Raw genomic sequence first — 115,343 nt, 5'->3', positions numbered from 1 at the left:
AAGGCTCGATCAGCCGATTGATCATCCGCATGGTGGTGGTCTTACCGCACCCAGACGGCCCGACCAGCACCACGATCTCCCCGGCCGGAATGGTCATGGACACCCGATCCACCGCCGGATCATTCTGCCCCGGATAACGTTTGGTGACTTCCGACAGCACGATCTCGACCCCGGAGATGCCCTGCGTCGCAACGGTTTCAGTCACGGACTCTCCCCGGTGTGGTGAATCGGCCGATGAGTACCAGAATCGCGTCGAGCGCCAGCGCCAGCACCACGATCAGCACCGTGCCGGTCAATGCCTGCGGCACCGCGTTCGGACTGCCCAGCCGCGACAATCCCGCGAAAATCAGATTCCCCAACCCCGGCCCCTTCGCATAGGCGGCAATCGCGAGAATGCCCATGAGCATCTGCGTACTGATCCGCATCCCCGCGAGAATGGCGGGCCACGCCAGCGGCAACTCGATCCGGGTCAGCACCCGCAGCCGATTCATCCCCACCCCCCGCGCGGCATCGGACACCGCCGGATCGACCGAGGACAACCCGACGATCGAATTCCGCAGAATCGGCAGCAGCGCGTACAGCACCAGCGCGGTGATCGTCGGCCGCACGCCCAACCCCATGAACGGAATCAGCAGCCCCAGCAGCGCGAATGACGGAACGGTCAAGATAATGCTGGCCGTGGCGGTGGCCGCCGCCGCACCCAGCGGACTGCGATAGACCGCGATGGCCACGAGCACGGCCACCACGGTGGCGATCACCACCGACTGCACCACGGCCGAAACATGCAGATAGCTGTCGGTGATCAGCTGACGACGATGGTCGACCAGGAAGTTCCACAGATTATCCAGGGTCACAACCTCCCCACGGAACGGGATCCTTCGCGAGCATATCCGTAAGCCGCGTCGCCCTAGGCGTTTTCGCGCGGGCCGCCCGACCCCTGGCCCGGACCGGACAAGGTCATACCTGGGTCGCTGCCGATCGAGACCCCAGACCGATGCGCGGGGGTGGGAGAGACGGGCAATGCTGGTGGGATGACCGCAACCAGTCTGGCCGTACGCCCGGGCCCCGCACCGCTGCGGTGGTGGCAGGAGGGCTGGCGGCAGTTGGCGGTGATCGTGTTCGCGGTGCTCTCCTGGATCGTCGCCAGGCAGGGCCTCGATCCGGCCGTGCCGTCGATGCTGATCTTCTGGTTGTGCGTGGTGGACCCGATGCTCGGGATCTGCGCTCTGGTGCTGGGTCTGTTCCGCCGCCGCTGGCCCGTGGTGGTCGCGGCGGTGACGACGGCCGTCTCGGCGATCTCGACCACGGCGGCCGGGCCGTCGGTGCTGGCGTTGTGCTCGCTGGCGACCCGGCGACGCCCGCGCGAGATTGTGCCGATCGCGATCCTCGGCGTCCTGTCCGGACTGGCGATGACGCAGGTCTATCCGGAGTTCAACTCACAGAACCAACTGCCTGGTTCCGGTTGGTACACCCTCACGTTCCTGGTCGTCGCCATGGGCGCGATAGTCGCGGTCGGCGTCGCGGTCGGCTCGCGCCGCGAAGTGATCTGGTCCCTGCAACAGCGCACCGAGATCGCCGAGCGCGAACAGGTCGCGCGCGCCGCCGAGGCGCGAATTCTGGAGCGGCACAGAATCGCTCGCGAAATGCACGACGTGCTCGCGCACCGGATCTCGCTGGTCGCCATGCAGGCGGGCGTACTCACCTACCGCCCCGACCTGACCTCGGAACAGGTCGGCTCGATCGCCCAGACCATCGCCGACAATTCCCGACAGGCGCTGGAGGAACTCCGCGATGTCCTGGGCGTGCTGCGCGCCGACGAACTGCACGCCACCGACCCGCCCGAACCCCCGCAACCCTCGCTGGCCGCGCTCCCGACCCTGGTCGCCGACGCCCGCGACTCCGGCCTGGCCGTCACCCTCACCGACAAAACCGAGACGGAGCCGCCCGCGACCAGCGCGCGCACCGCGTACCGCATCGTCCAGGAGGGCCTGACCAACGTCCGCAAACACGCTCCCGGCGCGACGGTCTGGATCGTGCTCGACGGCGCCCCGGGCGAGGGCCTCACCGTCTCGGTGAGCGACTCCGGCGCACTCGGGGCGACCGAACCCGCACCTCGCTCCGGCTACGGCCTGCTCGGCCTCACCGAGCGCGCCGAACTCGTCGGCGGCGCCCTCACCTTCGGCGCCCGGCCGCAGGGCGGCTTCACACTGCGGGCCACCCTGCCCTGGCCGCAAGCTCAGAGCGCCTGATTGATCCGCACGTGATTGCCCGCCGGATCGCGGAAGGCGCAGTCGCGCACGCCGTACGGCTGATCCATCGGCTCCTGCACGACCTCCGCGCCGGTCGCCTGGATCTTGTCGAAGGTGGCGTTGATATCCGAGGTCGTCAGCACGATGGTCGCGTACGTGCCCTTGGCCATCATCTCCCTGATCACCCGGCGCTCGTCATCGGTGATGCCCGGATCCGCGCCGGGCGGATGCAGCACGATGGAGACGTCCGGCTGCCCGACCGGGCCGACGGTGATCCAGCGCATCGGCCCGTACTCGACGTCATTGCGAACCTCGAACTCCAGGGCGTCCCGGTAGAACGCCAGCGAAGCCTCCGGATCGTCATGCGGGAGGAATGTATTGAGAATCGATAGGTCCATGACGCAAACGCTATCCGCGCGCTCGGGCCGCGCGCTTCTTGATTCCTGACCGACCCACGTACTGGGCCAGATGTTCGCCGGTCAGCGTGGATTGCGCCGCGACCAGCGCTTCGGGCGTGCCTTCGAAGACGATCCGGCCGCCGTCATGACCCGCGCCAGGGCCGAGATCGATGATCCAGTCCGCGTGCGCCATGACGGCCTGGTGATGCTCCACCACAATGACCGATTTGCCGGAGTCGACGAGTCGGTCGAGCAGGCCGAGCAACTGTTCGACATCGGCCAGGTGCAGACCGGCGGTGGGCTCGTCCAGCACGTAGATGCCGCCCTTCTCACCCATATGCGTGGCCAGCTTCAGCCGCTGGCGCTCACCGCCGGAGAGCGTGGTGAGCGGTTGGCCGATGGTCAGGTAACCGAGCCCGACATCCGCCAGCTGTTGCAGGATCTTGTGCGCCGCAGGCAGTTTCGCGTCGCCGTCAGCGAAGAACTGCTCGGCCTCGGCGACCGGCATGGCCAGCACCTCGGCGATATTCTTTCCGCCCAGGCGATAGTCGAGCACCGCCGCCTGGAAACGCTTGCCGCCGCACTCCTCACAGGTGGTGGCGACACCGGCCATGACCGCGAGATCGGTGTAGATGACCCCGTTGCCATTGCAGACCGGGCACGCGCCCTCCGAATTCGCGCTGAACAGAGCGGGTTTCACGCCATTGGCCTTGGCGAACGCCTTACGGATCGGTTCCAGCAGGCCGGTGTAGGTGGCGGGATTGCTGCGCCGCGAACCCTTGATCGGGGCCTGATCGATGGAGATGACATCCTCGCCGCGCGGAATCGACCCGTGCACCAGCGAGCTCTTGCCCGAGCCCGCGACGCCGGTGACCACGGTCAGAATGCCCAGCGGCACATCCACATTCACGTTCTGCAGATTGTGGGTCTTGGCCCCGCGGATCTTCAGCGCGCCCTTGTGCTTCCGGACCGTTTCCTTCACCGCGGCGCGATCGTCGAAATGCCGCCCGGTGATGGTGTCGCTGGTGCGGAGCCCGTCCACGGTGCCCTCGAAGCACACGGTGCCACCGCCCGAACCCGCGCCGGGGCCGAGATCGACCACATGATCGGCGATCGCGATGGTCTCGGGCTTGTGCTCGACCACGAGGACGGTATTTCCCTTGTCCCGCAGGCGAAGCAGCAGATCGTTCATCCGCTGGATGTCGTGCGGATGCAGGCCCACGGTCGGCTCGTCGAACACATAGGTGATATCGGTCAGTGACGAGCCCAGATGGCGAATCATCTTGACGCGCTGCGCTTCTCCGCCCGACAGTGTGCCCGAGGCGCGATCCAGGCTCAGATACCCCAGCCCGATCTCCACGAACGAATCCAGGGTCTGGCCCAGCGATTCCAGCAGCGGCCCCACCGACGGTTCGTCGAGCCCCTTGACCCATTCGGCCAGATCGCTGATCTGCATGGCGCACGCGTCCGCGATGCTGATCTTCTTGATCTTCGAGGACCGCGCCTGCGAACTCAGCCGTGTCCCAAGGCATTCCGGGCAGACGCTGAAGGTCACCGCGCGTTCCACGAACGCCCGGATATGCGGCTGCAACGAGTCCACGTCCTTGGACAGCATCGACTTCTGGATACGCGGGATCACGCCCTCGTACGTCAGATTGATGCCGTCGACCTTGATCTTGGTGGGTTCCTTGTACAGCAGATCGTTCAACTCGCGCTTGGTGTACTTCTTGATCGGCTTATCCATATCGAAATAGCCGCTGCCCGAGAAGATTCGACCGAACCAGCCCTCCATGCTGTACCCGGGAATCGTCAGCGCGCCCTGGCCGAGCGCCTTGTTCTCGTCATACAGCTGCGTCAGATCGATGTCATTGACCGCGCCGCGCCCCTCGCAACGCGGGCACATACCGCCGGTAATGCTGAACGTGCGCTTCTCCCGAATCTGCCGCCCGGCCTTCTCCACCGTGACCGCGCCCGCACCGCTCACCGACGCCACATTGAACGAGAACGCCTGCGGCGAACCGATATGCGGCTTCCCGAGCCGGCTGAACAGAATCCGCAGCATCGCATTGGCATCGGTGGCGGTGCCGACCGTGGAGCGCGGATCCGACCCCATCCGCTGCTGATCCACCAGGATCGCGGTGGTCAACCCCTCCAGCACATCCACCTCGGGCCGCGCCTGCGACGGCATGAACCCCTGCACGAAACTGCTGTACGTCTCATTGATCAACCGCTGCGACTCCGCGGCGATGGTGCCGAAGACCAGCGAACTCTTCCCCGAACCCGAGACGCCGGTGAACACCGTCAATCGCCGCTTGGGAATCGAGATGCTGACATCCTTGAGATTGTTGACCCGCGCGCCGTACACGCGAATCCACTCGTGGCTGTCCGCGGCGTGCGCCGCGGGCTGCTTCGACTTGGTCCTGGCAGGCGTGGTCATGGTCTCTCCATCTGTATCGCATCCAGACAGGTGCGGCGGATCTGTGATCAGCCTATTTACTGATCGGACCCCGATGCTTCTCGATTCCTGACCGGTCTGGTGACCTGCTTGGCCACACACGCCGGAATGCCCACCGTCGCCTCGGCCTCCTGCTTGGCGTAGGTGCTCGGCGGCACCCCCACCAATTCGGTGAACCGCGTACTGAACGTGCCCAGCGACGAACAGCCCACCGCGAAACACACCTCGGTCACACTCATATCCCCCCGCCGCAACAGCGTCATCGCCCGCTCGATCCGCCGGGTCATCAAATAGCTGTACGGCGCCTCCCCATACGCCAACTTGAACTGCCGACTCAAATGCCCCGCCGACATATGCGCATCCCGCGCCAGCGCCATCACATCCAACGGCTGCGCGTACTCCCGATCGATCCGATCACGCACCCTGCGCAATCTGGCCAGATCGCGCAGGTGCTGCACGTTTGCGGGTGTACCGGTCATGGTGAGAACCCTGCCATGTCGGATTTGCCTTGCCTAGGGGAGCGCGCCGAAACACTCAGCCGGGAGTGCAATCGAGCTGGAACGGATAGCAGGGCTTCACCGGCGTGGTGGTCGCCGGTTCGGTATTCGAAACCCGAACCGGCGCAACGGGGGAGGCCGGACCATGATGCGATCCGGTGAGCGCGATACCCGCCAGCAGCACGAGCGGAAGCAGGACGAGCGCACCCGCGATCAACAGCAGCATCCACCACCACGACACCTTGATCGGCCCGCGTCGGCGCGCCCGACCCGATGGCCTAGCAAAGCGAGGATCAGGGTTACTATCGCGAACCGGAACCGTCATCCCGATATCTTGACAGCCGTGTTGCCGATTACGGTGCGCGATACTGTGATTGGACCAGCGCGTCCTGCCTCGCACTGGGTGAGCCATCCCATACATCGTCCAGTCGCCAGACCGCACGAATCCCCAGCGACTCGAGGAAGTTGACATACACCTGGCCGATAGGTTCGGTGAATAGCGCGACTACATCGATGGACGTATTTCTGTAGAAGAAATGCCTGGTGTAGGTCAGTGAGCCGATCGCCGTCTGAACGGCGGCCGTGGCGTTCCCGTTCTGTACGACCTTCGGCGCGACAATCCATCGCCGTCGTCCGCGGCTCAGCACCAGATCGCCCGTCTCGGAGTCTTTCTCGAGTTTGAGCCCGTTGGTGATCGCGGCGAGCTGGAAGTCGTTCAGGAGCCGTGCCTGCTCGTTGGTCCTGGTTCGGAAGTGAGCCTTGATGGCGGAGATGAGGACGTCCTCGCTGCTCGGCCGGAACTGCACCAGGTCGATCCTCGGATCCTCCTGAGATGTACCTGCCGACCGGCCGAGTCCAGCGGTCTCGGCTGCCTGCTCCGCCAGTCCCATCTGCCTCAGTTCCCTGGCGTAGGCCCGCATCCTTTCGGGCTGCTTCACGAACGCATCGACCACTTCGCGATCCAGGGCCCCGCCGTTGCTGCCCCGACGGGTGGAGCTCGGATGGCAATGTGAGAGGTTCATCATCTTCGACCGCACCGAGCCGGTACTGCGGAAGCGGTCGTCGTCGGCGGCCCCGGGGTGGATATCCAACTGTCTTAGCAAGCGAGATAGCTTGTGAACTTCCGGGTGATTTACATCCAGCTCATGCCAGTCGGACCGTTCGGTGAGTTCGCACGCCAGGACCAATTCAGGCCAAGCCCAGGACGGCGGGCGTTGTCGAGACACTGACTCCGGCTCGTGCCGTTGCACATCGAAATCGAGGGCGCGAAGAGCCTTCGCCACCGTCGCGTCACCGCCGCTGAAGTCTTTGGGCCGCAGCGCATCACGATCTGGCATATAACCGTGGGCGGCACCTGCGATGGCTTTGGAGTCGTAGTGCTTATCGTTCAGAACCACGAAGTACGTTCGTGCTCGGCCGAAGCCGTACTTGGCCAGAAATTCATCACGGCCCAGTGAGTCGAACTCCGCTATCGCCGAGAGTACGGCATCTCTGGACAACTCCTCGAGGCTCACGATCGGACTGTATCGCAGGCGCCCGACAAGGCGATCTGCGCACGGAGTCGTCTGTGGCCGATTCTCATCGCCCGACCCAAGTGAGGTCGGGGGGAACCGGTAGGCCGGGCCGCATGCCCAGCAGGTATCCCTCGCCCGCTAGCACCGCACCGTATGTCCTTCTTGCCGAATGCAATTCGGTGACCAGCCGGATCCGCTTCTCGGCGGGGCCGTACGGCATACCCAGCAGATCAGGTGGTTCGGCAGTATCGATGGCGGTGTGCGAACCCATACCAAGTTTGTTCAGGATGTACGCCAGTTCAGGCCCTGCTGTATCTCCAGCCATGAGTAGATGGCCTATCCGCAGCAGCATCCGCGCGCGTGTCGTGGTCTGGAACATGTTCGCATCGATGCCCTGTTGCAGCATGCCCGCGGCTACGAGCGCCGGAACCCTGGGGCGGACGGTGCCGGGTTTGGTGCCCAATGCCTTTGCGAGGTCGGGGTAGTTCACGAACCCCTTCATGGCTATGTAATCGAGTGCGGCAATCAGCAATCCGGGCATTCCGGTGTTCAGCAACAGCAGGTCGATATCCGCTGCCGACAGCCTGCCGAATGTCACATTCAGCAGCAGGTCCTCCACGATCTGGGACTTGATCTCTTCGGTGACCAATGCACGCTCTTGCTCGTTGTCAGCGTCGAACCTCGGATAGCGAAGGTGACGCAAGAGCTTGACTCGATCGGGTAACTGCCCCCTGGCCTTCTGCAAGAACTCCTGTACGCGAGCTACATGTCGCGCCTCGTTGGAGTAGAGATAGACGGGCAGATGGCTGTCCGAATCATGCAGCAGCGACGCGAGGTCTTTGTCGATGCCGGCGGCATGGTGGGTGAGTGTCTGCCCGACCAGGTTTCGGGATTGATCTCCGGTCAGTGTGCAAGCAAAGTCGAACACCCCTCGGTCAGCCTCTGCGTATCCGAACACCTCGGAGCGGGACATCTCTCGTGCGCAATCGAGGAAGACACCGGTTACGAAGTCATGTTCGACGGACCTGGCCATACGGATATGTCTACCGTCCACCACCGACACGCACATGATCTTCGGCCAGGTGTGCCGAGACAGCCCCGAACAGCAAAAAGGCCCGGCGTGAGCCGGGCCTTCTTGCCAAGATGGTGCGCGATACTGGGATTGAACCAGTGACCTCTTCCGTGTCAGGGAAGCGCTCTCCCGCTGAGCTAATCGCGCGGGTCTTTTGTCTCTTCAATGAAGAAGAGGCGGCGACGGGAATCGAACCCGTGTGCACGGCTTTGCAGGCCGTTGCCTCACCACTCGGCCACACCGCCAAGCAGGCCGTGTTGGCCTCTCGAGCGGATGACGGGATTCGAACCCGCGACCCTCACCTTGGCAAGGTGATGCGCTACCAGCTGCGCTACATCCGCATTCTGTCTCCCGGGGCCCTGCGGGGCGTCCGGCTGACGAGAGAGAACATTAGCCGACCATCCGTGCGGGTAACAAATCGCCTGGTGAACAGGGGTAAATATGAACTACAGCCCTGTAGTTCGAAACCGCCCGGTGAACGTTCAGCAGCATATGCGGCAGCTGGGCCCCCGGGTAGAGGCTGGCGGCATCGCGCCCAGGCCCCCCGCCCCCAGCCCCCATCCCCGGTGTCTCCCGCCCGTCCGCCACGCCAGCGGCCCCCTGACATCCCCCCGTCACACCGCGTTTTTACGCCGTTGTCCACGCGATTTGGTGCGAACCCACCCCTGTGTGTAATCTTCATTCTCGTTCGAGCAGCACGGAAACACCGCCCGAACAGCCGCTTCAACGGCACTCCCGGTTCTATAGCTCAGTGGGAGAGCACTCGCCTCACACGCGAGGGGTCGCTGGTTCGAACCCAGCTAGAACCACTTCAGAAGCCGTAGGTCGCCGACCTACGGCTTCTTTCATGTTTAGCCACCGGAAGGCGCTGAACCGGGGCGGGCAGTGAGGGGCGGCCACGGCATTCGCTACTCGATTCTGCGCAGATACTTTCGCCCGGAACCACTTTCGCTCGAAACAGCTCTTTCGTTTCGGGTCAACTGGTTAATGTCAACCGCATGGACGCGGTACAGGTGCAGAAGCTCGACCTCACTCCCGACGAGGATTTCATCCTCACGGTCTGGCAATACCGGATGATGCAGCGCGACATCGCCGCATCGAAGGGCAAGAACCTGTCGTCCAAGCGCGAAGTCCGTAATGCCTTCCGTGACAACGTGGTTGCGGCTATCCAGCAGCGCGACCGGAAAGACTGGTCACCAGCGGTGGCCGAGGCTGTCGACCAGATCTTGGTGCAGGGCGAGACTCCGGATCTCGAGGCGCTCGAATCCGTCGGGCCACAGATCTTCTCGGTCGTGTCGAGAAGGTCACGAGCTCTGCTTCTGGTCATCGACCTGTACGGGTTCGAGCCGTGGGTTGAGGGCAAATGGGAGAAATCCGTTCGTGCCGAGGTTCTCGCGGCGGCTCATGAGTCGATGAGTCAACTGCTTCCGGAAGACCTGCATGCTGTGGAAACCGCATACAAGGATGCGATCAAGAAGCTGTCGAAGGCGGGCAACTGGAGCAAGTACGCGCTCCTGGCCGGGGCCGGCCTCGGACTCGGCGTTCTGACCGGGGGTCTTGCCGCTCCGGCAATCGCGGGAGCATACGGGGCGATTGTTCTCGGCTATTCGGGCGCGGTGGCGACTTCAGCGGGCCTGGCCGCGATCGGCGGTGGTTCCCTTGCCGCCGGTGGTCTCGGTATGGCCGGTGGTGCCGCCGTCATCACCGGCTTGAGCGGTGCGGTGGGCGCCGGGGCGGTCACGCTCGCGGGAAAGGCATCCGGGCTCACCGCGGCTCGCATCGCGGCCGACGCCATTCGGCTCCACGTCGTGACCCAACTCGTACTCCGCGATGTCGATGGCAACGAAGAGGCGGCGAAGGCCGTCATTGTCAGTCTGCGTGAGCGAGTCACGAACCTCGGCAGGACGGTCGTGACCCTCGCCGAGCGAATTGACATTCTTCGTGCGCAGCTCGAGGCCAAGCAGGCAGAGGTGAATGCGGAGAGGGATCAGCGCATCGCGGCCGAAGATCGGGTCGCTCGCTTCCGGGTCGTCGCCGACCGGCTCAAGGAACGGGTCACCGGGCCCGAGGACGATGAACTCCAAGCATTGCTCGCCGAACTCGAAGACCTTGAGGGCGAGAAGAAGACCGTCGAGGGTCTCGCTCAGGGGGTGTCCATCCTGGCGGACGATCTCGAGGCGGCGGCGTGAGTACCGTCGGCGGCAATGCGGGCGACCGGAGCTCGCCGATCGATGATGACTACATCGGCAATTTGGATGCACTCACCCGCGACCTCGACGACATCGAAATGATCGCCGCGGCAGCGCTTTCGGATGCGCCGATCAATCACGTGGCGAGAGATCGAATCGCGAGCGCTCCGACGGAACTCACCTATTCCGAACTCACAGGCCGCCATCAGCGGCGTCGCGTAGTAGAGGGCTGGGGCGAGCCCGAACTTGCCAACCTCCTCGACCCGATCGCGTTGGCGCAGCTCGATGAATGGCGTGCAGCACAACGGATTCCGTGGGAACGAAGCGACCTGGTGGTCGTCGGCATCTCCGCGCTAATCGGCGCACTCGGCAATCTCTACGACAACCAGGTAGACACCGCTGTTCTCGGCGGCCTGTCGCTGTTGAAGAAGACCGACCTGCTGCGCCGGTGGGAGAAGGAAGCCGCCCGTCTCCCTATCGATTACACCGGCCCGAAATTCGGTGGTCCGGCTCATCGTGTCCGATCCGCGGGTCACGATATTGGCCGCTTCTTCACCGCTCTCAATCAAGTCCGCACCGGAGTCTTCGAGGGCACGTGGTGGGACGGCGGACAACGGATGGCCGGCTTCGCGACGACAACTCGCTCGGGTCTGCCGTTCGCGCAAGCCCCCGAACCGCATCTCGCAGTCGCGCTATTGCTGCAGCACTGGGCCGCGGACTTTGTCACTCCGATGAATCTCCCGCTGCCCGGCTGGACTCTTCTCTACGAGATGCCGGATGCGAACCTGCGGAAGTTCGCCTATGACGCCTACGCTGGCACGAATTCCGGCGACGGGCTGAATCTCCGCTCCGGAATATTGACACCCGGTCTAGGGATGTTCGCGACCGAGGTCGTCATCCGAACCCACACCCACCTCCGGGCTTACCGCTCAACGGGCACCGCACGTTTGACGACCTCAGCGGCGGCCAACCGCACGGAGATGATGCTCGCCGCCCACGCCGCGGCCGGCGCGATCAGCCTATCGAAGACCGCGGCCGCGGCGATCGCGGGTGAAACCGCGGTCGCCGCTCGACATCTCAATATCCCCGTCCTCATGCGGACCGGCATGCTCGCACTGATGGTTCGCGCCGACGCTGCGGCCCGAGCCAGCGCAGGAGCCCCGTCGTGGGAAAAGCTGCTCGCCACGGAAGCCGCGACTTGGCCCCTGTCCGACGCACTCACCATCGCGGACCTCCTGACGAACTAGCCGAACAATCGAGAACCCATCGAGCTGCCTGCTCTGTACGTTGGGGTCGTGACCAAGGTGCGAGAGCTGCAACATCGGGTGGTGACGGCCGGTCAGCGGTACATCGGTAATCCAGTCCTGCGACGGCCGCCGATTCAGACTCTGCTCGAGACAATGGGACGTAAGAGTGGTCAGCCGCGGATCACGCCAATCGGTGGCCGCCGCGACGGTAACTCCTTCTGGCTTGTTTCCGAGTTCGGCGAGAAATCTCAGTAGATCCGAAACATCCAGGTGGACAACCGAGTTCGGCTGCGGATTCGTGGCCGGTGGTACTCCGGCACCGCGCACCTGGTGCACGGCGAACTCGTCTCACCTGGTCGTCGAGCATTCATCCGAGCTGTCATCGCCCTCTTCCAGGGCGTGGCAGCCGCCACTGTCGGTGCGACGGGTGCGTCCTCTTGAATGTTCTCGGGCCCGACCTCGACAGGACTTACCGCTTCCCGCCGACTCATCGAGGGCCGGGTGCGGGGATTCGTCAGCCTGGTGCGCGGCGTCGGGATTGGGCTGTCATGAAATCGGAATGACCGCGGCGGCAAGGTCTTTGATGAGGTCGGTTTCCGCCGATCGGCGCCAGATCAGTGCCCAGCGGGCGGGTGGGACGTCGGGCATGGGGATGTAGGTGACATCGGGTCTGGAGTAGTAGCGGGCGGCGTGGGCGTGCACCGGGGTGATGGCTTTGCCCGCGGCCACCAGCAGGATGAGGTCTTGGAAGTTGGCGGCCTGGGCGATACGGGGGATGCGACGGCCGCCGGGGGTGAAGTAGGGGACGGCGGCGGCGGTCCAGTAGTCGGGGGGCGAATTCGCCGGGTCGATCGGGGGGACGCCGAAGACGCCGTAGTCGGCGAGATCCTCGTAGGAGGCCGATTCACGTTGTGCCAGTGGGTGATCCGCGCCGACGAGGAGCATGAACGGTTCTTCGTACAGGGTCGGGCCCACCACCAGATCGCTTTCCTCGATGGGCAGCCAGCTCACCAGTGCGTCGATCTCGTCGCCGCGCAACGCCCCGAAGGGATTGCCGAAATGGACGTGTTCGATGTGCACGGTGCACTCGGGATGCCGGGCTTGGAAGGTGTTCAGCAGCGGGCGGACGTCGTCGAGATTGCTGCTGGTGATTCCCAGCCGCAGAATGCCGGCGTCGCCGTAGCGGGCGGCGCGGGACGCACGGCCCAGACTGGCCCGCAGGTCGCGATAGTTGGCCTGCAGGTCGTCCCGTAGCCGCAGCCCGATCGGTGTCAAAGTCACTGTGCGACTGGTTCGTTCGAAGAGTTTGCCGCCGATGCGACGCTCCAGTTTCCCGATCACCTGGCTGACACGGGCCGGTGAGAGGTGCAATCGTTCGGCGGTCCGCCCGAAATGCAGCTCGGTGGACAACATCAGGAAGATCTCGATGTCGCGCAAATCCAGATCGCGCAGGTCCATGCGGTCTTCCTATCAATCACGGCGGCTTAACGCATCATACGCAGTTCGTCATTGATCAATTCACACCGTGAAGCGACGCTGAGAACATGCCGACGATTCCATGGACGACCATCCGAACAGCCACCGCTCCCGAGGTGCAATGTATGGCCTCCCGCCTCGAAGTGAACTCATGGCGCCGAGCGCCCGGATTCCTGCTCGCATCGCTGAGGTTGTGGTGGCAGGCCCGCCGCTCGCCGGGCGTGCTCGGGCTGACCCTGAAAGCGGAGATGGTCAAGGGCGTCTTCTGGACCTACTCCGTTTGGGAGGACAAGGCGGCGATCTACGCCTACGCGGGGTCCGAACCGCATAAGTCGACGGTGGCCCGCAAGCGAAAGGTCATGCGGGACGCGACGTTCGTGTTCTTCACCGCACCGGCGGACGAGTCGCGACTGTCCTGGGACGAGGTCGGCCGCCGACTCACCGCGCAGCGCGATTCGGCGACCTCCGATCCCACCGCATGAGGAGCGCTCGTGACTTCGCCCGCCATCCGGGCACCTGGCTCCCGCCGGTGCTCGTCACGCTGATCCTGGCGGTAGCGCTGCCCGCGATCTATCTCGGCGGCACCCTCGACCCGAATGGAAACCTGCGCGGGCTGCCCGTCGCCATGGTCGTCGAGCCGCAGACCACCGCCGGAATCGATACCGCCGAACAGGTCGGTGCGGCCATTACGCGCGGTGTCGACCATGCGGCCATCCAGCTCATCCCGATGACCGCCGCACAGGAGCGCGAGCGGATGGAGAGCGGTGAGATCTACGGAGCCGTGCGCATACCCGCGGATTTCAATGCCGAGATCGCCCGGCTCGCCAATGGAGCGCCGGGTCCGGCCACGCACGCGATGATCCATCTCGACACCAATCCGGCCGCCGCGACCATGAGCACCGGGTTGTTCACCGGATACCTCGCGCCCGTCATCGGCGCGGTGAACGCGGGATTGGGCGCGCAACTGCCGCAAACCATGTCGAATGCCGCCGCCGCGACCGCATTGGCCAATCCGTTCTCGGTCACGACCGCACCGCTGACCGCGCTACCGGCGCATACCGGATTGGGCACAGGTGTCTTCTACTATGCGATGGTCCTGGTTCTGCTCGGATTCGTCGGCGCCTCGGTGATTCATCCACTGGTGGACTCCGCCAGCGGGTTTCAGCCCACCGAGTTCGGACCGAAGGTGCGACGCCGCGACTACACCCACCTGTCCCGGCTGCACATGCTGACCGTCAAATGGTGCGTCGCGCTGATCTCGGCACCCCTGAGCGCCGGATTGATCCAGTTGGTGGCGACCCGGGCCCTGCATATGCCGGTCGCCTCCCCGCGGCAGCTATATGTGTTCTCCGCTATGACGATTGCCGCGGTGGCCCTCGGTGCGCTCACGGTCTTCGCTATCTTCGGATCGCTCGCTCCGCTGATCAATATGTTCTTCTTCGTCGCCATGGCCATGACATCCTCGGCGGGCACGATTCCCATTGAAGCGACTCCCGCGTTCTTCCACATCATCGCGACATTCGAGCCGATGCGGCCGATCGTGGCAGGTCTGCGCTCGATTCTCTATATCCGGTCGGAACCGCCATCGGGACTGCCTCCGACATGGATCCCCATCGCGGTCGGCAGCCTGGTCGCCGTGCTCGCCGGTGCGATGGTCACCTGCCTCTACGATCGCAATCCTTCCTTCAGTCGTCGGCAAGCCGATGATTCCGTTCGGTGATGCCCGTGGAAAGCGCAGTGCGCGAAGGTGTTTCACACCCTGCCCGATCAACGCTGATCCGATCTCCTGCGACGGCAGGATGATCAGCTGATCGGTGTCCGCGAGGGCCCAGGCGAGCAGGATCGCCGTACCCGCTCCTTCTGAGCCGCGCCGGCGTTCTGCGCCGGAGCCGACCTCTCCGGCGGCGGTGACACCTTCGAAAGCCCCGATAGCGCAGAGTTTTCCGCCTCGCCGGTCGACCCGCCCGCCTTCGCGCTGCGCAAACCCCTCATCGCGGCGGTCAACGGGCACGCCATCGGCATCGGCATGACCCTGGCCATGCAGGCCGATATCCGCATCGTCGCCGCCGATGCGCGGTACGCCATTCCGCAGGTGCGACTCGGCGTCCTGCCCGATGCCATGGCGCACTGGACCGTGGCCAGGGTCGCGGGTATGGCGGTGGCGGCGGAGATCCTGTTGTCCGGCAGGACATTCGACGGAGACGAGGCATGCCGACTGGGCCTGGCGGGTCGCACCTGCCAGCCGCCGAGGTCCTTCCGGCCGCACTCGCCATGGCCCGCGATATGGCCGTCAATGTCGCACCCATGTCCGCCGCGCTGAGCAAAAGACTGCTGTGGGACACCGCGATTCACGGCTATCACCCGAGCCGCGTCGCCGATCTCGAAACCGAACTGCATCTGCGAGTCATGGGCCGCCCGATGCCGCCGAAGGTGTGCGGGCGCTGCTCGAGCATCGCGATCCCGTCTGGTCGGCGCGCCTGTCGGCCGAATGGAAGGATCTACCCGATTCGTGAACACCAGCCGAGGCGCGGCGGCGAGCCCCCTCGACACCGCCGTCCGAACGACCGATGGGGTGCCCGGCGATATCGATCCCATCGATTGATTCTTTCGGTGTAACCGGGTGGTCGCTCCGTGTGACGCGGCGATTTCGACTCCGGTGCGGGTCCTTCACCAGCGACGATTCCCGATCGGCAATGAAACCTGGTCTGATATGCCGATTTTGGGTGTTTCATGGCGCAAACAATGTCGGAACTGCCGCTACTATTCAGCCTCGGTTGAGATCTTTCATTGGTTTGCCAGGTCGATTCCCGGCCTCGGCCGAACACTTTGCGTGCGGCTTTTCGAACACGAGGTGAAGCGAGCGCGCGGATCGGAATCCGATGTGCTCTCTGGTGCGGCCCGCTCCACGAAGACTTGCTTCGGACAGGACCGTCGAGCGTTACGCGGTGACCACCCCGATGCTGGTGGTCTGTGCCGTTGCCGCGGTGGCGGTCCTGGTGTGGCATGTGTTCGCGCTGCCGATGAGCAATCCGTACTACGGGATCTTCAGCTGCGATCTCGATATGCAGGTCTACCGGGCGGGTGGGCAGGCGCTGCTGGAACGCAGTCCGCTCTATCGCGGGCCGATCGTGTGGGAGATGGAATTCACCTACACACCGTTCGCGGCGCTGGTGTTCGTACCGCTCGCACTGGTCGGGGTGATGACGGCCAAGGTGCTCTGGTGGATCGCGATCATGGTCGCGCTGATCGCACTGGTCGCACGCTGCCTGCTGGTGCTGCGCTACGAGAACACCGGTCGCACCTGGGTTTTCGCGACCCTGCTGGCGGTGGTGTGCACGGCGCTGGAGCCGGTGCGCTCCACCATCTGGCTCGGGCAGATCAATGTCTTTCTCGTGCTGCTGATCATCTGGGATCTGACCCGCCCGGCCGATGCCCGGTTGCGCGGAATCGGGGTCGGGGTCGCCGCGGGCATCAAATTGACGCCCGCGTTCTTCCTGCTCTATCTGGCCTGCACCCGGCAGTGGCGCACATTCGGCGTCGCGACCGCCACCTTCGCGGCGACCATCGGAATCGGATTCCTGACGCGCCCGCGCGATGCCTGGACCTACTGGGGAGCGCAGGTGACCTCCTCCGGGCGGGTGGGCGCGGTCGATTCGCCCGGCAATCAATCGATCAACGGCTCTGTGGCACAACTGCTTCGGTTCTTCGACGCGGACCGATTCCTGATCGGGACGGTGTATACGCCGCCAACCTGGCTGTGGCTCGCGGCCGCGGCACCGGTCATCGCGCTCGGGTTGTACGCCGCCACACTGGCCCATCGATCCGGGCGCGTGCTGCTCGCCCTCACCGTGGCGGGTATGACCTCGGCGTGCGCGTCGCCGTTCTCGTGGGGGCATCACTGGGTGTGGTTCATGCCGCTGTTCATTCTCGCGATTCACCACGCGTGCAGCACCATCGACCGCACGCGCTGGACAGCCCTGGCGGTCGTGCTGTCGGTGAGCTTCTGCTGGTGGTGGAACTATCCGGATCGGCCGCCGCTGGCGGAGTCACCGCACCCGATCGGCATCGGGCTGTTCATGCTGCCGCGCGACGATATTCCGGACTGGTGGTCGTATCTCGCGGTGCCCGTATACGCGGCGTGCTATCCGATGCTGCTCATCGCGACCGCGAGTTACGTGATCGTGCGGCGGCGGGCGCTGTTCTCGCCTCCGTCCGTCGAATCCATCGCACAGCTCGACTTCCGCATTGCCCGCGAACCTCTCCTTGATCGGAGTAGTTGAGTGACGCTGTCCATTTCGCCCGACGTCGTGCAGGAGTGGACCGGGGTGGCCGAGCCCGCCGTGCCGCCCACGGTGGTTCCCGAGGACGTATCGACTCCGTCGCCGCGCTTCGTGCGTGCCGTGCTGATCGGCGGTGTCCTCCTGACCGCCACGCTCTTCGCCTCCGGTGCGTGGCAGCGCCGCTGGATCGCCGACGACGGCCTGATCGTGCTGCGCACGGTGCGAAATCTCTTGGCGGGCAACGGTCCAGTCTTCAATATGAACGAACGGGTCGAGACCAACACCAGTACGGCCTGGACCTATGTGGTGTGGTTCTTCAGCTGGCTGACCGGACTGCGCCTGGAATACGTGGTGCTCGGCCTCTCGCTCACCCTGTCGGTGCTCGCGACCGTCATCGCCATGGCGGGCGCGGCCCGGCTGTGGGGCGGAACGGGATCCGCGCTGCTGATACCGGCCGGGGCGCTCGTCTATATCGCCTTGCCGCCCGCGCGTGATTACGCGAGTTCGGGTTTGGAGAGCCCGCTGGTGCTGTTCTGGCTGGCGGTGCTGTGGTGGTCGATGATTCGCTGGTCGCTGGCGCATTCGGTCAGGCCCGCGGGGTTTTTCGCGGTGGCCGGCTGGGCCGGACTGGCTCCGCTCATCCGCCCGGAACTGGTGCTGGTGGGAGCGCTCGCACTGCTGATGCTGCTCGGTGCGCCGGTACCGTCGACACGCTTGCGGCCGTGGGTGTTTCGCGCGGCGGCGGTGGCGCTGGCCGGGCTGGTGCCGCTGGCGTATCAGATCTGGCGGATGGGCTACTACGGTCTGCCCTATCCGAATACCGCGGTCGCCAAGGAAGCCGGTGGCGCCAAATGGCAGCAGGGGTTCGTCTACCTCGAGGATCTGGTCGGACCCTATTGGCTGTGGGTGCCGCTGGTCATCCTCGCGGTGTGGGCCGGTGTGATGCTGTGGGAGCGGCGGACACCCGGTGCGGTCGATCCGGAAGCCGGGGAAACGGTCATCGCGGACCGGAAAGCCCTACTGCACAAGCGGATTCGACAATTCAGCCGATGGCTGCGCAATCCGTCCTCCGTGGTGACCCTCATGGTCGGCAGCGGAGTGCTGCTCACCGTCTACGAACTCCGTGTCGGCGGCGACTTCATGCACGGCCGCATGCTGCTGCCGCAGCTGTTCTGCCTGCTGATGCCGGTCATGGTCCTGCCCATTCGCCTGTTCGCGGGGGTGGTGAGCCGGCAACGTCCCAGTCTCGATTGGCCTTTCGCGGTCGTCCTGGCCGCATTCCTGGGCACCCTCGGCTGGGCGTGGTTCGCCGCCGGCACCACCGCCATCACCTCCGGCACCACCATCCGGGCCAGCGGCATTGTCGACGAGCGCATCTACTACGTGCTCTACAGCGGCCACGACCACCCCATCCGCGCCGAGGACTACCTGGACTTCCCGCGCATGCGCCCGCTGCTCCGCGATATCGCGCAAACCCCGAACGGCGGGCTGGTGATCAACCTGCCCGATCAAACCTATTGGTACGTCATCCCGCCGCCGGAACCCGTCCCCGCCGGGGGCGCCGGTCACACCGTCTTCTTCCTCAACCTCGGCATGTCGAGCATGAACGTACCCCTGAACGTGCGCGTCCTGGACCCGGTCGGTTTGGCGTATCCCATTGCCGCACACACCGATCGACTCACCGACGGACGCATCGGCCACGACAAGAACCTCGACGCGAGCTGGGTCGTCGCCGACACCGGCGTCGTCGCCCTGCACCCCTGGATGGCCGCCCATATCAAGGAAACCCAGGTAGAACAGGCCCGCACTGCCCTGTCCTGCCCCACCACCCAGGACCTCATCGCCTCCACCCGAGCCCCCTTGACCTTCACCCGCTTCCGGCACAATGTGGTGCAGGCCTTAGGATTCGCGAGCGCCCGCATCGAACGCATAGCCAGATACGACCTGCAACGCTGCGGCCTCCCCGAACCCGTCCCGCCCGCACCTCGGTAGGTCCGGCGGCGCGGCGGTCCCGACGGTGAAATCCCGCTGATCGGCGGGGGCGCGGGGCACAATGTCTGCCCATGCGAACATTTGCCCGAGTGTTGCAAGCTGCCGTGGCCGGGGTGCTGATCGTATCGGTCGGCCAGGGTGCCGCCGCGGCACCGGCCGCCGGTGTTCCCTTCGCCCAATTGCCCTGGCCCACCGGTGAATTGGATGGCGTGCGCGCGCCCGGGGCGGCATTGGCCGACGGCATCACCGGCACCATCCTGTGGTCGCGACAGCCGAATGTCCGGCTGCCGATCGCCAGCATCACCAAGGTGATGACCGCGCTGGTCGTCATCAACTCCGGTGATCTGGAGCGTCCGGTCACCGTCCCACCGGAGAGCATCGCCTATTGCGTCCGCAATGACGGCAGCACCGCGGATCTGGCCGCCGGTGAGGTCATCAGCACCCGCGAACTCCTGTACGCACTGCTGCTGCCCTCGGGGTGCGATGCCGCCCACGCGCTGGCCGAGGCGTACGGTCCCGGCCAGGACGGCTTCCTGGCCCGAATGAACAACACCGCTCGCGACATGGGCTTGGCCGGAACGTATTTCGCCGATCCCAGCGGTCTGCCCGTCCCCGAGGACGACTCCACCTACTCCACGCCGGCGGATCTGGTGGCCCTGGGCCTGCGCGCAATGAGCGTCCCGATCTTCCGCGAGGTCGCGGGTTCGCGAAACCATCACCTGTCCGCGGGCCCGGCCAATCGCGAACACAACTGGGAGACAACGAATCTGCTCCTGCACGCCTACCCGGGCGCCATCGGCATCAAGACCGGCTCCACCGACGCCGCCGGCTCCTGCCTGCTGTTCGAAACGGTCCGCGCCGGAATCCCCCTCATCGGCGTGGTGCTGCACAGCTCCTCCGGCAGCGGCATCGCGGCCAAGGAAGACGCCGAACGCATGCTCAACTGGGCCTACACCCCGATCCTCAGCGCGCTGCCGATCGGCTAGCGTTCATGTTCCGCGCCCCTGCGGTCGAGTAGCTCATACCTGTACACAGGCGCGTTCACGCCGAAACTCATCGGTGGATTCGGTATCAGTCGAGTCGGCCGTAGATCAGGCGCAGGATCGCCTCGGCGAGATCGTCGATGCCCTGCGCCACATCGTGCGCGGACGCGACGGACAGTTGGGAGAGGCGGCCGTCGCGCATGAGCGCGACGAGGGTCGCCAGGGTCGCCGAGTCGATTCCCTCGGGGGCGAGTCCGGCGGCGCGGTCGCGGTCGATCTTGGCGGCCAGCGAGCTGGTGAAGCGGGTCTGGATTCCGGCGATGAAGTCGGTCAGCGGCGGGTAGCTGCTGTTGTAGCCCTCCAGGGAGCAGACCAGGATCGTGCTGTTGTCGTGCCAGATCTCGGCCGCGCCGGTGAGCTGGTCGCGCAGAAGTTCGCGCTGCGGGCCGGTGGAGGGCAGCCAGACGTGGGTTTGGGCGTAGCGGTCGCTCACATCCTCCATCAGGCGCGCCAGCACCGCCTGTTTGGACGGGAAATAGAAGTAGAAGCTGGTGCGCGAGATGCCGGTGGCGTTGGTGATGTCGTCGACGGTCAGGTTGGCCATCGGCTTCTTCGTCAGCAGGTGGCGGGTGGCGTCCAGGATCTGGGCCTCGCGCTGATCGCCCTTGGACAGCGTGCCGCGGCGGCGGATTCCCTCGGTCGTGCCTCGGGTCTGGTTCACCTTGGGTCCGCCCTTCTGCGCCATGACCACACCATAGAGCGATTCGCGCCCGGATACTGGACGTGGCGTCAATCATAATCGACACTGTGTCGATTCCGGCGTAGGGTCCCAGCAATGACCTCCCCGCTCGAGCTTCGGCGATCCGCTTCGCCGACCGCGATCGTGCTGACCATGGCCAGCACCGTGTTCCTTCTGGCATTGGTCCAGACGCTGCCCGTTCCCGCGCTGCCGCAGATCGGTACGCAACTCGGCGTCTCGGCGACGACCGTCGGCTGGGTGACGACAGCGACCATGCTGGCCGCCTCGGCCCTCACGCCGCTGCTCGGTCGCCTGGGCGATGTGTACGGCCACAAGCCGGTCGTGCTGGCGACGCTGGTGGTGACGCTCGCGGGCAGTGCGCTCGCCGCGTCGGCGCACAGCATCGATCTGCTGATCGTCGGAAGGGCTTTGCAGGGAGCCAGTTTCGGCCTGTTCCCGCTGGCGATCAGCGTGCTGCGCCATGAACTTCCGGCCGAACGACTGACCGGAGCCTTGGCCGTCACCGCCTCGACCCTCGGCGTGGGCAGCGGCGTCGCCCTGGTGGCGACGGGTCTGCTGACGCAGGGCGGTGCGGACTACCGTCGCATCTTCTGGCTGTGTGTGGTGCTGACCGCCGTGGTGCTGGTGCTGGCGTTCGTCACCCTGCCGCGTCGCGCGGGTCAGGGCGGCCGGGTCGATTACGTGGGCGCGGCGGTACTGGGCCTGGGTCTGGTCTGCCTGCTGCTGCCGATCTCCCAGGGTCACGAATGGGGTTGGGGCAGTGCCAAGGTGATCGGCCTGTTCATCGCCTCGGCCGTTGTCCTCGCCGGATTCCTGCTGCTCCAGTCCAAGCTGCGTGAGCCGCTGGTGGCGACCTCGCTGCTGGCGCATCGCCCGGTCGCGGTGACCAACCTGGCCAGCTTCTGCGTCGGTTTCGCGATGTTCAGCGTGTTCCTGGGCGCGACCTACTTCGTGGCGACGCCGCGCGGACTGGCCGGTTTCGGCTTCGACGCCTCGGTGCTGCGCACCAGCGTGGCGTTCATGCTGCCCGGCGCCGTGGTCTCGGTGCTGATGGGTCCGATCGCCGGACGCCTGGTCGGCCGGATCGGCGCCCGCTATGTGCTGCTGCTGGCCAGCGTCATCGGCCTGTGCGCCCTGACCGCCCTGGCCCTGCTGCACACCACCAGCGCGGAAGTCGTTGTCGCCCTTGTCGTCGCGAATGCCGCGATTGCCATCGCCTACTCCGCCATGCCCGCCCTGCTGGTCGCCAATGTCGCCCCGCACGAGACCGGCATCGCCAACTCGATCAACTCGATCATGCGTACCGTGGGCGGCGCCATCGGCAGCGCGCTGGTCGTCACCATCCTGACCAGCGACACCCTGCGCCACGGCCTCGCCAATGGCGCCGTGGTGATCCTGCCCGCCGAAGGCGCCTACCGCATCGCCTTCCTCACCGGCGCGGCCTTCTTCGCGGTAGCCGCCCTCCTGGCCGGATTCGGCCTGCGCACCAGCGGCCGCCCCCTGACCCCGCACGAGGTCGAGGAGGACATCGCCCTGGCGAGCGCCGGCGAATTCGCCACGGTATCCACCAGCCTCTGACCCCGGCGGGCCGCGCCTACCCCGTCCGGTTCAGGGCCGTGAACGCCCGAAGGCAATGCTCGGTCATATCCGCCGGGCCGCGGTCGGGGTGGTCGGCCCACCAGGTGATGGTGGTGGAGACGATGCTGAACCACCAAGCGCGCAGCAGAGATTGGTCTTCCGGGGTGGTGATCCCGGCTTCGGCGAGGACTTCGGTGACGCCTTGGGAGCCCATGGTGTTGAGGGCTTCCTGGTAGGTGCGGGCTCGGTCGTGGGTGGGGCTGGGGCGGGGGAGGGTGGTGTCGTAGATGATTCGCCAGTTGTGGGTTCGGCCGTCGATGGCGGTGAGGGTGGCCAGGGCCTTGCCCTGGGCGCCGTGCACGGTGTGGGCTCGGGCCACGGCTTTCGCCCTGATGGGCCTGCGTCAGCTCTACTTCCTGCCGGGCGGGCTGCTGAGGAAACTCGTCCACCTCAGCTACGGCCTGTCGGTAATCCTGGGCATCATCGGCATCAAACTGGTCCTGCACGCCCTGCACGAATCCGGCGTGAATTCGCCGCGGATCTCCACCCCGGTCTCACTCGCCGTCATCTGCGGGGTCCTGGTGGTCACCACGATCACCAGCCTGCTCGCCTCGAAGAAGCAAACGGCGCAATAGATCCGAATGGCCGGTTCATCGAATGATGAACCGGCCATTGTCATCTCAGCACCGGGCTAATGGTGCTGGAGCTTCTCTTTCATATCCTTGCCCATATCCCGCCTATTCGACCGGGCCTGTTCGGCTTCGCGCTTCATGCCGCTGGTCAGGGGGTCCATATGGTCTTTGGCATCGTCGGCGATCCGATCCGTGCCGCGTTCCATGCGCTGGCCCTGGTCCTTCATATCCTTCTTGACCTTGTTCGCCATCTGGCCGGGTTTTCGGCCCTTATTGCGATCAGACATTCCAACCTCCGCGTCGGTACGTTCTCGTTCCGAATTGCGAGATGGGATCGCGGATCGATACCGCGTCCGGTGAATCTCCGAGCGCTGCCGGGCGACCGTATGGTGCGCCGACAACCGGATTTTCGCTGCAATTGCCGTGACGAACAATTGCGCCTCGTAGATCCTGCCGACTAACGCTCCTCGCTGTCAACCTCTCGTCGCCGATTCGGCGGTGTAGCTGGGTATCCTCGTCATGAGGATGGACCGAGGGCAGGGTGGGAGCGATGACCACAGCACGCGAGATTCCCGATCCGTGGTCCGGTGTCCGCGGCACCGGGCACTGGGTGCCGTCCCGGGGTCTGGCCAACGGGCTCGACGCCCACGCCTGGGCGGTTCTCGCGGATCTGGACGAATCACAGGTCTACCGTGTGCTTTTCGCGCTCACCGACGCCGGGATCGCCGGATATGTGCTGCCCGTGCGCGCGACCGTGCTCGAGCGCGGCGATCCGGAGGTGCTGTGGCGGCTCTGGGTCGATATCCCGCGCTATCGTGCGGCGGAGGATCTGCTGATGGAGTTGCTGCGCTACGGTCGCTCCCGACGCCGGGTGGAACCGGTACGGGGCCGTCGCCGTCGCCGGCGGGTGGCCCTGGTTCGCAAATCGACATGACAGGGGATCGACCATGAGGGGCATATACCGCGGCATAATCGGCGCGCTGTCGGCGACCGTTCTCACCCTGATCGCCGCGGGGCCCGCGGCGGCGGATCCGCCGATCGTGGTGCTCGGATTCCACAATGGCTATTGCACGACGACCGATGTCGATGTTCCGGCTAACACCCCGTTCCTGATCGATATCGACACCGGCTTCCAATTCACCGATCAGTCCGAATTCCGTATTCCCGCACTGAAAGTCCGCGTAATCCTGCCGAGCGCGTACTTCAGTCCGCGTGCCCGGGTCGAGATCGGCGCGCAGCCGCCGGGAGCGATTCCCTTCGAGCTCATGACGCCGTGGGTGTCGGGCAGTGCGGGCAAGGGCTGCTGGGGGACCATCCACGTCTGGTGACGCGGTTGCAAGTGCAATTTCATCTGTCGCTTGCAGGTGTCGTTGTCGAGGACTTCCGGTGCCGATTATCTGACGTCCTGTGCCACAAAGGGATTCGCGGGAGAAATGCTCGCCCGTGCATATGACACTTCTTGCATGCGGCCCGTACGGGCCGTCGCCGGACACCCTGATGAGGATTTGGATGGCTCGGCGTCACCCGTTTGTGTATGGAGGCGAAACCAGAGCATGACGGCATCCGAAGAGGAGCGTCAGATCGGCGAGCTCGTCAGCCGGCTGGCCGATAAGTTCCCTCATCTGACGGCGGGGGTCGTCGGTGAGGAAGTCCGCGGCATCCACCGCGATTTCGAGGGGCACCGCGTCCGCGAGTTCATTCCGCTGTTGGTGGAGCGCATTGCCGAACGCCAACTGAGCAGGCGGGTTTCCTACCACTCCGGCTCACCCCTGGGTGACCCGCTATGGAACCCGCTGTCTTCGGTATTCCTGCGTCGCTGAGGAGTGCGACGAACTTTACGCTGACGGCCGCGGCCGGTTTCGAAGCATCTTCGATACAGTGCGGGGATGAGCAACGATTCTTTGCGAGCCCCGCGGGCCGTGGAACCGGTCCGTGGTTCGTCGGCGCTCGATGCCGTCGATCTGGTGGTGCTGGATGAGCTCGCGCGCGATGGTCGAATGACGAACAGCGCCCTCGCCGCCGCGGCCGGGATCGCACCCTCCACCTGTTTGGGGCGGGTGCGAAACCTGATGGAGCGCGGGGTGATTCGCGGTTTTCACGCCGATATCGATCCCGCCGCGCTGGGCCGTGATCTCCAGGCGATGATCGCGGTGCGGGTGCATTCGGAGGCCCGGAGCCATCTGGCGGAGTTCGGCCGCCAGATGGCCGCGGTGCCGGAGGTGGAGAACGTCTACTTCATCGCCGGGGCCGATGACTATCTGATTCATGTGGCGACCGCGAGTTCCGATGCGCTGCGGCGGTTCGTACTCGACCATCTCAGCGCGCATCCCGCGGTCGCCTCCACCGAGACCATCCTGATCTTCGAGCATATCCAGGCGGCCGGTAGCCCCGAATCCGCTTGAGGGACTAGACGGTCAGGCTTTCGGCGACGTAACCATGCGCTGCCGCAACCGATTCCGAGAGCAGTGTCCCGGCATGCGTGCTCAGACCGGCGGCCAGGCCCTTGTCCGCGGCCGTGGCGGCACGCCAGCCCTTGTCGGCCAGTGCGACCACATACGGCAGGGTGGCATTGGTCAGCGCGACGGTCGAGGTGTGCGGGACCGCGCCGGGCATATTGGCCACGCAGTAGAAGATCGAATCGTGCACCCGGTAGGTGGGTTCGTCATGGGTGGTGGGCCGCGAGTCCGCGAAGCAGCCGCCCTGATCGATCGCGATATCGACCAGCACCGAACCCGGCTTCATATGTGAGACAAGCGCATTGGATACCAGCGTCGGCGCCTTCGCGCCGGGAACCAGCACCGCGCCGATGACCAGATCCGCCTCCAGCAGCAGCGTCTCGACCTCGGTCCGATTCGAGACGACCGTGCGCACCTGACCGTGATAGAGATCGTCGATCTCACGCAGCCGGGCGATATTCAAGTCCAGCACGGTGACATCGGCGCGCATACCGTGCGCGACGGCGATCGCATTGCGCCCCGCCACGCCCGCGCCGATCACGACCACGCGCGCCGGTCGCACCCCGGGCACCCCGCCCAGCAGCACACCGCGCCCGCCGCCGCTGCGCATCAGGTGATAGGCCCCGGCCTGCGCCGACAGCCGCCCCGCCACCTCGCTCATGGGGGCCAGCAGCGGCAGCGAACCGTCTGCGCCGGTGACGGTTTCGTACGCGATGGCGGTGATACCGGAGGCCAGCAGCGCGTCGGTGCACTCCCGCGACGCCGCCAGATGCAGATAGGTGAACAGCAGCTGCCCGTCCCGCATCCGCGAATACTCCTGCGCCACGGGTTCTTTCACCTTGAGAACCAGCTCGGCCGCCTCCCAGACCGCATCGGCGGTGTCCAGTACCCGCGCACCGGCCTCGAGATAGGCCGCATTGTCGAACGAGGATCCGATCCCGGCATCGCTCTCGACAAAGACCTCATGTCCCCGGTGCACCAGCTCGCGCACACCGGCGGGCGTCGACGCGACCCGATACTCATGGTTCTTCACCTCGCGGGGGATCCCGATCCTCATTCGCCACTCCTGAATGTCAGCACCTGCGGTCGGACGACCGCTCAAGGAGAGTGTGAAGATAGTTCATCAAGAGCGCGAGACCTCTGAAGATAATTCTATAAAGAGTCAATTTGGAGGCGTAATGTACGAAATCTCCCGACAATCCGGTACCGCAACCGAATCATCTTCGACACCCTCGCCCCCAAGGATCCGAATTGCCACCCGGCATTCCCCTTCCGGATGCCTCGCGTCCATGCGACGATCGCAGGCGGCCGCTCGGCCGGAGAGTTCGAGGAATCCAGGTGACGCGAAATCAGCTGGCAATTGTCCAGTCGCTGTTCGTAATTGGAATATTGCTACTTCTGTTGGGAGTGGCGACCTGCGTCCAGAAATACGTGGGCGCGGGCAGTGTGTTCGCCGTGCTGGGGGTGATCGCGGTACTCGCGGCCTCGGCGATGTGGTTGCGCATGCGCACTGCCGCCGCCCCCGCTCCCGAGGCCGCGCCGGAGGCCGAGGCGATCGAATCCGACAGCCACGGCGCTCGGTGATTTCCCTCCCGGTGTGCTGACGGCCGCCGGGCGCGGGCTCAGGTCGCCGAGGTGCGCAGGGCGCGCCGAGCCGCGATCGAGCCGAAGGTTTCGCGGTCGGCGAGGAAGCCCTCGAGGGCGAAGGTGGCCGCGCCCAGGCTCGCCGGATTGTGCGGCAGCCTCGAAAGTTGCAGTGTCACAGCCTCGAACGGGCCGGTCATGGCATGACGTTCGGCGATCCGGCGGGTGACCTCGAGCAACGGTGCGCCGAGGTGGTTCGCGACCAGATCGCCGAAGACCATGGTGCGCGGGTTGAAGAGGTTCACCAGGTTGGCCACGGCGACGCCGAGGTAGCCGCCGGTCTCCTCGATGACCGCGAGCGCGGTCTCGTCCCCGCGCTGGGCGGCGGCGCCGAGGGCGGCGATGGTGCGGGCGTCGTCGGCGTCCAGCAGCGGGCTCGACGGCGCGAGTTCGCGCAGGGTGCGCGCGATTCCGGGTGCGCCGACATACGCCTCGACGCAACCGCTACGCCCGCAACGGCATTCGCGTCCATCGAGGATGAGATTGGTATGCCCCCACTCGCCCGCGCTATTGGTGACACCGCGGTAGAGCATGCCGTCGACGACCACCCCGATGCCCACCCCGGCCCGCAGCGTGACCACGATCAGATTGTCCACGGTGCGGCCCGCGCCGAACCACAGCTGCGCCGCCGTACTGGCTTTGAGCGGATTGTCGAGATAGAGCGGATAGGGCAGGCGCTCCTCGAGCAGCTCCTCGAACGGGACGTCATGCCAGTGCCAGTACGGGGAGAACACCGAGATACCGCGTTCGGGCTCGACCAGACCCGGAACGCTCAGACCGATGCCGAGCACCTTGTCCGCGTCGGCCGCGATCACCTCGCCGATACCGCGCACGATCAGCTCGACGATATCGCCGGGCGTGGTGGCGCGCGGATCGATCGGGATCTCGCTCGAGCGCAGCACCGACATGGCGAGGTCGAAAACATCGACATGGATACTGGTTTCGGCGACGTCGACCCCGATCAGCACACCGCGGTCCGGGTTGATCGCCAGCCGGGCGCGGGGACGGCCGACGCCGGGGGAGTCGTGGCCGAGTTCGGCGAGCACCCCCACATCCAGGAGGTCGGCGATCATATTGCCGACCGTCGCGAAGGAGAGCCCGGTGGCGCGGGTGACGTCCTGGCGGCTGGTGTGACCGTCCGCGGCGTATACCGCCTGTAGTACGCCGAACCTGTTCCGCCGCCTGATATCCCGCGCGTTCAGCTGGTACACGGTTCGGTCCACTCCCTCCGCTGTTGTTCGTCAAGATACCGGGTCGGGTTCTGCCAACAGTATTTACAACAGTTAGACGAAATACTAATGTAACCCGCGTCACTCGATGACCCGTTCTTGTCGCAGATCACACCTAGGAGTGTTCATGTCCTGGACCCACCGACGTCGCTGGACCAGCGCCGCAGTCTGCGGTTGTGCGCTGATTCTGGCCGCGACCGCCTGCTCCTCCGGGAAGGATTCCGGTTCCACCGAGAGCGGCCCGCAGCATTCCACGGGTGCGATCAGCCTGGTCTACGCCCAGAAACAGGGCGATCAGGAGTACTTCATCAATGAGGCCGACGGCGCCAGGGCCAAGGCCAAGGAACTCGGCATCGACCTGCGCGTGGTGAACCTCGGCAATGACGCCAACAAGGCCGTCACCGAATTGCGGAACGCGGTCAACCAGAAGGCCAGCGGTGTCATCGCCGTCGTCCCGGACCCCTCGGTCGGCCCGCAGCTGGTCCAGCTCGCCAAGACCGGCGGGGTCGCGCTGCTGACCTCCGACGATCAGGTCTGCGTGAACGGTCCCGAACCCGCCTCCTGCGCCAAGGAGAACCTCGTTCCCCGAGTCGGATTCAGCGGTACGCAGATGGGCACCGAGGTCGGCGCCCGCGCCGGGCAGGACTTCAAGAAGTTCGGCTGGAAGCCGGAGGAGACCGCCATCGTCGATGCCTGGAAACAGGACGTGACCGTCTGCACCGACCGGGTCAAGGCCAATCAGAAGGCCTTCAAGGACACCGCCGGGGTCGATGTGAAGGTCATCGAGGTCGGCACCGACAACACCCCGTCGGATGCGCAGAACAAGATCTCCGCGACCGTCTCGGGCAATCGCTCGGTGAAGAACTGGATTGTCATGGGCTGCAATGACGAGAACGTCAGCGGCGGTGTCGCGGCCATTCAGAACGCGGGCTATGCCGCGGACAATGTGCTGGGCGTCGGGCTCGGCGCGTATCTGGCGTGCAAGGAATGGCGCGGCGGCAAGCCCACCGGATTCAAGGCCGCGCTCTTCATCAACGGTCGCGATGTCGGCGCACTGGCGGTGCAGACGCTGTACGACTACCTGAAGAACGGAAAGCCCATGCCCGCGGAGGCTTTCGCATCGACCACCATGGTGGACTCCACCAACTGGCAGCAGTCGGGGGTCACGTGCAACTGACCGGACTGCGAGTGTCCGGGGTCGCCAAGAGTTTCGCCGGGGTGCCGGCGGTGCGCGAGGTGAGCCTGGACTTCCCGGCGGGCGCGGTGACCGCGCTGATGGGGGAGAACGGCGCGGGGAAATCCACGCTGATCAGAATCCTCGGCGGCGATCACCTGCCCGATGCGGGCCACCTCGAACTCGACGGTGTACCACTGGAATTGACCACTCCGGCCGATGCGCGCGCGGCGGGCATCCGGGTCATCGCCCAGGAGCCGGAGATCGTGCCGCACGTCTCGGTGGCCGAGAACGTCTATCTCGGATCGCTGCCGCGGCGGGCTGGCCACATGCTCGATCGCGCCGCCCTGCGCGAGCGGATGCGCTCGGATCTGGCCCGGCTCGGCTTCGACCGGGATCTGGATCCGGACACCCTCGGCTCGAAACTGACCGCGGCACAGCGGCAATTGGTCGAGATCATGCGGGCGCTGACCACCGAGGCGAAGGTCATCGCCTTCGACGAACCCACCTCCTCACTCTCCGATCACGAGACCGAGGCGCTGTTCGCCCTGATCGGCCGATTGCGGGCGCAGGGGCTGGTGGTGATCTACGTATCGCATCGGATGCGGGAGATCTTCCGGCTGGCCGACCGGGTCGCGGTACTGCGGGACGGCGCGCTGGTGGGGGTGCGCGAGACCGCGGACACCACCGATCAGGAGATCGTGCGCATGATGGTCGGGCGCGATCTGTCGACCCTGTTCTCCCGCAAGCACTCCGAGCTCGGGCCCGTCATGCTCGAGGTGGACGCGGTCACCACCGACGATGTCCGCGAGGTGAGCCTGCGCGTGCACGCCGGGGAGGTGGTGGCGCTGGCCGGATTGGTCGGCGCGGGCCGCTCGGAGCTGGCGGGCGCGCTCGCCGGTGATCTGCCGATCCGCTCCGGTGAGGTGCGGGTGGACGGGAAGCGACTGCGGCTGCGTCAGCCGCGTGACGCGGTGCGGGCCGGTATCGGCTACGCGCCGGAGGAGCGCAAGGCGCAGGCGCTGCTGCTGCACCGCGGGGTGCGCGACAACATCACCCTGGCCATGCTGGATCGACTGCGGCGCTGGCGATTCGTCCGCCGCGGTGCGGAACGGCGGCTCGCGCTCGAGTACGTGGAGGCGCTGCGCGTGCGCACGCCCTCCATCGAGCAGGAGGTGCGCAAGCTCTCCGGCGGCAATCAGCAGAAGGTGGTGCTGGCGCGCTGGCTGGCCCGAAAACCCAAGGTGCTCATCCTGGATGAGCCGACCCGCGGCGTCGATGTCGGCGCGAAGGTCGAGATCTACCACGTCATAGAGGAATTGGCCGCCTCCGGGGTGGCGGTGCTGGTCATCTCCTCGGAACTGCCCGAGGTACTCGGCCTGGCCGATCGCATCGTGGTCATGCAGCAGGGCCGCATCACCGGAGAACTGGATCGCGCCGAGGCCGGCGAGGAGTCGATCCTCGCGCTGGCCATGGCCGCGGATCTGACATCGCAGAGTGCGTAAGGAAAGCAATTGACCGACCAAAGACTCGAAACACCCGTGGGGTCAGCCGTTTCCGTGCGGCCGCCCGGGTTCCATCGGCCGGATTGGCTCACCCCGCGCGGTGCGGTGCGGGCGATCGGGACCGGCAATCTCAGCCTGATCGGCGCGCTCGCGGTGATCGTCGCCATTTTCGCCTGGCTCAACGACGGCTATCTCGATCCGCGCAATATCGCCGGAATCGGTGACGCCGTCACGGTTTTCGGCCTGCTCGCGATCGTGCAGACGGTGGTGATCATCTGTGGCGCACTGGATATCTCGGTGGGTTCGCAGGCCGGTGTCGCCTCGGTGGTCAGCGCCATGACCTTCACCGCCGCGTCGGGCAGTGCCGTGCTGGGCATTCTGGCCGCGATCGGGGTCGGGGTGCTGCTGGGTGCGGTGAACGGGGTGATCATCGTCTACGGCCGGGTCAACCCGGTCATCGCGACGCTGGCCACGCTGGCCGCGTTCAAGGGTCTGGCACAACTGATCTCGGGCGGGAAGGCCCAGGGCTTCGTCCTGGACAACGACCTGTTCATCTTCCTGGCGCGCGGCAAGATCATCGGATTGCCGGTGCCGGTGGTCATTCTCGGCCTGGTCGCACTGGCCGTGCATGTATTGCTGAAGTACACCGATATCGGCCGCAATATCTACGCGATCGGCGGAAATGACACGGCCGCACGGCTTTCCGGCATCAATATCAACAAGTACCTGATCGCGGTGTATGTGCTGGCGGGTGTGGTCGCCGCCATCGCGGGCATTCTGCTGACCGCGCGCACCGGCTCCGGGCAACCGGTCTCCGGCAGTGAGGGCCTCGAACTCAAGGCGATCACCGCCGCGGCGCTCGGCGGCTGCGCGCTCAAGGGCGGTAAAGGCACGGTCGGCGGCACGCTGCTGGCGGTGGTACTGCTCGGCGCGCTGGACAACGGCCTGAATGTGGTGGGGGTCAATACGTTCTGGCAGAACGTGGCGCAGGGCTCACTCCTGGTGGCGGCCGTGGTCATCCAGCAGCGGCGCGGCGGCGAACGCGCCGTCGGACTGCCCACCTAGTCACCGGGAGCCTCAACATGGACACAGTGCGAGCACACGTGTGCGCGCCCCCGCCCGGCGACCTCTGTGAGGGACCGGTCTGGGATCCGCGTACGCGGGAACTGCTGTGGGTGGACATCCCCCGCGGCCATATCCATCGCGCGAATCTCGATCGCGCCGCCGTCGACCTCGTCGAACATCGCGTGATCGGCGTCGAACCGCCGGTGGGCGCGGTACTGCCCTGTGCCTCCGGTGATCTGCTGGCGGCCATGGGGGACACCGTGTTTCGCCTGGCGTCGGATGGAACACGCACCTCGATCACGACCCTGCCGATTCCGGACGACGGGATCCGCAGGCGGATGAACGATGCGAAGGTCGACCCGTGCGGGCGACTGCTGGTGGGCACCCTGTCCGAGGACGGGGTGGCGGGTAGCGCCGCTCTCTATCGCCTGGACCCCGACGGCGGTGTGCGCGTGCTGCGCACCGGCGTGACCATCTCCAACGGGCTCGGCTGGAGTCCGGACGGCCGCACGCTGTACTACACCGACAGCAAGACGCTGCGCGTGGACGCGTTCGAATATGATTCGGCCACCGGCACATTCGCGCACGGCCGAGCGTTCGCGCACTTCACCGACGGTGAACCCGACGGCCTCACCGTGGCCGCCGACGGCTCCGTCTGGATCGCGGTCTGGGGCGCGGGCCAGGTGCGCGCCTTCGATCCGGACGGACGCCCCCGCGCGGTGGTCGAGGTCGGTCCCGCCCAGGTCTCCAGCTGTACCTTCGCCGGACCCGACCTGGACGTCCTGGTGATCACCACGGCCGCGGTGGACGGGGCCGCGCGCGAACCGGGCGCGGGCCGCTTGTTCGCCTGTGTACCCGGCGTCACCGGCCTGGCGATGACTCCCTTCGCCGATACCGAGGCGGTGCGTGCCGATGCCCGATAACCTACTGCCACTGGATATTCCGGTCATCGCCATCCTGCGCGCCACGACTGCGAAGCGGTTCGCCGAGGTCACCGCGGTACTGCACGAATGCGGTATCACCGCGGTGGAGTTCACCCTCACCACCACCGGTGCCCTGGACGCCCTGCGCGACTGCGCGGGGTTCGGCCATCCCCTCGGCGTCGGGACGGTGCTGACCGCCGCCGATGCCGCGCGCGCGGTGGAGGCCGGTGCCGCCTACCTGATCACCCCCGTCGTCAGCGTCGAGGTGATCGAGGAGGGCCGCCGCCTCGGGGTGCCGGTGATCTCGGGAGCCCTGACTCCCACCGAGATTCGGCACGCCTGGACCGCGGGCAGCACCATGGTCAAGGTCTTCCCGGCCGCGATCGGCGGACCGGGATACATCCGGGCCGTCCGCGCACCGCTGCCCGATATCCCGCTGGTGCCGACCGGCGGGGTCGGACTCGGCGAGCTGCGGGCGTACCTGGACGCGGGGGCCGCGGCACTGGGCATCGGTGCGCCGCTGCTCGGGGACGCCTGTGCCGGAGGCGATCTCGACGCGCTGCGGGAGCGCGCTCGACTGGTGCGGGACCAGCTGTCATGAGGGGCGGACTGGTAACGCTCGGTGAGGCGCTCGGTGTGGTCGCGGCCACCGATCCCGGTCCGCTGGCCCCCGGGGCGGCCCTGCGCCTGGATTTCGCGGGCGCGGAGGCCACCGTGGCCATCGGGGTGCGCCGCCTCGGGCACGAGAGCGCCTGGGTGGGCTGTCTGGGCGAGGATGCCGTCGGTGTCATGATCCGGGATCGGCTGCGCGCCGAACGAGTCGACCTCTCGCACAGTCGGATCGATCCGGAGCACCCGACGGGGCTGATGCTGCGCGAACGCCGCACGGCGGATCGGATTCGCGTCACCTACTACCGGCGCGAGCTCGCGGGCTCGCGACTGTCGGCGACCGAGATCGATGCCGCGCAGATCGCCGCGGCCGGGGTGCTGCACATCACCGGAATCACTCCGGCACTGAGTGTTTCGGCGCGGGAGGCGGTGTACGCGGCGGTCGGGATCGCGGCCGGGGCCGGTGTCCCGATCTCGCTGGACGTCAACTATCGGCGTGCGCTGTGGACCGAAGCAGAGGCCGCCGCGGAGCTGTCGAAACTGGTGACCCACGCCGATATCGTCTTCGCCGGGGTCGAGGAGGCGGCGTTGCTCGTGCCGCCGGACAGTCCGGACCTCATGGCCGAAGCCATTGCGGTGCAAGGCCCTTCACAGGTGGTGCTCAAACTCGGCGCCGAGGGCGCGCTGGCGTACGCCGACGGCGTGGTGATCACACAGCCCCCGGTCGCGGTGACCGCGGTCGATCCGGTCGGTGCGGGGGATGCCTTCGTGGCGGGTTATCTCGCCGGGCTGCTCGACGGCGGATCGGTCCGCGACAGCCTGCGGGTGGCCGCACTGTGCGGCGCGTTCGCCGTCTCGGTGCCCGGGGATTGGGCGGGCCTGCCGTTCCGGCACGAACTGGGCCTGCTCGACGGAGCGGATATTCAGCGTTGATCACGAAGGGAGAGACCATGAGTCGTCTGACGGACAAGGTCGCGGTGGTCACCGGTGCGGCCTCCGGAATCGGTGCGGCCAGTGCGCGACGCCTGGCGCACGAGGGCGCGACGGTCGTGATCGCCGATATCGACAGCGCGCGCGGCGCGGAGGTCGCGGCCAAGATCCGCGCGGCGGGCGGGCGGGCCGAGTATCTGTGGTGCGATGTCGCACAGGAGGACTCGTGGCGTGAGCTGCGCGAGCGCATCACCACCGCGTACGGGCCGCTGGACTGCCTGTGCAGCAACGCTTCTCAGCAGGCCGTCATACCCGCGCACGAACTCACCCCGGCGCAGTGGAACGACGGGCTCGCGGTCAATCTGACCCCGCTGTTCCTGGGGGTGCGCGCCTTCATCGACGATCTGCGCGTCCGGCGCGGCAATGTGGTGGCCATCTCCAGCGTGCACGCCCAGTTCGGGCTGCCCGGATATCCGGTCTACGCCGCGGCGAAGGGCGGATTGACCGCGCTGGTCCGTCAGCTCGCGGTGGAGTACGGCTCCGCGCGCGTGCGTTTCAATGCCATCCTGCCCGGTCCCATCCTCACCCCGGTCTGGGATGACGTGGACGCCGAGGGTCTGCGGATGTCCGCGCGCGCAACGGCTTTGGATCGCCTCGGTGCACCCGAGGAGGTCGCGGCCGCGGTCGCCTTCCTGGCCTCGGACGACGCCTCGTTCATCACCGGCACCAATCTGGTCGTCGACGGCGGCTGGAGCGTACGAAAGGAGTCCCGGTGAAGATCACCGCGCTCACCACCCACCTGGTCGCGCCACGCTGGTGCTTCCTGCGCATCGATACCGACGAGGGCATCACCGGCTGGGGCGAACCCGTGATCGAGGGTCGCGCGCACACCGTGGCCGCCGCGGTCGACGAACTGGCCGACTATCTCCTCGGCAGGGATCCGATGAGTATCGAGGCGCACTGGCAGGTGCTCAGCAAGGGCGGTTTCTATCGCGGCGGGCCGATCCTGTCCAGTGCGGTGGCGGGTATCGATCAGGCGCTGTGGGATATCACCGGCAAGGCGCTCGGGGTGCCGGTCTGGCAGCTGCTCGGTGGCGCGGTGCGCGATCGGGTACGGGTGTACAGCTGGATCGGCGGTGATCGACCCGATGATGTCGCCGCGGCGGCGCTGGAGCGAAAACAGCAGGGCTTCACCGCGATCAAAATGAACGGTTCGGCCGAACTGGAGGCGATCGACACCCCGCGCGCCACCGCCGCGATCGTCGAACGGGTCGCCGCGGTGCGCGCGGCCACCGGTGACGACTTCGATATCGCCGTGGATTTCCACGGTCGGCTCTCGGTCGCGATGGCGCGGCGGGTGCTGCCGCTGCTGGAGCCCTATGTACCGTTCTTCGTCGAAGAGCCCCTGGTACCCGAGGTGAGCGATCGGATCGGCGAGATCACCGCGGCCACCTCCATTCCCATTGCCACGGGCGAAAGGCTGTACTCCCGTTGGGATTTCGCCACCGTCCTCGATCGCGGCGTCGCCGTCGTGCAACCGGATCTCTCCCACGCGGGCGGTATTTCGGAAGTGCGCCGGATCGCCGCCCTGGCCGAGTCCCGCGATGTGGCACTGGCCCCGCACTGTCCGCTGGGTCCTATCGCGCTGGCCGCCAGTCTGCAGGTGGGATTCGCGACACCCAACCTGCTGATCCAGGAGCAGAGCCTGGGCATTCACTACAACACCGGCTCGGATCTGCTCGACTATCTCCTCGATCCGGCCGTCTTCGCCTACCGCGACGGCTATGTCGAGCGCCCGCGGGCCCCCGGATTGGGTATCGAGATCGATGAGAAGGCGGTGGCGCGCGCCGCCGAGGTAGGGCATCGCTGGCGCAATCCGGTATGGCACCGCCGGGACGGCGCCTTCGCCGAATGGTGAAGCGGCGCAGTCCCGGCGGTGGGCTCCCGACTCAGGCCCCGGCGGAGCCGGAGAGCAGGCCGGAGAGCAGACCGCCGCCCAGGCCCGAGGAGCCGGTGGAGGTTCGCAGGGTCCAGGTGCCGCAGCCGGTGGTGAAGAAGGCGACGTCGGTGGATTGGATTGTGACGGTGGCGGATCCGTTCGTCGCACCGCCGGTCTGCAGGACGGCGGTGGCGCTGGGGGTGAGCGCGGAGAGCCGGGCCCAGGCACAGGTCGACAGCGCGGTGCTGGTGGTGTACGTGCCCGCCTGGATATCGGTGCCGATGGTGAAGATGGAGTCGGTGCCCATGCTGGTGCCGGCCGCGTTCGCGGTGCCGGTGGTGCCCAGTACCGCGGTGGCCGCGAGGGCGAAACCGCTGACCCAGAGTGTCTTGCGCATAGAGGGTGTCCTCAACTAACTGAAACGGATGATTTTCGGAGGCTAGGGGGTCGGGGTCGCCACCGCACCCGAATCCAGGAACCTCACAGGAACGAGGTGTCCGCATCCCCGGGAAGCGCTCCGGTAACCGTATGGTCACGATGATCGAATACCATCGCGGCACAGGGAAGTTCAGCTTCAAGAAGTATGAGGTAGTTGCGTTGACGAGCATTCGTGAGACCCTTGCCGGTGCCCAGGTCGGGTTGGTGCGGCAAGTGGTGAATGTGCTGACCGTGCCGCGGCGCTTGCCGCGGCCGTTCGGGCCCACACTGCGGGATCGGGTGGCGGGCAAGACGGTGCTCATTACCGGCGCGTCCAGCGGCATCGGCCGCGCGCTGGCATTGCGGGTGGCGGACGCCGGGGCGACCGTGGTCGTAACCGCCCGCCGCACAAGTGAATTGGATCAGCTCGCGGCCGAGATCCGGACCCGGGGCGGGCAGGCGTTCGCCATCACCTCGGATCTGTCCACCGCCGAGGGCATCGACAAGCTCGCCGATGAGATGCTGGTCGAGTTCGGCGCACCGGACATTCTGGTGAACAACGCGGGTCGCTCCATCTGGCGGTCGATCGCGGCCTCGGAGCATCGCCTGCACGATTTCGAACGCACCATGCGCATCAATTACTTCGGCCCGGTCGGGCTGATGCTGCGGTTGCTGCCGGAGATGCGCCGCCGGGGTTCGGGCCATGTGGTGTCGAGCTCCTCGCTCGGCGTGATCACCGATGTGCCGCGGTTCTCCGCGTACCTGGGCTCCAAGGCCGCGCTGGAGGCGGTCATGCGGGTGGCGGCGAGCGAATGTCTCGCCGACGGAGTCTCTTTCACCGATGTGCGGCTGCCGCTGGTGGCCACCGATCTGAGCGCCGAACTGGGCTGGACCGGCTATACGGCGCTCTCGGCCGATGCCGCGGTGGATATGCTGGTCGACGCCATCGTGCGCCGCCCCATGCACCTGGAGAATCTGCATGGCGCGCTGTCGATTTGGTTCAATCGCCTGCTGCCGGGGGTGGCCCTGCAGGGCCTGAGCCAGCTGCATCGCATGCTGCCCGATGTGGAGGTCGCGAAAGCGGCTGTGCCGCAGCAGGAGTCGGCGGTGGTCGCCACCGAGATCGCCCCGGTGCCCGCCCGCGACTGAGCACCCGCCCGCAGCACACCGGTTCCCGGCCCCGGACCGCCCGATCACGGGCGGCCGGGCTCGGTTCGGGCCTTCGCGGGTGTTTTCGTTGATTTGCCCGATTGTTGCCCCGGGGTGACATGCCCGCTCTAGCCTCTAACCGGACGATATTGCGATTGCCCACTCTGTTCGATCAACGATGATCTCGGGAGAGGTGCAGGACATGTCGATGCTCCGAAGTGCGTTCAGCGCGACAGGAACAGTAGTATTTCTGACTGCGATGGCCTTCGCCGCCGGGCCCGCGACCGCGGATTCCACCCTCGACGAGGGCGGTTGCACCGCCGGAACCCTCACCTGGCAGGCCAACGGCCCCGGCTTCACCGGTAGCTCGCAGACGCCCGTGGCCAGCAATATCGGCGGCCACCTGGTCGACTGCCACGGCGCGCCCACCGATATCGGGGTCGGCACCATTATCGGCAGCAGCTTCGAACCTGCCGCCACCTGCTACGGCAGTCGAGGTGGCCGCGCCGACCTGCTCGTCATCTGGGACAACGGCCAGAACAGCCACGTCATCGGTACCTGGGAGTGGACGCTTGGCCAACAGTCCACCAACCACCTGAAAATCGTCGGCGGCCTGGGGTCCGGCCACACCCTCCGAATCCTCACCGCCCCGCCCGAGGTCAGCCCCGGCGCGGTCACCGGGTGCATTGTCGGCGGCTTCCACGCCGGCAGCTATCAGGTCCTGGACGCCAGAATCGTCTGAGCCTGATCCGCCGACCGCGAGCTGGCCGACGAGGGGCCCGGGAGCGGGCCGGTGATGGGTGATCGGCGTGCTCGTGGGATCGGTGGGCGGCTCGTATAGTTGGCTCTCGTGGGGATGATGAAGGGCGCCAATGTTCCGGTGCCGGCGAGTGCGGTTCGGGTCGAGCTGGGATGGCGGGCGGGGCCCGGGGTTCCGGATGCCGATGCCTCGGCACTGCTGTTGGTGGCGGGAAAGGTGCGCTCGGACAGCGACTTCGTCTTCTACAACCAGCCCCGGCATCCCTCCGGTTCGGTGCGGCACGAGGGTAAGCAGCAGGGTTCGACGGTGCTCGATGTGCTGTTCGTGGAGCTGGCGCGGGTGGAACCGCAGATCGAGACCATTGTGATCGCGGCCTCCACCTCGGGCGGCACCTTCCGGCAGTTCCAGGGTCTGTACGTGCGGGTGCTCGATGCCGCGAGCGGGGCCGAGATCGCGCGATTCGACAGTGCCGACGCGGGTGCCGAGACCGCGTTCGTGCTGGGTGAACTGTACCGGCGGCAGGGGGCCTGGAAGTTCCGCGCGGTGGGGCAGGGGTATGCCTCCGGCTTGGCCGGGCTGGCAACCGATTTCGGTATTTCGGTGGATGACGAGCCCGCGCCCACCCGGCACGCGGCACCGGCGCCGAGTCGATCCGCGCCCGCACCGCAGCCCTATGCGCCCGCACCGCAGCCGTATACGCCGTCCCCTCCGGTCCCGCCGATGCCGCGGTCCGCGCAGCAGCACATGCCGCCCCCCGTTCAGCCGATGCCGCCGTCCGCGCAGCCGTATTCGCCGTCCGCGCAGCCGTATTCGCCGCAGCCCCAGCAGCACTACGTTCCGCCGCCGCAGTATGCGCCGCCGCCCGCGCCCACCCAGCCGTTCGTCCCCCAGCCCCCGGCGGCCCCGGTGAACCTGGCCAAGATCGCGCTGACCAAGGACGCGCCGACGGTCTCGCTCACCAAATCCGGTGTCACCGGCGGCACCATGCGCTTCAACCTCAACTGGGGCATGGACCGCGGCACCGGCCTGTTCGGCCGCAAGCGCAATGACCTCGACCTGGATCTGTGCTGCTTCTACGAATTGGTCAATGGCGCAATCGGTTCCGTGCGCGCCCTGGACCGCCGCTTCGGCGACCTGAACAATCCGCCGTTCATCCGCCTGGACCAGGACGATCGCACCGGTTCCAGCGCGACGGGCGAGAATATCGACATCAACCTGGATTTCACCCGATTCTTCCGCCGCATCCTGGTATTCACCTCGATTTACGAGGGCGCACGGGATTTCCGCGGCGTCCACGCCACCGCCACCCTCTACCCGCTCAACAGCCCGCCGATCGAAATGACCCTGGACGGCTGCACCAACGACTCCCGCGATGCCGTGCTGGCCGTCATCGAGAACATCAACGGCGAGTTGGTGGTTCGGCGCGAATGCACCTTCATCCGCCCACCCGCCGGTCGTCCCGGTGCGGGCATCGCCGAAATCGTCCGCCTCTACAACTGGAACTTCGAGATCAAGGCGGGCCGCGGCAAGGACTGACGGCCGCCGCATTATTCCCCATCCGGTTTGCGCTCAGGCCGATTCATACGGCATCTTTGCGGGCGAAGGCGGTGCAGTGATGTTGGAACATCTGACGGTAGGGCTCGGCTGGGATCCGGCGCAGCCCAAGTGGTTCGGGCGGTCCCTGGACATCGATCTGAATGTGGCGGCGCTGATGTTCAGCGCGGACAGGCTGGTCGATGTGGTGTACCACGAGCAGTTGAGCTCGGTGGACGGATCGATTCGGCACGGCGGCGACAGTCTGACGGGGGAGGGCCGGGGTGATGACGAGGTCATCGGAATCGATCTGACCCGGATCGATCCGAATGTGACCGCGGTGGTGTTGTTGGTGACCTGCTACACCGGGCAGAACCTCGACGAGGTCGAGAACGCGTTCTGCCGCTTGGTGAGTGGCGCCGAGGAGACCGAGTTCCGGCGGTTCGAACTCAGCGGCCTGCCCTATCCCGGGCTCGTTGTCGGCGTGCTGATCCGGGGACTCGCCGGATGGGAGTTCCGGGATATCGGCACCGGGGTCGCGGCGCGGCATCCGGTCGAGGCCGCACCGCTGCTCGGGGCCTATCTCAGCTGAGGGTCATGCACCCCGCTTGATCTGATCCAGCACCGCGGCGGTCTGGGCATTGGCGCCCAAGGCATTCGGATGCAGGGGGTAAGCAGCGCCGGGGACGTTGTGCGGTGAGGAGAAGGCGATGCCCTCGACGTAGCGGGTGGCGGCGGGCTGGCACACGTCATGGCCGGTGCTGGGGGTGTAGGTATTGACCAATTCGGTGTGCGATGCGGCCGCCACCCGGGCGAGCATGGCGTTCATCTGGGCGAATTTATCTCGGAGATATGTGATGTCGATATCGGCGGCGGGCAGATCGGGGCGGCAGCCCTTACCGCTGACGGGCAGCGCGTTCAGGTAATCGACCAGCAGCACACGGGCTTTGGGCGCGCGCTCGCGGATTCCGGCGATGGTGGCCTGGATCAGCGGTGCGGCGGCATCGATGCGCGCGGTCACCGGATCGGTGACATCCGCGGGCGAGGCGATGGCGCAGGCCGGGGTTTCGGTCTCGGACGCGGCGGCCGGGACCAGTTGCAGGCAGCGCGAGGCCAGGGTGGGGAAGCCGATGTCATTGCCGCCGATGCCGACGGTGACCAGATCCGTTGTCGCGGTGAGCTTGTCGAACTGCGGCGGATTGATCCCGCCCAGCGGTAGCTCCTGGGCGGTGGTCATATCGACGGTGGTGGCCGAGGCGCAGCTGGCATCGCGGAAGTTCGTGATACCCAGCGCGGCCGCCACCTGATGGGGATAGTTCGAGGAGGACTGCACGCAGTCCACCGGCACATCGGTGGTGGTCGGTGGCAGCGTGGTGAAGACCGCCGCGGTCCAGGAATCACCGAGCGCGACGTACTCCCGATACGTCGCGGTATCGGCATGAGCCGGAAGCGAAGTGCAGCACACTGTGAGCACACCCAGTGTCACCAGGGTGTTTCGGGTGGAGCGCGGAGCCATCACTGCGGGCGAACCTCCGGATTCGGTGTGGGCGAATTTTCGGCAATGCGAGTCTCGCCCCCGATGCGAGGTTTACCGGGGACCCCGTGCGGCGCGGCGACCTGCGCGCCACCATCGTCGCGCAACTCGACGATATCGAGAACGCGCCCGGTGATCGGCCGGTCCGCATCAAACGAGTCGGCCGGTCCGCCAAGCGCTGACCGCGGGGCGCGAAATCAGTTGCGGGCCTTCGCGGAGACCCGCATTCCGTCCATGGTCACCGCGAGCAGTCGCTCGGCGGCCTCGGGGGTGGTCTCACATGCGACGCCGATGCCGTGGCCCAATCGGAGCAGGTCGCGCGGTTCGATATCGGTGCGAATAGTGCCTTCGGACTGCGCGCCCTCGAGCAGCGCGGTCGCGGCGGCGTTGATCGCCGTGCGGCACAGCGTGAAGGTCGGTGAGTCATGATCCATACCGGCCTTGAGGGTGGTGGCCAGACTGCGATTGGCCATCACCCAGTTCACCTGCTCCCGCAACCACAGTTCGAGAGCCGTTGTGGGCGTATTGCTTTCGAGTAGTTCGTGGGCGCGCTGGCTGAGCTGTTCGATATTGGACCGGTAGACGGTCTCGATCAGCGCCTCGCGATGGGGGAAGTGCCGGTAGAGGGTGCCGATGCCGATTCCCGCCCGGCGGGCGATCTCCTCCAGCGCGGCCTCGGGGCCCAGCTCGGCGAAGGCCGCCTGCGCGGTCGAGACAATGCGCTCGTAATTGCGCCGGGCGTCGGCGCGCATCGGCTTTGCGGTCGGCGGTGCTTCCACGAACCCTCCACTGGAAAACGGATGGACCCTCCGGATAGGCTTGCGCAAATGGAGGAACCCTCCATATGATAACTCCGGTGGAAACGGAGGATGCCTCCGTTTGATTCCTAACCTCTGGAGCTTCTCTTGTCGACCGCTCTCACCTCGAATAACGCTGTCTCCAGCACGTCCGCCGCGACCGTACCCCGGGCGCGGCAACCCCGCCCGGGCCTCGTCCTGGCCATCCTGCTGACCTGCCAATTGATGATCGTCCTGGACATCACCGTGATGAATGTGGCGCTGCCCCGCATTCAATCCGAGCTGCACTTCACCCCGGCCGGCCTGTCCTGGGTGATGAATGCCTACACCCTGGTCTTCGGCGGATTACTGCTGCTCGGCGGGCGCGCCGGTGACCTGCTCGGCCGCCGCGCCCTCTTCATCGCCGGGGCCGCGCTGTTCACCCTGGCCTCGCTGGCGGGCGGGCTCGCACCCTCGGCCACCTGGCTACTCATCGCCCGGATCGGCCAGGGCCTCGGCGCGGCCATGGCCGCACCCAATACCCTGGCCCTGCTGACCACCACCTTCGCCGATCCCAAGGCGCGCATGCGAGTACTGGCGCTGTTCTCCGGAATGTCCAGTGCCGGTTTCGCTATCGGCCTCATCGTCGGCGGTCTGCTCACCCAGTGGCTGAGCTGGCGCTCGGTGCTGTTCATCAATGTGCCGTCCGGTCTGCTCGTGGTGCTGCTGGCGCTGCGCTATCTGCCTGCGGCACAACGGCAACCGGCGCGGCTCGACCTGCCCGGCGCGCTCACCGCCACCACCGGTGTGGCCGCCCTGGTCTACGGATTCATCAGCGCCGCCGCGCACGGCTGGGGCACCACCGAGACCGATATCCCGCTCGCGGCCGGGGCCGTGCTGATCGCGGCCTTCCTGGCCATCGAGTCGCGGGTGGCGCAACCACTGCTCCCGCTGCGCCTGTTCGCCGACCGCAATCGGGCCGCCGCCTACGCGAGCATGTTCCTGGCGCCCATGGCGGGTATGTCGATGTTCTTCTTCCTGACCCAGTTCCTGCAGGATGTGCTCGGATTGAGTGCGCTGGCAACCGGTTTCGCTTTCCTGCCCACCGCCGTACTCATGTTCACCATGATTCGCGCGATTCCGCGGCTGCTGCCGCGCTTCGGCCCGCGGCCCTTGACCATGACCGGTGCGGCGTCGATGGTGGCGGGCCTGGTGCTGCTGACCCGGCTGACCCCGGACACCGGCTACTTTCCGCTGCTGTTCCTCGCGATGCTGTTCATGGGCTGCGGTATCGGCCTGGCGGTCGCACCGCTGAGTGTGATCATCATGTCGAATGTCGAACCGCACGAGGCCGGTGCCGCGGGCGGCGCCATGCAGACCCTGCAGCAAACCGGCGCCGCACTCGGATTGGCCATCCTGGTCACGGTTTTCGGCAGTGCGGCGCGCGGCGCGGGTGGTTCGCCCCAGCACGCGCTGGTCGGTGGAATGACGACGGCGTTCGCCGCTGCGGCGGGAATCGCGGCGCTGACCTTCGCCGTGGCGCTCATTTTCCGGAACCCGCGCCCGGCGGTCCGCACTCGCTGAATAATTGCCGGTCGACACGCGGGAAGGGTGTGCTCCGCGGGGCGCTCGCCGATCTCTGCGAGGATGTGTCGGCTTGCTCTGTGTTCGCCCAGCGTACTTCGTCTAGCTGCTGCTTCGCCGGTCACCGCGGGTGTCGCCGGTGCCGCGGCCCGGGATCCGGAGGTGTCCATGCAGGATCGGAAGTCGACTCGTGGACCCCGCACACTGGTCGACCTGGTGGCCACTCGAATCGCGGAAACCCCAGGCAGAACCGCGTTTTCGTTTGTCGAGCAGCGGGGGGCCGCGGAGCGGATCGACTACCGTCGGCTCGGGGATCGGGTGGCCGGGGTGGCGCGGCAGGTACTGGCCGCGACCGCACCCGGCGATCGCGTGGTCCTACTGTGCCCGCCCGGTATGGATTTCGCGTTCGCGTTCTATGCCTGTCTGGTGACCGGTCGTATCGCGGTCGCGGTGAGTCTGCCGTCTTCGACCCGGCAGCTCTCGACGCTGACCGGAATCATTCGGGACAGCGGTGCGGTGGCGGCGATCGTGCCGCTCTCGGCGATCCCGATCACCAGTGCCCAGCTCGGCGTTGACATTCGCATCATCGACAGTGACGCCGCCGACCCGGAGGCGGTGTGGTCGGGGGAGCTGGAGTCGGCTCCGGGCCCGGACGATATCGCCTTCCTCCAGTACACCTCGGGTTCGACCGGCACCCCCAAGGGGGTGTCGGTCCTGCACCGCAATCTGCTGCACAATCTCGGGCTCATCACCTCGAAATGCGCACTGACCCCGGATGTCTCGGTCGTCTCCTGGTTGCCCCCTTTTCACGATATGGGCCTGATCCAGGGGCTGCTGCTCCCGGCGTTCGTCGGAGCGCCGGGCACCCTCATGTCGCCCATGACCTTCCTGCGCGATCCGCTCACCTGGCTGCGCGAGATCTCCGGTAAGCCCGATGTCCTGGCGGGCGGCCCCAACCTGGCCTACGGTCTCTGCCTCAAACGCGTATCGCCCTCGGACGCGGCGCAATTGGACCTGAGCGGCTGGCGCATCGCCTTCGCCGGCGCCGAGCCGATCGATCCGAACACCCTGCGCAGATTCGCGGAGATGTTCGCGGTGAGCGGTTTTCGCGACACCAGCTTCGTGCCGATGTACGGACTGGCCGAATCCACCCTCTATGTCAATGGCGGTCTGCTCGGGATCGGCGCGAGCTCGCGGGTATTCGCGGTCGAGGAGCTCGAGCGCGGCAGCGCCGTCGCGGACCCCGGTGGTCGCGAACTGCTGAGTATGGGTCCGGTGGAACCGGATTCGACCGTCGTGGTCGATCCCGAGACCCGGGTGCGCTGCGCGCCCAACCGGGTCGGTGAGATCTGGCTGCACGGACCGAGTGTCGCGGCGGGCTACTGGAACAAGCCGGAGCAGACCGAGCGCACCTTCGCCGCGCGGATCGCGCACGAGGACGGTCCGGCCTATCTGCGCACCGGCGATCTCGGATTCCTGTGCGACGGAGAGCTTTACGTCTCCGGCCGAATCAAGGAGCTGATGATCGTGCACGGGCGCAATATCTTCCCGCAGGATATCGAGCGCACCATCGTGTCCAGTCATCCGACGCTGCGCCCCGGCGGCTGCGCGGTCTTCGCGGCCAGTATCGATGACCAGGAGCGCGTCATGGTCGTGCAGGAGTTGGCCGACGAGCCCGAGAGCGCCGAGGCGCTGGCGACCTCCATCCGCGACATAGTCAGCCGCGTGCACGCCATCAGCCTGCACCGCGTCGTCTTCGTCGGAAAGGGCGAGGTGCCCAAGACCACCAGCGGCAAAGTTCAACGACAGCGTCTGCGTGAGCATTACTCATCGGTGACGGCCCTACAGGAGAGTGGTATATGACATCAGCGGCAGATGGCACGACCGTGCTCGAATTCTTCGTGGAGTGGGCCGCACGGAGATTGGGCAGGGATACGGTCGATCCGAAGCTACCGCTGACCTCGCTGGGACTGGATTCGGTTCAGGCCGCGGAATTGATGACGATTCTCGAGGATCGCTTCGATACCGAGATCACCGCCGAGGAGATCTTCGACGGTCTGACGCTCGCGGCGGTGGCGGAGAAGGTGAATGGGCCGACCCCGCCGCGCTCGGACGATATGCGGTTCAGCCTGCTGTTCTTCTCCAGCGATGCCCAGCAGCACGCCGACGGGCGCTATCGGCTGCTACTGGACAGCGCTCGCTTCGCCGATGCGCACGGCTTCGAATCCATCTGGATTCCCGAGCGGCATTTCCACAAGTTCGGCGGCCTGTATCCCAATCCGGCGGTACTCGGCGCGGCGCTGGCCGCCAGCACCGAACGGGTGCGCATTCGCGCGGGCAGTGTGGTGCTGCCACTGCACAATCCGGTCCGGGTGGCCGAGGACTGGTCGATCGTGGACAACCTGTCGAACGGGCGGGTGGACGTCGCCTTCGCCACCGGCTGGAATGTCGACGACTTCGTGCTGGCGGACCACAATTACGCCGATCGGGTGACGCTCACCAAATCCGGAATGGAAGCGGTGCAACAGCTCTGGCGCGGTGAGTCGATCACGCTGCCCAATGGCGCCGGCGAGGACCGCTCGGTGCGCATCTTCCCGACCCCGGTGCAGCATACGCTGCCGACCTGGCTCACCTGCAGCGGCAGTATCGAGCGCTTCGAAATGGCCGGTGCGCTCGGGGTGAATGTGCTGACCGCACTGCTGTTCCAAGAGGTGGATGAGCTGGCCGACAAACTCGCCGCCTATCGCAAGGCGCTGGCCCGCAACGGCCACGGCATCGAGACGGGCACCGTCACCGTCATGCTGCACACCTATGTCGGCCCGACCGATCTCGCGGTGCGCAAAACCGTCGAAGGCCCGTTCAAGAGTTACCTCGAGGATTCGGTGGATCTGTGGCGGCGCGGCTCCGAGGCGCTGGAGAGTCTGGACGAGAAGTCGCGATCCAAGGTGCTGGATTTCGCGTTCGAGCGCTATTACCGGAACAACGGATTGTTCGGCACCCCGGATTCCACCCTGCCGATGGTGCGGCGACTGCGTGAGATCGGCGTGGACGAGATCGCCTGTCTGGTCGATTTCGGAATTCCCGATACCGATGTGCTGGCGGGGCTCGAATCCCTTGCCGCACTGAGTGAAAAGGCTTTGACCGCGTAGGAAGTATTCCCCGTTTCACCGATACAGGAGAATAATGACCGGCGATCGTTCACGTCCTTTTCCGCTCTCCGCTGCCCAGCAGGGAATTTGGTACGCGCAACAGTTGACCGGATCGACACCCTTTTCCAACGCACTCTGCATCGATCTGCGCGGCGCGCTCGATATCGATCTGCTGATGGCCTCGTTCTGGCGCGGGGCGGGGGAGTTGGAGGCCGCCCGCCTGCGCCTGATCGAATCGGACGGCGCCGTGGTGCAGGTGATCGACCGGCCCCTGGACGAGCCGCTGCGACTGCTGGATCTGCGCTCGGAGGCCGATCCCGTTGCCGCGGCGCAGGAGTGGATGCGCGCGGAGTACACCAGCCCGGTCGATCTGCAACGTGATCGGCTGATCGCGACCGCGGTGCTGCGCATCGCGGAAGACCGCTGGTTCTGGTACGTGCGTGCCCATCATGTCGCCATGGACGGACTCGCCGCCACCACCCTGCTGTCCCGGGTCGGTGAGCTGTACACCGCCGCGGTGGAAGGTCGGGAACCGGCCGCCGCCCGGAATCAGGGGCTGGCCGAACTGGTCGCCGCCGACGAACAGTACCGGGAGTCGGCGCGTTTCGAGACCGACCGGGAATTCTGGCTCGAACAGCTACGGGGACTCCCGGCGCCGGTGAGCCTGGCGGATCGCAGTGCGCAGGCCGACGCGCATCCGATCTCGGTGAGCGGGGTGCTGCCCGCCGAAACCGGTGCGCTGCTCGACGGTGTGGTCAAGGCCGCCTCGACCAATCCCGCCGCGGTCATGCTGGCGGCCTTCGGCGTCTTCCTGGGCCGGATGACCGACAGCGACGATATCGTGCTGAGCCTGCCGGTCTCGGCCCGTGTCACCACCGCCGCACTGCGCTCGGGCGGCATGCTCGCCAATACGCTGCCGTTCCGAATCCTGTTGGGGCCCAACGTAACCACCGGCGAACTGATCGGCGCGGCGCAGCGGCGGCTGATCGAGGTGATGCGCCGCCAGCGCTACCGGCAGGAGGACATGTTCCGCGATCTCGGCCGGTCGACCCCGCAGACCCAGGTCTTCGGACCGTATGTCGACCTGATGCTGTTCGATACCACCATTTCCCTGGGGCCGATCCAGGGGTACTGGGAGGTGCTGACGCCCGGCCTGGTCTCCGATCTGTCGGTGAGCGTCTACTCGGCCGCGGAATCCGGGGCGACCTGTGTCGATTTCGTGGGTAACCACACGCTGTACACCCCGGAAGACCTGGCGCGGCACCACGATCGGTTCCTGCGCTTCTTCCACGAATTCCTGCGCGCGGCCGCCGATCCCGGCACGCGCGTCCGCGATATCGATCTCCTGGCACCCGGGGAACGGGATCGGGTGCTGCGGCAGTGGAACGACACCGCCGTGCCGATCGCACCGGCGACGCTGGTGGACATGTTCGCCCGGCAGGCCGGGGCCACCCCCGAGGGCATCGCCGCGATCGATGGGGAACGCCGAATCACCTACCGGCAGTTGGATATCCGCGCGAACCAGTTGGCAGCGGTGCTGGCCGGACAGGGCGCGGGCCCGGAGAGCATTGTCGCGGTGGCGCTGCCCAAGAGCATCGAGTTGCTCACCGCGATCGTGGCGATTCTGCGGACCGGCGCGGCCTACCTGCCCCTGGACCCGGCCTCCCCGGCCGAGCGCATCGCCTACATCCTGGCCGATGCCGAGCCCGCCCTCGCCGTCATCGACGACTCCACCGCCGCACTCGTGCGCGGGGCACAGGTGCCGCGCCTGCACATCGACCGGATGCCCGATGGCTCGGCCACCGCGCCACCGCGCGCGCCGCGTCCGGACAATATCGCGTACATCATCTACACCTCCGGCACCACCGGAAATCCCAAGGGCGTGGCCGTGACCCACGCCAATGCGATCTCACTGTTCGCCAGTACGCACTCCTGGACCGGTTTCGGCGTCGAGGATGTCTGGACCTGGTGCCATTCCCAGGCATTCGACGTCTCGGTCTGGGAGATCTGGGGTGCGCTGCTGTACGGCGGCCGGGTGGTCGTGGTGCCGCGCGAGGTGGCGTACGCCCCCGCCGAGCTATGGGATCTGATCGTCGAACAGGGTGCGACCATCCTCACCCAGACGCCCTCGGCCTTCTACGCGCTGCTCGAATCCGGGCGCGCCGAGGCCGCGCTGTCCGCGCTGCGCATGGTCGTGTTCTGCGGTGAATCCCTGGACCCCAGCCGGTTACGGCGCTGGCAGCCGGACGGCGCGCCGGGTCCGCTGCTGGTGAATATGTACGGAATCACCGAGACCACCGTGCACGGCACCGAAGGGCCGCTCACGCCCGCGCACCTGCGCGGTGAACTCGGTGTCAGCCCGATCGGCGTCCCGCTGGCCAATGTGCGTGTGTACGTGCTGGATTCGTGGCTGCGGCCGGTCCCGGTGGGTGTGGCGGGCGAGCTGTACATGGCGGGGAACCAGGTGGCCCGCGGATACCACGCCCGCCCGGCCCTGACCGGATCCCGTTTCGTCGCGGACCCTTTCGGGGCCGGTGGGCGGATGTACCGCAGCGGCGATATCGTCCGCTGGACGGCGGCGGGTGCGCTGGAGTACATCGGGCGCAGTGACGAGCAGGTCAAGATCCGTGGTTTCCGCGTCGAACTCGGTGAGATCGAGACGGTGCTCGCCGCCCAGGACGCCGTGGCGCAGGCCGTGGTCACCACCCATACCCCCGCACCGGTCACCCCGGAGGCGGCCCCGGCCGCCCAGCTGGTCGCCTACCTCGTCCCCGATGCGCGTACCGCACCCGTGGCGGCCAAATGCCTGGAGCTGCAACGCGAAGGCGCGTTCGAGGCGGACTGGCTGCACGAGCTGCCCAACGGCATGCCGATCGTGGGCCGGAACCGCTCGAATATCGAATTCCTCTACGAGGAGATCTTCGAGCGTGAGGAGTACTGCCATGCCGGGCTGACGATTCCCGCGACCGGATACATCGTCGATATCGGCGCGCACGTCGGCATGTTCTCGATCTACGCGAAACGGAAATCGCCCGCGGTCAAGATCTTCGCGGTCGAGCCGATGCCGGAACTGCGCAGGATGTACGAGGCCAATTCGGCGCTGCACGATCTCGATGCCACCCTCATCCCGTATGCCATCGGCGCCGAGGCCGCCACCGACACCTTCACCTACTACCCGGAAATGTCGCTGATGTCGGGGCGCGGTTCGGACAGTCGCGTCCAGCACGACATCCTGGAATCTTTCCTGCACAACGAATTCCACTCCGAGAGCCAGGAGCTGGGGGAGAGCTATGTCGATCAGCTGATCGAGGACCGGCTCGATTTCGTCCAGGTCGAGGTGCCGATTCGGAGTCTGTCGCACATCATCGGCGAATACGGCATTCCGCGCATCGATCTGCTCAAGCTCGATGTCGAGGGCAGTGAACTCGACGCGTTGCTCGGTATCGAGCCCCGTCACTGGCCGCTGATCGATCGCATGTGCATCGAGGTGCACGATGTGCGGGGTCGACTCGCCGCCATCGAGGAACTGCTGCGCGGGCATGGGTTCTCGGTGCAGGCGGAGGTCTCGCCGAATGTGATGGGCACGGATCTGCACATCGTGTACGCGGTCCGCGGTACCGCCCAACTGGGTGCGTTCAGTGTCGACGGCAAGGAGACAGATCTCCTCGCCCCACACGAGAAGTGGAGTGCCCCGGCATTTCTCGGCAAACTGCTGCGCGAGCGACTGGCCGACCGGCTGCCCGCCTACATGGTGCCGGATGTGATCATGCTGCTGGACGCGCTGCCCCTGACGGTGAACGGCAAGGTGAACAAGGCCGCCCTGCCCGAGCCGGTCGCCGCGCGCGCGGTCTATCGCGCTCCCGCCACGCCGGTGGAACAGCTGGTGGCCGAGGTGTTCGCCGAGGTGCTCGGCGTGGACCGGGTCGGTCTCGGCGACGACTTCTTCGAACTGGGCGGAAACTCGTTGTCGGCCACCAGGTTGTCCGCGCGCCTGGCCGAAGGTGCGGGGGTGCCGGTCGCGGTGCGCGATATCTTCGACCGCTCCGCGGTCGGGGAGCTGGCGGGCCTGCTGACCGCACGGGTGGCGGGGATACCGGCGCTCTCCGCGAGCCTACCGCTGGGACCGCGCCCGCGACCGGAACGGATCCCGCTGTCCTATGCCCAGCAACGGATGTGGTTCGTCAACCGCTTCGATCCGGCGTCGGTGGCCTACAGCATTCCCATCGTGCTGCGCCTGCGCGGTGCGGTGGACACCGCCGCGCTGGCCGCGGCGGTAGGGGATCTGCTGGACCGTCACGAGGTGCTGCGCACCAGGTATCCCGATATCGACGGCGTACCCCATCAACTCATCCTGCCGGTCGCCGAGGTCGTCGCGACCGCCGAGGTGAATCTGACCCCGCTGCCCGTGCGCCCCGAGGAGCTCGCGACGGTGATCGATGCCGCGGTGCGGGTGGGTATGGATGTGGCGCACCAGGTTCCGGTGCGCGTGCGGCTGCTGGAGCCGGCGCCGCAGGAGTGCGTCCTGTTGCTGGTGGTGCACCACATCGCCGCCGACGGCTTCTCCATGGCGCCGCTGGCGCGCGATCTGGGAACCGCTTACCTCGCCCGATGTGCCGGGCGCGCGCCGGAGTGGTCACCGCTGCCGGTGCAGTACGCCGATTACGCGCTGTGGCAACGGGAGTCGCTCGGTGCTGCGGCCGATCCGGAATCATTGCTCGCACGCCAGCTCGGGTATTGGACCGGGCAGTTGCGGGAGCTGCCCGAACTGGAATTGCCGACCGATCGACCGCGGCCGGCGGTGGCCTCGCATACGGGGGCGACCCACGGCTTCACCCTGGATCCGGAACTGGTCGCCGGTGTGCGGGCGCTCGCCCACGCGCGCGGGGTGACCGTCTTCATGGTCTTCCACGCGGCGCTCACGATCGTGCTGTCACGCTTGTCCGGGAGCGCCGATATCGCCATCGGTTCACCGGTCTCCGGGCGTGGCGTCGCGGAGCTGGACGATCTGATCGGCATGTTCGTCAATACCGTCGTACTGCGCACCCGGGTGGACGAGTCGGCCTCGTTCGCGGAGTTGCTGGCGGACCTGCGCGGTGTGGACCTGGATGCGTTCGCGCACACCGATATTCCCTTCGAACAGGTGGTGGAGGCCCTCGATCCGGTGCGCAGCCAGGCGCACCATCCGCTGTTCCGGGTCATGCTGGCCTTCCACAATCTCGATCGGGTCCGGCTCGAACTGCCCGGGGTGGTGGTGACGGCCACCGGTGCGGAGACCGGGATCGAACGCTTCGATCTGACCTTCACCCTGACCGACGCCCCCGATCGCACCGGCGCGGTTCCGGTCGAACTGGGTTATGCCACCGACCTTTTCGAGGCGAGCACGATCGCGAGGCTGGCCGATCGGCTGCTGCGGGTACTGCGCGCGGTGACCACCGCGCCGGAAATCCGGGTGCGGGATATCGACCTGCTCCCGGTGTCCGAGCGGGAGCTGCTGGTGCGCGAGTGGGGGCTGCGGGGCCTGGACTCCCGATATGAGCCGATGACGCTGCCCGGCCTGCTGGCGGCGGCGGTCGCGGAGCCGGATCGGGTCGCCGTCGTGGACGGAGACCGCCGACTCACCTACCGGGAACTGGATGAACACTCCAATCGTTTGGCGCGGTATCTGATCGAGGCCGGTGTCGGCGCTGAATCGGTTGTCGCGGTGGGTGTTCCGCGCTCGCTGGAATGGGTGCTCGCGGTGTGGGCGATCGCCAAGTCCGGGGCGGCCTTCGTCTCGGTCGATCCGGCGCACCCGCTCGAGCGGAACCGCTACGTCTGCGCCGATTCCGCTGTGCGGGTGGGTATTACGCTCGATCGGCATCGGCCCGCCCTCCCGATGGCGGGTTCGTCATGGCTGGTGCTCGATGACCCGGACACCGCGGTGGCGATCGCGCGCTGCTCCGACGGCGCGGTGACCCGCGCACCGCGGGCGGCGAATATCGCCTACGTCGTCTACACCTCCGGCTCGACCGGTCGCCCGAAGGGTGTGGAGGTCACGCACGCCGGTATCGCGGCGGTGGTCGCCGATCATGTGCGCCGGTGCGGCGTGGACGCGGATTCGCGCGTGCTGGCCGTGGCCGCGCGCACCTTCGACGCGGCGATTCTGGAACTGCTGCTGGCGGTGTCACGGGGTGCGGCACTGGTGCTGGCCCCCGCGGACGTATATGGCGGGCAACCACTGTGGGAGCTGCTGCGCGCGCAGCGGATCAGCCACGCGTTCCTCACCCCTGCGGTGGCGCTGTCGCTGGATCCGGCCGGCCTGGACGCATTGCGCGTGGTGCTCACCGGCGGTGATCAATGCTCACCGCAACTGGTCGCACGCTGGTCCGGCACCGATGCGGCGGGCCTGCGGCGGGTGCACAACCTGTACGGCCCGGCCGAGGCCACCATCTGGGTGACCGGTACGGAACTGCGGCCGGACGCCCCCGTGACCATGGGTTCGCCCATCGCGGGGATGGGCGTGCTGGTGCTGGACGGCTGGCTGCGTCCGGTTCCGGCCGGGGTAGTCGGGGAGCTGTACGTCTCGGGACCCGGTGTGGCGCGCGGATATCGGGGACGGGCGGGGTTGACGGCCGAGCGCTTCGTGGCCGATCCTTTCGGCGCGGCGGGTGAGCGGCTGTACCGGACCGGTGACCTGGTCCGCTGGCAGTCGGGTGAATCCGATACGGGCACACTAGTTTTCGTCGGCCGATCGGATTTCCAGGTGAAGGTGCGCGGTCAGCGCCTGGAACTCGGTGAGGTCGAGTCCGCTCTGACCGCCCTGCCGACGGTGGCGCAGGCCGTCGTCGCGGTGCACGCTCCGGCCGAGGGCGACCGAGTGCGGTTGGTGGCCTACGTGGTCGCCGCCCCGGGGAGCACGGCCGATCCGGTGCGGATTCGGCAGGCGATGGCCGATCGCCTGCCCGGCTATCTGGTGCCCGATATCGTCATGCCGCTCGATTACCTGCCCCTGACCGGCAGCGGCAAGGTGGATCGCCGCGCCCTGCCGGAACCGGTGCTCATCTCCCGTGAGTACCGCGCCCCGTCGACGCCCGCCGAGGATATCGTCGCCGGCGTTTTCGCCGAGGTGCTCGGGGTGGAACGGGTGAGCGTCGACGACGACTTCTTCGCCCTGGGCGGCGATTCGATCGTCTCCATCCAGGTGGTGGCCAAGGCGCGGGCGCGCGGTGTGGTGTTCGGTCCGCGTGATGTCTTCGAACAGCGCACGGCGGCCGGACTCGCGCTGATCGCCGCCGCCGACACCGGGGCGGCGGCCGAACCGCCCGGCGGTGGGGTCGGCGCGATGCCGTTGCTGCCGGTGGCACGGTGGATGATGGAGTGGCAGAACGGTTTCGACCGCTTCGAACAGCATATGGTGCTGCCGCTCCCGGTCGGGATCACCGAATCCGCGGTGGTCGCGGCGGTGGCCGCGCTGCTGGATCGGCACGATGTGCTGCGCTCTCGGCTCGAACGCGATTCCGCGGGCGAATGGTGCCTGGTGGTCGGTCCGCGGGGCAGCGTCGAGGCCACGTCTCTGCTGCACCGCGCGGGGTTCGACGCCGAGGCCGATGAGGTCGAGACGATCGCCGCCGCTGTGGATACCGCTGCGCGCGAACTGAATCCGGCCGATGGCAGCATGGCGCGGTTCCACTGGCTCGATGCGGGAGCCGCCGCCCCCGGTCGGTTGCTGGTGGTCGTCCATCACCTCGCGGTCGACGGGGTGTCCTGGCGCGTCCTGGCCCCGGATCTGCTGTCCGCGTTCGAGCAGCTCGAATCCGGTGCCGAGACACCGGTATTGGCTCCGGTGGGCACCTCGGTACGGCGGTGGGCGCACGGGCTGGCGGCCGAGGCCGTGCATCCCGCACGCGTTCGCGAACTGGACCTGTGGCGATCGATGATCGCCGGGACCGACCCCGCCTGGGGCGGACGCGAACTCGATCCCGAGATCGATACCGCCGCAACGCTGGAACAGGTCGACCTGCGGCTGCCCGAGACGGTGACGCGATCCTTGCTGTCCCGGGTTCCGGCGGTCTTCCACGGCAGGGTGAACGACGGTCTGCTCGCCGGTTTGGCCGTGGCGGTGGCACTGTGGCGTGCGCGGCGCGGTGTGGACGAGGCGTCGGTGTTGCTGCGCCTGGAGGGCCACGGTCGTGAGGAGCAGGTGATCGGCGGTGCGGATCTCTCGCGCACGGTGGGCTGGTTCACCTCGATGTTCCCGGTCCGCTTCGACCTGGCGGGTATCGACCTGGCCGAGGTGCGCGCCGGCGGTGCGGCGGTGGCGGCGGCCGTGCTGTCGGTCAAGGAGAGGCTGAACTCGCTGCCGGACAGGGGAATCGGCTACGGACTGCTGCGCTACCTCAATGCCGAGACCGCCGCGCTGCTGCCCAACCGGATGCCGGGCCGGATCGGCTTCAACTACCTGGGCCGCGTCTCGGGCTCCGAGGCCGGTCTCATCCGAACCCCGGCTCCCCGGGATTCGGGGATGCCGGTGACCCTGGCCGTGGATATCAATGCCATTGTCATCGATGACAGTTTGCGAGCCGAGCTGAGGTTCCCGGGCCTGCTGCTGGACCGCGCCGAGATCGAAGAGCTGGCGCTGCTGTGGTCGCAGGTATTGACCGCGATCGTCGAGCACGCCGAAAACCCCACCGCGGGTGGACATTCCCCCTCGGATTTCCCGCTGGCGGAACTGGTCCAGTCCGAGGTGGTCGCACTCGAAAGCGCCTACCCGGGGCTCACCGATATCTGGCCGGTGACACCCTTGCAGGCCGGACTGCTATTCCACGCCGAACTGGCCGGGGCCGATGACGAGGCCGATACCTATATCGCGCAGATGGTGTTGCGCCTGCACGGTCCGGTGGCGGTCGATCGCCTGCGCGCGGCCGCACGGGCGCTGCTGGATCGGCATCGGATCCTGCGCGCGGCCTTCGCGACGACCGGTCGCGGTACGAAGGTGGCCGTCGTCCGCGATGGCGTCGAATTGCCGTGGCAGGTGGCGGATCTCACCGACAGCCCCGACCCGGACACCGCGCTGGACGCACTCGCCGCCACGGAGAAGGCGCACCGGTTCGACCCGGCCGCCGCTCCGTTGATTCGCTTCACCGTGGCCCGGTTGGACGCGGATCGGTGGGCGCTGATCCTGACCAACCACCACCTCATTCTCGACGGCTGGTCCTACCCGCTGCTGGTCACGGACTTGTTCACGCACTACGGCAGCGGTGCCGCCGCACCCGCCGGATCGTATCGAGACTTCCTGGCGTGGTTGGCAAGTCGCGATCGGGATGCCGCGCTGGCCGCGTGGACGCGGGCGCTCGACGGTGCCGAGCCGACCCTGGTCGCCGACGGCGCGGTCGACGGCGCGGTGGCCGAGGAATGGATCACCATCGATGCCGCGGTGGCCCGCGACTTGGCCGCGACCGCCGCCCGCACCGGGGTCACGGTGAATACCGTGCTGCAATCGGCGTGGGCAATGATGGTGGCGCAGTTGACCGGCCGCGCCGACGTGCTCTTCGGGGCGACCGTATCGGGCCGTCCGGGCGATCTCGCCGAGGCCGAGCGCACCATCGGGCTGTTCGTGAACACCATCCCCACCCGGATTCGACTGGAACCGGCCGAGACCGTAGCGCAGCTGTGGACCCGGATCCACCACGAGCAGGCCGCCCTACTCGACCATCAGCATCTCGCCCTCACCGATATCCACGCTCTGACCGGCAGCGAGAATCTGTTCGACACGGTTATGGTGGTCGAGTCCTATCCCATTGACATGCAACACATTCGGCGGATCACCGGCGAGGGTGAGCTGGAGATCGCCGGGGTGCGGGCGACCGATTCGACGCACTACCCGCTGACGTGCGGCATTACCGTGCAGGACGGCCTGCGCATCCGGCTCCAGTACCGCTCCGGTGTCTTCGAGGCGTCCACCATCGCGGTGCTGGCCGAACGTCTGGCCCGGGTTCTGCGCGCGATCACCACCGATTCGACCGTCCGCGTACGCGATATCGACATGCTGGCCGATGCCGAATGGCGGCAGTTGCGGGACTGGGGCCGGGGTCGTACTCCCGCCTCGCCCGCCATGACGCTGCCGGACATCCTGGCCGCGGCGGTGCGCGCGGGTGCCGAGCGCATCGCCGTGATCGACGGTGACCGGCGGATCACCTACCGGGAACTCGATGAGCGGTCCAACCGCCTGGCACGCTTCCTCATAGCACAGGGCGTGGGTCCGGAATCCGTTGTCGCGGTAGGTGTTCCACGCTCGTTGGACTGGGTGCTGGCGGTCTGGGCCATTGCCGGGTCCGGAGCCGGATTCGTCTCACTGGATCCCGGGCATCCGAAGGATCGCAACAGCTTCATGTGCGCCGATTCCGGTGTCCGAGTGGGTATTACGACTACGGAATACGTGGCGGCGCTGCCCCGGGACGAGATGTCCTGGCTGGTGCTCGACGAACCCGCCGTGGCCGCGGGGATATCGCAGCACTCCGAGCAGGCGGTAGCCGATTCCGAGCGGCGCTCGGCCGTACGCCCGGACGGTACCGCGTACATCGTCTACACCTCCGGTTCCACCGGTCTGCCCAAGGGCGTTCAGGTCACCCATACCGGTCTCGCGGGTCTGTGCGAGGCGCAGCGTGCGCGGTTCGGCGTGACCGGGGATTCGCGGGTGCTGAGCGTGGCGGCGCGCACCTTCGACGCCGCGATCTTCGAACTGCTGCTGGGGGTCTCGGGAACCGCGACCCTGGTCATCGCCGCGCCGGAGGTCTACGGGGGACAGCAACTCGCCGATCTGATGCGCGTCCGGCGCGTCAGCCACGCGGTGCTCACCCCCACGGTGGCGGGCGGACTCGAACCCGAGGACCTCGAGGACCTCGAGGCACTGATCGCCGCGGGTGAGGCGTGCCCGCCCGCACTGGTGGCGCGCTGGTCGCGCACGGACCGCGCGCGCCGACGCCGGGTGTACAACCTGTACGGTCCGGCCGAGGCGACCATCTGGGTGACCGGTAGCGCAGCACTGCGCGCGGGCGAGCCCATCACCCTGGGTTCGGTCATCGACGGACTCCGCGTAGTGGTGCTGGATGCCTGGCTGCGCCCGGTTCCCGCCGGTGTGCTCGGCGAGCTGTACGTCTCGGGTTCCGGTGTGGCCCGCGGCTATCGGGGCCGGGCGGCTCTGACGGCCGCACGATTCGTCGCCGACCCGTTCGGCGCGCCCGGACAGCGGCTGTACCGCACCGGTGATCTGGTGCGATGGCTGCCCGGGACCGGGACGCTCGAGTTCGGCGGCCGCGCGGACCTTCAGGTGAAGGTGCGCGGCCAGCGCCTCGAACCCGGTGAGATCGAAACGGCCCTGACCGCCCTGCCCGATATCGAACAGGCGGTGGTGGTCGTGCATCCGGGTGAGGCCGGTGCGCGACTGATCGCCTATGTCGTCGCGCGGCCCGGCCCGGTGCCGGACCCGCTGCGGGTACGGCGCGCGGTCGGCGAACACCTGCCGGGATTCATGGTGCCCGAAGCGGTCATGGTGCTCGACGAACTGCCGTTGACGGTGAACGGCAAGGTCGACAGGACCGCCCTGCCCGAACCCGCCGTCGAGCGCGCGTCCTATCGGCCGCCGGTCTCGGCGACCGAGCGGATCGTGGCCGGGGTCTTCGCCGAAGTCCTCGGGGCCGAGCGCGTGGGCCTGGACGACGAATTCTTCGCTCTGGGCGGCAACTCGCTCTCCGCGACACGTGTTTCGGCCCGGCTGGCCGACGCCGCGGGCGTCACGGTGACCGTGCGAGATGTCTTCACGGCCGCCATGGTCGGTGAACTCGCCGCGCTGCTGGACACACGCGAGTCGAATGTGGCCGGGCCACGGCTGATCCCGCGTCCGCGCCCGGAGCGTATGCCGCTCTCCTTCGCACAGCGGCGCATGTGGTTCGTGAACCGATTCGCCCCGGAGTCGGTGGCGTACAGCATTCCCATGGTGCTGAGCCTGCGCGGTGCGGTGCGGGTCGAGGCGCTCGCGGCGGCGCTGCGCGATGTGCTGGTCCGGCACGAGGTGCTGCGCACCAGGTATCCGGATGCGGACGGCGTGCCGTACCAGCAGGTGCTGCCGCCGGACGAACTCGCCGATGCGGAGCTCGATCTCACCCCGCGGGTGGTGACGGCCGAGGACGTGCCGGACCTGATCGCCGGGATCCTGTCGGCGAGTTTCGATGTGGCACGGGATATTCCGGTGCGGGCCCGACTGCTGTCGGTGGCCCCGGACGATTTCGTTCTGGTCATGGTGGTGCATCACATCGGCGCGGACGGTTTCTCCATGGCTCCGCTGGCGCGTGATCTCGGTGCGGCCTATGCGGCGCGGTGCGCCGGGCGGCAACCGGACTGGGCGCCGCTGCCGGTGCAGTACGCCGATTACACGCTCTGGCAGCGTGAACTGCTGGGCGCACCGGATGCGCCGGACTCGCTGCTGTCCCGCCAGCTCGGCTACTGGGTCGAGCAACTGCGTGACCTGCCCGAGGTGGTGGAATTGCCCGCCGACCGGCCGCGCCCGCCGGTGGCCTCGCATCGCGGCGCCACCCACGGCTGCTCGATACCGGCCGATGTGGTCTCGGGTGTGCGGGATCTCGCCCGCGCCCGGGGCGTGACGACCTTCATGGTGTTCCATACCGCACTGGCTATCGTGCTGTCGCGCCTGTCCGGCAGCGCCGATATCGCCATCGGCTCACCGGTATCCGGTCGTGGCGCGGCCGAATTGGATGATCTGGTCGGCATGTTCGTCAATACCGTCGTCCTGCGCACCCGTGTGGACGAGTCGGCGTCCTTCACCGAACTGCTGACCCGGGTGCGCGATACCGATCTGGCGGCCTTCGCGCACGCGGAGGTCCCCTTCGAGCAGATCGTCGAGGCCCTCGATCCGGTTCGCACCCAGGCGCACAATCCGCTGTTCCAGGTCATGCTCGCCTTCCACGATCTCGACCCCGAGAGCATCGCGCTGCCCGGGATCGAGGTGACGCCCGTGCGCGTCGAGGCCGGCAATGAACGATTCGACCTGACCGTGACCGCGGCCGACACCCCGGATGCGCACGGAACCATGGCGCTCGATATCAGTTACGCCACCGACCTTTTCGATGCCGATACCATTGCGACCCTGGTGGATCGCCTGGGCGCGGTACTGCGGGCGGCCATCGCCGATCCCGCCGTGCCGGTGCGCGATATCGATATCGTGTCGGACTCGGAGCGTCGGCGGCTGGTGCGCGACTGGGGTGCGCAGGGCGAGCCGAACCCCGTGGCCAGCGCCACGCTCCCGGCATTGCTGGCCGCTGCCGTGGCCGCCGATCCGGCGGGCGACGCGGTGCTCGACGGTGACCGCCGACTGACCTATCGCGAGCTGGATGATCGGTCGAATCGATTGGCGCACTACCTGATCGGGCACGGCATCGGCCCCGAGTCGGTGGTCGCCCTCGCGCTGCCGCGCTCGCTGGAGTGGGTGCTCGCGATGTGGGCGGTCACCAAGACCGGAGCCGCATTCCTCTCCCTCGATCCCGCGCATCCGCTCGACCGCAACGCCTTCCTGTGCGCCGATTCCGGTGTGCGGACCGGTATCACGGCCGCCCGCCACATCGGGTCGATCCCGCAGGAGGGGGTGTCCTGGCTGGTCGTCGATGATCCGTCCGTCGCCGCCGGTATCGAACGCTGCCCGCGGGACGAGGTGACCGACGGCCATCGGCACGGCGCGCTGCGCGCGAACAATACCGCCTATCTCATCTACACCTCGGGCTCCACGGGACGTCCGAAGGGCGTCGAGATCACCCATACCGGTCTCGCCGGTGTCGCCGCCGCCCACCGCGACCGCTACGCCGTCGACGCCGACAGCCGTGTATTGGGCGTCTCCGCACGCACTTTCGACGCCGCCATGCTGGAGATCCTGCTCGCCGTACCCGGCGGCGCGACCCTGATCCTGGCCCCCGAGGACACCTACGGCGGCCCGCCGCTGGCCGAACTCCTGCGCGCGCAGCGCATTACACACGCCTTCCTGACACCCTCGGTGGTGGCCTCGCTCGACCCGGACGGATTGGACGACCTGCGTGTACTCACCGTCGGCGGCGAGCACTTCTCCCCGTCACTGGTGACGCGCTGGTCCCGCACCGACACCGCGGCGGCCCGCCGGTTCTTCAATACCTACGGTCCCTCCGAGACCACCATCATCACCATGATCAGCCGCGAACTGCGGGACGGTGCGCGGCTCACCCTGGGCACCGGCATCGCCGGAACCGGTGTGCTGGTGCTGGATTCGTCGCTGCGCCCGGTCCCGGTCGGCGTGGTGGGTGAGCTCTGGCTGTCGGGTCCGAGCCTGGCCCGCTGCTATCGCGGCGCGCCGGGGCTCACCGCCTCGCGCTTCGTGGCCAATCCGTTCGGATCGCCCGGACAGCGGGTGTACCGCACCGGAGACCTGGTGCGCTGGACCGTGGACACCGAAACCGGCTACGGCGCGGTCGAATTCGTCGGTCGCGCCGACTTCCAGGTCAAGGTGCGCGGTCAGCGCCTGGAACCGGGTGAGGTGGAGGCCGCCCTGTGCGAGGTGGACGGCATCGCGCAGGCCGTGGTCATGGTGCACACCGGCGATGAGACCGCCGGAGCCGCAGCCCGTTTGGCGGGTTATGTGGTCGGGCACCCGGACCGCGTACTGGATCCGGAGCGGATCCGGCAGGCCGTGGGCGAGCGCCTGCCCGGTTATATGGTTCCCGATGGGGTGACGGTTCTCGCGTCGCTGCCATTGACCAGCAGCGGCAAGATCGATCGCCGCGCGCTGCCGGAGCCGGTCTTCCCGGTACACGAATTCCGCGCGCCGGAAGGTGCGGTCGAGCAGCTGGTGGCGAGCGTATTCGCCGAGGTACTGGGCGTGGCGCGGGTCGGGGCCGATGACGACTTCTTCGCGCTCGGCGGCGATTCCATCATCTCGATCCAGGTGGTCGCCAAGGCCCGCGCCCGGGGCGTCGTATTCGGTCCGCGCGATGTCTTCGAACAGCGCACCGCCGCACGCCTGGCCCGCATCGCCCGCACCGACGCCGATGTCCCGCACGGCCTGGCGGAGCTGGCGGGCGGGGGAGTCGGTGACCTCCCGCTGCTGCCCGTGGCGCGGTGGATGGTGGAGTGGGGCAGCGGTTTCAATCGCTTCGACCAGCATGTGGCACTGCGGCTGCCCGCCGGTGTGCACGCCGACGCGTTGCACGCCGCGGTGGGCGCGCTGCTGGATCGTCACGACATATTGCGATCACGCCTGCACCGGGACGCCGAGGGTGCGTGGTCGCTGCGGGTCGGGCCCACCGGCACGGTCGATCCGGCCCGGATCGTGCACCGGTATTCCGTCGATGCGGACGCCGATATCTCGGCGGTCGCCGCGGCACAGTTGAATTCGGCGCTGGATCGGCTGGATCCGGTCGCCGGATCCATGCTGCGCTGCGTCTGGCTCGATGCCGCCGATCGGCCCGGCTGGCTCATCATCGTCGCCCATCACCTGATAGTCGACGGCGTGTCCTGGCGAATCCTGGTGCCGGACTTGCTGTCCGCGCTCGAACAGGCGGCGTCCGGGTCGACCCCGGAACTCGCGCCCGTCGGCACCTCCCTGCGCCGCTGGGCGCACGCCCTGGCCGCCGCCGCCACCGAACCCGCACGCCTGGCCGAACTGGCGCTGTGGCAGCGCATGGCGGCCTGCCCCGATCCGGCGTGGGGCGGGCGCGAATTGGATCCGAGCATCGATACCGCCGCGACCCTCGAGCGTCTCGAGATGCAACTGCCCGAGGCGGTCACCCGGAGCCTGCTCGCCCGCGTTCCGGCGGCCTTCCACGGCGGGGTCGATGACGGTCTGCTGGCCGGTCTGGCGGTGGCGGTGCGCATCTGGCGCTCACGGCGCGGCATCGACGACCCGTCGGTCCTGGTCCGCCTGGAGGGTCACGGCCGTGAGGAGCAGGTGGTCCCCGGGGCCGACCTGTCCCGGACCGTGGGCTGGTTCACCTCCATGTTCCCGGTTCGCTTCGACCTCGCCGAGATCGATATCGACGCGGTGGCGGCCGGCGGCAGTGCGGTCTCCGCGGCCGTGCTGACGGTCAAGGAGACCCTGAAGGCACTGCCGGACAAGGGAATCGGTTACGGCCTACTGCGCTACGGCAATGCCGAGACGGCGCGGTCGCTGCCGGATCGGATGCCGGGCCGGATCGGGTTCAACTATCTCGGCCGACTCGGCAGCGCCGATACCGACGGGCTCGGCGGCGTGCACGGCGGGCTCGGCGAGCTCATCGGCACCCCGGATCCCGATATGCCGGTGACGGTGGCGGTCGACATCTCCGCCATCGTGGTCCAGGATCAATTCCGGGCGAGCCTGCGATTCCCGCGCACCCTGCTGGATCGGGAGGAGGTCGAGGAATTCGCGCAGCTGTGGTCGCGGGCGCTGACCGCGATCGCCGAACACGCCGAAAGCCCCGGTGCGGGTGGGCATTCCCCCTCGGACTTCGATCTGGTGGAGCTGACCCAAGCCGATATCACCGCACTCGAACGCACCTACCCGGCGCTCACCGATATCTGGCCCGTGACGCGATTGCAGGCCGGAATGGTCTTCCACGCGCAGCTGGCCGATGCGGAGGCCGACGCCGATGCCTATATCGCACAGCTGATTCTGCACCTCACGGGTGCGCTGGAGGTCGATCGCCTGCGGGCGGCCGCGGCGGCGGTGATCCGGCGGCATGACGGATTGCGCACCGTCTTCACCACCACCGGCGCCGGCTCGACCATCTCGGTGCTCTGCGGCGAGGTCGAATTGCCATGGCGGCTGGTCGATCTCACGGACAGCCCGGACCCGGAGGCCGCGCTCAGCGCGCTGGCCGCCCGCGAGCAGGCCCATCCCTTCGACCTCGCGGTCCCCCCGCTGCTGCGCTTCACCCTCGCCCACCTGGACGTCGATCGCTGGGCGCTCATCCTGACCAACCATCACATCATCCTGGACGGCTGGTCCTACCCACTGCTGCTCACCGAACTGCTCGCCGAATACACCGGCGACCACGCCCCCCGCCCGCGCGGTTCGTATCGAGAGTTCCTTACCTGGTTGGCAACCCGCGACGACGAGGCATCGCTCTCCGCCTGGAACCGCGCGCTCGACGGAGCCGAACCCACCCTGGTGGCCGAGGGCGCGGACCTGGGCGTCGGGACGGTGGCGGATCAGAGCGTCACCCTCGATGCCGACACCACCCGGGCGCTCACCGCCGCGGCGGCCGCCGCCGGGGTCACCGCGAACACCGTGCTGCAATCGGCGTGGGCGATCGTGGTGGCGCAGTTGACCGGTCGCACCGATGTCGTATTCGGCGCGACGGTCTCCGGTCGCCCCGGTGAACTCGCCACCGCCGCGCACACCATCGGACTGTTCATCAATACCGTGCCCACCCGGGTGCGGCTCACCCCCGGTGAGACGATCACCGGGCTCTGGACGCGCCTTCACGCCGAACAGGCCGCGCTGCTGGATCACCATCACATCGGGCTGCGGGAGATCCACGCCCGCACCGGCGGTAAGGCTCTGTTCGACACCCTGATGGTGCTCGAGTCCTATCCGGTGGACATGCGCGATATCGAACGGGCCGCCGATCACGGCAGCCTGGCCATCACCCGCGTCACCGCCGCCGACTCCACGCACTACCCGCTGACCTGCACGGCGGTCCTGCGGGACACGCTCGGGCTGCGATTGCAGTATCGGGCGGAGCTTTTCGACGCGGCGACCATCGCGGTACTCGGTGAACGTCTGCGCGGCGTGCTCACCGCCCTCGCGCACGATCCGAGCAGGACGGTCCGCGAGATCGAGACCCTGCCCGCGCCCGAACGGCACCGGCTGGTGTACGAATGGGGCCGCAACGATCTGTCGGATCTGGACCTGGTCACGCTCGACGACGGGTACCTGTCCTCGGGCGGTGTGACCCTGCCGGGCGTGCTGGCGGCCGCGGTCGCGGCGAATCCGGACGGGGACGCCGTGGTGGACGGCGAGCGCCGGGTCACCTATCGCGAGTTGGACGCGGGCTCGAATCGCCTGGCGCGCCTGCTGATCGACCGCGGTGTCGGGACCGAATCGGTGGTCGCCGTCGCCGTTCCGCGCTCACTGGACTGGGTGCTCGCGGTCTGGGCGGTGGCCAAGACCGGAGCCGCCTTCGTCTCGGTCGACCCGGCGCATCCGCTGGATCGGAACCGCTTCCTGTGCGCGGACTCCGCTGCGGCACTGGGCATTACGACACTCCAGCACGTACCGGAACTCCCCGCGGACCTGAGCTGGTTCGTCCTCGACGACCCGGCCATCGCCGAACGGGTCCGGCAGGTGCCGCACGCTCCGGTCACCGATGCCGACCGGCACCGCGTGATTCGAGCGGCCGATACCGCCTACGTCATCTACACCTCGGGCTCGACCGGCCTGCCCAAGGGCGTCGAGGTCAGCCACACCGGTGTGGCCGCGCTGGTCGCCGACCACCTGCGGCACGCTGCGCCCGAGGCGGATTCGCGGGTGCTGGGGGTCGCCGCACGCACCTTCGACGCGGCGATTCTGGAACTGCTGCTCGCGGTCTCGGGCAGCAGCGCGCTCGTGCTCGCGCCCGCCGACGTGTACGGCGGACAACCGCTGCGAGATCTGTTGCGCGCGCAGCGGATCACGCACGCGTTCCTGACCCCGTCGGTGGCGCTGTCGGTGGATCCGTCCGGTCTCGACGATCTGCTGATGGTCATGACCGGCGGCGAAAGCTGTGGGCCGCAGCTGGTTTCGCGCTGGGCGGGCACCGATCGAGCGGGTGCGCGCAGGCTGCGCAATATGTACGGCCCGGCCGAAGCGACCATCTGGGTGACCGCCGCCGAGCTGACGCCGGGGCATCCGGTGCGGATCGGCGGCCCGATCGCGGGCGCGGGCGTGCTGGTGCTGGATACCTGGTTGCGGCCGGTACCCGTCGGCACGGTCGGCGAGCTGTACCTCTCCGGCGCCGGTGTGGCGCGCGGCTATCGCGGCCGGTCCGCCGCGACCGCGGCGCGATTCGTGGCCGATCCCTTCGGCGGGCCGGGTGATCGCCTGTACCGCACCGGCGATCTGGTCCGCTGGCTGGCCGGCGAATCCGGTTCGGGCACCGGAAGTCTCGAATTCGTGGGACGCGCCGACTTCCAGGTGAAGGTGCGCGGACAGCGACTGGAACTGGGCGAGATCGAAGCCGTGCTCGCGGCGGTACCGGGTGTCGACCAGGCGGTCGTGCTCGTGCACACGCCCTCGGCGGGAACCGGTGCGCGGCTGGTGGGCTATGTGGCCGGAGCGGTCGATGCGGATCAGGTCCGCCGGGCGGCCGCCGCGCGCCTGCCCGGGTACATGGTCCCGGATGTGCTGCTGGTGCTCGACGAGCTGCCCTTGAACAGCAGCGGTAAGATCGACCGGCGCGCCTTGCCGGAACCGGTGCTGCCGGAACAGGTTTTCCGTGCCCCGTCCGGCGCTGTCGAACAGATCCTCGCCGAAGTGTTCGCCGAGGTGCTCGGGGTCGATCGGGTTGGCGTCAATGACGACTTCTTCGCGCTCGGCGGCGATTCGATCGTCTCCATCCAGGTGGTGGCGCGGGCCCGGGCCCGCGGGGTGGTGTTCGGCCCGCGCGATGTCTTCGAACAGCGCACCGCGGCGCGCCTGGCGATCATCGCGGGCGCGGCCGGCGCGGGTGTGGTGCCGGAGCTGCCCGGCGGCGGGGTCGGCGAACTGCCGCTGCTGCCGATCGCACAGTGGATGGTGGGGTGGGGCCGGGGGTACGACCGCTTCGATCAGCATGTGGTGCTGCGCCTTCCGGCCGGTACCGCGTACCCCGATCTGGTCGCGGCGGTGGGTGCGCTGCTGGATCGTCACGACATGCTGCGCGCGCGGCTACAGCGCGCTGCTTCGGGGGAGTACTCCATGCTGGTCCGTCCGGCGGGCAGTGTGGACGCGGGCGCGGTGGTGCGGCGGCACACCCTCGACTCGGATGTCGATGTGCGGGAACAGGCTGCCGCACAGTTGAATTCGGCCTTGGATCAGCTGTCGCCCGCGAGCGGTGCGATGGTGCGGTTCGTCTGGCTCGAACCCTGCGACGACGAACCCGGCTGGTTGCTGGTGGTCGCGCATCACCTGGTGGTCGACGGCGTGTCCTGGCGAATCCTGGTGCCGGACTTGCTGTCCGCGCTCGAACAGGCGGCGTCCGGGTCGACCCCGGAACTCGCGCCGGTCGGCACCTCCGTGCGCCGCTGGGCGCACGGCCTCGCCGCGGCGGCGGCCTCGCCCGAACGCGTTCGCGAGCTGGAACTGTGGCAGCGCATGGTCGCCGGAACCGATCCACTGTGGGGCGGACGTGAACTCGACCCCGCACGCGATACCGCCGAAACGCTGGAGCAGACCGACTTCCAGCTTCCGGAAGCGGTGACGCGGTCGCTGATCTCGCAGGTTCCGGCGGTGTTCCACGGCGGGGTCAACGACGGTCTGCTCGCGGGTTTGGCGGTGGCCGTGCGGCTTTGGCGGGCCAGGCGGGGAGTGGACGACTCCTCGGTGCTGGTCCGGCTGGAAGGCCACGGCCGCGAAGAGCAGGCGATCGGCGGCGCGGATCTGTCGCGCACCGTCGGCTGGTTCACCTCGATGTTCCCGGTCCGGTTCGATCTGACCGGAATCGACCTGAACGAGGTGCGCACCGGCGGGGCGGCGGTCGCGGCGGCGGTGCTGGCCGTGAAGGAGACGCTGAACGCGCTGCCGGACAAGGGCATCGGCTACGGTCTGCTGCGCTATCTCAACCCCGAGACGGCCGCCGCCCTGCCCGATGGTGTGCCGGGCCGCATCGGCTTCAACTACCTCGGCCGGGTCACCGGCGAGGGCGTCGACGGCGGCCTGGGCGATCTGGATGTCACCGTCGATCCGGACATGCCCGTCACCGTCGCGATGGATATCTCGGCGATCGTCATCGACGACCGTCTGCGGGCCACCCTGCGTTTCCCGCGCACCCTGCTCCCTACCGCGGAGGTCCGGGAACTGGCCGACCTGTGGGCGCAGGTGCTGACCGCCATCGCCGAATATGCCGAAACCCCCGGTGCGGGAGCGCATTCCCCGTCGGATTTCGGTCTGCTGGCACTGACTCCCGCCGATATCACCGCCCTGGAGAACGCGTATCCGACCCTGTCCGATATCTGGCCGCTGACCCCGTTGCAGGCCGGACTGCTCTTCCACGCCCGGTTGGCGGGCAATACCGCCGACCCGGACGTGTACACCGCGCAGGTGCTGTTGCGCCTGACCGGCGACCTGGACCTGCCGCGTCTGCGGCGGGCGGCGGCGGCCGTACTGGAGCAGCACGCGGGTCTGCGCAGCGCCTTCGCCACCACCGCCGGTGGCGTGGGCGTCGCGGTGGTCTGCGAAAATCTCGAATTGCCTTGGCAGCTGGTCGATCTCACCGATCACGCCGACCCCGAGACGGCCCTGACCGAGTTGGCGGCGGCGGAGAAGGCACGCCATTTCGATCTGGCCGCCGCGCCGCTGCTACGCTGCACCGTCGCGCGACTGAACGCGGGCGAATGGGCGCTCATCCTGACCGACCACCACGTCATTCTCGACGGCTGGTCGTGGCCGCTGCTGGTCACCGACCTGTTCACACACTACGGCGGTGGCACCCCGCTCCCGGCGGGGTCGTACCGGGACTTCCTGTCCTGGTTGGCGTCCCGGGATCGCGAGGCCGCCCTGGCGGCCTGGTCCGCGGCGCTCTCGGGCGCGGAACCCACCCTGATCGCGGGGGCCGCGGGGATCGGCGCACCCGCCGGGCCGGTGGTCGATCGATCCCTGATCATCGACCGCGCGGCGACCGAGGCGGTGGCGGCCACCGCGGCCGTCGCCGGGGTCACCGTCAATACCGTGCTGCAATCGGTGTGGGCCATGGTGATCGGTCACTTCACCGGTCGCGCCGACGTGGTGTTCGGTACCACCGTCTCGGGCCGACCGGCCGAATTGCCCGGGGCCGCACGGACCATCGGATTGTTCGTCAACACCATTCCGACCCGCATCCGCTGCGAACCCGCCGAGACCGTCGAGGCGCTGTGGGCGCGTATCCAGAACGAGCAGGCGCGCCTGCTCGACCACCATCACCTCGGACTGGCCGATATCCAGGCGCTCACCGGTGGTGAGGCGCTCTTCGACACCCTCATGGTGTTCGAGTCGTATCCGATCGATGCGGGCGATATCCGACACCTCGCCGGGCTCGGTGAGCTGAAGCTGACCGGGGTCACCGGTACCGACTCCACGCACTACTCGCTGTCCTGCACCGTCATCATGCAGGACACCATGCGGATTCGGCTCCAGTACCGGCCCGATCTGCTGACCGCGGCGACCATCGAGAAGCTCTGCGAGCGAATGGAATTCGTGCTCGGCTCGATTGTCGCCGCCCCGTCCGCGCCGGTGCGCGAGATCGAGGTGCTGCCCGCGCCGGAACGGCTGCTGCTGGATGACTGGGGGCGGCGTAGGGAGATCGCACCCCTGCCGGGCGTGGACCTCATCGCGGGCGGGGTGAGTTTGCCCGCCCTGCTGGCGGCCGCGGTCGCGCTCAACCCCGGGGGCGATGCGGTGGTCGAGGGTGCCCGGCGCATCACGTACAAGGACCTGGACGAACAGTCGAATCGACTGGCGCGCCACCTGATCGCCTGCGGGGCCGGACCCGAATCCGTGGTGGCCGTCGCGCTGCCGCGTTCGCTCGAATGGGTGCTGTCGGTCTGGGCGATCACCAAGACCGGTGCGGCCTTCCTGCCCGTGGATCCCTCGCACCCGCTGGAGCGCAATCGCTTCGTGTGCACGGATTCCGCCGTGCGACTCGGAATTACGCTGACCGCCCATGCGGCACGGGTGCCGGAGCAGGGGGTGTCCTGGGTGGTGCTGGACGACCCGGGTGTGATGGCGCGGGTGCGCGCACTGCCGCGGACGCCGGTGACCGATGCCGAACGGCTCGGCATCGGGCGCGTGCGCAATGCCGCCTATGTCATCTACACCTCCGGCTCGACCGGTCGGCCGAAGGGCGTCCAGGTCACCCATGCCGGTCTGGTGGCGGTGGCCGCGGCGCAATGGAGTTGCTACGCGGCCGATTCCGCGTCGCGGGTGCTGGGCGTCACCGCGCGAACCTTCGATATGGCGATACTCGAGATGACCCTCGCCTTCCCGGTCGGCGCGACGCTGGTGCTGGCCCCGGCCGACGTGTACGGCGGTCCGGAGCTGGCCGAAGCTATTCGGGAACAACGCATTACGCACGCCATGCTCACCCCGAGCGTGGCGGCCATGCTCGACCCGGCTGGACTCGACGAACTGCGGGTGCTGATCCTCGCGGGCGAGGCCTGCCCGCCCGCCCAGGTGGCGCGCTGGTCCCGCACCGATGCGACCGGCAGCCGCCGGGTCTTCAACAATTACGGGCCCACCGAGAGCACCATCATCGTGACCATCAGTCCCGAACTGCGCGTGGGTGATCCGGTCACCATGGGCGCACCGATTCCGGGCATGGGCGCGACGGTGCTGGACGCGTGGCTGCGCCCGGTGCCGGTGGGCGTGGTCGGTGAGCTGTACGTCTCGGGTCCCGGTGTGGCACAGGGTTATCGGGGCCGCGCGGGATTGACCGCGGCCCGATTCGTCGCGGACCCCTTCGGCGCGCCCGGGGAACGGCTCTACCGGACCGGCGATCTGGTGCGCTGGCTGCCCGCCGAATCCGAGTCGGGCCGAGCGGTACTGGCCTACCTGGGCCGGTCGGACTTCCAGGTCAAGGTGCGCGGCCAGCGCCTCGAACCCGGTGAGGTCGAAACCGCCCTGACCGATCTGGACGGGATCGAACAGGCCGTGGTCGTGGTGCACCGGCACGACACCGGTACCCGACTGATCGGCTACGTGGTGGCCACACCGGGCATTGCGCAGGATCCGGTGCGGATCAAACGGGCGGTGGGCGAACGACTGCCGGGGTTCATGGTGCCCGATGTGGTGATGGTCCTGCCGGAATTGCCGTTGACCAGTAGCGGAAAGGTCGATCGGGCGGCGCTGCCGGAACCGGTGGCGGCGCACGCCTGCTACCGCGCGCCGTCCACCGCGACGGAGCGACTGGTGGCCGGTGTCTTCGCCGAGGTGCTCGGCGTGGCGCGGGTCGGGGTCGAGGACGACTTCTTCGATCTGGGCGGCAATTCCCTGTCCGCGACCCGGGTTTCGGCGCGATTGGCCGAGACCATGGGGCTCGAGGTCGGTGTGCGCGAGGTGTTCGAATCGCCGTCGGTCGGTGCGCTGGCCGAAACGCTGAGCACCCGCACCGCGCGGACCGGCGGTGCGGGGGCCACGCGGCGACTGGCGCCGCAGGTGCGGCCCGAGCGGATCCCGCTGTCATTCGCCCAGCAGCGCATGTGGTTCGTGAACCGGTTCGCCCCGGATTCGGTGGCGTACAGCATTCCGCTGGTGCTGCGCCTGTCCGGAGCGCTGGACGTGGCGGCGCTGGCCGCCGCGGTCGGGGATGTGCTGGCGCGCCACGAGGTCTTGCGCACCAGGTACCCCGACGCCGACGGCGTGCCGTACCAGGTGGTCGTGCCGGTGCGGGAGTCCGCCGCCCTCAACGATGTCGACCTCACGCCCGTGCCGACCGCGGCGGCCGACCTCGTGGCGGCCGTGGCCGCCGTGGTCTCGGTGGAGTTCGATGTGTCGCAACGGATTCCGTTGCGAGCGCGCCTGCTGTGCTTCGGCGAGCAGGAGTTCGTGCTCGTCCTGGTCGTGCACCACATCGGTGCGGACGGCTTCTCGATGGCTCCGCTGGCGCGGGATCTGGCCTCCGCGTACGCGGCCAGGCATGCGGGGCGGGAGCCGCAGTGGGCTCCGCTGCCGGTGCAGTACGCCGATTACGCGCTGTGGCAGCGCGAACTGCTGGGGTCGGCCGCCGATCCGGACTCGCTGCTGGCGCGACAGCTGGGGTACTGGACGCGGCAATTGCGGGAGCTGCCCGAGGTACTGGAGCTGCCCGCCGATCGGCCGCGACCGGCGATCGCCACCCATCGCGGCGCGCGGTTCGAACTCGCGGTGGATCCGGCCACGGTCACCGGGCTGCGCGATCTGGCTCGCGCACAGGGCGTGACGGTCTTCATGGTGTTCCACGCCGCGCTGGCGATCGTGTTGTCGCGCTTGTCGAGCGGTGCCGATATCGCGATCGGGACACCGGTGGCCGGGCGCGGTTCGACACTGCTGGACGATCTGGTGGGCATGTTCGTCAATACGGTGGTGCTGCGCACCCGGATCGATGAGGCGCTGCCGTTCACCGAACTGCTCGCCGGGGTGCGCGGGGTCGATCTGGAGGCGTTCGCCCAGGCGGAGATTCCGTTCGAACAGGTGGTGGAGGCGCTGGATCCGCCGCGGACCCGGGCGCATCATCCGCTGTTCCAGGTGATGCTGGCCTTCCACAATCTGGACGAGGCGGTCCTGACGCTGCCCGAAATCGAGGTGACCACCGCGGGCGCGGATATCGGCGTCGAACGGTTCGATCTGACGGTCACGCTCACCGACGCGCCCGATGACACCGGTGCGATGCCGGTCGGGATCAGCTATGCCACCGATCTTTTCGATCCGGCGACCATCGAGGTCTTCGCGCGGCGGCTGCTGACGGTATTGGATGCGGTGGCGGTCGATCCCGGTGTGCCGGTGCGGGATATCGATCTGATGGCCGCGGGGGAGCGGGAGCGGCTGCTCGGCGAACTGGGCGGGAACGCCGAGAGTGATGCTCTTCCAACGGCTCTCCGCCTCACGGAGATCTTGGCGATTGCAGTGGTCGTGAATCCTGACGGTGACGCGGTGGTCGACGGCGTTCGGCGACTCACCTACCGGGAACTGGATGCCTGCTCGAATCGGCTGGCGCGGTTGCTGATCGGGCGGGGCGTCGGGCCGGAGTCGGTGGTCGCGGTCGGTGTTCCACGCTCCCTGGAGTGGGTGTCGGCGGTGTGGGCGGTCGCCAAGACCGGCGCGGCCTTCGTCTCGGTCGATCCGGCGCATCCGGTCGAGCGCAATCGCCATGTACTCACGGATTCCGGTGCGCGAGTGGGAATTACGCTTGCCGCCCACTCCGATTCGCTGGCGGCGGAGAGCGTGTCGTGGTTGGTGCTCGACGATCCCGCGGAGCTCACGCGGATTCAGGGCGAGAACGATGCGCCGGTGACCGAGAGCGACCGGCTCGCGTCGGTCCGGGCGGGCAATGCCGCCTACCTCGTCTACACCTCGGGCTCCACGGGTGAACCCAAGGGCGTCGAGGTGACGCATTCGGGCCTGGCCGCGGTGCTCGCCGATCACCGGCGGCGCTGTGCGGCGGACCCGGATTCGCGGGTCCTGGGCGTGGCCGCGCGCACCTTCGACGCCGCGATCCTGGAGTTGCTGCTGGCCATCGGAGCCTCGGCGACCCTGGTCATCGCGCCGCCGGATGTCTATGGCGGACAACCCCTGTGGGAGCTGCTGCGCGATGAGGGCATCACCCACGCCTTCCTCACCCCCACCGTCGCGGTCTCGATGGACGCGGCCGGACTCGACGATCTGCGGGTGCTGCTCACCGGCGGTGATCGGTGCACGCCGCAGCTGGTGTCGAGGTGGTCGGGCACCGATGTGGCCGGCTGTCGCCGGGTGCACAATCTCTACGGCCCGGCCGAGGCCACCATCTGGGCGACCGGCACCGAGTCGGCACCCGGGCGGGCCGTGGATATCGGCGGTCCGATCGCCGGAGCACGGGTGCTGGTCCTGGATTCGTGGCTGCGCCCGGTCCCGGTCGGCGTGGTCGGTGAGCTGTACCTCGCCGGTCCCGGGGTAGCCCGCGGGTATCGGGGCCGCGCGGGACTCACCGCCGCCCGGTTCATCGCGGACCCGTTCGGCGCGCCCGGTGATCGCCTCTACCGGACCGGCGATCTCGTGCGCTGGACCCTCGCCGAATCGGGTTCCCGCACACCGGCATTGACCTTCATCGGGCGCTCGGACTTCCAGGTGAAGGTGCGCGGGCAGCGACTCGAGCTCGGCGAGATCGAGGCCGCCCTCGGCGATCTGCCCGAGATCGAACAGGCGGTCGTGGTGGCGCACGGCTCGGGCGGTGGCGTCCGGTTGGTCGGCTACGCCGTCCCGCGCCCCGGGTGCGAGATCGACCCGGCCAAGACCCGGGAGGCGGTGAGCCAGCGGCTACCGGGCTATATGGTCCCGGACGTCATCATGGTCCTGGACGAATTGCCGATGACCGCCACCGGCAAGGTCGACCGCCGGCGACTGCCGGATCCGGTCTACCCCACCCGGGCCTTCCGCCTGCCCACGACCTCCGCGGAACATCTTGTCGCACAGGTCTTCGCGGAGGTGCTCGAGGTGGAGCGGGTCGGCGCGGAGGACGACTTCTTCGCCCTCGGCGGCAATTCCCTGGCCGCGGTCCAGGTGGTCGCGCTCATCCACGCCCGGACCGGTCGCCGCATCCCGCCGAGCATGCTGTTCTCCGATGCCACCCCGGCGGCATTGGCGCGCCTGATCGACAGTGACACCGAGGGAATGAACATCTCCCTCGGCGTCCTGACTCCCCTGCGCTCCACCGGAACCCGCTCACCGCTGATCTGTATCCATCCGGGCGGTGGCCTGGCCTGGGTCTACGGTTCGCTCGTCGGCCACCTCGCCGCCGACCGGCCCGTCTACGGCCTCCAGGACCCGCATATCGTCGCCGATGAACCCCGGTTGGAATCGGTGGGCGCGTACGCCGATCGCTATGTGCGCGAACTCCTGGAACGCTTTCCGGACACCACCTACAACCTGGTGGGCTGGTCCCTGGGCGGCCAGATCGCGCACGCGGTGGCGGTTCGGCTGCAAGAACTCGGCCACCGGGTCGGGTTGCTCGCCCTCGTCGACGCCACCCCCGAAACCGCCGCCGAGGACAGCCCCGCACCCCAGCAGAGCGAGGTGGTCGAAGCGGTGGCCCGCATCCTGGGCGGCTGGCGCGATGCCCTCGAACTCGACGAAGTCCCCACCTTCGACAACCTCGAGGACTTCTACGCCCTGCTCTCCGACCGCCTCAGCCGAGCCGGAATCCTTGCCCCCCAACAGGTTCAGCGAGTTCTGGAGAGCTTCTCCAAACCCCTGCCCTACGACCCCGGCCACTACACCGGTGATGCCCTGCTGCTCACCTCCGCCCGAGAATCCGGCCGCGATCGGTTCGCCCAGATCTGGCGCAACCACATCGGCGGCCACATCGAGCAGATCCCCATCGACGAATGGCACACCGGCATGCTCAATGCCGAGAAGGCTGCCGAGATCGGCCCGATCCTGGAGGCCCGCCTGGGATAACCGATTCCGCTCTCGCGACAGGCAGTCAGCGGGGAGCTGTCCCGAACAGCTCCCCGCCGCGGTGATCGCCGGACAGCTCATCGAGCGCGGCGGTGATCCGGCGTTCCTCCCATGCCAGCCACCAGACGGTGGTCTTCCCCCAGTGCGGTGAGCACCGGCGCCAACTCCGGAAACCGCTGCGCCAGTACAGGAAACGCCCCTACGTCCTCATTGGTGTGATGGTTGGAGAGCGCCCGGCAGAAAGCCAGGCAGTGACCGCGCAGCTCACGCAGCGGACGAACATCGGTGTCGGCCCGATATTCGTCGAGTTCGCGAGCGACGCGCTTCAACTCGCCGCGCAACCAGTTGTGGGTATCGATGAGTTCACGCCCGAGGGCTCGCGCGCGAGTGCTGTCGGCGGACATGCGGATTCTCTTCTCCCGGAGGTGGGCAGCGCTCGCCCGGCGACCAGGCGCAGGCCCGCGGCAACCCGAAAACCGATGGGGGAGTACCAGATACGCGCACAGTGAACGGTGCGCGCGAACCGAATCAACAGGGCGGGAACTGTGAACCCATGATTGCCTCCTGAAATACCGGCGCCTCCATGCCAACCGCCGTCCACCCGCCGCCGACACGCGACACCTCTCCATCCTATCGACAAGATCACCGGTGACGGGACTCCGAGCACTGCACCGGGGCGGGGCACCGGCGGGCTGTCGCCTGTCGAATACGTCGGACTCGGGCTTGTTTCGGATATCGTCGGACAGATGGTCGGTAAGTCGGGGTCTCCGGCGGTCGAAGTGACGGTCGGCGACCGCGCCGTGCGGGTGTCGAATCCGGATCGGGTGTACTTTCCCGAGACCGGGGCGACCAAGTTCGACCTGGTGCGGTACTACCTGAGCGTGGGGGACGGGATCGTCAACGCGCTGCGGGATCGGCCCTGCATGTTGCATCGGTTTCCCAAGGGACTGCCCGGCGGAAAGGTGCATCAGAAGCGCATTCCGGGTGGGGCCCCGGAGTGGATTCCCACCGTGCGGCTGTACTTTCCGCGATACGGGCGCACCGCCGACGAACTCTGCGTCGAGAAGTTGGCGGATGTGATCTGGGCAGTCCAAATGTCGACGGTGGAGTTCCATCCGTGGAACTCCCGCCGGTTCGATACCGAGATGCCCGATGAGTGGCGGATCGATTTGGATCCCATGCCGGAGTGCCCGTGGTCGCGGGTGCAGCGGGTGGCCGGGGTCGTGCACGAGGTGCTGGACGAACTGGGGGCGGTGGGATGGCCGAAGACCTCCGGGGGCAAGGGGATGCACGTCTATGTGCGCATCGACCCGACCCACGGATTTCAGGACGTGCGCCGCGCGGCCCTGGCCTTCGCCCGCGAAGTCGAGCGCCGCGCGCCGCAGGATGTCACGACCGCCTGGTGGCGTAAGGATCGCGACCCCGCGATGCTGTTCGTGGATTACAACCAGAACGCCCGCGATCACACCATCGCCGCGGCCTATTCGGTGCGCGGCGTGCCCGAGGCGACGGTCTCGACCCCGGTCCGCTGGGCGGAGATCCCGGATCTGCATCCGCGCGATTTCACCATGACCACCGTGCCCGACCGCTACGCCGCACTCGGCGATCTGCACGCGGGTATCGACGAGACCGTCTTCGACCTGAACCGCTCCTCGAATGGGCGGACCGCGACAAGGTGGAAGTCGTCGACCTGGACGAGGATTCGGGCGACTAGCCCCGGGCGCTGCCGCGCAACCACTCCGGCCACGGTATGCCCCAGTCGCCGTTCTGCCAGATGTCCAGGGGATCGCCGCCGGTATTGCGGACCTCGACCACATCACCGGGAATGACATAGTCGAAGAACCAGGCCGCGTCCTCGGGCGAGATGTTCAGGCAGCCGTGCGAGACGTTCGTATTGCCCTGGGCCCACACGCTTTGCGCGAGCGCGTGCACGAAGATGCCGTCGTGACTGATGCGCACGGCGTGATGGATGGTCGAGCGATAACCCAGCCCGGAATTGACCGGCAGACCGTAGCTGGAGGAGTCCATGATCACCGGATCCTGCCGGTCCAGCACGGTGTAGGTGCCCGGGCGCGTCCAGAACGACAGCACCCGGCCCCCGACCACCGAGGTGCCGCCCATACCCATGGAGGTCGGCATGCTGCGAATCAGATTCCCGTTCTCGAAGACGTCGATCATCTTGGTGTCGTCATCGGCGATGGCCACGTGCGCCGGTCCGATGAGCACCGAAACCCGTTGATCGCGTGCGCCGTAACTCCCCGTACCGAGCGCGGCCCCGAACAGTTCGGCCGAGACCGTGACCCGGGATCCGGGCGCGTAATACCGCTCGGGCCGCCAATGCGCATTGCGATCGTCGAGCCAATACCAGCCGCCGGGGACCGCGGGTTCGGTGAGGACTTTCAGGCATCCCTGGGCCGCCGCCCGGTCGACCGGCGCGTCGAAATGCGCCACCACGACGAAACCCACTCCGTAGGTATCGTTTTCGGCCAGCTCGACCATGGTCGCCGAGCGCAGCGACACATCGATCAGCTGGTCGGGGGTGGGCGTCACACAGGTCGTGGTCGCGGTGACCGCACCGGTTTCCCCGTGCGCCACGGCTTTCGCGGTGTAGGTGTGCCCGTACCCCAGCGGTTCGCTACTGGTCCAACTCCGCTGATCCGGCGCGGCGGCGCCCGGCAGCGCCCGTCCGGTCTCATCGATCCATTCGACCGACCGCAGGGTTCCCTCGCTGACCCGCACCACGCCCGGCTGGCGCGCCCCGGCCTCGTGCGCCGCCGGTTCGAATCGGATCACCGCGGGTGTGGGCGGTGCGGCCGGTTCGCGCGCGCATCCGGCCGCGCCGAGGCCCCCGGCCAACCCGATGAGCAGCACACGACGTCGGATGGCCACGGCGTTCCTCCATTCACCCGGTGGGTCCGGCCCACTTCGCCTGACAGCATGTGCCGCGAACACAAGCACCGCCGCGCCGACGGGCGGAACCTCCACCGATCCGTCGCGCAACCGACACCGTCCCGATGTCGGCGCTCCCCCGTACCGGCCCGGCCGTTGACTCGTTCGCTCGGTTCAGCGCGTTAGGGTGGATTCGTGGGTGAGGCGATGATGCCCCGGGAACGGGACGACTCCGGGTTCGAATTGGGTACCGACGGGCCGCTGGTCATCGTGGTCGGCGTGGACGGTTCCGATACCTCGTGGCGGGCAGCGGCTTACGCGGCCGGGCTGGCGCGGCGGCAGGGGGCGCGGCTGGCGATCGTCTACGTGCAGCCCTGGATGTCGGCGGTGGCCGGGCTGGGCGTGGATACCCGATCCATCACCTCCGATATCGCAGATGATCTGGTGAAGGAGATTCGCGAGGCGACCGAGCGGGTCAGGGATATCTTCACCGTGCGGTGGGAGTTCCTGACCCGGCGCGGGGACGCCTTCAGCGAATTGGCCAAGGCCGCCGACGAACTCGGCGCGGACGCGGTGGTGGTGGGCGCGTCGCAGCAGGCCGGTCACCGGCTCGTGGGCTCGGTGGCCATGCGCCTGGTGCGTGCCGGGCGGTGGCCGGTGACCGTGGTGCCCTAGTTATTCGTGTAGCGCGCAGGCGAGTTCGGCGAGCTGACCCAGGGTGTTGTCCAGCTGCTCGTAGCCGTGCTGTTCCAGCGCCTTGGTCGCCTGATTGGTGACGAGCGGGCCCGCGAAGGTGACGCCCGCGGTGATATTGGTACCTGTCTCGGTGGTCTGCAACCAGTAGGTCAGGTCGTAGTGGATGCCGGTTCTGCCCTTGCCGCGCAAGGCGATTCGGCACGGATGGTCGAGGCGGGTCACCGTCCACTCGACCTCCTCCAGCATGCCGTGCAGCAGTACCTCGGCCACGACGGTGGAGCCTTCGGTGAGTCGCTTGGGCGGGGTGCCGACGAAGTCGTGATGAATGCCGAACCAGTGCTCCCAGGTCGTCGGCGCGACAATGGTGTTGAACAGGGATTCGGGCGTTCCGGGCACATCCCTGCTGAGAAGTAGCGCTCCCATGGCGGCTCCTTGAAATATGTTGGCGGCGAGTCAAAACGGGTGCGCGACGCGGATTGCCGACTGCCTCCGACGAACTTCCCCCCGAGCCGACGCCGACGATCTTGGCACACTGGAAACGAGAGCACAACATCGGGATATGCGCTGGTGAACGGCGAAATTGCAGATGAAATCGCATTTGTCCGCGATGGCCGGAAAACGGTATGCGCCGGGCCGCGCGGAGCCTACTCCCGAACCGCGTCCGAGAGCGGGGCCACGAGTGCGGCAGGCTCCGATCGGCTGCTGTGGGCGGGGTGGGCGAAGGCCCGGACGCTTGTCGAATCCACTGGTCGCACAACGCTATCCAGATGAAGTGCCGGGTCACCGGCAGGTCTGTGCGGCGGATGCCGGTGGCATCGCGCAGCGCATTGGCCGGACCGGTGCGATGCGCTCGGACAATCGGCATTCAGTGGGATTTACACCGAGATGCCGCCGGATCGAGAAACTCACCGCCCAACGCGCGCGACTAGACTGACCTGGCCCAACCATCGGATCGGAGAGTGCGGCGGAGTATGGCGGAGGACCTGACCGTGACTCGGGCGCTGGTGATACCCGCGTCCGAATTGCGCGAACGGTTCTCCCGGTCCTCCGGTCCGGGCGGACAGCACGTCAACACCACCGACAGCCGGGTGGAACTCTCGTTCGATCTCGCAAATTCGCCCTCGGTGCCCGAACGGTTGCGTGCCCGCATGCTCGAGCGCCTGGCCACCCGCCTGGTCAACGGTGTGCTCACCATCGCCGCCTCGGAACACCGCGCCCAGTTGCAGAATCGCGCGATCGCCCGCGAACGCCTGGCCGCCCTACTGCGCGCGGCCGCCGCCGCCCCGGCCCCCGATCGCCGCGCCACCGCACCCTCCCGCGGAGCGAAGGAACGCCGCATCGCCGCCAAGAAGCGGCGCGGTATCACCAAACGCAACCGCCGCGCCCTGCCCGACGACTGACCGCCCCGATGTGCATGTACTGGCGCAGGCATATGCCGAGAGGTGTTCTGCGCCAGTACATGCGGGTGGCTCAGAGGCGGCGGATGCGGGCGATCCACGCCGCTACGTCGACTATGCCTTCGGGGGAGACTTCCAGGCCGGGCGGGGCTTCGGTGATCGAGGGGATGACCCGGCCGCGGTAGCGGGTGGGATGCAAGGATTCCAATTGCCAACCGGTGCTGAAGGATTCGCGGATCAGGGTGTCGCTGATGCGGGGGCCGAAGCCGGGTTCGGTATCGGACAGGGCCAGCAGATGCAGGACTCCGCCGGGTTTGCAGACGGCGTGCAGGTTGTGGACGTAGGCGGCGCGCAGTTCGGGTTCGGTGCCGAAGACGTGGAACAGGGCGCTGTCGACGATGGTGTCGAAGGCGGGTGGGGGTCCGGCGAAGTCGGGGCGGGTGGCGAAGGTGAGGGCGTCGGCCACTTCGAACGCGACGTGGGGGACGCCGTGCGCTACGGCGTTGGCGCGGGCGCGATCGATGGCGCTGGGGGACAGGTCGGTACCGAGGATGTCGTATCCGAGGCGGGTCAGCAGGATGGTGTGTTCGCCTGCGCCGCAACCGGGTTCGAGAACCCGACCGGTGATCGCGCCGGTTCGCTCCAGCGCGACGATCGCGGGCTGGGGTTCGCCGATCACCCAGGGCGCGGTGTCATTGTCGTAGGCGGCATTCCAGATTTCGGTTCGGGTCATACCTCTACCGTGCAACCTCGACCTGGGTCCAGGTCAAGCCCGGACCCCTGCGGATTCCGTTGACCCGGAGCCGGTGTCGGGTCGCGGTACTCACCGAAGCCGGAGGGATACGGCGGGCAAACCGCGGCGGGCGCGCGAATCCCCGGCCGTGACATTGCATTACGGCCTACAAAAACAGGTCCGACATAACTGTTTCGCCAGAAATCAAGAACGCCAGCAATTTCTGGGTACATACTCCGCGAGCCGGGCCGGACCCGGGGGCACGATCAGTTAAGAAGTACTATCATGCGTAGAGCAACGGCGCTCTTCGCCGCATTCATGTTGGCAATCCTGTTTTCCATTTCCTTCGTGACGAGTCCCGCGGCGAAAGCCGATGACTGCCTTGGCGACTGGGCCATAGGCATCGGCGGTCTCGGCGACAACTCCTCGTCGATTTTCGCCCCGTTCGTCAATCAGCCCGTGGGCTACAACTCCGCCGACCCGATGTCGGGGTTGAATGAAATCGATCGGCTGTTCTGGCAGCATCGCAACCAATGCCCGGGCGACCATATCCGGATCATCGGGCACAGTGAGGGCGCGGGCCTGGTCCACGCCTGGGTCACCGCTCATCAGGGCGTCGACAATGCCAATGCCATTCTGCTGGCCGATCCCAAGCGGGACGCGGGACCCGGCGGGGCGGGCCTGGCGTCGACTCCGGGCAGTGGCATCGTCGGCTATCCCCTTGCGGGCGTCGATGATTGGTTCGGCGGTTTCCCGGTAGTGACCGTCTGCAACCACGATGACCAGATCTGCGACACCTCCGCTGGTTGGTGGGGGTACCTCTTCGGAGGCGCGCACAGTCGGTACGACTTCAATGTCTGGGATTACGGTGATTGGGATTCCGGCGTCTGGTACCGGTAACCGATGGGCCATGGGGATCAGTAGCCGAACGGCTCCGGTCCCCATTGGCTGAATCCGTGGCCCAGCGAGGAGCAGGTGGCCGCACCATTGAAGGTGATTTGACAGGTGGCTCCGGCATGGGTGACGGAGAATTGCGGATCGTGGTTGGTCGCGGCGGTCAGTCGCGGCAGCGCCGGATTTCCGCCGGGCAATGTGTGACTGCCGTTGGAAATCCAATCGGGGCGGGCGGGCAGGGCGGCCGAATCGATGATGATCGCGGGCACATTGGGCACCGGCACCTGAAGTCCGGCGTAGAGCACATTCATCAGCGCGGCCGGGACGGTGAGATCGCAGCCGACCGTGCCGTTCGGATCGATCGAACAGTTCCAGCCGCCGAGGGCGAAATACATGGTGCCGTCCACGACGGCCGGACCGGGCGGGGACTCGGCGTGCGCGGGCGCGATTCCCGCCAGGCACGCAACAATCCCGAATATTCCTCCGCAAACCCGTGCGGCGGCCACCTTCACAGCCCTTGCCACGGTTCTCCCTCGATGCGCAGTCGGTACTCCGGCCCTTTTCGGCCATAGGGAAAAGCTATCATTTTCCGGTGCGGGGGTGGCCGATCTGTCGAGGGCCCTTACATGATAATTCGCATCGTTCGGACGGGTTCGGCAACGGATTCGGCGACCGCGTAGCGGATTTGATTCGCGTGGCTAAACATACTGTGCGGTTTCAGGATTCGCCGGTAGGGTGATTCGTTCCACGTCCGGGGTGTGCGGTGTTCGGCGGGGGAGTGTCGTTCACCGCGTGGAGTTCATTAGATGCCAGATTCGGCCCCGGCCGCACCCGTTCCCGCCACCGCGCAATTCGATATCGCCGGATCGCGCATACCGATGTACAGTCCCGAGTTCGCCGCCGACCCGCATCGCGCCTATCGGGAGATGCGGGACAGATACGGTGCGCTGGCCCCGGTGGAACTCGCCCCGGGCGTGCCCGCCACCCTGGTACTCGAATACCGCACGGCGGTAAGGATTCTCAACGATCCGGACCGCTTTCCGGCAGACCCGCGCGCCTGGCAGGAGGGTGTCCCCGCCGATTGTCCGGTACTGCCGATGATGCAGTGGCGGCCCAATGCGCTGCGCAATGCGGGCGGTGCGCACACGCGTTATCGACAGGCCAATACCGCCGGGCTGAGCGGAATCGATCGATTCGGACTGCAGAGCACCGTGGAACGGACCGCGGTCACCCTCATCAATGGTTTCTGCGCCGATGGCTCGGCGGATCTGGTGCGCGACTATGCCTTTCCGCTCGCCTTCGATGTGCTCAACCATCTGCTGGGCTGCCCCGCCGGAATCGCCGCGCAGGCGGCGCAGGGCTTTCGGGCAATCTTCGAGGGTGTCGGCGCGGAGAACGGCAATAAATTACTCGTCGAGGCGCTCGCCCGCCTGACCGCGCATAAACGCGCCGAACCCGGTGACGATGTCACCACCCGCCTGCTGCGGCACCCCACCGAACTGACCGACGGTGAGATGGTGCATCAGCTCGCCACCCTCTACGGCGCGGGTATCGAGCCGCAGCAGAACCTGATCGTCAACACCCTGCTCATCATCCTGTCCGACGACCGCTTCGGCGGCAGCGTACTGGGCGGCAGCCTGGCCACCCGCGACGCCCTGGACGAGGTGCTCTTCAACGATCCGCCGATGGCCAACTTCTGCATCAGCTATCCGCGCCAGCCCGTCCTGGTGGAGGAGACCTGGCTGCCCGCACACCAGCCGGTGGTCATCAGCATGGCGGCCTGCAATACCGATCCGGCCATCGGCGGCGGTCAAATCTCCGGCAATCGCTCCCACCTCGCCTGGGGCGCGGGACCGCACGCCTGCCCCGCCAGCCCGCTGGCATACCTCATCGCACAGGAGGCCATCGACCAACTCCTGGATGCCCTCCCCGAAATCCGACTGGCCGTGCCGCCCGCCGAATTGTCTTGGCGGCCAGGGCCATTCCACCGCGCCCTGACCGCCCTCCCGGTCGCCTTCACCCCCTCGCCCCCACTGCCCGTGCCCTGGACGGGTCGGGGATGACGGGGCCGGGCACGGTGTCGGTTCGAGGCCGCCGCGTGCGGACTCCTCAGTCCGCGCCCCAATGCTGCTGCATCAGAACACCTTTGCTCTGGAGCCAGACCACGGGGTCGACCCGGACGCCGTCGGTGCCCCAAATCTCCAGGTGCAGGTGCGGGCCGGTGGAGTCGCCGCGATTGCCCACCGAGGCGATGACTTCGCCGACGTCCACCCGATCGCCCCGGCTCACGTACATATCGTTGACGTGGCCGTAGACGGCGATGGTGCCGTCATCCTGTTTGACCCGCACCCACTGCCCGAAACCCTGCGCCGGGCCCGCGTCCAGTACGGTGCCGCTGCGGACCGAATGGATGGGCGTGCCGATCGGATCGGCGATATCGACGCCGTAATGGAAAGCGCCCCAACGGCCGCCGAATCCGGAGCTGATCTGGCCACCCTGCACCGGCAGCACCGTGCGCTCGATGGTCAGCGGCGCGGGGGCGGGAATGGCGGGGACCGCCGGGAGCGCGGGCGCGGGCGGCAGGGCCGGAATCGCCGCCTGTACCGCCGGCAGCCATTGCTGTTGCAGGTCTTTGATGGTCTGCTCGGCCTGGGCCAGCGGGGCCGCCACCTCCGGTGGCAATCCGACCAGCCCGAAGGGGGTGCTCACCGCCGCCGCGGGCGCGACTTGCGCTGGGGCGGAAACGGGTTCGGCGGTATTCACCGGATCCTCGTCCGCCGGTGCGAGCGGGGTGGCCTCGGCAATGGCGGGGGACAGGTGCGCACCGGTGGTCAGCAGCGCGCCCGCCGCGATGGCGACGCCCGCGACCGCTTTGAACCGGACGGTGGGCAAGGTCTCCGCGCGATGGGTACTGGGACAATGGATCTCGGACGCCTCGAGCAGATCGGCGACGGAGAGGGAACCGGGAGATACTCGATGATTCGGCAAGGCTCATCCTCGGGTCGAGAATTGAATGCGCGACGTGCCGAAAACTCTACAGACCCGAGATCATCGCCACCGGCGAATTCGAATGGCAATTGCCCTGTACCGTAATTCCTTTCACCGCACCGATGAATTCACCGGCCCCGCCCCGTCCAGATCGGTATGACCGTGAACAAGAGCAAGTTCGTTCTGATCCCCGGCGCGGGCGGAATGGCGTCGTACTGGCATCCGGTGGTGGCGGGCCTGACGGCCGCGGGGCACGAGGCGGTCGCCGTCGACCTGCCGGGCGATGACGAGCGGGCGGGGCTCGCGGAGTATCGCGATATCGTGCTGAAGTCGGCCGCCGACGGCGATGTCCTTGTCGCACAGTCGCTCGGCGGCTTCACCGCCGCCCTGGTCTGCGAGCTCATCACCCCGTCCGCCCTGATCTTCGTCAACGCCATGATCCCGCGACCCGGCGAGACCGCGGGCCGGTGGGGCGCGAATGTCGGCTCCGCCGAGGCCCGCCTGGCCGCGGCCGATGCCGGTGGCTACACCCGTGAATTCGACGACGCCGTCTACTTCCTGCACGATGTCCCGCCGGAGGCGCTGGACGACGGCCCCGAACGCCCCGAATCCGAGCGCATCTTCGACGATGTCTGCGACTTCACCCGCTGGCCGGATATCCCCACTCGCGTGCTGGTCGGCGCGGACGACCGCCTCTTCCCGCTCGGTCTGCAGCAGCGCGTTGCCCGCGATCGTCTCGGCGTCGAGGCGGACATCATCCCCGGCGGCCATCTCGTCGCACTCTCGAATCCCCGGGGCGTGGTCGAATACCTCTCGGCCGCAGCGGAATCCGCTCACTGAGTCAATCGCGCCGAGCAGTACACCGACGTGACCGCCGATCCCGGGCCGCCGCGCATCCACCTGGAGGAGACGCTGCTACGCGAACTCCAGGACATTCCGATCGTCAAGGAGAACAGCACGGCCCGGGGTGAATTGCGCGCCTCGGCGGTCTTCCGGCCCGAACTGCGCGAACAGCCGCGCGCCGCAACGCTGAGCGGGACCAACGACACGGCCGAACTCATCCGCGGCGCGCAGCGGCACGGCAGTGTGGTCCCCGAGATCACCGCGGACGATGCCGCCGAACGCCTCACCGGGCTCATCGAAGCACTCAGCATGCGCTGCTCAGCGGTTCACTCGATCTGGAGCAGGCGCGAAAGCTCTTGCGCGGCGCGCTTACCGCCGAATTGGGCGCAGAAAGTCATTGATGGCGGCCCACATCGGCGGATTGAGCTGAACGTGCGTGCCGGTGCCGGTCACGGTCCGGAAATCCACGCCATTGGCGGCGAACTGCGCGGCCAGCGTGGCGTGCAGCGGTGAGGGCACGGTCGCGTCGGTGATATTGACCAGCAATAGAATCGGCCGGTTGTAGCCGGTGGTCGGCACCGTCAGATAGTCGGTGTAGGCGGCGCGAATCGGTTCGCTGCCGAGCGAGCGGCTCAGCAACTGGCCGATGCCGACGCCATTGACGGTCGCCTCGATCTGCGGTTCGCACAGGGTGCCGATGCGGTCGAGCAGATCGCGGCCGAACGGGGTCAGATAGCTGTCCACCTCGGCCTCGGGGCGGGTGGCGCGCACCCCGGCCAGGATGTCCGAGAAGAAGCCGAGTGTGCCGGAGGTGTCGGGCAGTGCCGGGATGCCGGGTCCGGCGATCGGCAGCACCTTTTCCACATCCGATTCCGGGTCCACCGCGATGGTGCCGCGGAAATCCAGGTCCGGCGCGTAGGTTGCCTGAAGGTGGCCGGTGCCCAGTGCGGCCTGCCCGCCCTGCGACAGACCCATGACCGCCCAGGTCGTGGAGAGCTCCGGCTTCGCCGCCCGCGCGGCCCGCACCATATCGATGGTGGCGGTCGCCTCGCTCTGCCGTTCCAGATAGGGATGCGGGCCGTTGTCGTAGAGGCCGAGTCCGAGATAGTCGGGTGCGACCACGGCGAAACCCTGCGAAACCAGGGACCGCATGATGTTGTCCTCGTCCGCGACATAGGCGTCGTACGGTGCCGTGCTCGGATCGGACTTGCCACCGCAACCCGGCCCCAGCCCCGTGGTGCCGTGATCGAATGCGACTATCGGCCAGCCGTTTTCGGGGGGCGGGCCGCCCGGCACGAAGAGCGCGCCGCTGGCCTGCTTCGGGGTGCCGTGCGAATCGGCCATCCAGTACCTGAGCACCGATCCGCCCGGGATGCCGTGGAATCCGTCGTCGCGCGGCTCGGCCGAGATGAGCGTTCCGGGTGGATCGGCGACCGCGGTCGCGGTATCGAGTCCGAGCGTCATACTCGCCGTGGCGGTGGCCGCGACCACCGCGCCCGCCCAGCCGCGAATCCCTGGCATACCGCACCTCCCGACTCGCCGAAAACGCTATCGAAGACTAGTAGCTGACTATTCGCTACACGGCTCCGCATTGCAAGGTGACGCGAGTCGCTCAGAACAATCGGAAGCCCGTGCCCGCGCCGCCGTGCTGATTGATATTCGCGAGCACATTGGCGATCCCGGTGGCGAAATCGGGTTCGTGCACCGGATTGGCGGGATTGGCGCAGGAGGGCAGGTGCAGGTCCACGCTGCCCAGATCGATGGGCTGACCGGAGACGATCATGCCGACCAATCGATCACCGACCAGTACCGGCGAACCGGAATCGCCGTAATCGGCGCAGACATGACTGCTGAAACCCTCGGTCATCTCCTCCCAGACCGGACCGCAGGTGAATCCGGTGGTGCGCCCGTTCTTGCAGACCATCTGCAGCGGTGCGGGCGGTGCGCCCAGGCCGGCCACCACGCCGGCGGTGATCTGCCGAACCGGAATCACCTTGGCCGGATCGAATTCGATGACCGCCCAATCCCAGAAGTAATCCTGCTCCGCGAGCCGGCCCAGAAAACCCGTGCCGAGGGAGTTCTCGGCGAGTACTTGCGCGCCCACCTCACCGCAGTGTCCGGCGGTAATTCCGACCAGGCGATTCGCGGCGTCGAATCCGATGGCGGTGAGGGTGCACAGCGAGAACTCATCGGGCTCACCGGTGCCGATCGCTATACCCGAACCGGGCCCGAGCACCGCCGGACCGGCGGCGGCCGCGACGCCCGAGGGGGTCAGGGCCAGGCTGAAAATCACTGTGGCAGCGGCGGATCCGAGGCCGCTGCAAATCTTGCCCAGGGAGTACATGCCGAACCTCTCGCGCGGGAGGCCATCGGGGCCAGGTGATCGACGACAGCGGGAATGACGCCCGCTCGCGCGGACCGGAGACCGTGATGCGTGAACCTGGAAATCGGGGTGTTGCGAATCGGCCGAGAAGTAATGCGTAAGCCGAATAAGTGAAACATACCATTCGGACTTATTTATCTGAAATGTCCCCTTTGTGTGTGTGACCGACGTGCGCGCAGGCGTGTCGAGGCCGCACCGGGGAATGGCGACAATTCCGGCACGCGGGTGGGGCCGGTCGAGGCAGAGTGTGCGAATGGATATCGGTATCGCATTGCCCACCATGTGCCGGGGTTACGACCGCGGCGCGACCGTCGACTGGTGCTTGCGCGCCGAGCAGGGTCCGTTCGCGAGTATTTCCTGCGGGGAGCGGATGACCTTCCACAATCCGGAGATGTGGACGACCCTGGCCGCGGCGGCGGCGCTCACCGAGCGGGTGCGCATCTTCGCCAATGTGGCTGTGCTGCCCGCACATCCACCGGCCTTGATCGCCAAACAGGCGGCCACCCTCGATGTGCTGTCGCAGGGTCGCCTCACCCTCGGGGTCGGGGTCGGTGCGCGACCGCACGACTACGGCAGTCTCGGAGCGGGATTCGGCCATCGCCATGCGACTCTGGAACGCGGGGTGGCCGAACTGCGCGCACTGTGGTCCGGGACCCCGCATACCGAGGGTGCGGATCCGATCGGACCGCCGTGTGTCCAGGCGGGCGGTCCGCCGATTCTCGCGGGTGCGCTGGGGCCGAAATCGCTGGCGCGGGCGGCACGTTGGGCCGACGGTGTGGTCGCCTTCAGCCTCGGCGGGGCACCCGGTGAGATCTCCTGGGCCGCCGACAATGCGCGCCGGGCCTGGATCACCGCCGAGCGAGAGACCAAGCCGCGCTTGGTGAGTGGCTGCTTCTACACCCTCGGCATTCCCGACGCGGCTCCGGTGCTGCGCGATTTCACCGCCGAATATCTGGCCTTCCTGGGCTCGAAGAACGCCGAAGCCACCGCGGCGGCCATGACCACCTTCGACGCCGACGCGATCCTGCGCGCCATCGACGGAGCCGAAGCCGCGGGCCTGGACGAATTCATCCTGGTCCCCGGCTCCACCGATCTCGCGGTTCTGGAGGCGACCGCGAAACTGGTCGAATCCCGCTGACATCTCGGAGTGGCCCGGGTCACAGTTTGGTCGCGGTTCGCCGCAATCTCCGCAAACCCTTTCCGGATCCTTTGCCGAGTCTTTACGATTACGCCGTTCTGCCTAGCGTCGTGCTGTCACAGCCTCGCCCGTCGCTCGCTCTCGATGCCAGTACATGTTGACCGATGAACCGGGCGGTTCCCCGCCGTTCCGGCGAAGGAGAAATATGTCCACCGACACCGAACAGCCTCCCCGGACGTCGCTCCCCGGCCTCGCCGAGTTGGTACGCCACGACCTTCCAGCCTCGCTGGTCGTGTTCCTGGTTTCGCTGCCGCTCTCGATCGGTATCGCCGTCGCCGCCGGAGCCCCGGTCGCCGCCGGTCTGATCGCCGCGGTCGTGGGAGGGGTGGTAGCCGGACTCATCGGCGGTTCCACCCTCCAGGTCAGCGGTCCCACCGCCAGCCTGACCGTGGTGGTCGCCGAATCGATCAATCAATTCGGCTGGGCCGCCACCTGTTTCATCACCGTCGCGGCCGGCCTGCTGCAAATAGTCTTCGGACTCAGCCGGATCGCGCGCGGCGCACTGGCCATCGCGCCCGTGGTCGTGCACGCCATGCTCGCCGGGATCGGCGTGGTCATCGCACTCCAGCAGGTGCATGTGCTGCTCGGCGGTGATTCGCTGAGCTCGTCCTGGGACAGCCTGGTGGGCCTGCCCCAGGAGCTGCGCTCGGTGCACGGCGGTGATCTGCTCGTCGGCCTGCTGGTCATCGTCATCCTGGTGGCGTGGAAGCGGCTGCCCGCACCGGTGCGCGTCATCCCCGCCCCGCTGGTGGCGGTGGTCGCGGCCACCCTGCTGGCGCTGGTGCTGCCCACCCGGGTCGAGCACATCATGCTCAATGGCTCACTGCTGGACGAACTTCGACTGCCCCGGGTGCCGCACGGCAGCTGGGCGGCGATCGCGCTGATGGCAGTGACCATCGCGCTCATCGCCAGCGTGGAGACCCTGCTCTCGGCCGTGGCGGTGGACCGTATTCGCCAGAACTCCGCGCGCCGTACCGATTTGGATCGCGAACTGATCGGCCAGGGCGTGGCGAACATGGTGTCCGGCATGATCGGCGGACTGCCCGTGGCGGCGGTCATCGTGCGCAGCATCACCAATGTGAAGGCGGGCGCGCGCGGTAAGGCCTCGACCATGCTGTGCGGCCTCTGGGTACTGCTGTTCTCGGTGGCCTTGGTCGGGGTGGTGCGCCAGATTCCCAAGGCCGCACTGGCCGGACTGCTCATCGTGGTCGGCATCCAGCTCATCAAGCTCGCGCATATCCGGCGCGCCCAGCGCACCGGTGATCTGGTGGTCTACGCGGCCACCATTGTCGTGGTGGTGTTCTGGAACCTGTTGCTGGGCATGGTCGTCGGCCTCGCGCTGGCCTTCGCGCTGCTGCTGTGGCGGGTGGTCCGGGTCTCGGTGACCTCCGAGGCGGTGGCGAGCGGACGCTGGCGGGTCACCGTGGACGGCACCTTCACCTTCCTGGCGGTGCCCAAGTTGACCGCCGAACTGGCCAAAGTGCCGACCGGGGCCGATGTCGTCATCGAGATGTCCGTCGACTTCCTCGATCACGCCGCCCACGACGCGGTGCAGGAGTGGGTCGCCGAGCACCGAACCGATGGCGGCACGGTCGAATTCGTCGAGATGGGTACCGTGCGCATGGCGGGCGCGACAGACGGCCCGCCCGCGCGCGGACATTCGCGGCATATGCTCGACGAGGTGCTCGGGCCGTGGCGGCGCACCGGGGCAGAGGTCGACCCCATCGTCGCGGGGGTGGCCGCGTACAACCGCAGTCACGCGCATGTGATGCGTCCGCACCTCGGGGTGCTCCGCGATGGGCAGGAACCGGATTCGCTCTTCGTCACCTGCGCCGATTCGCGGATCGTGCCGAATGTGATCACCAACAGCGGTCCGGGCGATCTGTTCACCATCCGCAATATCGGCAATCTGATTCCCGCCGATCGCCGGGACACCTCCATGGAGGCCGCGCTCGTCTACGCCCTCGACAAACTCGATGTGCGCTCGGTGGTGGTCTGCGGGCACTCCGGATGCGGGGCCATGGAGGCACTGCACTCCGAGGCGGTGACCGGATCGGATCTGGACGGCTGGCTGGCCAATGCCAGGCCCAGTCTGCTGCGCTTGCGGCTCGGGCATCCGGTGGCCGAGGCCGCGGCCGCCGCCGGATTCGAACCGGTCGATCAGCTCGGCATGGTGAATGTGGCGGTGCAGTTGGAGACGCTCTACGCGCATCCGGTGGTCCGCCGCGGGGTGATCGAACGGGGCGTGGTGCTCTCGGGCCTGTTCTTCGATATCGCCACCGCGCGCGTGGTGGAGGTCACGGTGGACGGGATCGCGGAGATCGGGGATCACGGTGTGGCGCGAATCCGCCCCGGGGATCTGCTGCACACCGCCGGCGCCGGGTAACCGGCGTAGGTTACGCAGCACCGGGCGTGAATCCATCAGGATTCACGCCCGCTTTACGTTGTGGCATCGGTTTTCTCAGCTTTTACTAAGTCTTTACTTCTAGCCTGGCCAACAGCTCGTCCGGTGAGTCTGTGGCCAACGCTGTCCACAGCATCAATTCGATGCCCACAGAACATGTTCGACGCTTTCGGATCGATTCGGTCCGGAGAAGGAGCCGAGATGTCCACCGACACCGATTCACCGCCAGGTAGAGCGGACCGCTGGTCCACCACCCTGCTGCGCCATGATCTACCCGCGTCCATTGTGGTCTTCCTGGTCGCGCTCCCGCTATCTCTCGGCATCGCCGTCGCCTCCGACGCGCCGATCGCCGCCGGTCTCATCGCCGCTGTGGTCGGCGGCGTGGTGGTCGGACTGCTCGGCGGAGCACCCCTGCAGGTGAGCGGACCCGCCGCCGGCCTGACCGTGGTGGTCGCCGAAACTATCAATCAATTCGGCTGGAAGACAGCCTGTTTCATCACCGTCGCGGCCGGACTGCTGCAAATCCTGTTCGGCCTGAGTCGAATCGCGCGCGCCGCGCTGGCCATCGCGCCCGTCGTGGTGCACGCCATGCTCGCCGGTATCGGCATCACCATCGCACTGCAACAACTGCATGTGCTCCTCGGAGGGGCGTCGCACAGCAGTGCCTGGAAGAACCTGGTCGAACTTCCCGGCGAGTTGCTCTCCCTGCACGGTGACGATTTCTTCATCGGCGCGGTCGTCATCGTCATCATGCTGACGTGGAAGTACGTGCCCGGGAAGCTGAGGGTGCTGCCCGGACCGCTCGTGGCCATCGCCATCGGCACCGGACTGTCGCTCATCGTGCCCGGCAATGTGGAGCGGATCGTCTTGAGCGGATCGCTCTTCGACGCCATCGGGCTGCCGCAGGTTCCCTCGGGCGGCTGGGGTGCGGTCGCGCTGGCGGCTCTGACGATCGCGCTCATCGCGAGTGTGGAGAGTCTGCTGTCCGCGGTCGCCGTGGACAAGATGCACACCGGTCCGCGCACCAATTTCGACAGGGAACTGGTCGCGCAGGGCGCGGCCAATATGACCTCCGGACTGCTCGGCGGACTGCCGGTCACCGGCGTGATCGTGCGCAGTGCGACCAATGTGCAGGCCGGGGCGCGTTCCAAGGCTTCGGCCTTCCTGCACGGCATCTGGATTCTGGTGTTCTCGGTCGCGCTGGTCGCGGTGGTGGAGCAGATTCCCAAGTCCGCGCTGGCCGGTCTGCTGATCGTGGTCGGCATCCAGCTGGTCAAGCTCGCGCATATCCGCCTGGCCCGGCGCACCGGTGACCTGCTGGTCTACGTGGTGACCGTGGGCGCGGTGGTGTTCCTGAACCTGCTCGAGGGCGTGCTGTTGGGCCTGGCGCTGGCCTTCGCGCTGCTGCTGTGGCGGGTGGTGCGGGTGACGGTCTCGGCCGATCCCGTGGTGGGCACCGATCGGTGGATGGTCAGCATCGAGGGCACCTGCACCTTCCTGGCGCTGCCCAAGCTCTCGGCGCAGCTGGCCAAGGTGCCCGAGGGCAGTACCGTCCTGGTGGAGATGAGCGTGGACTTCCTCGATCACGCCGCCTACGAGGCCATTCACGATTGGGCCGCCCAGCATGAGAACACCGGGGGCCGAGTCGAATTCGTGGAACTGGGCTCCGCGCCGATGGCGGACGCGCTCACCGGTCCGCCGGTGCGCGGGCGCTCGCGCGGGCTGCTGGACGAGGTGCTGCGGCCCTGGCAGGCAGGGGAGGGCAATCCGATCACCACGGGTGTGCGGGCCTTCCATCGCCGCAACGCCCACGTGATGCGGCCGCATCTGGATGAACTGCGGGACGGGCAGAATCCGCATTCGCTCTTCCTCACCTGCGCCGATTCCCGCATCGTCCCGAACCTCATTACCAATACCGGTCCGGGCGACCTCTTCACCATTCGAAATGTCGGAAATCTGGTGCCGCCCAACGGTCGGGACAGCTCCGTGGAGGCCGCGCTGGCCTTCGCCCTGGACGAGCTCGAAGTGGATCACGTTGTGGTGTGCGGACATTCGTCCTGCGGTGCGATGAAGGCACTGCTCGACGGGGTGCCCGAAGGACCCGGCCTCGGAGAATGGCTCCGCAATGCCGATATCAGCGTCGATCGCTGGCATCGCGGGCATGCGGTCGGCCGGGCCGCCGCGGCCGCGGGCTTCGGTCCCGCCGATCAGCTCGCCATGGTGAATGTGGCGGTGCAGCTCGAGACGCTGCGCACCCATCCGGTGGTGCGAGATGCCATGTTGCGCCGGGGCGTCGCGGTCTCGGGTCTGTTCTTCGATATCGGCTCGGCCCGGGTCATGCAGGTGACCGCCGACGGCCTGTCGGAGATCACCGACCCCGACCTATCGGCCCTGGCGATCTCCTCCACGCACTGAGCCCGCACCCCGAATCGGCGACCGGTATCGCATCGGTCGCCGATTCGGCAGTGGCGGAGATGTTTCGGCGCGGGCGGGCCGGACACGCCCACCGTCTTCGGCAGGGTCCGTGATTGCCGTTGCGGTGCCTTACCTTTGGCGAATGCGCCTGGGTGCTGATGAGCAGGATTCGGTGGTCCTCATACTCGGTGCGGGTCCGGCGGGCCTGGTGCTCGCAAATATTCTGCGGGCCGCGAATGTGCCGACCGTGGTGCTGGAGCGCCGGACGCGCGAGCAGGTGCGCCAGCGAGCGCGCGCCGGATTCCTCGCACCCGACAGCGTCGCGGTCCTGCGCGAACACGGGCTGGCCGCCGGACTGGACGCGCGCGGGCGCACCCACGACCGCTGCGAATTCCGCAGTCCGGCAGGCTCTGTCGAGCTGCGCTACGGCGAACTCGGCGCGGGGCAGCCGCATACGGTGTATCCGCAACAGGATCTGGTCACCGATCTGATCGCGGAGTATCTGGCGGGCGGCGGTGTGCTGCACTTCGGCACCACGGTCGAGCGGATCGAGGATATCCACACCGATCGGCCCGCGGTCCTCGCCCGCGACGCCGCCGGTGCCGAAATCCGTTTCACCGGTCACTATCTGGCCGGATGCGATGGCGCGCGGGGGATATCCCGCACCGCGGTGCCGACCACCATCGCGGCCAGCGATCACGGCATCACCTGGCTGGCCCTGCTCATGCAGGCCCCGCCCGCCGGCGAGGCCGTCATCTACGGGGTGCACCCCGACGGGTTCGCCGGGCAGATGCCGCGCACCGCCGAGGTGACGCGCTATTACCTGCAATGCGATCCCGGTGCGCGCCCGCGGGAATGGAGTGACTGGCGGATCTGGGACGAACTGGCGCGCCGACTGGACGCCCCGGGCCGTCCGGCCCCGGCCACCGGGCCGATCATCGAACGCGGCCTGGTGCGATTGCGATCGCGGATTCTGGATCCCATCCAGGCGGGACGGCTATTCCTGGTCGGGGATGCGGCCACCTCCATCAGCCCCTCGGCGGCCAAGGGCGCGAATCTGGCGATCGTCGGGGCGCAACTGCTCGCCGAAGCGCTCATCCCCGCCGTGCGCTACGGCAAAGGCGATGCGCTGCAACGGTATTCGGAGCAGGCCCTGCCGCGCATCCGGCGCGCTCAGGAATTCTCGCACTGGATGATCGACCTGCTGCATCCGCCCGCCGGTTACGGCCCGGAGACCGCGTACCGGCGTGAGCTCCAGCGGGCACGACTGCACAACCTGGCAACCTCGCGTTCGCACCAGCATGTTTTCGCGGACAACTACGTCGGTATCTGAAGCCTTCGGGCGGCGTGACACCCGGTCGTCGGCAATGGATTTCGTGCTGCCGCGCTAGACCGGATCGGGATTCGGCCGCCCTTCGAGCATCCCGAGGTAGGTGTCCAGTTGTGCTGCGCCGGTGAGGAGTTCGCGACTGCGGGTGGTCAGGCGCAGTTGCCAGTCGGTGAGGAAGGTGGCCAGGGCGTCCGCGCCGCCCGCCTCGCGCAGCGATTCCAGGAACCGCGCGACCTGGGGCAGGGGATAGCCGCCGCGGCGGAGCTGGCGGGCGATCTCGGCGTCGCGGACGAGGTCCGGATCGTAGCTGCGGTAGCCCGTGGCCCGCTCCCGCGGCGGGCGCAGAATGCCCTGGGTTTCCCAGGTGCGCAGGGTCGCCGGGTGCAGGCCGAGGCGGCGGGCGAGTTCGCCGACGGTCAGTGGTGGGCCGGGAACCGGGGTGGTGGTCGCGGTGGTCAGGGTGCTCAGGGCCGCCGCGACCTCGGCGCGGGTGGTGCGTTCGGAGCGCAGTGCGATATGGGTGGCGTCGATGAGCCGGTAGGCGGTTTCGGTATCGCCGTGGTGGAACGCGCGCATGATCTCCGCGGCCCGCTGATGGCCGTGCCCGGCGCGCAGGGCTACAAACGCGCGGAGCGCCTGCGCGTGCAGGGGCGTGTACTGACGGTAACCGGAGTCGCTGCGCTCGGCGGGCGGGAGGATCTCCGCATCGTCGTAATTGCGGATCGCCTGGGCGGACAGCCCGTGCTCACGAGCCAGGTCGACGGGCCTCAGTTCGCACCTCCGTTTGAGGGTTTTCGCGGTATTCACCGGGTGGTTTGTGAAGAAGTCTCACCCGAACCTTCAACGATACTGTCGAAGGTAGTTTCCTTCGAAAAGGGGTGCCCATGTCCACCGTCACCACACCGCGTTCCCTCGCCCGCCCACTCGATGATGCGGCGGGCCTCGCGTCGGCTGTCGATGCGTTGCTCGCCGGGCGGGCCGAACCGCCGGTCCTATTCGGGCTCGGTGAGCCGACCCACGGGATCGTCGCGTTTCCGTTGCTGCGCAACGAACTTCTGCCGCATCTGGTCGAAAAGGGGTATCGGGCGGTCGTATTGGAGACCGATTTCTTCGCCGCGTCGCTGATCGACGAGTATGTGGGCGGGGGACCGGCTGAACTCGGCACGGTGCTCGAGACCGGATTCAGTCACGGCTTCGGGGCCGTGCCGGGCAATCGCGAACTTCTGCGGTGGCTGCGCGCGCACAATGCCGGGCGCGCACCGCGAGATCGGGTGCGCTGCTACGGGTTCGACGCGCCGACCGAGTACGCCGGAGCGCCGAGTCCGCGGCGCGCGCTGGGCGCGGTGCTCGACCGGCTGCCCGCGGCATTGCGGCCCGCCTCGGCGGGAGATCTGGATGCCCTGCTCGGCGACGAGTCCGAATGGCTGAATCCGGCGGCCATGTACGACGCGAACGCGTCCATCGGGAATTCCGAACGTGTTCGGGCACTGCGGATCATCGCCGATGATCTCGCCGACGCGCTGCGGCGGGCGGCGCCCGCGCTGCATGCCGCGGATCCGTCCGGATACTTCCGCGCCGCAGCACACGCGCGGACGGCACAGGGGTTGCTGCGCTATCACGTGGCCATGGCCGATGCGGCGGCCGATCGGATGGAGACGCTGATCAGTGTGCGCGCCGAGATCATGGCCGAGAATCTGCTCGCCATCGTCGAGCGGGAACGGGAGCGGGGACCGGTCCTGGTATTCGCACACAATGCGCATTTGCAACGCGCGCAATCGCATTCGCCCGTCGGCGGCGCGGTGAACTGGGCGAATACGGGTGCACTGGTCGGGCTCGCGCTCGGCGAGCGGTATGTGTTCGTGGCATCGGATGCCAATCCGAGGAGTGAACCCGGGACGCTGCAACATCTGCTGGCGGAGGCGACCGATCGCCGCGCGCTGTTTCCCGCGCCCGCGCTCCGGGCCGCACTCGATCCCTCGACCCGGGCGGGCGAACCGATTGTGCCCGGTCATATTCCGCTGCGGCCGTCCGACCTTGACGGTGCGGACGCGGTCGTGTTCATCGCCGATACCGACGGGGTCCGGGTCCGGTACTGGTAAACAGGATGGGCCGTGATCGGCGCGGTGGAGCAACGGCCTTGGACCCGCATGTATTTCGTAAAGAGAATACGCACCGATCGCGGGCGGGATTAGCGTGGGAAGGTCGGACGCTTTCGGTTCCGGGGGGTGGGGTTGATGGCAGCGGATGTGATCGGCAAATACGCGCGGGTGACGGCCGCCATCACACCCGGCCACCTCGGCGAGGTTGTCATCGAGGTGCGCTTCGGGACCGAACGGTTCCTGGCCCGCGCCGCCGACGGTGAATCGACGATTCCCAAGCATGCCCAGGTGCTCGTGGTCGACAGTCTGGGTGGTCGCACTGTCGAAGTCGTTCCCGTGAATTGAAGGTGCATCGTGGACGTCCTGGTCCTTGTCTCGGTCGGGATTGCGCTCATTGTCCTGGTGGTCGCCGTCGGCCTGTTCCGTGCCGCCTGGCGTATCGCCGAACCCGATGAGGCGCTGATCATTTCGGGCTTCCGAGCCGGGACCGGACCGGGCGGGTCGGGGGAGAGCATGGGCTTCCGCATCGTCACCGGACGCGGCTGCCTGATCATGCCCGGACTGACCAAGGTGCGCCGAATCTCCTTGGAGGCGCACGAATCCCAGATCGCGGTGCCGTGCGTGAGCCGGCAGAAGATCAATCTGCAACTCACCGGCGTGGTGATGTACAAGGTGGGCGACGATTACGGATCGATCGCCAATGCGGCACGGCGATTCCTGGACCGGCCCGCCGATGAACTCGAGACCAAGGTACAGAACGTCTTCGTCGGACATCTGCGCGCCATCGCCGGATCCATGACCGTCGAGGACATGATCAGCGATCAGGACAAGTTCTCCGAACAGGTCCGCGATCGGTGCTCGCACGAGATGGAATCGTTCGGGCTGGTGATCGACTCGTTCCAGATCCAATCCATTGCCAGCGAGTCGAATTACATTGCCAACCTTGCGATTCCGCGTCATGCCGAGGTCGAGCAGCATGCTCGTATCGCGCGTGCGAACGCCGAACGCGCCGCGATCGAACAGGAGCAGTCCGCGCAGGCGCGGGTGGCGCTGTCGGTGCGCGACACCCAGATCAAGAAGGCCGGATATCAGGCCGAGGTGGATCGGGCGACCCAGGAATCCCAGCAGCAGGGTCCGCTCGCCGAGGCCACCGCACGCCAGGCCGTGGTCGAAGTCGCCACCAAGGTCGCGCAATTGGAGGCGCAGCAGCGCGAACAGGAGTTGCAGGCCTCGATCCGCAAGCCCGCCGACGCCGAGGCGTATCGGCAGACGACCCTGGCCACCGCGGCCCGCGATGTGCAGATCAGTCAGGCGCAGGCCGATGCGCAGCAGACGCGGTTGCGCGCGGAAGCCGCTGCGGCGCAGACCCGAATGCAGGCCGAAGCCGAAGCGGAGTCCATTCGGGTGCGCGCGGCCGCGCAGGCCGAGGCGACCCGGCTCACCGGGCAGGCCGAGGCCGATGCCATCCAGGCACGCGGTCTGGCCGAGGCCGAGACGGTGCGCGCTCGGATGGCGGCCGAGGCCGCCGGTATCCAGCAGCGGGCCGAGGCGATGAGCAAGAATCAGGAGGCGGTGATCGCCCAGCAGGTCGCGCAGAATCTGCCGGAAATCGTTGCCGCGGCGGCGAAACCGTTCGAGCATGTCGGGCAGTTCACCGTGCTCAACGGCGCCCAGGGCGTGACGGCCGCACTGGCGGAGATCATCCAGCAGGCCGGGACACTGACCTCGATGGCGCGTGAATCCCTACTGCCCGCGCTCAAAGTCGATCCCACCGCGGTGAACGGGGAGGTGAAACCCGTCGCGTGAGCTGATGATCAGCTGATCACCGGGAACCGGTGGCGGGTCTAGGCCGCGAGGCGACGCCATCGGTTCCTGGTGATCGCATGATCGGGTGTGGTCGGCTGTGATGTCTTTCGGTGGGTCGCGGCGCGGGGCGGAAATCTGTTCGGGCCCGCCACGAGGTGTGGGTGGGCGGAATTGTCTGTGGCCGCTGACAGACTCTCTGGTATGCGATGGGCGGTGGCGGAAACGGGGGAGGGCGGGGCTCTGCTGTGCCCGGTGGATCAGGACGGTCGGGCCGCCGGGCCGGTGCTGCGGGAGGCTTCGCTCGCCGAGGCGGTGCGGTCGCGCCCCGAGGTGGAGCGATGGGTGTGGCGATCGACCGGGGAGATCTATCGGCATCTGATGGCGGCCGGGGTGCGGGTCGAGCGCTGCTATGACGTGGAGGCGGCGGAGGCGCTGCTGATCGGGCATGAACAGGGACAGTCCGGACAGCCGCGCTCGCTCGCGGCCGCGTGGGCGCGGCTGCACAGGTTGCCGGTTCCGCCGGACGCGCCCCCGCGGGTCGCCGAGACCCAGCCCTCGCTCTTCGAATCGGGGCCGGTGCCATTGCCCTCGGGCACCGATGAATTCACGGCGCTGCTGGAGGTGTACGAGGGGCAGGTCGCGCGCACCGCGCGGACCGAGCATCCGGATCGGATGCGGCTGCTGCTCGCCGCCGAATCGGCGGGCATGCTGGTGGCGGCCGAGATGTCCCGGGCCGGAATTCCCTGGCGTGCCGATGTGCATCGGGAACTGCTGGAAAGCATGCTGGGAGAACGTATTTCCGCCGACTCGGAGCCGAGTCGGCTGGTGGAACTGGCCGAGGAGGTGTCCCGGGCGTTCGGGACACGCGTGCGTCCGGACCTGCCCAATGACATCATCCGAGCCTTCGGCCGCGCCGGAATCTCCCTGTCCTCCACCAGGAAATGGGAACTCGCGGAGGTGGACCACCCGGCGGTCGCACCGCTGCTGGCCTACAAGTCGCTGTATCGGCTGTACACCGCGCACGGCTGGACCTGGCTCGAGCAGTGGGTGCGCGAGGGCCGCTTCCGTCCCGAATACATCCCCGGCGGCACGGTGACCGGCCGCTGGACCACCAATGGCGGTGGCGCACTACAGATTCCGAAGGTGGTGCGCCGGGCCATCCGCGCCGATCCCGGCTGGCGACTGGTGGTGGCCGACGCCGCGCAGATGGAGCCTCGCGTGCTGGCCGCCATCTCCCGCGACCCGGGCCTGATGGAGGTGGCCGGACGCGAGGAAGACCTCTACGCCGATCTCGCCGCCCGCGCCTTCGGCGGTGATCGGACCCAAGCCAAACTCGCCCTCCTGGGCGCGATCTACGGTCAAACCTCCGGCGACGCCCTCACCCATATGGCCGAACTCCGCCGCCGCTACCCCGCCGCCATCGCCTACGTCGACGCGGCCGCCACCGCGGGCGAACAGGGCCGCCTGGTCCGAACCTGGCTCGGCCGCACCAGTTCCCCCGATAGGCCCGCCGACCACCAGGACCAAGACCAAACCCTGCCCCCGACCTTCGGCAGCACCCCCCGAGCCCGAGCCCGCGGCCGGTTCACCCGCAACTTCGTGGTCCAGGGCAGCGCCGCCGACTGGACCCTCCTGGTGCTGGCGGCGCTGCGCTCCGCCCTGACCCGGTCGGCCCCCCGAGCCGAACTCGTCTTCTTCCAACACGACGAAGTCATCGTCCACTGCCCCGCCGAAGACGCCGAAACCGTAGCCGCCGCCATCACCACCGCCGCCCAATCCGCGGCCCGAATAACCTTCGGCCCCACCCCCGTCCACTTCCCCTTCACCACCGCCATCGTCGAGTGCTACGCCGACGCCAAATAGCGTGTGCCCGACGGGACGTAGCATGCTGGAATGGACAGCGTGGTGGCCCTCGCCCTGGCGATATCTCCCATCGTCCTGTTTGCCGCCGCCTTCGAGCTGATCGTGCACCGCGCGCGGCGGCGGGGAATCGGCGGCTCGGTGGTCGGACCATTCCAGGAAATGTGGGATCCGGGATCGCTGCGAGCCCAGCTCACCGTCGAGACCCAGGCCGAGGAAGCCGCGCCCAATCCGTCACCCGATGACGGATTGGATCCGGTGATTACGCTTCGCAGGGCGGATCGGGGCGGAGTGGAATCGTGATACAACGCCGCCTCGCCTCCACGCCAATCTAGTTGAGTCCTCCGGGAAGTCCACGCCGGGAAGTTCACCGAACAGCAGAGGGGTATGCGGTGAACGACTACGGGAGCTTTGCCACCCCACCGTGCCCGTGGCGCGGGAACGACGTCTTCTTCCTCGCCGCGAACGTCTCGACATCACCGAAATCCGCTCCGCCCGAACGTTATTGGTCCACGCCTGCTACACGGAACTCCAATGCGGTTCGGCCGTCGGCTACCGGGGTCGTGGCGTGCGGGGTGAGGCCGCTGGTCGCTGCCAGGGTGGTCAGTTCCGCGATGGTTCGTTCGTGGCCGCCGAAGCACATCAGCATGAACAGGTCGATGGCGGTGCTGGTGCCGATCCCCCGGATCGGTTCTATCACCAGGACAACGCCGTTCGGGTCGGCGGCCCGTGCGCATCGGGTGAGAATTGCCCGGTGCGGGCGGCGAGTTCGCCGACGGTCGCTCCGGCACTGCCCGCGTATTCCGCGAGACCGAGGGTCGCGGCCACCCGGATGCTCATCGGCGTCGCCAGATCCGCCAGGGCAAGAATCGAGGGGGCACCCCGCGCTGCGCTCACCGTGGGAGCTTATCGGGGGTGTGCGGACCGACTCGCGTGCGGCGGTGGCCTCGGATTTGTAACGGGGGGAGGCAGGATCGGGGATACATCCCATGAAAGCAACGACCTGCGAATGATCGGAGCTCTATATGCGAACCTCGGTTCGAACCGTGGCGCTGTGTCTGGCCACTCCCGTCGCGGCGATCGCTATCGCCGGTGTCACCGCTGGTACGGCTGCCGCGGCGCCTACCTGCCAGGGGTCGATGAATGCCGGATTCGCCTTCAATGGCGCATGTACGGACGGGGAAGGCAGTTATCGGCTCGAAGTGGATTGTGTGGGATACAACACCAACCCGCTGGCTATTGGTCAGTACACGATTCGGCAGGACTTTCCCGTGGGGCAGGCGGGCACCGTGGCGTGCATCGGGCCCGGGTGGTCCAGCGCGGGGTGGGGTGTGGGCGGGCGGGTCTTCCCGCTCTGAGAAACCCGCCGCCCCAACCTGTTTCCGCTGATTCAGCGCGGTAGTCGGATCGATGCACTACGGCCGGATCCACGACAATGCGAATTGTCGTGGTCCGGCCTTTCGGCTCATAACTGGTTTCGGGACGGGCCCGCCGAGAACGCAAGAGATCCAGGCTGATTCGCCCGAACACGGTCGTCAGCCAGCCCGACACATTCCCGATCTCCGCCGGATCCTGCCGCAACCGGGCCTCCTGCACCACCGCTACGACGTGCCGTGCGGGGAAGGTAACGGAGGCGCTCAGCAGGCCACGGTGCGCAGATGTGCGCGCGCGGTGGTGCGGGCCGCGGAGACGCCCGCGGAGATGGCGACCAGCGGCGGAATCCAGCGGGCCTCGGCCGGGGCGATACCCCATCCGATCGATCGCCCATCGGGCAGCGGGACGGTCGCACCGTCGGTATGGACGGTCATCCCGAGACCGCGCAGCATCCCGATGGCGCGCACGGCCTTCGCCGCCCCCACCACCAGGTGGATCTCCCGCCGGTGTGCATCGCGGATCTCGATGACCGGACCGGACAGGTTGTTCGCGCGCAGATACCGGCGGACGGTGGCCGCCAGATGACCGGTGAGCTCGACGGCCGCGATCCGGTCATCGGTCACCAAGTGTGGGCCGGTGGATGTTTCGGTGACCGTCCAGCCACGATCGCTGTAGTCGCGCAGTTGCTGCGCGGCGACGGTTGTCGGAAACATTGCGGGCACTGTGTTCTCCCATTCACCAGGTGGATCGAGTTCACGCGGCGACCTCCGCACCAACTACCCTCATGCCGGAAGCTGTGCGCCGGATCCGTTGCGGCTGTGAGGTTCCTGCGGACCGCAACAGGAATTCTGCGCTCGAATCCGTTGCGTGGCATCGCCCCGAGGTCGTCCCCGATGTCCTCCTGTAGGCGGACATCGAAGGTGCCATAGGGTGTATCGCCTCGGGGGAGACCCCTATTAACAAACGGGGTGATCCGCGCGCCTGCGGGGGCGGTCGTAGAGTCCCCCCTAAGGTGAGACGGTCCGCGAGCGGACGTGATGACCTCGCAGTGACATCCTGGTTATGAGCCCCCGCGATGGCGGCTGGATCGGAGTCCGATGGAAATGGTTGCGCAGCCCCCGGTTCGGATGAGTGTGGAGCCGGGTATCCGGCTGCTCGACAAGCACTGGCTTGCCGAGCGGATATCCGATATGGGCATCTCCTGGGGGACCGGGGACTCGCGGGTCTCCGGGACGCTGTGGTGGTGCATGGCCGCGTCCTCGCTGGTGGATCCGATCGTCAGCGCGCACGCCGCCGGACTGCCGACCATGGATCCGGCGCTGGAGAACATCGGGCTGGAGATCCGCCCGGACGGGGGCGTGGAGCGCGTGCTGGCCCGGTGCGATCTCGGCGCGGACGCGCTCGAAGCGCATTCGGATGCCGCCGCTGGGCCCGAACCCGTCGGCCATGCCCTGCGGCACACCCTCTCGGCCGTCATTCCGGTCGTCGCCGAGGTCTGCGGCGCGGGGGTGGCCGCGCTGTGGGCGATCGTGGCCGACGCCATCGGCAACCGCGCCCTCGACGCGGGTGCGCAGGAAACCGGATCGCAGCTGGCCAGGGAGGTTTCGGGCGGCCTGCCGGTACCCCGATTCAGTGATATCGGCGGCCGCGCTTTTGTGCGTCGCATCTCCTGCTGCCTGGTCTTAGAGGTCCCCGGCTGCGATATGTGCACCAGCTGCCCGAAACGCCCTGCGGCCCAGCGCGAAGCACTGCTCGCGGAGCTGGCCGCGCGGTAATTCGGCACACGCCGTGCGGGGCTGACACCCCGGCACCCGGTCCATCGGCACGCGGTCATCGACGTGCCGATAGCATGGACCGGCCAGACATCGCGGGGATTTCCCGCGCTACGACAATGCCAAGGAGTGCGCAGCCGTGACCACCACAGCCCCGAAGAGCCCAGTCGCCCTCGTCCGGGTGTCGGCCGGGACTACGGCGGGTGCCGCGGTGCGCGAGGCCGACCTGCCGAGCAAGGGGCCGAACGCGGTCATCGTCGTCAGGGATGACGAGGGCAACCTCAAGGATCTGTCCTGGACCCCCGAGACCGATGTCGAGGTCGAGGCCGTCACCGCCGACTCCGAGGACGGCCGCAGCGTCATCCGGCACTCGGCCGCGCATGTGCTGGCCCAGGCCGTGCAGCAGGAGTTCCCGGGCGCCAAGCTCGGCATCGGCCCGTTCATCAAGGACGGCTTCTACTACGACTTCCAGGTCGAGCGCCCCTTCACCCCGGAGGATCTGGCCAAGCTGGAATCCCGGATGAAGAAGATCATCAAAGGCGCGCAGCGCTTTTCGCGCCGCGTCACCGATGTCGAGGCCGCCCGCGTCGAACTGGCGAACGAGCCGTTCAAGCTCGAGCTCATCTCCGACAAATCGGGTATCGACGATCCGGAGGTCATGGAGGTCGGCGGTAAAGAGCTGACCATCTACGACAACCTCGACCCCCGCACCGGCGAGAAGATCTGGGCAGACCTGTGCCGCGGTCCGCACCTGCCGACCACCAAGTACATTCCCGCGTTCAAGCTGACCCGCAGCTCCGCCGCCTACTGGCGCGGTGATCAGAGCCGCGAGGATCTGCAGCGCATCTACGGCACCGCCTGGGAATCCACCGAGGCTCAGGACGAATACCTGCGTCTGCTCGAAGAGGCCGAGAAGCGCGATCACCGCAAGCTCGGCCTGGAGCTGGACCTGTTCTCCTTCCCGGACGAGCTGGGCTCGGGCCTGCCGGTGTTCCACCCCAAGGGCGGCATCATCCGCAAGGAGCTCGAGGACTACTCGCGCCGCCGGCACACCGACGCGGGCTACGAGTTCGTCAACACCCCGCACATCACCAAGGGCCACCTCTTCGAGGTCTCCGGCCACCTGGACTGGTACCGCGAGGGCATGTTCCCGGCCATGCACCTGGACGCCGAACTCAATGAGGACGGCACCGTGCGCAAGCCCGGCCAGGACTACTACGTCAAGCCGATGAACTGCCCGATGCACAATCTGATCTTCCGTTCGCGCGGCCGGTCCTACCGTGAACTTCCGTTGCGGCTCTTCGAATTCGGCTCGGTCTACCGCTACGAGAAGTCCGGCGTCGTACACGGCCTGACCCGCGTGCGCGGTATGACCCAGGACGACGCGCACATCTACTGCACCAAGGAGCAGATGCACGCGGAGCTCACCTCCACGCTGCAATTCGTGCTCTCGCTGCTGCGCGACTACGGCCTCGACGACTTCTACCTCGAACTCTCCACCAAGGATCCGAAGAAGTTCGTCGGCTCGGACGAGCTGTGGGAAGAGGCCACCGAAACACTGCGCAAGGTGGCCACCGACTCCGGTCTGGACCTGGTCCCGGATCCGGGTGGCGCGGCCTTCTACGGCCCGAAGATCTCCGTGCAGGCCAAGGACGCGCTCGGCCGCACCTGGCAGATGTCCACCATCCAGCTGGACTTCAACCTGCCCGAACGCTTCGAACTCGAGTACACCGGCGCGGACGGTCAGAAGCATCGCCCGGTCATGATCCACCGCGCGCTCTTCGGCTCCATCGAACGCTTCTTCGGCGTGCTCACCGAGCATTACGCGGGCGCGTTCCCGGCCTGGCTCTCGCCCGTGCAGGTGGTCGGCATCCCGGTCGCGGACACCTTCGCCGAACATCTGGACGGTGTCATCGAATCGCTGCGCGCCCAGGGCGTGCGCGCCGAGGTGGACCGCAGCGACGACCGCATGCAGAAGAAGATCTTCAACCACACCGCGCAGAAGGTCCCCTTCATGCTGCTGGCGGGCGCCAAGGATGTGGAGGCGGGCGCGGTCAGCTTCCGCTTCCGCGACGGCACCCAGGTGAACGGCGTTCCGGTCGCCGAGGCGGTCTCCACCATCATCGAATGGATCGCGCACCGCGAGAACGACTCTCCGACCGCGAGCCGTATCGAGAAGACGAACGGGGCGGCGTGAGTGGTCAAGGCCCGGAGGCGCCGCGCCGCCTCCCCGCGCTTGCTCGCGTAACCACGCAGGGCCTCCACTCGCGCCCAGAGGAGACAGGCCATGAGTGAACGTACCGCACCCGGAGGTCTTACCGAAGACGCTGCGGGGCTGGGGGATTCGGGGCCGCAGACGATCGTGGATCGCGGCCCCGGGGAACCGGACCGGTTGCAGCGGCTCTGGACGCCGTATCGCATGTCCTACATCACCGGTGCGGCGGCCGACCGCGAGGAGCGCGCGGCCGACGCACCCAAGAAGACCGGGCACCCCTTCACCGACATCCCCGAGATGGCCGATGAGGACGGTCTGGTCATCGCGCGCGGTGAATGGGTGTACGCGGTGCTGAACCTGTACCCGTACAACCCCGGCCACATGATGGTCGTGCCGTATCGCCGCGTGGCGAATCTCGAGGACCTCACCCTCGAGGAGAGCACCGAGCTGATGGCCTTCACCCAGCAGGCGATTCGCGTGATGAAGCGCGTCTCGCGGCCGGAGGGCTTCAATGTCGGCCTGAATCTCGGTGGCGTTGCCGGGGGTTCACTCGCCGATCACCTGCATCAACATATCGTGCCCCGCTGGAGTGGCGACGCGAACTTCATTACCGTCGTCGGCGGAGTGAAGGTCATGCCGCAGCTGCTCCGGGAAACCCGGGCGCTACTGGCGCAGGCCTGGAAGGAGGCGTAGATGAGCGACGATCGCGCAGCGGCTCGTCGAAGCCGACCGGGTGCGGGTGTCCCGCAGGGCCCGGGTGCGGGTGTCCCGCAGGGCACGGAAGGAATCCCAATAGCGTGCTGAGCTTCTTCGGTCGCGAGACGTTCGCCAAAGCGACTGCGCCCCTGGGCAAAGCACTGGTGAGCACCGGGCTCACACCGGACGCGATGACGCTCATCGGCACCACCGCCTCGATCGCGGCCGCGGTGACGCTGTTCCCGTCGGGGCACCTGTTCTGGGGAACCATGGTGATCTGGCTGTTCGTCATGTTCGACATGCTGGACGGGGCGATGGCGCGCGCCCGCGGCGGCGGCACCAAATACGGCGCGGTGCTCGACGCCACCTGTGATCGGGTGGCCGACGGCGCGATCTTCGGCGGTCTGGCGTGGTGGGCGGTCTACCACGAGCACTCCAAGATCCTGTTCGCCGCGACCCTGGTGGTACTGGTGACCTCGCAGGTCATCTCCTATGCCAAGGCGCGCGCCGAAGCCAGCGGGCTCTCGGCCGACGGCGGCATTATCGAACGCCCAGATCGGCTGGTCATCGGCCTGGTCGGGGCCGGATTCACCGGTATCGGTGGATATTTCGAGATCACCTGGCTCAGCTACGCGGTGTACGTGGCCATCTACGTGCTGGCAGTGCTGAGCATTGTCACCGTTTTCCAGCGTGTGCTGGCCGTGCGCAATTCGCCTGGCGCACGCGACATCATCGCCCCCGTGGCGAAAACACCGGAGGAACCTCAGCGGTGAGCACCGATTTCACGTCCGCGATGACCGATAAGGCGTACGCGGCCGGTTGGGCATTGGTGCGCGGACTCCCGGAAGGCATGGCGCGCAGGGCATTCGACGCCGGAGCCGATGCCGCCGCCCGCAAGATGAACAAGCAGGCGCGGGCCGGGAAGCCGAATCAATTGCGGCGCAACCTCGCCCGGGTGATCGGCACCACGCCGGACCGGGTGCCCGACGATCTGGTGCGGGCGAGTTTGCGCTCCTACGCGCGCTATTGGCGCGAGGCGTTCCGGCTGCCCGGTATGGACCACGCGGAGATGGTGCGCTCGGGCCGTCTGTTCGTCAACGAGGTCGAACATCTCGAGGCCGCGCTGGCCGCCGGCCGGGGTGCCGTCGCGGTTCTGCCGCATTCGGGCAACTGGGATATGGCCGGGGTGTGGCTGGTGCAGAATCACGGCACTTTCGCCACCGTCGCCGAACGGCTGCAACCGGAATCGCTGTTCGAACGCTTCATGGCGTATCGCCAGAGCCTGGGCTTCGAGGTCTTCCCGCTCACCGGCGGTGAACAGCCGCCATTCCCGCAGCTCGCCGAGCGACTGCGGCAGAACCGCGTGGTCTGTCTGATGGGTGAGCGCGACCTCACTGGCAAGGGTGTGCCCGTGGACTTCTTCGGCGAGCGCACCTGGATGCCCGCCGGTGCGGCGAAATTGGCGATCGAGACCGGTGCCGCGCTCATCCCCGTGCACTGCTGGAACACCGTCGACGCACAGGGCCGCGAGGGCTGGGGCTTCAAGACCGAAGCCCCCCTCGACGTTTCGGGTGGTGCGGCCGCGGCAACCCAATTGCTGGCGGACCGATTCGCGGCCAATATCGCCGAACATCCGGCCGACTGGCACATGCTGCAGCCGCTGTGGGAGAGTGATTTGTCGCAGTCGCGACTCGATCGCATCGCCGCGGTACAGCACAGCATGGGGAATCAGCAGCAGCCCGGCGCGGAGACCAGAGCCAATGGGCACAGGGGAGACGGCGCGCTATGAGAATCGGCATGGTCTGCCCGTATTCGTTCGACGTTCCGGGCGGGGTGCAGGCGCATGTCGTCGAACTCGCACAGGTGCTCATCGAGCGCGGGCACAAGGTGAGCGTGCTCGCCCCCGCCGCCGATGACACCCCGCTGCCCGACTATGTGGTCTCGGCCGGTCGCGCGGTCGCGATTCCGTACAACGGTTCGGTGGCGCGACTGTCCTTCGGCCCCACCGCCTATACGCGGATTCGCCGCTGGATCGCCGAGAACGACTTCGATGTGCTGCATATTCATGAGCCGAATGCGCCCAGCCTGTCCATGCTGGCGCTGAAGATCGCCGAGGGCCCGATCGTGGCGACCTTCCACACCTCGACTACGAAATCATTGGTGCTCAGTACTTTTCAGGGCGTACTGCGGCCGTACCACGAGAAGATCAGCGGCCGGATCGCGGTCTCGGAGCTGGCTCGGCGCTGGCAGGTCGAGGCGCTGGGCGGGGACGCGGTCGAAATCCCCAATGGCGTCGATGTTCCCGCCTTCGCGCACGCCCCACTGCTGGAGGGCTATCCGCGCGTGGGCGGCACCGTGCTGTTCCTGGGCCGCTATGACGAACCGCGCAAGGGGATGGAGGTACTGCTCGGCGCGTTGCCCGAACTGGTGCGCCGCCATCCGGATGTCCAGGTGCTGATCGTCGGGCGCGGCGATGAGGAGCGACTGCGCCGCGAAGCCGGTGAGAATGCCTCGCACCTGCGCTTTCTCGGACAGGTCTCGGATCAGGAGAAGGCGTCGGCCATGCGCAGCGCCGATGTCTACTGCGCCCCCAACCTCGGCGGCGAGAGCTTCGGCATCGTGCTGGTCGAGGCCATGGCCGCCGGAACCGCCGTGGTCGCCAGCGATCTCGACGCCTTCCGCCGCGTGCTGCGCGACGGCACCGCGGGCATGCTGGTCCCGGTCGGCGACGCGGATCTGCTGGCGCAGGCGCTCGATACCGTGCTGACCGATTCCGGCCGCCGTGACGAGCTCATCCGTACCGCGAATCAGGTTGTCGGCGAATATGATTGGCCGGTCGTGGCGGAGCAGATCCTGCGCGTCTACGAAACCGTCACCGTCGGCGATATGCGCGTGCGGACCGCTGGATGATCACTTTCTCCGCCACCACGATTCTGGTCCTGACCTTAATCGCGGCCATTGTCATCACCATTGGCGTCTGGGCGTACACCACCGCCAATCGCCTGGACCGCCTGCACGTGCGCAGCGATCAGGCCCGGCAAGCACTCGACGCCGCGCTGGCACGGCGCGCGGTGGTCGCGCGATCCATCGCCACCGTGCTCGGGGTCGATATCGGCACCGAACAGATCGACCAGGCGCGCCGACTGGCGGTCCTGGCCGACCGAGCCGAACGGGCCGACTGGCAGGATCGCGAAACAATCGAAAACCGGCTGGCCGCCGCGCTTTCCGCCATCGCTATCGATCGGCTGCCACCGCAGTTGGTGGCCGAACTGGCCGATGCCGAGGCGCGCGTGCTCATTGCCCGCCGCTTCCACAATGACGCGGTGCGTGACACCCTGGCCCTGCGCACCCGTCGCCCGGTCCGCATTCTGCACCTGGGCGGCACCGCACCGCTGCCCACCTACTTCGAGATCGCCGAACGGGTGACGGCCGCGGCCTCCACCGGACTCGAAGTCGATACCGTGCGCACCTCGGCGCGAATTGTGTTGCTCGATGAGGAGAATCGCGTACTGCTGCTGCGCGGTCGTGATCCGAAAGTACCGGACGTCGAATTCTGGTTCACCATTGGTGGCGGGGTCGATCCCGGGGAATCATTGCGCGAAGCCGCGATCCGTGAACTCTATGAAGAAACCGGCTATCCCGCAGACTCTTCCGCACTGCGCGGTCCGCTGTGGCGGCGGGTGGCGGTGTTCCCGTTCAATGGTGAGCTGATTCGCTCGGAGGAATTGTTCTTCGCGCTGCGTGCAAAGAACTTCGAACCCAATCCTGCCAAACTCGATTTCATCGAGCGGCGGTCCATCACCGGCAATAAATGGTGTACCCCGGCCGATATCGCGGCCCTCGACCGGGCGGGGGAGACGGTGTACCCCTACCACCTGGATCAGCTGCTCAGCGAGGCGATTGCGGCCGCGGACGGCGATGCCGATCCGGAAGTCCGTTCCATTCGCTGACAATTCGCACAAACGCCGAACGCCACCTCGGATAACTGTCGTTACCGGGGGTGGCGTTCGAGCTCTGTGGGGCGGGAGAGAATGTTTCTCCGCACCCGGTGCGCGTGCTGGATCAGATGATTACGCCCAGTCCAGCGAGGAATCCGGCTACAGCAAGAGCAGCGCTGACGCCGAATGCGCCGATGAGTGCGAGCAACATGATTTCTTTCCTTTCGATCTTTCCGCGGAGTGCGGATACTCGGTTAATCCGTTGCCAACCCGGATGTGTTTCACGAATTGCGCCGAAGAATATAAATAGGTGTTCGACCGGCCGGATGTGAACGGCATCACATCCCGGGAATCGGCTCGGAAGCCATTCCGGTCCGCTGGATGGGACGGGTGTGCCGAAACGCCCGGCCGTTACGGCGCCCGTTGGCTACGGTGAGCCGGTCAACGGCGATAGGTGAAGGACTCCCGGCATGAAGCTGATGTACGCCCTCTGGGGCGCGGAACTGGACGAGCGGCTGCACGCCGCCGAACTACGGCATCGGCTGGCCGATGTCGGGGCGACCGAGTTCCAGGTGAACGTGCGCGATGCCGAGGTGGCACCCGCACAGGTCCGGCACACCACCTATGAACAGCCCATCGACGCCATCGTCAGCGTGCGCACCGGCGGCGGCCATGAATCGGTCACCGCGGCCCTGGGTTCGGTGGCCGATGAGGTGAACGGCTGGATTGTCGACGAGCGCACCCCGATCGTTCCGCCCAAGGTGCGGAACGGCGTCCGCACCGATGCGCTGGCGAATTTCGCGCTACTGCGCATTCCGGCCGATCTGACCCGCGAGGAGTGGTTGCACCGCTGGCACGATCTGCACACCCCGATCGCCATCGACACCCAGGACACCTTCGGTTACGTGCAGAACACCGTGCTGGAGGCGATCACCGAGGGTCGCCGCGTCGACGCGCTCGTCGAGGAGCTCTTCCCCATGGCGGCCATGACCAGCGCACATGCCTTTTACGGCGCGGGCGATGACGATGCCGAACTGCAACGCCGGGTCACCCTCATGATGGAGAGCGTCGTCCGCTTCGGCGCGCACTTGGATCTCGATCTGGTACCGACTAGTCGATACGTGTACGCACTCGGCTGACACCGGGCACACCTCCCGCATACGGAAGGACACTCCGGCTCGGCGATTCGTCACGCGGCAACCTTTGAGACAACCATCACTCATACTGCTTCGTGAGGATCTCCGACCGCCGGTGTCCATCTCTTCGAAGCGATGAGGAGGTGCTGTGCCCATGCCCGAGGCGGCAGTCACGATCACGCCCGACGACGCCACCCTGGCCGCGCGAGTGCGTGACGGCGATATTCGCGCCTTCGAACAGCTGGTGCTGCGCTACGAGGGGCAGATGTTCCGGCTGGCCGCGCGCATGCTGGACGACCGGGCCGAGGCGCAGGACATCGTGCAGGAGGTGTTCCTGACCGCGTGGCGTCGCATCGGCCAATTGCAGGATGACGCCGCCTTCGCCGGCTGGCTCTACCGCATGACCACCAATCGCTGCCTGAATCTGCTGCGCTCGCGGCAACGCCCGGCCGATATCGATCCCGATGCCACCGAATCGCCGCGCACCGAAACCCGGCCCGAACACGCGGTGCAGATCAACGGCCAATTGGCGGCGTTGACCGTGGCACTGCGCGAACTCACCCCCGAACAGCGGGCGTGCTGGCTGCTGCGCGAGGTGCACGGGCGCAGCTATGAGGAGATCGGCGAGATCGTCGGCGCGAACGCCACCGCGGTACGCGGGCGGATCGCGCGGGCCCGCGCCCAATTGGCGGAGGTGATGAAGCCATGGCGGTAATCGATACCGACACCGAGCAGGAATACGTGCTGCCCTGCGGTCGTGGCCTGGACAGCGTGTGGGATCGCCTGGATACCGTGCGGAACGGTGGCGGCGATGCGCACGAGGCGAGCTGCATCCACTGCCGGACCGCACGCGAGAGCCTGCTGGGGCTGCGCACCGCGACCCGGGAGTTGATCGACCAACCCGATCCGCCACCCTCGGATTTGGTGGAGCGCATCATGTCCGCGGTTCGCTCGGAGTTGCGGCGCGGTCAGGCATTGGGTCTGCCGACCCCGCACGCGGGCACGGTCGCGGTGAGCGAACAGGCCGTGGCGGTGGTGCTGCGCTACGCGGCGGACAGTGTGCCCGGGGTGCGGGCGCGACGCTGCCGGATGCAGGCGGTCGGCACCGGGCCCGATGGTGAGACCGTCGTGCACATCTCGATGACCATCGCGGTCGAGGTCAATGGCGATGGCGTGCACGGGCTGGTGCCCAAGGTCCGCGAGGCCGTGACCGCCGCCGCGTCCGCGCGCACGGGACTGGTGGTCGGTCGGCTCGATATCGCGATCGTGGACGTCTACCAGGAGGGCGGTCGATGAGCGCCCGCGCCGAACTGATCGTCGCCGATCAGGTAGTGGCCGGTGTCGCCGCGCATGCCGCGGGGTCCGTGCCCGGGGTGGTGCGGGTGGAACACGGCCTGCGCGGACTGGTCACCGCGCTCACCCGGGCGGGCAGGCAACTGTGGGCCGGCTACGAGATCGCCTCCACCAAGGGCGTGCGCATGCAACGCGACAGCGGTTCCCTCGCAATCGAATTGGAGATCGCCATCGGCGCCGAACGTCATGCGGGAACCATCGGGACCGCGGTGCAGCACGCGGTCGTGCGTAAGGTCCGCGAACAGACCGGCGTGCGCGTCGACGAGGTGTCGGTGACCATTGTCGATATCGAACCGGAGGCGCGATGAAGGCGCCGGGCGAGCTGATCGACAAGATCGCCGGAGCGGTCTCGGCCGTACCGGGCCTCGAATTGGAGTCCTCGGTCGCCGAGGGCGTGCGCTGGCCCGGCCGCTCCACCGCCATCGAACTCGGCACCGGGATTGTCGAAATCCGGGTTGTCGCAACGGCTTTACCACTGAAAACGCTCCTCGGGCGGCTGACCGAAGCCGTCGAACCACTGCTGGCGGATACGCCGTGGGCCGGTGCGACCCTGCGCATGGTGGTCACCCGGCTCGCCGCGTCCGCATTCGAAACCGATTGAGTATCAGGAGGCAGAGATGACCGCTACCGCAACCGATAAGAGCAAGAGCGATTCGCCCGCCGATAACGGCAAGCCCGCGGCGAAGAGCGAATTGCAGAGTGAGCAGGGCACCACCAGCATCGCCGATGTCGTGGTGCAGAAGGTCGCAGGCCTGGCCGCGCGCAATGTGCGCGGGGTCCACGATCTGGGCGGCGGCGCGGCGCGCGCGTTCGGGGCCATCCGCGACCGCATTCCCGGGGCCTCGGCCAGTGTGGGACAGGGTGTTTCGGTCGAGGTGGGCGAGACCCAGGCCGCGGTC

87 protein-coding genes, 4 tRNA genes and 4 pseudogenes (1 of these 95 running past the window's edge) are annotated in these 115,343 nt (G+C 67.5%); 63 read left to right on the top strand and 32 right to left on the bottom strand.

The window, feature by feature from the left end:
* Both NA10_RS05685 and NA10_RS05680 read right to left on the bottom strand, forming a co-directional pair.
* Positions 1 to 205 carry the 5' end (the start) of an ABC transporter ATP-binding protein gene (locus tag NA10_RS05685; RefSeq protein ID WP_067564357.1) on the bottom strand. 980 nt of this gene lie to the left of the window's left edge, so only the first 205 of its 1,185 coding nucleotides appear in the window; the start codon lies at positions 203 to 205; its stop codon lies off the left edge, out of view.
* Positions 198 to 848 carry an ABC transporter permease gene (locus NA10_RS05680; RefSeq protein WP_084514354.1) on the bottom strand — a complete coding sequence of 217 codons (651 nt, stop codon included), beginning with the start codon at positions 846 to 848 and terminating at the stop codon, positions 198 to 200. The genes NA10_RS05685 and NA10_RS05680 overlap by 8 nt, the downstream gene beginning before the upstream one ends.
* A gap of 183 nt (positions 849 to 1,031) precedes the next feature.
* Between NA10_RS05680 and NA10_RS05675 the strand changes: the two genes are divergently transcribed.
* Positions 1,032 to 2,249: a sensor histidine kinase gene (locus NA10_RS05675; RefSeq protein ID WP_067564352.1), complete on the top strand. Its 1,218-nt coding sequence runs from the start codon at positions 1,032 to 1,034 to the stop codon at positions 2,247 to 2,249.
* Here NA10_RS05675 and NA10_RS05670 read toward each other — a convergent pair.
* From NA10_RS05670 to NA10_RS05630, 9 genes are all read right to left on the bottom strand, one after another.
* Entirely contained in the window at positions 2,237 to 2,647 is a 411-nt protein-coding gene (locus tag NA10_RS05670; RefSeq protein WP_067564350.1) for a VOC family protein, read from the bottom strand. The two genes, NA10_RS05675 and NA10_RS05670, sit on opposite strands and share 13 nt — an antisense overlap.
* Before the next feature lie 10 nt (positions 2,648 to 2,657).
* Positions 2,658 to 5,084, bottom strand: coding sequence for an ATP-binding cassette domain-containing protein (locus tag NA10_RS05665; protein ID WP_067564347.1), 2,427 nt, complete (start codon positions 5,082 to 5,084; stop codon positions 2,658 to 2,660).
* A 56-nt stretch (positions 5,085 to 5,140) separates the two neighbouring features.
* A complete protein-coding gene (locus NA10_RS05660; RefSeq protein ID WP_067564345.1) occupies positions 5,141 to 5,581 on the bottom strand; it encodes a helix-turn-helix transcriptional regulator in 441 nt (146 codons plus the stop codon).
* Positions 5,582 to 5,636: 55 nt separating this feature from the next.
* Complete coding sequence (locus NA10_RS05655) at positions 5,637 to 5,825, bottom strand: hypothetical protein (RefSeq protein WP_067564342.1); 189 nt, start codon at positions 5,823 to 5,825, stop codon at positions 5,637 to 5,639.
* A 127-nt stretch (positions 5,826 to 5,952) separates the two neighbouring features.
* The gene (locus tag NA10_RS05650; RefSeq protein WP_067564339.1) at positions 5,953 to 7,113 is read right to left on the bottom strand and encodes a ScoMcrA-related endonuclease; all 1,161 of its coding nucleotides are present in this window, start codon (positions 7,111 to 7,113) and stop codon (positions 5,953 to 5,955) included.
* 64 nt (positions 7,114 to 7,177) lie between these two features.
* A complete protein-coding gene (locus NA10_RS05645) occupies positions 7,178 to 8,146 on the bottom strand; it encodes a hypothetical protein (RefSeq protein WP_067564337.1) in 969 nt (322 codons plus the stop codon).
* Between the two features lie 111 nt (positions 8,147 to 8,257).
* A tRNA-Val gene (locus NA10_RS05640) sits at positions 8,258 to 8,332 on the bottom strand.
* A gap of 27 nt (positions 8,333 to 8,359) precedes the next feature.
* Positions 8,360 to 8,430, bottom strand: a tRNA-Cys gene (locus tag NA10_RS05635).
* Positions 8,431 to 8,453: 23 nt separating this feature from the next.
* A tRNA-Gly gene (locus tag NA10_RS05630) sits at positions 8,454 to 8,526 on the bottom strand.
* A 396-nt stretch (positions 8,527 to 8,922) separates the two neighbouring features.
* Between NA10_RS05630 and NA10_RS05625 the strand changes: the two genes are divergently transcribed.
* The 4 genes and pseudogenes from NA10_RS05625 (at position 8,923) to NA10_RS35305 (ending at position 12,062) form a co-directional block, all read left to right on the top strand.
* Positions 8,923 to 8,994, top strand: a tRNA-Val gene (locus NA10_RS05625).
* A gap of 189 nt (positions 8,995 to 9,183) precedes the next feature.
* A complete protein-coding gene (locus tag NA10_RS05620; RefSeq protein WP_067564335.1) occupies positions 9,184 to 10,374 on the top strand; it encodes a hypothetical protein in 1,191 nt (396 codons plus the stop codon).
* Positions 10,371 to 11,621, top strand: coding sequence for a hypothetical protein (locus NA10_RS05615; RefSeq protein ID WP_084514341.1), 1,251 nt, complete (start codon positions 10,371 to 10,373; stop codon positions 11,619 to 11,621). Before NA10_RS05620 ends, NA10_RS05615 begins: the two co-directional genes overlap by 4 nt.
* Before the next feature lie 48 nt (positions 11,622 to 11,669).
* Positions 11,670 to 12,062 (top strand): annotated as a pseudogene (locus tag NA10_RS35305) (nitroreductase/quinone reductase family protein).
* 105 nt (positions 12,063 to 12,167) lie between these two features.
* Here NA10_RS35305 and NA10_RS05610 read toward each other — a convergent pair.
* A complete protein-coding gene (locus NA10_RS05610) occupies positions 12,168 to 13,079 on the bottom strand; it encodes a LysR family transcriptional regulator (protein WP_067564333.1) in 912 nt (303 codons plus the stop codon).
* Between the two features lie 143 nt (positions 13,080 to 13,222).
* On the opposite strand from NA10_RS05610, the gene NA10_RS05605 reads away from it, so the two are divergent.
* From NA10_RS05605 to NA10_RS05580, 6 genes and pseudogenes are all read left to right on the top strand, one after another.
* Positions 13,223 to 13,579, top strand: a complete 357-nt coding sequence (locus NA10_RS05605) for an antibiotic biosynthesis monooxygenase (protein ID WP_084514340.1) — start codon at positions 13,223 to 13,225, stop codon at positions 13,577 to 13,579.
* Entirely contained in the window at positions 13,576 to 14,817 is a 1,242-nt protein-coding gene (locus tag NA10_RS05600; protein ID WP_067564328.1) for a YhgE/Pip domain-containing protein, read from the top strand. The genes NA10_RS05605 and NA10_RS05600 overlap by 4 nt, the downstream gene beginning before the upstream one ends.
* Before the next feature lie 144 nt (positions 14,818 to 14,961).
* Positions 14,962 to 15,610: pseudogene (locus tag NA10_RS35300) on the top strand (enoyl-CoA hydratase-related protein); the annotation flags it as partial.
* A 432-nt stretch (positions 15,611 to 16,042) separates the two neighbouring features.
* Complete coding sequence (locus NA10_RS05590) at positions 16,043 to 17,377, top strand: glycosyltransferase 87 family protein (RefSeq protein ID WP_169812528.1); 1,335 nt, start codon at positions 16,043 to 16,045, stop codon at positions 17,375 to 17,377.
* 60 nt (positions 17,378 to 17,437) lie between these two features.
* Complete coding sequence (locus NA10_RS05585) at positions 17,438 to 19,369, top strand: arabinofuranosyltransferase AftB family protein (protein ID WP_507763258.1); 1,932 nt, start codon at positions 17,438 to 17,440, stop codon at positions 19,367 to 19,369.
* 89 nt (positions 19,370 to 19,458) lie between these two features.
* Positions 19,459 to 20,355, top strand: a complete 897-nt coding sequence (locus NA10_RS05580) for a D-alanyl-D-alanine carboxypeptidase family protein (protein WP_084514338.1) — start codon at positions 19,459 to 19,461, stop codon at positions 20,353 to 20,355.
* Between the two features lie 85 nt (positions 20,356 to 20,440).
* Here NA10_RS05580 and NA10_RS05575 read toward each other — a convergent pair whose 3' ends face one another.
* The gene (locus tag NA10_RS05575) at positions 20,441 to 21,097 is read right to left on the bottom strand and encodes a TetR/AcrR family transcriptional regulator (protein WP_067564320.1); all 657 of its coding nucleotides are present in this window, start codon (positions 21,095 to 21,097) and stop codon (positions 20,441 to 20,443) included.
* Positions 21,098 to 21,187: 90 nt separating this feature from the next.
* Between NA10_RS05575 and NA10_RS05570 the strand changes: the two genes are divergently transcribed.
* The gene (locus NA10_RS05570; protein WP_067564318.1) at positions 21,188 to 22,690 is read left to right on the top strand and encodes an MFS transporter; all 1,503 of its coding nucleotides are present in this window, start codon (positions 21,188 to 21,190) and stop codon (positions 22,688 to 22,690) included.
* 16 nt (positions 22,691 to 22,706) lie between these two features.
* Here NA10_RS05570 and NA10_RS05565 read toward each other — a convergent pair whose 3' ends face one another.
* On the bottom strand, positions 22,707 to 23,069 hold the full coding sequence (locus NA10_RS05565; RefSeq protein ID WP_067564315.1) for a hypothetical protein: 363 nt from the start codon (positions 23,067 to 23,069) through the stop codon (positions 22,707 to 22,709).
* On the opposite strand from NA10_RS05565, the pseudogene NA10_RS05560 reads away from it, so the two are divergent.
* Positions 23,065 to 23,325: pseudogene (locus NA10_RS05560) on the top strand (TerC family protein); the annotation flags it as partial. The gene NA10_RS05565 and the pseudogene NA10_RS05560 overlap by 5 nt on opposite strands.
* Positions 23,326 to 23,381: 56 nt before the next feature.
* Here NA10_RS05560 and NA10_RS05555 read toward each other — a convergent pair.
* The gene (locus tag NA10_RS05555; protein WP_067564310.1) at positions 23,382 to 23,609 is read right to left on the bottom strand and encodes a hypothetical protein; all 228 of its coding nucleotides are present in this window, start codon (positions 23,607 to 23,609) and stop codon (positions 23,382 to 23,384) included.
* A gap of 263 nt (positions 23,610 to 23,872) precedes the next feature.
* On the opposite strand from NA10_RS05555, the gene NA10_RS05550 reads away from it, so the two are divergent.
* The 4 genes from NA10_RS05550 (at position 23,873) to NA10_RS05535 (ending at position 25,724) form a co-directional block, all read left to right on the top strand.
* The gene (locus tag NA10_RS05550; protein ID WP_067564307.1) at positions 23,873 to 24,256 is read left to right on the top strand and encodes a hypothetical protein; all 384 of its coding nucleotides are present in this window, start codon (positions 23,873 to 23,875) and stop codon (positions 24,254 to 24,256) included.
* 13 nt (positions 24,257 to 24,269) lie between these two features.
* Positions 24,270 to 24,650, top strand: coding sequence for a cupredoxin domain-containing protein (locus NA10_RS05545; protein ID WP_067564305.1), 381 nt, complete (start codon positions 24,270 to 24,272; stop codon positions 24,648 to 24,650).
* A gap of 225 nt (positions 24,651 to 24,875) precedes the next feature.
* Entirely contained in the window at positions 24,876 to 25,142 is a 267-nt protein-coding gene (locus NA10_RS05540) for a three-helix bundle dimerization domain-containing protein (RefSeq protein ID WP_067564303.1), read from the top strand.
* Between the two features lie 66 nt (positions 25,143 to 25,208).
* Positions 25,209 to 25,724 carry an Lrp/AsnC family transcriptional regulator gene (locus tag NA10_RS05535; RefSeq protein WP_067564301.1) on the top strand — a complete coding sequence of 172 codons (516 nt, stop codon included), beginning with the start codon at positions 25,209 to 25,211 and terminating at the stop codon, positions 25,722 to 25,724.
* Between the two features lie 4 nt (positions 25,725 to 25,728).
* Here NA10_RS05535 and ald read toward each other — a convergent pair whose 3' ends face one another.
* Positions 25,729 to 26,835 (bottom strand): alanine dehydrogenase, encoded by a 1,107-nt coding sequence (gene ald, locus NA10_RS05530; RefSeq protein ID WP_067564298.1) that lies wholly within the window; start codon positions 26,833 to 26,835, stop codon positions 25,729 to 25,731.
* A gap of 281 nt (positions 26,836 to 27,116) precedes the next feature.
* On the opposite strand from ald, the gene NA10_RS36440 reads away from it, so the two are divergent.
* Entirely contained in the window at positions 27,117 to 27,362 is a 246-nt protein-coding gene (locus NA10_RS36440; RefSeq protein WP_157556091.1) for a hypothetical protein, read from the top strand.
* Positions 27,363 to 27,400: 38 nt separating this feature from the next.
* On the opposite strand, the gene NA10_RS05525 is transcribed toward NA10_RS36440, so the two are convergent.
* Positions 27,401 to 28,633 carry an ROK family protein gene (locus NA10_RS05525; protein ID WP_067564296.1) on the bottom strand — a complete coding sequence of 411 codons (1,233 nt, stop codon included), beginning with the start codon at positions 28,631 to 28,633 and terminating at the stop codon, positions 27,401 to 27,403.
* Positions 28,634 to 28,778: 145 nt separating this feature from the next.
* On the opposite strand from NA10_RS05525, the gene NA10_RS05520 reads away from it, so the two are divergent.
* The 8 genes from NA10_RS05520 to dgoD are packed head-to-tail and all read left to right on the top strand — an operon-like array spanning position 28,779 to position 36,775.
* Positions 28,779 to 29,828: a substrate-binding domain-containing protein gene (locus NA10_RS05520; protein WP_084514353.1), complete on the top strand. Its 1,050-nt coding sequence runs from the start codon at positions 28,779 to 28,781 to the stop codon at positions 29,826 to 29,828.
* A complete protein-coding gene (locus tag NA10_RS05515) occupies positions 29,819 to 31,330 on the top strand; it encodes a sugar ABC transporter ATP-binding protein (RefSeq protein WP_067564293.1) in 1,512 nt (503 codons plus the stop codon). Before NA10_RS05520 ends, NA10_RS05515 begins: the two co-directional genes overlap by 10 nt.
* A gap of 9 nt (positions 31,331 to 31,339) precedes the next feature.
* The gene (locus NA10_RS05510; protein WP_245677050.1) at positions 31,340 to 32,395 is read left to right on the top strand and encodes an ABC transporter permease; all 1,056 of its coding nucleotides are present in this window, start codon (positions 31,340 to 31,342) and stop codon (positions 32,393 to 32,395) included.
* A gap of 17 nt (positions 32,396 to 32,412) precedes the next feature.
* Entirely contained in the window at positions 32,413 to 33,318 is a 906-nt protein-coding gene (locus NA10_RS05505) for an SMP-30/gluconolactonase/LRE family protein (protein ID WP_067564288.1), read from the top strand.
* Positions 33,308 to 33,919 carry a bifunctional 4-hydroxy-2-oxoglutarate aldolase/2-dehydro-3-deoxy-phosphogluconate aldolase gene (locus tag NA10_RS05500; protein WP_067564285.1) on the top strand — a complete coding sequence of 204 codons (612 nt, stop codon included), beginning with the start codon at positions 33,308 to 33,310 and terminating at the stop codon, positions 33,917 to 33,919. The genes NA10_RS05505 and NA10_RS05500 overlap by 11 nt, the downstream gene beginning before the upstream one ends.
* Positions 33,916 to 34,860 carry a sugar kinase gene (locus tag NA10_RS05495; protein WP_067564282.1) on the top strand — a complete coding sequence of 315 codons (945 nt, stop codon included), beginning with the start codon at positions 33,916 to 33,918 and terminating at the stop codon, positions 34,858 to 34,860. Before NA10_RS05500 ends, NA10_RS05495 begins: the two co-directional genes overlap by 4 nt.
* 17 nt (positions 34,861 to 34,877) lie before the next feature.
* Complete coding sequence (locus NA10_RS05490) at positions 34,878 to 35,633, top strand: SDR family NAD(P)-dependent oxidoreductase (RefSeq protein ID WP_067564473.1); 756 nt, start codon at positions 34,878 to 34,880, stop codon at positions 35,631 to 35,633.
* Positions 35,630 to 36,775: a galactonate dehydratase gene (dgoD, locus tag NA10_RS05485; protein WP_067564280.1), complete on the top strand. Its 1,146-nt coding sequence runs from the start codon at positions 35,630 to 35,632 to the stop codon at positions 36,773 to 36,775. Before NA10_RS05490 ends, dgoD begins: the two co-directional genes overlap by 4 nt.
* Positions 36,776 to 36,806: 31 nt before the next feature.
* Here dgoD and NA10_RS05480 read toward each other — a convergent pair whose 3' ends face one another.
* Positions 36,807 to 37,193 carry an Rv1352/Rv1906c domain-containing protein gene (locus tag NA10_RS05480; RefSeq protein ID WP_067564277.1) on the bottom strand — a complete coding sequence of 129 codons (387 nt, stop codon included), beginning with the start codon at positions 37,191 to 37,193 and terminating at the stop codon, positions 36,807 to 36,809.
* Positions 37,194 to 37,393: 200 nt separating this feature from the next.
* On the opposite strand from NA10_RS05480, the gene NA10_RS05475 reads away from it, so the two are divergent.
* The 4 genes from NA10_RS05475 to NA10_RS05460 all read left to right on the top strand — a co-directional run bounded on the left by NA10_RS05475 (position 37,394) and on the right by NA10_RS05460 (position 41,247).
* A complete protein-coding gene (locus NA10_RS05475) occupies positions 37,394 to 38,362 on the top strand; it encodes an SDR family NAD(P)-dependent oxidoreductase (protein ID WP_169812527.1) in 969 nt (322 codons plus the stop codon).
* Between the two features lie 259 nt (positions 38,363 to 38,621).
* The gene (locus NA10_RS05470) at positions 38,622 to 39,104 is read left to right on the top strand and encodes a hypothetical protein (protein ID WP_067564272.1); all 483 of its coding nucleotides are present in this window, start codon (positions 38,622 to 38,624) and stop codon (positions 39,102 to 39,104) included.
* A gap of 114 nt (positions 39,105 to 39,218) precedes the next feature.
* Positions 39,219 to 40,658 (top strand): TerD family protein, encoded by a 1,440-nt coding sequence (locus tag NA10_RS05465; protein ID WP_169812535.1) that lies wholly within the window; start codon positions 39,219 to 39,221, stop codon positions 40,656 to 40,658.
* Positions 40,659 to 40,737: 79 nt separating this feature from the next.
* Positions 40,738 to 41,247: a TerD family protein gene (locus NA10_RS05460; protein WP_067564469.1), complete on the top strand. Its 510-nt coding sequence runs from the start codon at positions 40,738 to 40,740 to the stop codon at positions 41,245 to 41,247.
* 3 nt (positions 41,248 to 41,250) lie between these two features.
* On the opposite strand, the gene NA10_RS05455 is transcribed toward NA10_RS05460, so the two are convergent.
* Positions 41,251 to 42,171, bottom strand: coding sequence for an SGNH/GDSL hydrolase family protein (locus NA10_RS05455; RefSeq protein ID WP_067564269.1), 921 nt, complete (start codon positions 42,169 to 42,171; stop codon positions 41,251 to 41,253).
* A 215-nt stretch (positions 42,172 to 42,386) separates the two neighbouring features.
* Positions 42,387 to 42,968, bottom strand: coding sequence for a TetR/AcrR family transcriptional regulator (locus NA10_RS05450; protein ID WP_245677049.1), 582 nt, complete (start codon positions 42,966 to 42,968; stop codon positions 42,387 to 42,389).
* Positions 42,969 to 43,094: 126 nt separating this feature from the next.
* Here NA10_RS05450 and NA10_RS05445 point away from each other — a divergent pair, with 126 nt between their 5' ends.
* From NA10_RS05445 to NA10_RS05430, 4 genes are all read left to right on the top strand, one after another.
* The gene (locus NA10_RS05445) at positions 43,095 to 44,549 is read left to right on the top strand and encodes an MFS transporter (RefSeq protein WP_067564265.1); all 1,455 of its coding nucleotides are present in this window, start codon (positions 43,095 to 43,097) and stop codon (positions 44,547 to 44,549) included.
* A gap of 168 nt (positions 44,550 to 44,717) precedes the next feature.
* Positions 44,718 to 46,412 carry a fatty acyl-AMP ligase gene (locus NA10_RS05440; protein WP_169812526.1) on the top strand — a complete coding sequence of 565 codons (1,695 nt, stop codon included), beginning with the start codon at positions 44,718 to 44,720 and terminating at the stop codon, positions 46,410 to 46,412.
* Entirely contained in the window at positions 46,409 to 47,698 is a 1,290-nt protein-coding gene (locus tag NA10_RS05435) for a MupA/Atu3671 family FMN-dependent luciferase-like monooxygenase (RefSeq protein WP_084514335.1), read from the top strand. Before NA10_RS05440 ends, NA10_RS05435 begins: the two co-directional genes overlap by 4 nt.
* A gap of 34 nt (positions 47,699 to 47,732) precedes the next feature.
* Positions 47,733 to 76,025 carry a non-ribosomal peptide synthetase gene (locus NA10_RS05430; protein WP_067564260.1) on the top strand — a complete coding sequence of 9,431 codons (28,293 nt, stop codon included), beginning with the start codon at positions 47,733 to 47,735 and terminating at the stop codon, positions 76,023 to 76,025.
* Between the two features lie 77 nt (positions 76,026 to 76,102).
* Here NA10_RS05430 and NA10_RS37475 read toward each other — a convergent pair whose 3' ends face one another.
* Positions 76,103 to 76,429, bottom strand: a complete 327-nt coding sequence (locus NA10_RS37475; RefSeq protein WP_169812525.1) for a hemerythrin domain-containing protein — start codon at positions 76,427 to 76,429, stop codon at positions 76,103 to 76,105.
* A gap of 342 nt (positions 76,430 to 76,771) precedes the next feature.
* Here NA10_RS37475 and ligD point away from each other — a divergent pair.
* Positions 76,772 to 77,739: pseudogene (gene ligD / locus NA10_RS05420) on the top strand (non-homologous end-joining DNA ligase).
* On the opposite strand, the gene NA10_RS05415 reads toward ligD, so the two are convergent.
* Positions 77,736 to 78,914, bottom strand: coding sequence for a L,D-transpeptidase (locus NA10_RS05415; protein ID WP_067564254.1), 1,179 nt, complete (start codon positions 78,912 to 78,914; stop codon positions 77,736 to 77,738). The pseudogene ligD and the gene NA10_RS05415 sit on opposite strands and share 4 nt — an antisense overlap.
* Positions 78,915 to 79,109: 195 nt before the next feature.
* Between NA10_RS05415 and NA10_RS05410 the strand changes: the two genes are divergently transcribed.
* On the top strand, positions 79,110 to 79,589 hold the full coding sequence (locus NA10_RS05410; protein ID WP_245677048.1) for a universal stress protein: 480 nt from the start codon (positions 79,110 to 79,112) through the stop codon (positions 79,587 to 79,589).
* Here the strand turns inward: NA10_RS05410 and NA10_RS05405 are convergent, their stop codons facing one another.
* Positions 79,590 to 80,033, bottom strand: coding sequence for a type II toxin-antitoxin system Rv0910 family toxin (locus NA10_RS05405; RefSeq protein ID WP_067564251.1), 444 nt, complete (start codon positions 80,031 to 80,033; stop codon positions 79,590 to 79,592).
* A gap of 548 nt (positions 80,034 to 80,581) precedes the next feature.
* On the opposite strand from NA10_RS05405, the gene arfB reads away from it, so the two are divergent.
* Positions 80,582 to 81,010 (top strand): alternative ribosome rescue aminoacyl-tRNA hydrolase ArfB, encoded by a 429-nt coding sequence (arfB, locus tag NA10_RS05400; protein WP_067564246.1) that lies wholly within the window; start codon positions 80,582 to 80,584, stop codon positions 81,008 to 81,010.
* Positions 81,011 to 81,080: 70 nt separating this feature from the next.
* Here the strand turns inward: arfB and NA10_RS05395 are convergent, their stop codons facing one another.
* Complete coding sequence (locus tag NA10_RS05395; protein WP_067564244.1) at positions 81,081 to 81,740, bottom strand: class I SAM-dependent methyltransferase; 660 nt, start codon at positions 81,738 to 81,740, stop codon at positions 81,081 to 81,083.
* Between the two features lie 348 nt (positions 81,741 to 82,088).
* On the opposite strand from NA10_RS05395, the gene NA10_RS05390 reads away from it, so the two are divergent.
* On the top strand, positions 82,089 to 82,640 hold the full coding sequence (locus NA10_RS05390) for a cutinase family protein (protein ID WP_169812524.1): 552 nt from the start codon (positions 82,089 to 82,091) through the stop codon (positions 82,638 to 82,640).
* 17 nt (positions 82,641 to 82,657) lie between these two features.
* On the opposite strand, the gene NA10_RS05385 is transcribed toward NA10_RS05390, so the two are convergent.
* On the bottom strand, positions 82,658 to 83,158 hold the full coding sequence (locus NA10_RS05385; RefSeq protein WP_157556089.1) for a hypothetical protein: 501 nt from the start codon (positions 83,156 to 83,158) through the stop codon (positions 82,658 to 82,660).
* Positions 83,159 to 83,440: 282 nt separating this feature from the next.
* On the opposite strand from NA10_RS05385, the gene NA10_RS05380 reads away from it, so the two are divergent.
* On the top strand, positions 83,441 to 84,697 hold the full coding sequence (locus NA10_RS05380) for a cytochrome P450 (RefSeq protein WP_067564236.1): 1,257 nt from the start codon (positions 83,441 to 83,443) through the stop codon (positions 84,695 to 84,697).
* A gap of 46 nt (positions 84,698 to 84,743) precedes the next feature.
* Here NA10_RS05380 and NA10_RS05375 read toward each other — a convergent pair whose 3' ends face one another.
* Complete coding sequence (locus NA10_RS05375; protein WP_084514332.1) at positions 84,744 to 85,622, bottom strand: M23 family metallopeptidase; 879 nt, start codon at positions 85,620 to 85,622, stop codon at positions 84,744 to 84,746.
* 162 nt (positions 85,623 to 85,784) lie between these two features.
* On the opposite strand from NA10_RS05375, the gene NA10_RS05370 reads away from it, so the two are divergent.
* On the top strand, positions 85,785 to 86,462 hold the full coding sequence (locus tag NA10_RS05370; RefSeq protein ID WP_218021456.1) for an alpha/beta fold hydrolase: 678 nt from the start codon (positions 85,785 to 85,787) through the stop codon (positions 86,460 to 86,462).
* A gap of 372 nt (positions 86,463 to 86,834) precedes the next feature.
* On the opposite strand, the gene NA10_RS05365 is transcribed toward NA10_RS05370, so the two are convergent.
* The gene (locus NA10_RS05365) at positions 86,835 to 87,986 is read right to left on the bottom strand and encodes a lipase family protein (protein WP_067564231.1); all 1,152 of its coding nucleotides are present in this window, start codon (positions 87,984 to 87,986) and stop codon (positions 86,835 to 86,837) included.
* 91 nt (positions 87,987 to 88,077) lie between these two features.
* Positions 88,078 to 88,758, bottom strand: a complete 681-nt coding sequence (locus NA10_RS05360) for a S1 family peptidase (RefSeq protein ID WP_157556087.1) — start codon at positions 88,756 to 88,758, stop codon at positions 88,078 to 88,080.
* Between the two features lie 343 nt (positions 88,759 to 89,101).
* On the opposite strand from NA10_RS05360, the gene NA10_RS05355 reads away from it, so the two are divergent.
* From NA10_RS05355 to NA10_RS05340, 4 genes are all read left to right on the top strand, one after another.
* A complete protein-coding gene (locus NA10_RS05355) occupies positions 89,102 to 89,986 on the top strand; it encodes an LLM class flavin-dependent oxidoreductase (protein ID WP_067564228.1) in 885 nt (294 codons plus the stop codon).
* A 205-nt stretch (positions 89,987 to 90,191) separates the two neighbouring features.
* Complete coding sequence (locus NA10_RS05350) at positions 90,192 to 92,432, top strand: SulP family inorganic anion transporter (protein WP_067564226.1); 2,241 nt, start codon at positions 90,192 to 90,194, stop codon at positions 92,430 to 92,432.
* A 219-nt stretch (positions 92,433 to 92,651) separates the two neighbouring features.
* Positions 92,652 to 94,865 (top strand): SulP family inorganic anion transporter, encoded by a 2,214-nt coding sequence (locus NA10_RS05345; RefSeq protein ID WP_067564461.1) that lies wholly within the window; start codon positions 92,652 to 92,654, stop codon positions 94,863 to 94,865.
* 142 nt (positions 94,866 to 95,007) lie between these two features.
* Positions 95,008 to 96,198: a 4-hydroxybenzoate 3-monooxygenase gene (locus NA10_RS05340; RefSeq protein ID WP_067564223.1), complete on the top strand. Its 1,191-nt coding sequence runs from the start codon at positions 95,008 to 95,010 to the stop codon at positions 96,196 to 96,198.
* 54 nt (positions 96,199 to 96,252) lie between these two features.
* Here the strand turns inward: NA10_RS05340 and NA10_RS05335 are convergent, their stop codons facing one another.
* A complete protein-coding gene (locus NA10_RS05335) occupies positions 96,253 to 96,966 on the bottom strand; it encodes a MerR family transcriptional regulator (protein WP_067564459.1) in 714 nt (237 codons plus the stop codon).
* 113 nt (positions 96,967 to 97,079) lie between these two features.
* Between NA10_RS05335 and NA10_RS05330 the strand changes: the two genes are divergently transcribed.
* The 5 genes from NA10_RS05330 to NA10_RS05310 all read left to right on the top strand — a co-directional run bounded on the left by NA10_RS05330 (position 97,080) and on the right by NA10_RS05310 (position 102,263).
* Complete coding sequence (locus NA10_RS05330; RefSeq protein ID WP_067564220.1) at positions 97,080 to 98,294, top strand: erythromycin esterase family protein; 1,215 nt, start codon at positions 97,080 to 97,082, stop codon at positions 98,292 to 98,294.
* Positions 98,295 to 98,429: 135 nt separating this feature from the next.
* A complete protein-coding gene (locus tag NA10_RS05325; RefSeq protein WP_218021455.1) occupies positions 98,430 to 98,639 on the top strand; it encodes an NfeD C-terminal domain-containing protein in 210 nt (69 codons plus the stop codon).
* Between the two features lie 9 nt (positions 98,640 to 98,648).
* Positions 98,649 to 100,100, top strand: coding sequence for a flotillin family protein (locus NA10_RS05320; protein ID WP_067564218.1), 1,452 nt, complete (start codon positions 98,649 to 98,651; stop codon positions 100,098 to 100,100).
* 201 nt (positions 100,101 to 100,301) lie between these two features.
* A complete protein-coding gene (locus tag NA10_RS05315) occupies positions 100,302 to 101,963 on the top strand; it encodes a bifunctional 3'-5' exonuclease/DNA polymerase (RefSeq protein WP_067564215.1) in 1,662 nt (553 codons plus the stop codon).
* Between the two features lie 30 nt (positions 101,964 to 101,993).
* Entirely contained in the window at positions 101,994 to 102,263 is a 270-nt protein-coding gene (locus NA10_RS05310) for a hypothetical protein (protein ID WP_067564213.1), read from the top strand.
* Positions 102,264 to 102,462: 199 nt separating this feature from the next.
* Here NA10_RS05310 and NA10_RS37470 read toward each other — a convergent pair whose 3' ends face one another.
* Both NA10_RS37470 and NA10_RS37465 read right to left on the bottom strand, forming a co-directional pair.
* Positions 102,463 to 102,660 (bottom strand): hypothetical protein, encoded by a 198-nt coding sequence (locus NA10_RS37470; protein WP_067564211.1) that lies wholly within the window; start codon positions 102,658 to 102,660, stop codon positions 102,463 to 102,465.
* Positions 102,657 to 102,857, bottom strand: a complete 201-nt coding sequence (locus tag NA10_RS37465) for a hypothetical protein (RefSeq protein WP_169812523.1) — start codon at positions 102,855 to 102,857, stop codon at positions 102,657 to 102,659. Before NA10_RS37465 ends, NA10_RS37470 begins: the two co-directional genes overlap by 4 nt.
* 128 nt (positions 102,858 to 102,985) lie before the next feature.
* Here NA10_RS37465 and NA10_RS36430 point away from each other — a divergent pair, with 128 nt between their 5' ends.
* Positions 102,986 to 103,318 carry a hypothetical protein gene (locus NA10_RS36430; RefSeq protein WP_157556078.1) on the top strand — a complete coding sequence of 111 codons (333 nt, stop codon included), beginning with the start codon at positions 102,986 to 102,988 and terminating at the stop codon, positions 103,316 to 103,318.
* Between the two features lie 279 nt (positions 103,319 to 103,597).
* Here the strand turns inward: NA10_RS36430 and NA10_RS05295 are convergent, their stop codons facing one another.
* Positions 103,598 to 104,047, bottom strand: a complete 450-nt coding sequence (locus tag NA10_RS05295) for a hypothetical protein (protein ID WP_067564205.1) — start codon at positions 104,045 to 104,047, stop codon at positions 103,598 to 103,600.
* A 390-nt stretch (positions 104,048 to 104,437) separates the two neighbouring features.
* Here NA10_RS05295 and NA10_RS05290 point away from each other — a divergent pair, with 390 nt between their 5' ends.
* The 13 genes from NA10_RS05290 to NA10_RS05230 form a co-directional block, all read left to right on the top strand.
* Positions 104,438 to 105,109, top strand: a complete 672-nt coding sequence (locus NA10_RS05290) for a hypothetical protein (protein WP_245677047.1) — start codon at positions 104,438 to 104,440, stop codon at positions 105,107 to 105,109.
* Positions 105,110 to 105,245: 136 nt separating this feature from the next.
* Positions 105,246 to 107,303 (top strand): threonine--tRNA ligase, encoded by a 2,058-nt coding sequence (thrS, locus tag NA10_RS05285; protein WP_067564199.1) that lies wholly within the window; start codon positions 105,246 to 105,248, stop codon positions 107,301 to 107,303.
* Between the two features lie 90 nt (positions 107,304 to 107,393).
* On the top strand, positions 107,394 to 108,014 hold the full coding sequence (locus NA10_RS05280) for an ATP adenylyltransferase (protein ID WP_067564197.1): 621 nt from the start codon (positions 107,394 to 107,396) through the stop codon (positions 108,012 to 108,014).
* Positions 108,015 to 108,118: 104 nt separating this feature from the next.
* Positions 108,119 to 108,790: a phosphatidylinositol phosphate synthase gene (gene pgsA / locus NA10_RS05275; protein WP_067564194.1), complete on the top strand. Its 672-nt coding sequence runs from the start codon at positions 108,119 to 108,121 to the stop codon at positions 108,788 to 108,790.
* Entirely contained in the window at positions 108,787 to 109,806 is a 1,020-nt protein-coding gene (locus NA10_RS05270; protein WP_067564192.1) for a phosphatidylinositol mannoside acyltransferase, read from the top strand. Before pgsA ends, NA10_RS05270 begins: the two co-directional genes overlap by 4 nt.
* On the top strand, positions 109,803 to 110,927 hold the full coding sequence (locus NA10_RS05265) for a glycosyltransferase family 4 protein (RefSeq protein WP_067564189.1): 1,125 nt from the start codon (positions 109,803 to 109,805) through the stop codon (positions 110,925 to 110,927). The genes NA10_RS05270 and NA10_RS05265 overlap by 4 nt, the downstream gene beginning before the upstream one ends.
* Positions 110,927 to 111,967, top strand: a complete 1,041-nt coding sequence (locus NA10_RS05260) for an NUDIX hydrolase (RefSeq protein ID WP_067564456.1) — start codon at positions 110,927 to 110,929, stop codon at positions 111,965 to 111,967. The genes NA10_RS05265 and NA10_RS05260 overlap by 1 nt, the downstream gene beginning before the upstream one ends.
* A 458-nt stretch (positions 111,968 to 112,425) precedes the next feature.
* Complete coding sequence (locus NA10_RS05255) at positions 112,426 to 113,094, top strand: EthD domain-containing protein (RefSeq protein WP_067564186.1); 669 nt, start codon at positions 112,426 to 112,428, stop codon at positions 113,092 to 113,094.
* A gap of 151 nt (positions 113,095 to 113,245) precedes the next feature.
* Positions 113,246 to 113,806: an RNA polymerase sigma factor gene (locus NA10_RS05250; RefSeq protein WP_067564184.1), complete on the top strand. Its 561-nt coding sequence runs from the start codon at positions 113,246 to 113,248 to the stop codon at positions 113,804 to 113,806.
* A complete protein-coding gene (locus NA10_RS05245) occupies positions 113,797 to 114,387 on the top strand; it encodes an Asp23/Gls24 family envelope stress response protein (protein WP_067564181.1) in 591 nt (196 codons plus the stop codon). Before NA10_RS05250 ends, NA10_RS05245 begins: the two co-directional genes overlap by 10 nt.
* Complete coding sequence (locus NA10_RS05240) at positions 114,384 to 114,752, top strand: Asp23/Gls24 family envelope stress response protein (RefSeq protein WP_067564179.1); 369 nt, start codon at positions 114,384 to 114,386, stop codon at positions 114,750 to 114,752. Before NA10_RS05245 ends, NA10_RS05240 begins: the two co-directional genes overlap by 4 nt.
* Positions 114,749 to 115,045: a hypothetical protein gene (locus tag NA10_RS05235; protein ID WP_067564176.1), complete on the top strand. Its 297-nt coding sequence runs from the start codon at positions 114,749 to 114,751 to the stop codon at positions 115,043 to 115,045. The genes NA10_RS05240 and NA10_RS05235 overlap by 4 nt, the downstream gene beginning before the upstream one ends.
* 16 nt (positions 115,046 to 115,061) lie before the next feature.
* The coding region (locus NA10_RS05230; protein ID WP_157556074.1) for an Asp23/Gls24 family envelope stress response protein at positions 115,062 to 115,343 on the top strand (282 nt) is incomplete at its 3' end.

The organism is Nocardia acidivorans NBRC 108247 (assembly GCF_001625085.1).
GTDB classification, from domain to species: domain Bacteria; phylum Actinomycetota; class Actinomycetes; order Mycobacteriales; family Mycobacteriaceae; genus Nocardia; species Nocardia acidivorans.
This window is presented reverse-complemented; position numbering and strand designations above follow the sequence as displayed.

Excerpts from the sequence above, each read along its gene's own strand:
- NA10_RS05645 (WP_067564337.1), bottom strand. The coding sequence starts at position 8,146 with ATGGCCAGGTCCGTCGAACATGACTTCGTAACCGGTGTCTTCCTCGAT.
- NA10_RS05540 (WP_067564303.1), top strand. The coding sequence starts at position 24,876 with ATGACGGCATCCGAAGAGGAGCGTCAGATCGGCGAGCTCGTCAGCCGG.
- NA10_RS05435 (WP_084514335.1), top strand. The coding sequence starts at position 46,409 with ATGACATCAGCGGCAGATGGCACGACCGTGCTCGAATTCTTCGTGGAG.
- NA10_RS05670 (WP_067564350.1), bottom strand. The coding sequence starts at position 2,647 with ATGGACCTATCGATTCTCAATACATTCCTCCCGCATGACGATCCGGAG.
- NA10_RS05500 (WP_067564285.1), top strand. The coding sequence starts at position 33,308 with ATGCCCGATAACCTACTGCCACTGGATATTCCGGTCATCGCCATCCTG.
- NA10_RS05610 (WP_067564333.1), bottom strand. The coding sequence starts at position 13,079 with ATGGACCTGCGCGATCTGGATTTGCGCGACATCGAGATCTTCCTGATG.
- NA10_RS05660 (WP_067564345.1), bottom strand. The coding sequence starts at position 5,581 with ATGACCGGTACACCCGCAAACGTGCAGCACCTGCGCGATCTGGCCAGA.
- NA10_RS05600 (WP_067564328.1), top strand. The coding sequence starts at position 13,576 with ATGAGGAGCGCTCGTGACTTCGCCCGCCATCCGGGCACCTGGCTCCCG.
- NA10_RS05350 (WP_067564226.1), top strand. The coding sequence starts at position 90,192 with ATGTCCACCGACACCGAACAGCCTCCCCGGACGTCGCTCCCCGGCCTC.
- NA10_RS05520 (WP_084514353.1), top strand. The coding sequence starts at position 28,779 with ATGTCCTGGACCCACCGACGTCGCTGGACCAGCGCCGCAGTCTGCGGT.
- NA10_RS05280 (WP_067564197.1), top strand. The coding sequence starts at position 107,394 with ATGAGTGAACGTACCGCACCCGGAGGTCTTACCGAAGACGCTGCGGGG.
- NA10_RS05675 (WP_067564352.1), top strand. The coding sequence starts at position 1,032 with ATGACCGCAACCAGTCTGGCCGTACGCCCGGGCCCCGCACCGCTGCGG.
- NA10_RS05240 (WP_067564179.1), top strand. The coding sequence starts at position 114,384 with ATGAGCGCCCGCGCCGAACTGATCGTCGCCGATCAGGTAGTGGCCGGT.
- NA10_RS05235 (WP_067564176.1), top strand. The coding sequence starts at position 114,749 with ATGAAGGCGCCGGGCGAGCTGATCGACAAGATCGCCGGAGCGGTCTCG.
- NA10_RS05665 (WP_067564347.1), bottom strand. The coding sequence starts at position 5,084 with ATGACCACGCCTGCCAGGACCAAGTCGAAGCAGCCCGCGGCGCACGCC.
- NA10_RS05295 (WP_067564205.1), bottom strand. The coding sequence starts at position 104,047 with ATGTTTCCGACAACCGTCGCCGCGCAGCAACTGCGCGACTACAGCGAT.
- NA10_RS05440 (WP_169812526.1), top strand. The coding sequence starts at position 44,718 with ATGCAGGATCGGAAGTCGACTCGTGGACCCCGCACACTGGTCGACCTG.
- NA10_RS05550 (WP_067564307.1), top strand. The coding sequence starts at position 23,873 with ATGACCACAGCACGCGAGATTCCCGATCCGTGGTCCGGTGTCCGCGGC.
- NA10_RS05340 (WP_067564223.1), top strand. The coding sequence starts at position 95,008 with ATGCGCCTGGGTGCTGATGAGCAGGATTCGGTGGTCCTCATACTCGGT.
- NA10_RS05325 (WP_218021455.1), top strand. The coding sequence starts at position 98,430 with ATGGCAGCGGATGTGATCGGCAAATACGCGCGGGTGACGGCCGCCATC.
- NA10_RS05290 (WP_245677047.1), top strand. The coding sequence starts at position 104,438 with ATGGTTGCGCAGCCCCCGGTTCGGATGAGTGTGGAGCCGGGTATCCGG.
- NA10_RS05330 (WP_067564220.1), top strand. The coding sequence starts at position 97,080 with ATGTCCACCGTCACCACACCGCGTTCCCTCGCCCGCCCACTCGATGAT.
- NA10_RS36430 (WP_157556078.1), top strand. The coding sequence starts at position 102,986 with ATGCGAACCTCGGTTCGAACCGTGGCGCTGTGTCTGGCCACTCCCGTC.
- NA10_RS05495 (WP_067564282.1), top strand. The coding sequence starts at position 33,916 with ATGAGGGGCGGACTGGTAACGCTCGGTGAGGCGCTCGGTGTGGTCGCG.
- NA10_RS05430 (WP_067564260.1), top strand. The coding sequence starts at position 47,733 with ATGACCGGCGATCGTTCACGTCCTTTTCCGCTCTCCGCTGCCCAGCAG.
- NA10_RS05545 (WP_067564305.1), top strand. The coding sequence starts at position 24,270 with ATGAGGGGCATATACCGCGGCATAATCGGCGCGCTGTCGGCGACCGTT.
- NA10_RS05315 (WP_067564215.1), top strand. The coding sequence starts at position 100,302 with ATGCGATGGGCGGTGGCGGAAACGGGGGAGGGCGGGGCTCTGCTGTGC.
- NA10_RS05575 (WP_067564320.1), bottom strand. The coding sequence starts at position 21,097 with ATGGCGCAGAAGGGCGGACCCAAGGTGAACCAGACCCGAGGCACGACC.
- NA10_RS05470 (WP_067564272.1), top strand. The coding sequence starts at position 38,622 with ATGGCCTTCGCCGCCGGGCCCGCGACCGCGGATTCCACCCTCGACGAG.
- NA10_RS05465 (WP_169812535.1), top strand. The coding sequence starts at position 39,219 with ATGATGAAGGGCGCCAATGTTCCGGTGCCGGCGAGTGCGGTTCGGGTC.
- NA10_RS05505 (WP_067564288.1), top strand. The coding sequence starts at position 32,413 with ATGGACACAGTGCGAGCACACGTGTGCGCGCCCCCGCCCGGCGACCTC.
- NA10_RS05395 (WP_067564244.1), bottom strand. The coding sequence starts at position 81,740 with ATGACCCGAACCGAAATCTGGAATGCCGCCTACGACAATGACACCGCG.
- NA10_RS05345 (WP_067564461.1), top strand. The coding sequence starts at position 92,652 with ATGTCCACCGACACCGATTCACCGCCAGGTAGAGCGGACCGCTGGTCC.
- NA10_RS05460 (WP_067564469.1), top strand. The coding sequence starts at position 40,738 with ATGTTGGAACATCTGACGGTAGGGCTCGGCTGGGATCCGGCGCAGCCC.
- NA10_RS05455 (WP_067564269.1), bottom strand. The coding sequence starts at position 42,171 with ATGGCTCCGCGCTCCACCCGAAACACCCTGGTGACACTGGGTGTGCTC.
- NA10_RS05355 (WP_067564228.1), top strand. The coding sequence starts at position 89,102 with ATGGATATCGGTATCGCATTGCCCACCATGTGCCGGGGTTACGACCGC.
- NA10_RS05380 (WP_067564236.1), top strand. The coding sequence starts at position 83,441 with ATGCCAGATTCGGCCCCGGCCGCACCCGTTCCCGCCACCGCGCAATTC.
- NA10_RS05255 (WP_067564186.1), top strand. The coding sequence starts at position 112,426 with ATGAAGCTGATGTACGCCCTCTGGGGCGCGGAACTGGACGAGCGGCTG.
- arfB (WP_067564246.1), top strand. The coding sequence starts at position 80,582 with ATGGCGGAGGACCTGACCGTGACTCGGGCGCTGGTGATACCCGCGTCC.
- NA10_RS05570 (WP_067564318.1), top strand. The coding sequence starts at position 21,188 with ATGACCTCCCCGCTCGAGCTTCGGCGATCCGCTTCGCCGACCGCGATC.
- NA10_RS05265 (WP_067564189.1), top strand. The coding sequence starts at position 109,803 with ATGAGAATCGGCATGGTCTGCCCGTATTCGTTCGACGTTCCGGGCGGG.
- NA10_RS05620 (WP_067564335.1), top strand. The coding sequence starts at position 9,184 with ATGGACGCGGTACAGGTGCAGAAGCTCGACCTCACTCCCGACGAGGAT.
- NA10_RS05605 (WP_084514340.1), top strand. The coding sequence starts at position 13,223 with ATGGCCTCCCGCCTCGAAGTGAACTCATGGCGCCGAGCGCCCGGATTC.
- NA10_RS05490 (WP_067564473.1), top strand. The coding sequence starts at position 34,878 with ATGAGTCGTCTGACGGACAAGGTCGCGGTGGTCACCGGTGCGGCCTCC.
- NA10_RS05480 (WP_067564277.1), bottom strand. The coding sequence starts at position 37,193 with ATGCGCAAGACACTCTGGGTCAGCGGTTTCGCCCTCGCGGCCACCGCG.
- NA10_RS05555 (WP_067564310.1), bottom strand. The coding sequence starts at position 23,609 with ATGTCTGATCGCAATAAGGGCCGAAAACCCGGCCAGATGGCGAACAAG.
- NA10_RS05405 (WP_067564251.1), bottom strand. The coding sequence starts at position 80,033 with ATGGGAGCGCTACTTCTCAGCAGGGATGTGCCCGGAACGCCCGAATCC.
- NA10_RS05535 (WP_067564301.1), top strand. The coding sequence starts at position 25,209 with ATGAGCAACGATTCTTTGCGAGCCCCGCGGGCCGTGGAACCGGTCCGT.
- NA10_RS05655 (WP_067564342.1), bottom strand. The coding sequence starts at position 5,825 with ATGCTGCTGTTGATCGCGGGTGCGCTCGTCCTGCTTCCGCTCGTGCTG.
- NA10_RS37475 (WP_169812525.1), bottom strand. The coding sequence starts at position 76,429 with ATGTCCGCCGACAGCACTCGCGCGCGAGCCCTCGGGCGTGAACTCATC.
- NA10_RS05245 (WP_067564181.1), top strand. The coding sequence starts at position 113,797 with ATGGCGGTAATCGATACCGACACCGAGCAGGAATACGTGCTGCCCTGC.
- ald (WP_067564298.1), bottom strand. The coding sequence starts at position 26,835 with ATGAGGATCGGGATCCCCCGCGAGGTGAAGAACCATGAGTATCGGGTC.
- NA10_RS05365 (WP_067564231.1), bottom strand. The coding sequence starts at position 87,986 with ATGCCAGGGATTCGCGGCTGGGCGGGCGCGGTGGTCGCGGCCACCGCC.
- NA10_RS05250 (WP_067564184.1), top strand. The coding sequence starts at position 113,246 with ATGCCCGAGGCGGCAGTCACGATCACGCCCGACGACGCCACCCTGGCC.
- NA10_RS05310 (WP_067564213.1), top strand. The coding sequence starts at position 101,994 with ATGGACAGCGTGGTGGCCCTCGCCCTGGCGATATCTCCCATCGTCCTG.